A 98,704-nucleotide genomic window follows, 5' to 3' on the forward strand; every position below is an offset into this window, starting at 1 on the left:
TTTGGTTTGTAAGGCAATTATCTATGTATATCTTGCCTTACAGATTTTTTTTTGCTCACTTTTTCAGTGCCATTGGATTAAAGTCCTCACTACAAACCAACGTGATTGTTGTCGTTCGAGGGGACATAATGTTATATCGTTTCCGGTTGCACGAGCGAGATAATATAGAGGACACCGCAGTGCCGTTTCCCTACCCGGATTAATTGTAGGGAAACGGCACTGCGCCGTCTCGAAAGCTGTGGGTAATATTAATTCCCAGGCTACCGGATTTGATACTAATACCAATTTCAATCATTTCTGGGTAAAAACTTTTTTGTAGGGTTTCGTTCCACTGGCAAAACCTACTATTACATTGTTTATTGAAATTGATATTACGCAATAGCATCCGAACTGGCAAGAGTCTCGAATTGCGCCAATAGCATGGCATCACCATTATTTGGAGTTCCAAAAATTTTAGGTAACTGACCTGTTTCAGCGAGAACTTGTCTCACTTCTCGGTTAGATACATCGGCTAGATTTTTGTTATTTAGAATGGCATTAACCGCAGCGATACCCACACCTTGACCAACTGCGGCGTTGAATTCAACAATTCTGCCGACAGAACAGGCAAACCCTTCAAATCCAGAACAGGGACTGACCACTGCCAGGTTAGGAACGTTTTTAATTAATGCGTGACGGATGCCAACATTAAAGATAGGGTGTTTAAAACTCAGACTTTTAAACCATCCTAGACGAGTTGCTTTATCGCGAATACCCTGGATGCCTCCCCGTACATCAAAATGATAGCTAAATGTTGCCAGCGCTTCATTAGCAGGTACGCCACCTAACAGCATTTGTGCGCCCGTTAAAGGTTCTACCACTCCTGTCACATTGCCAGCGTGTCTGATATAAAGTTCTGATGCGTAAGTAACAGAAGTAGCCCCCAAACTCTTCAGCCAAGTTGTAACAAATAACATCTCTCTTTGCATATTAGCCGTGGGTTTGCTCCCGCTTCTGGCTAATGCTTCTGCTTCGCTGGCGGTGACGGCAAATAAAAGCGCATTCCACGAAAGTCTGTCATTTGGAAGTACGGCTATATTTCCCTCATCTAAAATTACGCCCGTTTCAGAAAAAGATAGTTTTCTTCCTCTAAAGGAGTGGTAAGCTACAGACAGAGCCGGCGAGCGAACATCGATGTAATCGTTACCCGCCCACAGAGTTTTGAGATTGCCTTTAGTGTCCCTCATTTCCCGCCGGAGTTCTTCGGCTAGTTGGGTATCCTTGTCGGCCGCGTACAGCAAAAATTTTTGACTCTCTGAATCGGCCAGGTTTGTGAAGCGTTTTAGATAAATGTAATCGAGTTCTTTCAGTGCTCTTGCACTGAGTCCTTGGGTTTCAAAAACGAGGGTGACTGGAAGTTCAGAGTTAGGCAGACCAAATGTTTCAAATCCCTTCAGCTTTCTCACACCGGCAGCTTGAGCTAATTCGGCATTGACCGTGGCATCAATAAATTGCTTGCCGGCATAAACTACGCCTTGAGAGGTGGTTATACTGGCAATTTTTTGACCTTCTTTAGTGACTGATTTAATTTCTACTTTGCTGAGGATATCTGCCCCAGCTTTTATCAGCATTTCTTTCAGCGCTGCACTGGCTTTGCCGGGGTCAAGTGCAATTGCCTTAACGCCGGATTTTTGTAAGAATTCTTTATAGATTGTCGCCGGTGAACCAAAGGTATCTAACTTTAAAGATTGTTGAAGTTCTTCACTAATCTGACTTCTATCTAAATAAGCAAGACCGCCTCTTACCAAATGTCCGCCAATTCCTTCTTGCAAGCTTCCTTTAGACATCAGTAGAATTCGCGGATAACGCTTTGTGCGGCGAAGATATTCTCTGGAGGCAGAGATAACAGCTAGAACTCCTGGAACTTCATCACCAAAACAGATGACATCGTAAGAACGCAGATCCATGACCATTATTTAATAACCTCTCCTGATTTTCATTTTTTCGAGCTGGAACTCAATGTTTGCCGTCCAATTGTCTGTTTTTCCCAAATCTAGCTCGATCTTTCCTGATTTTTGCGATAAATATTCACATATTTCTGGACGCAGCAACCGGGTTTTTTCCAGAAAATCCTCCCTTGAGGACGATCGATCTCGGTTGAAAAACCCGGTTTCTGAGCGTCTAGAGTCGGTCAGTCTGGTACTCTTGATTGCCATCAGCCCAGATTATCAGGATCTATCCCCAACTCCCGCAATCGCTGAGCTAGTCGATCGGAACGTTGGGCCAATCGATCGGCGCGCTGTGATTCCTGTTGGGCGAGTTGCGCTGATTCTTTCACCTTTTCTTCAGGAGTCAGATAACGTTTTCCATCGGCATCATACCAATACAACCACTCCCTTGTCACCCCAGAATAATTTCCCTTTTCACAACCAATCCCCAAACCAATCTCTGGCATCCAAACTGGATGTCCGGGCTGTAATTCGTACTTCCCATTGACTAACTTATGTACTTCTAAACGGGGTTTACGGCGGCGGCGGGAAGAATAAATGACGTAATAAAGTACGCCTAAAGCTTGATATTCCTCCAACTTTGCGGTGTATTCTTTTCGATAATTTGGGGAAACTACTTCCAGCACAAAAGTTGGCAGAACATTTTCATCCCACAGCACGTAACTGGGACGCAATTCTTCATCATAAAACCTTTCTACACCTAAACTCAAGAAAGCATCGGGCACAATGGCAGGTTTGTCGGGGTGATAATAGATACCCATATCTATGCCAAAAAACCAGTCCATGCGTTCTGCCCAAAGTATGAGCAATATTGCTTTTAGCAATCCTGGTATTAATTCTTGCAGTTCGTTATCCACAGGCGTTTCATCAGAGTCGGGTAGTTCATCGGCTGAGGGCCAGTGCCTCGGAAATTTGTAATCTAACATGGCTGCTTTCCTCAAAACTCACTAACATTATACCTTTGATTTGTTTGACAATAGTATTTATTGAACGAACCGCGAAGACGCGAAGGAAGATAAGAGAAGATGAGAGGTAATTTTGACTTAGTTAATCTGAAGTAATTTTTGTAAAAGATTTGCTGAGACTTACGCGATCGACTAAACTATGTCTAACCAGTCGGTTCTAATGGGGAGCAGCCGTTAGAGGAAACGGGGAAAGTTCGGTGCAAGTCCGGCGCTGTCCCGCAACTGTAATGAGAGTTTTGTCGCTTTCTGAGTCAGGATGCCCGCCGATGTGTTAGTTTACATAGTCTCATCTGCGAGGTTCAGTGTGAAGGCCAAAAATCGGAAATTGGTCAGCTTGGGATTGATGGCTGGCTTGAGTTGTTATATTGTCCTGGGATCGGCAACGCCCGCCGCAGCTATGCACATTTCGGAAGGTTTTTTGCCGGTGCAATGGGCTGCATTTTGGTGGATGGTGGCGTTGCCTTTTTTTGCAGTAGGTTTGCGCTCAATTACTCGCATTACAAAAGAACACCCGGAACTTAAACTATTGCTAGCTTTAGCCGGTGCGTTTACTTTTGTGCTTTCTGCTTTAAAAATTCCCTCGGTAACGGGGAGTTGTTCTCACCCAACGGGTACCGGTTTGGGTGCGATTTTATTCGGCCCTTCGGTGATGGCGGTACTGGGGGCTTTAGTTTTGTTGTTTCAAACGTTACTGTTAGCGCATGGCGGCTTGACAACGCTGGGAGCGAATATGTTTTCGATGGCGATTGTTGGCCCTTTCGCTGCGTATTTTATCTATCAATTGCTGTTGCGAACTGGTAGCCAGCGGGCAGCAATTTTTTGTGCGGCGGCTTTGGCAGATTTGCTGACTTATGTGACGACTTCGATTCAATTAGCGTTAGCTTTTCCGGCAGCAAGTGGCGGTTTTATGGCTTCGTTTCTCAAGTTTGCTGGCATCTTTGCTATCACTCAATTACCCCTAGCCATCAGTGAGGGATTGCTGACTCTATTGGTCTGGAATTGGCTGCATTCTTACGGGAAGCAGGAGTTAGAAACTTTGAAATTATTGAGGCAGGAGTCATAAGCCGTGAATCAAAAACCTACAAAAAATCACCAATCTACTTCGCGGGAAAATTGGCTGTTGGCTGGCGCTGTGATTGTTCTGGCAGCGTTTCCTCTCGTTTTTGTGCGGGGTGAATACGGCGGTTCAGATGACGAAGCTAAGAAAGCAATTACGGAAATTCAACCGGGTTATAAACCTTGGTTTAATCATTTGTTTGAACCCGCTAGCAGCGAAATTTCAAGTCTATTGTTTGCGTCTCAAGCGGCGATGGGGGCTGGCGTAGTTGGGTACGTCATTGGGTTGTATAAAGGCCGATCGCAATCTCGGCAGCAATCGGATCGTAAATCGTCGGAATGAACCATCAGATTGATAGTCTGGCTTATACAAATCGCTTGCGGGGGTTGCCGCCATCTCACAAGTTATCCTTTGCGATCGCCCTTTTAATTCTGTCTCTAGTTTCTGGGGCGATCGTCCAATTGTCGATCGCCCTTTGGTTAGCAGTCTGGATCGTCGTCTATGCGGGTATTCCGGGGAAACTGTATTTGCGGTTGCTGTCGCTACCGTTGATGTTTTTGCTGACAAGTTTGCCTGCTTTGGCGATGGGTGCGGTTGAGTTAAGTCACATCCAGGAAATTCAGTGGGATATTTGGCAAGGTTGGGGGATTAGCATCGGCACTTTTTATCTGTATGTGAGCCGCACTGGAATATATCAAGTGAGCTTGCTATTGGCCCGCGCCTTCGCATCCACAAGCTGTATGTATTTCATCCTCTTGACGGTTCCATTTACAGAAATCTTGCAGATTCTCAGACAATTACGCTGTCCAGAGTTAGTCACAGAACTGCTATTACTAATGTATCGGTTTATTTTTAACTTATTGGCGATCGCCGATGAACTTTGGATTGCTCAAAACTCGCGTTGTGGCTATCGCACTTGGAAGCGAGGAATGCACAGTTTAGGCATTTTAATCGGGCAATTGCTTCAGCGAACTTTGGAAAACTACCGTCAAGTATCGCTGAGTTTAGCGTCGCGCGGCTTTAATGGAGAACTGCGCGTTTGGAATTCTTACCCTTACAAACCTTCGCGAAGATATACATTGGAAGCTGTGTTTGGCTGTACGGTTTTAACTTTGTTAAGCGCGGTATTTCAACGCTAAATTTATTGTTAGTCCTGGACAATGGGAACCGAGAAACAGTTTTTTTTACCGAATGTGCTAGCTGTACCACGTCTTTTCATAAAAAAAACCCCGGTTTCTTTGGTCGGAGTGGGTAAGTCCTGCATTATATTCACGATTAGCGACGGTGGCGGTGGTTAATATCAACGAGACTTACGCATCACAAGCAAAGAAACCGGGTTTTTACTGAATCTGCGGGTTGTAACCAAGTATTCTCGCCCAAAACCCGGTTTCTGACTACCTGCGCGTCCAGGGCTATTGTTGATAATTCTCGTATTCTCGTTAGTTTAGCGGGCCGGATTTGAATCAGGGCGATCGCACATTTCCAAGTTCCCGATAATTCACTTGACGACAATATAATTTTTTATTACTCACAGTTGGGGCGGGGATAGTTAGTTTTGACATACTCTTTTAGTACGGGTGCAAGGGTAAAAAATGTGCGATCGCCTTCCGGGATTTTTTCAACAAATGAACGCCGTCCCAAGGATTGCATCACTTTCAAAAATTGCGATCGAGACAATTGCAGATTCTCTGGCACTTTTGAGATGGAAACTGGCGCGGTTTCACTCGCTAGCCATGACATTACCTGTTTTTCTGACTCGGATAAGCGATTAAATGGCTTATCCAGTAATAATTCTAAATCACCTAAAAATAGTTTATCCTCAGACAAAAATTCAGATATGCTGCCGTTAAATAAATCTTGAATCATTGTCGCAACTATTTTTAACCACAAGGGATTGCCTCTGTATTGTTCAATTAGTTCTGACCATTCTTGATGTTCAGCTAAACCTTTTTCTCTGATAATTTCCCCCGCTGCCGCACCTAAACCATTGAGTTGTAATGAGCGAATTGGCTGATTTTCGCCTTCTAATGCGGCGATTTCTCTGGGTTTTTCCGAACCTATCAGGATTAAGCAACTGTTGTGAGATAATTCTCCTACCTGTCTGAAGAGTGTGCCGTAATCTTCATATCCAGGTTTGTAATTACCAGCGAGTTGTCCGCTGCTATTTACCATTTGTACGTCATCGAGTATCAGCAGACAGCGGTATTTTTGCAAGTAGTTCAGTAGGGGCAATCCCCCCGTGGTTGCCCCATTCTCTGGGACAACCACGCCGTCGGCATTTGGGGCGGGTACGGGGGCACCGCCCCTACAGAAGAATTGAATTATATTTGTTTGAAGTATGGACAGGGATGGAGATGTGGCGAGACTTCGCCAGATGACGAAATCAAATTCATCTTTGATTTGTTGGACAAGTTGTGCGGCGAGTGCGGTTTTGCCAATGCCGACTATGCCTAGTATGGCGATGAGGCGGGTGTTTTCGTGGAGAATCCACTGTTTGAGGGTGGTGAGTTCGGATGTGCGATCATATAAAATGCTAGACTTAGGCATTTCAGCTAAGAATTGACGCACTTTGGGTTCAGTGTTGCCTTTGTTTAGAACTTCTTCCTCAATTGGTGAGTTGGGTACTTTTGGGGAATGTGAATTATTTTCACAGACGTTGACGTTACCAATGTGTACAAAATCTTTATAGAAGTTCCCGAAACTTGAGAATTTTATTCGCTCGAATGTGACTCTAAAATTTGATTTATTGACTTCTTCGCCTAATACTTCTGATAGTAGCTGCCATAGTTCAGAAGCAATATCTTTAATGTGACCTTCACTACAGTGAGATTCATCTGCTATTTTTGAGTATTTCTGGCCTTGCAAAGTTCCCCGCAGTATCACCTCTTGCAGATTGTCTAAGTGTTTTCCCGTATTGATAAAAACTAGGTCGTCGGCAAGTTTTAAGACTTCTTGAACGTCCATAGGTCGGGTTAATGCTGGGGTTTTGCCTATTATATCCTACTCGATCCGACTTTTTCCGACCCGATCGAGTTTGTCCAGCTTTTTCTGGCGTGGGTAAATGGCAAATGATATAAAAGTGCTTACTTTATCCGACTTTTTCCGACTGGACAAGACTGAGATTTTAGAGTCACAATCATATTTAAGAGGCACTATTATAGCTTTCCCATAGGAAAAAAATGACTACACAAGCATTATCCCTCCCCCAAGCAAACTTAGAAATGGTTCTCTGGCAAGTAGATGCCGATTCAATGAGTAGTAGCGATTTGTATGTCTGGTTAAATGATCTCGGCTTGCCCCACGAAGTCACCATCAGATTGCACGAGTTGGCTACCTACACGAAAAAATCTGGTAACAAAGTTTTGGCTGTAGGGAAAATTATTCTGCTCAAAATTATCGAGTTTGTCAAAGCACATCCTAATTTAGCTACGGGCATTGCTCTAGGAGTTGCTGTGGGACTATTGGTACGTTCAGTACCAGTTATCGGCCCAGTGTTAGCGCCATTGGCAGCAGTGCTAGGTATAACTGTTGGTGCGATCGCTGGACATAGACTAGATCAAGGCTACCGTCAAGTAGATGGGATAGTTGGAGTAGCACAAGACATTATTGAACTCGCCAAATTGTTTTTTCAACTACTGATTGATGTTTTCAATGCAGTTTTTATCAACGTTATCACTGCTTAAATAAGAAAATTTGAAACAATCAGGAGGCTTAATATGTCAGAAAATAAAACAACTCAGGAGCAAATCCTTAAAGCGATCGAGCAATTGGAAAAAAATCCAGATGATAAACTCGGAATTTTAGCTGATATTGGGATTGGTGTGGTAGGTGCTGGTGCTGCTGCGGGTGCTGTTGCGGCTTTCGGCGGTACATCCATATTATTTGGGCTAATAGCGGTTGCACCCCCAGTAGGATTGGTTGTTGGCGCTGCTGCATTAGGTGCAGCAGCTCTCGTTGGAGCAAAGAGGATCATCTTTGATGGCAATTTCAACGAAGGGAAAAAAGCAGAAATGCTCCAACAGTTAAAAGAACAGCTAAGAGAGGTTGAAGCAAAAGAAAGAGCATCTAAGGTTAGAGACAGTGACAAGACAAAATTTATCGTTTCCTTGAAAGAACCAGTTAGGCTTAATCTAATTACCCCTCAAAGGGATCAGGATTTAATGAGGGCTGTCGAAAGTGGTCAAATACCTATCACAGAGGCAATTAAGATGGTTCAGGCTATAGTTGAAGCAGCTAAACCCCAGTAGTCTTTTAAATCCATGAGCTGAAAATGCTAGACACAGGCTATGTTGCTCAGGTATTTCTGAGAATTGACTTAGCTGCTGAAAGAGCGATCGCCCTTCTATTATTGAGGTGTGATCGCTATTTTTTTGAGTATCACTAATTCTTTTTCTCCAACACCATAGGTAATTTTTACCGCTTTGACAACCATTAATAAGACAAGCTATAGTGAGTCGCCGCAAATCGGAGTGGGATATTTGGTATAACGAAAGAATCCCGATCGCCCTCCAATCATTTATCACAAATATGAGCATTAACGATAAACTTAAGAACCTACTGATGCAATTACGATCGCACTTCGAGCAACTCTACGGCGATCGCCTCACGCAAATGGTGCTCTATGGTTCCCAAGCGCGAGGGGACGCAGATCCCGACTCAGATATAGATGTTTTAGTAGTTCTGAAAGCGCCTGTTCAAGCGGGCGAAGAAATTGATAGAACTCTTCAGATTGTAGCAGATTTGTCGCTCCAAAATGATGAAGTGATTAGCTGCCAGTTTATGAATGAAGAAAAATTCACTAATTATCAAAGCCCTTTGCTCAGAAATATCCGTAAAGAGGGAATTTTAATATGACATCGGCTCAATTAAACTTACTAGCAAAAGCCCGTCAAAGCCTTTCAGCGGCTAAGTTAATATTAGATGGCGAATACCCGGATTATGCAGCCTCTCGCGCCTACTACACTATGTTTTATATCGCCGAAGCATTTTTAGAAGGTGAAGGACTATCTTTTTCTAAACATTCCGCAGTAATTAGTGCCTTTGGCCGAGAATTTGCTCGTACAGGAAGAGTTCCTGTTAAGTTTCACCAATACCTCATCAGAGCTCAGGAATTGCGAAATGCTGGAGATTACGGCGAACTTGATGCCGTTACGAGCGATCAAGCCGCAGAATCGATAGCCCAAGCTGAAGAATTTCTAGAATTAGCTGAAAATGCAATCGGCACTCTACCACCGCCCTAAAACAGTATACCGAAATCCCCGACTTGTTGAATAAGTCGGGGATATAAAACAAGAAAACAGGCCCTACTAATTAATGACTACCCGCTCCAGCCGCCCGTTTGAAAGCCTCATCCAACACTTCCGAAAGCGTCGGGTGAGTGTGCACTCGGAATGCTAAATTGTTAACAGAATCGCGCTGGGCGATCGCATTTGCCGCCTCCTGAATCAAATCCGCAGCGTGCAAACCGAAAATGTGAACTCCCAACAACTCCCCAGTATCTTTCCGGTAAATCACCTTAGCCATACCGTCGGTTTCACCCTCCGCAATAGCCTTAGAATTTCCCTTAAAATAACTCTTGACAGAACCGACCTCAAACCCTTCAGTTTTTCCTAACTCCTTCGCCGCAGGTTCAGTCATCCCCACATAGCTAATTTCCGGATGAGTAAACGCCGCCGCCGGGATACTCAAATAGTCAACTTCGCGGGCACGACCACAAATATTTTCTACTGCGGCAATTCCCTGAGCAGACGCAGAATGCGCTAACATCATCTTGCCATTAACATCGCCGATCGCCCACAAATTTTGCACCGGTTCTCCCGCCGCCAAAACCTGCATTTTATCATTCACTGGGATATAACCGCGCATCGTTTCCACGCCAACAGTTTCTAATCCCAAATTCTTGCTCACAGGAACTCGGCCAGTTGCTACCAAACAAGCGTCAACTTCCAAAACTTCCACAACTTCCTTAGTTTTGAAATCAGCTAATTCAATAATTACTGGCGAACCGGGAATAATCTTCTTAGCCAACAACCCAACTTTTGTTTCAATATCGCGGGGTGCAATTAACACTCGTTCTGCTAACTTAGCAATATCCGGGTCAAAAGTCGGCATCAATTGATCTAGAGCTTCAATCATCGTAATTTCACAGCCCAGTGCGGTGTAAATATCGGAAAACTCCAAACCGATGTAACCGCTACCAATAATTGCAATCCATTTCGGTAGCGATTCCAACCTGACAGCATCGTCGCTGGTAAATACTGTTTTGCCGTCAATTTCTATCCCAGGGGGGACGAAAGGAATGGAACCGGGGGCGAGAATAATATCCTTGGCAGTAATCGTTTTCTCGCCTTTATCGGTTTCGATCGTAATTTTTTGAGAATCGGCGATTTTGCCCCAACCTTCGATCGTATCGACATTCAAACGTTTGAGGCTGTTGGTTAAGTCGCCGCGAAGTTTGCTAACAATAGTGTTAGCGTGATTTGCGATCGCCCCGCGATCGAAATCCACACTGCCCAATTGAATTCCCAAATTCTTCAGGTGGTGGGCATTCCGCAAATCTCGCACTCGCCCCGAAGCCGCCAACAGCGCCTTCGAGGGAATGCAGCCGCGGTTGACGCAAGTCCCCCCCATGTCCCCCGCTTCGATAATTGCCACTTTCAGCCCGCAGCTAACCGCGTGTATGGCCGCGCCGTGTCCGCCCACGCCAGCGCCGATAATTGCTAAATCGTAATCAAATCCCTGAGTCACCTTAAAATCTCCTAATGCCTTTGAAATCTTAGGACTCAAGCAAAAAACACCGTCTCTCCGTCCTTTCGAGGTGGCGCGTTGCCATCGCAACCCTTGAACAGCGGTAATAGTTGCATAAGTCCTGTCTCCTTATTCTCGACTAGACTAGGGTTAATTAGACAACGAAAGAGCCGTAACTGAGATTTTTTCAGGGTCGATGATTTTGAGCTGGGTCTACACAAAGTCTCAAATCACTCAGTAGGCGGGTGTACAGTTAAATACAGTTTGAAGGCTGACAAAGCCCGCAGCAGGTTTGAGATTGGGGCAGCAACTTGGGCCGCAGGCATTCCCACCGCCCGGTTAAATTTTGTCCCCCTGCTTGTTTTAGTCGGTTTTCATGTCTAATATCTGCACGCGCCGGGGCGGACAGAGTTTGTTGGCAACTTTTGGACTCTATGGAGTGGCTTATGACGGATGACGATGACCAGAAAGATTTACGCCGGGCCTCGGCTCAATCATTTTTTGAGTCCCTGGATGAATTGTTCGATTCTATAGAATCGAACAGCAGTCAAGCTGCACAACCTAAATCTCCACCGCCTCCGGCGAAGTCTTCGAGTCAGTCTTCGAGTCCGCCGAAGAAGACTAGACCTGCGAAAATTAATTTGTCGGATTTTGAAGATGCGATCGCCGATTTGGAACAGTTTATCCAGAGCAAACACCAGAAACGCCCGGAATCCAATCAATAGTGCGATGGCACATTTTCCAGTAATGACTGTTTACTGTTGACGGTTGACGGTTGACTGTTGACTGTTGACGGTTGACTGTTGACAAGCGAAAAATTTTAGACCGAAGTTCCAGCTCCCAGATTCATCTGTGGAGTCAATTTTTAAATCTAAAATCTAAAATCTAAAATCTAAAATCGACTGAATGTTAACGGTGTTTTCGGCTGAAGCTGCTTAGGTTGCACCCTACAATATATCCACAATTTGTTGAAGATTGCTTTACAAGAATCAAGCCACATAAATTATCTCAATTTACTATTAATAGCCTTGTTTTTAGGCTTTGACGGCTGCGGTAATTGCCTCGATCGCACTTCGATCGCCCGATCGCCGATCGCACTCAAAGGCAACTCCAATTCATCAAGATCATTGCGGAACTTGACCGGAATATCAGCACCGTTAATAATCGCTCCCAACAGCCGTGGCCCGGATTTATGCGACTCCTCATCCTCAGATTCCAGCAACTGATCTGCCGCCTCAGACAACATACTAGACAAAGTGTAACCAGGCCGCGCCACCAAAATCATACCGTCCGTGTACGGTTCCAGCGTCAGCGCGTCGTTGCACTCGCTCAAAGCCGGAGAATCCACAACCACAAAATCAAAGCGGTTGCGAACATCCTCAAACAATCTCCGCATTTCGCTTGATTCTAGTACGGCGGAGGCCTGTCGCAAAAAGCCGGGACTCGGCACAACGTATAGATTCTCTACCTCTGGAACCAAAAGAACGCACTCGCTAATATTGCCGTAATAGTGCAAAGGTTCCACCGTCGCCAGAGGATCAGCAGCAATTTTCAAAGATTCAACGTTAGAAGGCGATCGCAAATCTGCTTCAATTAGCAAAGTCCGTTTACCCGATCGAGCCGATGCAATTGCCAAATTGTAAGCACTAAAACTTTTCCCCTCCAAAGGCGCCGCCGAAGTCAACAACACCACCTTCACCGGTTTGTTCCCGATCCGGCGCAAATTAGTACGCAACCGCTCGTAAAATTCCAAATAGGGAGAATTTGCCTCCAGGGCCAGAGGCATTTCATCGGCGTAGGAATCAAACACCGTCACTTCAGGCAAAACTGCCAGTATCGGCACCTCTTTTTCCACCAAAGCCGCTCGCACTTCTTCCCAACTGTAAAACTTGCCGTTGAGCATCCCCAACAAAAATATCAACCCCCCGCCCAGCAGCAACCCCACAAATCCGCCCACCGCCAGCATCACGGGCAAACCTCTCTTGTTGGACTCAACGTCATCAGTTTGCGGCCATTGGGCGATTCTCAAACTCCCCGTTGTCTCAGCTACCGCCGCCTCAGCATCTACCAAAGCCGACAGCATCTTGTCGTAGAGAGCTTTTTTGAAAGCCACTTGCTGGGCCAAACGGGCTTGTTCTAACTGCTTGTTGGGGATTGTCGCGTGTTCCCGACGCAATAGCTGTTCAGTTTTCTCGATTCCTTGGAGTTGCTGTTGCGCCGCATCCCGCTGCGTTTGCAAAGCAATCAAAGTTTGGGCTAACTGCTGTCTGGCCGGATCTAAAGAAGAGTCTACCCGAATTCGATCGGCACTTCTGAGCGGAGCCGCCACCCCGTTACCGCCGAGTACCTCAGACTGGCGCTGCTGCAACTGCTGCTCAAAAGCAAGTTTTTGTTTAAGCAATTCTACAATTTTCGGGTGTTCCTCCTGCAAGTCGCTGCGGAGAATTTTGAGCTGAGATTCGATCGAAAACAATTGCACTCGCAGTTGGGCAATAATTGGATCGGCAGAGAGTGCTTGAGCGACGTAAGCTTGCTCCACATTCAATCCCAAGCGATCCTGCAAACTGTTAATTTGAGCTTCAATTCCTCCCAACTGCACGCGGAGTTGCCGCTGCTGCTGTTGGCTGCTGGTAATCGCTTGCGGCAAAGCACCGCTCTGAGCAGCTAAAATTGAAGTTCCTTCTCGTTTTTCGTAGGCTTCAAGTTTTGCTTCCGTCTCTCTGAGTTCCTGAGTTACTTTCGGCAAACGCTGGTTAATTTGGGTGATCGTTTCTCGCAGTCTAGAAGTATTAATATTTTTGCTGTGCTCCACCATTTCGTTCATCAGCGTCTTTACTACCGCTTCTGCTTGTTTACGATCGGCATTTTTGTACAATATTTGAATCAAAGCGCTGGGGTCATTATTCTTACTGGGCATCTTTACTTGCACATCTTTTACCAGCTTTTTAGCCAAAGCTTGTACTTTTTCTGCCGCTTCTTCTTGGTTTAATTTTTGTTCGGGTTTGATGAGTTTTACTGCTGCTGGTTCAACCACCCTTGTATCCAGCAGCATATCTTTAGTTATTTCTTGTCCTTCCTGTTGAATTTTAGTAGTAGTCGATGAAAAAATCACGCTCGGTCTGTCGTAGGCCAGCGTACCTATTGCAACGTAAACTGGCGCCGGCTTTGGCTGCAGGGCTACTACTCCCGACACCCCCACAGTCACCGCGAGAGTAGCCAGTCCCACCCACTTGTATTGGTCGAAAGCAATTAAATAACGTTTAACAACGGATAAAGTCATGACGATTTTAGATTTTAGATTTTAGATTTTAGATTGCTAATTGTTAACGATAACTAATGATTGCTGACAAATGATACCCATTTCCCCAAAAGCAGCCACTGTAGGTAAGTTATAAACGCATATCGCATAAGTCATTCCCATCGAAAATCGAAAATCGAAAATGGTATGACTACCTATCATTACGTGACGGGCCGAACAAATCTGTTACCCCATTTCTCAACTGCTCAAAGAACAGAATAAATCCCAAAGTATCCCGGAATGGTCGAGTAAAAGTATTGATTACATAACCAATGCGCTCTACCAAATTCCTACCAATCACAATCACATCATTATCTTCGAGCATCGGGTTCTGAGAAACATTGCCCTCCAAAGCCGCTTTAGCATCTATCGAACGGTTGATTGCTCTACCTTGCTTTTCGTCGAACCGAATCAGGGCTATTTTCCGCAAGTCAGCAAGATTGACAGGCAAGTTGTTGAGAGCATCCAAAAACCTGCTGCCATTTTCTACGTAGAACGAGGTCAAACCACCACTAGCGTAACTCAAAACTCGAACGTAGATCCTGGGTTTAATCAGGGTAGACCGCGAAACAAGAGCTTTGTCGTAGTCTAGGTTTTTGGTACTAGCGTCCAATTCCGGGATGACAATCACATCTCCCGATGCCAAAGGAAAATCGAACAAATCGTTAGCGTTTGCTAGGGGAGTGTAGAGGTCGATTGGTTCCTCCACCGAGGAGCCGTCCATCAGCGTCCGCCGCACTCGCACCTCCCGCAAATCTGCTTTTCCCGTGACTCCCCCCGCAATCACCAAAGCAGCCGAAATTCGACCAGAACCCGCCGGAAGCGTGTAAAAACCCGGTTTGCTGACTTCTCCGGTGACAGTGATTTGGACGGGGACAGCAGCAGCAGCGAGGCTGTACCTGGATGCTAAATCTTGATCGGATTTGCGATCGGGCGTAACCTGTTTATACGGTACGACGATCGCATCTCCATCTTCCAAACGCAAATCCGGCGGAGCAATACCAGTTTGCAACGGTGTCAAAATATCAACAACTTGCTCCGCGACAGCACCTCCCGGCAGAGTCCGCCGCACCCGCACCGCCCGCAGTTCCGCCGTAGGATTAGTCCCAGCAGCAGCCGCCAGAGCCGCAGGAAGCTGGGGGGTTTGCAGCGGATAAAAACCCGGTCTGGCAACTTCCCCCGTCACCGTCACCACTACGGGGCGCTGAACCAGCAAAGCAGCCGAAACTTGAGGATTTTTGATAAATTGGCCAAAGCGCTCCCGGAGGCGCTGCTGTGATTCTTCAACAGTAAGACCACGCACATTCACTGTTCCGATTAGCGGGAGTACAATTACCCCTTCAGGGCTGATTGGACCTGTAAAACCTAGCTCTGGGAAGCGCTGAACTTGAACAGCAATCTGGTCTCCCGGGCCCAGGCGGTAGGGCCGATTCCGAAAAGCTGGGTTAATATCCCGGTTGAAATTGGCAGGCGGCGGTGGCGGGACCCGCAATTGCGGTGGCGCCACGAGTCGCTCGTCTCTTGGAACAACAGGTTGAGCTAAAGCCGTTTCCGAAAAAATTTTGCTATTAAAACCCCAGAATACAGCAGCAAAAGATAGAGTCCAAGCAGTTGAATACAGGCCTGCCAAGGAAAAAGCGAGGCGATTTTTAATTGTGGATTTTTCCCGCATTTTGAGAGGATTTAAAAAAGTAATATTTTGAATAATGACCGGAGTTGTAAGTTTCATCTAAATATAGGGACGAGAAAAAACAATAAGATATTTTAGGGGCGAGTTGAATCCGGATATTTACTAGGAAGCAGTTGATTTTGGCCAAATCTGCCCACGCCCTAGGCTGATTTATTTGCACCTACCTGCTTACTCAAACCGAAAAGTTTCTGTAATTAATTTAGCCTGGACACTTTCGGCAATAGATTCCACCAATGGTTGAGCTATCTTAATGTCGCCCTGCGGTTGAATGGGAAGGATGATACTGACAGCAACCCAAGAGGCGCGGCGGTTCGCGAGTCTAGCAATGCTGTCTTCCCAAAACCAGCGACTGGTTGCTGGAGAACCCCCGTTAGGCCAAGCGTACCACTGCACGACAGCAAAAGTTTGTTGCGGAGTCCAGCTTCGGAAAAACCTCGCCTCGACATTAGGCGGTGGCTGGCCGGGTATTGGTGCTAATTTAACTGTAAACCTCAAAGTGCGATGAGAATCGGTTTGCCACCGGTGAAATCCATCGATATCTAGCCATTCCACTTGGGGCTGGTTTTTGGCGTAATTTTGAGGCAACAGCAATAAAATGGCAATTGTTTGATCCTTTTTAATTTCTTGAACTAACCATCTGTGAGCGCCAATTTGGACGTTATTCTGAACGGCTATAACCTGCCACCCAGGAATTTTTATCCCGTTTTGGCGCAAACTTCTTAATTGCTTGAGGTTGGCAAGGGTTGGCGGGTTTGTCCAAGGCCATCTTCCAGTCGCGTAGCCGGGAATTGCTACTGCCCCAACCAATACCAGCAAAAACACCAGTACCATAATTTTAGATAATTGATACCGCCGCAGTAGTTTCTGTGCTGAAATCATCTGTTTCATTAATTGCCAGACTGACTTGGGAAATACTTTTCCATCCCGTTGAGGAGAAGTACCAATAACCCTAGTATACAAGCAGAATATAAATCTCCGCCCCATCCGGCGTGTAGCCAAGTAAAAAGCGCCTCTCTGTCGGTTCCGTGAAAGTAAGTTAGCAAAGTATTGCGAAAAATGTTGGAAGTGATGCTAATAATGGATGTAATCACTAAAAACAAAAGACTTTTTTTGCCAGAGTTCCAAACTCCCGTCCAATCCAGCAGAATTAAGCTGACGTAAAGACTGGTAAACAGCATTTTTAAGCCTGCACAGTGTGGAGCAACTTCTACAATGCGCTCGTTTACGTACAGATAAATTTCTTCCACTCTCACGTTGATACCAACCTTAATTAATATCCAGCCTGATGTTTCAGCAATGAATTGCTGTAAGGGCAAGGCGTAGGGTTCTATGAGGTAAGGAATGTGGTTTGGCGAGGCCAGAAATACGAACAAAAGCGGCATCGCCTGCAATTGCAAGCCGGGAATTCCTTTTAAAGATAAGCAAATGCTGGCCAGCATTATGGGGAGGGATAAATTTACTAAATCGCTCAAGCGACTCAGATAAAAAAGCGTGGCTAGTACCAGCAAAAAGCCTCCCAAAGGATGCGGTGAGTTGGGCAAGCTACGCCAGCACTTTCGGTTCATCCAAGCAATATAAGCTGCGTAGGGCAAACCAATTAGTCCGTGGCTGAAATATTCGTGTTCGAGGCTGATGCTTTTGGTGAGCCAGCCGTCGTACCAGTGTACTAGCAGGGGGGCGTACAGCAGCACTAGGAGCACCGTGATACCTTCCGCCAGTAGGTATCGCTTGAAAACAATGCGAATTTTGCGCTGGATGTGCATGGTTTGAGAAGTTTTAAGATTGCCGCGCTGGATTCGCAACGCTTTCGGGTTTTAAAGTGTGAGTTAAAGATTTGTTAATTCCCCACCAAAACCCTTTGAGAACCGCACCTTACTGCTTGAAACACCTGCCGCATAAATTTTATGAACAATTAGCAATTCAATGATAGTACGATCGCCCGAACAACTTGCTCGATCTGAGTATTGCTCAATCCGGGATACATTGGCAATGATAAAATTTGTTGGCACAGGGCTTCTGCGTGGGGGAAGTCGCCCCGATTGCCTAAGTTTTGGTAGGCGGGTTGCAGGTGACAAGGTAGGGGATAGTGTATACCTGTTTGAATGCCGTGTTGGGCGAGTTTTTCCTGAAGGGTGTTGCGGTCGATCGAGCTTTCCTCAGTAATTTTGATAACATAGAGGTGATAAATGTGACCGCTGCTGCTGTGGTTGGCGATGGGTACAATGCCTTTGTGTTTCAGGGGTTCTAGTAGAGTATCGTAGTGTTGGGCGGCGGCGGTGCGATCGCGATTCCATTTTTCTAAATAAGGCAATTTAACATTGAGCACGGCGGCTTGCAAATTGTCGAGGCGGCTGTTGGTACCGATTTCTGTGTGCAAATATTTGCTGGGTGCTCCGTAATTGCGGAGAGTTCGCATTTTTTCTGCGAGTTGTGCATCGTTAGTAATTAACATCCCGCCGTCGCCAAAAGAACCAAGGTTTTTGCTGGGATAAAAGCTGAATGCTGCTGCTTTACCGATGGAACCCGCGCGGTATCCTTCTCTCTCGGCTAAGTGCGCTTGGGCGGCATCTTCAAATATGATTAAATCGTGGCGGTTTGCAAAATCTAAAAGCTGCCGGGGCGATACCATTTGACCGTAGAGGTGTACGGGGATAATTGCTTTAGTTTTCGAGGTAACTGCTGTTTCGGCTGCTGTGAGGTCAATCAGGGCGGTTTCCGGGTCGCAATCTACAAGAATAGGTATAGCTTTGGCTTGGAGGACGGCGATCGCGGTGGCAATAAAAGTGTTAGCGGGTATGATAATTTCGTCGCTCGGATTAATACCGCAAGCTTGGAGTCCCAGAGCGATCGCATCTGTTCCACAAGCCACTCCTACGCCGTATTTTACTCCAGAAGCTGCTGCAAATGCTGTTTCAAATTCTGTCAGTGATTGACCTAAAATAAAATCTCCTTGCTCGATAATTTTTCCAATTGTTTCTGTTATTTGAGATTGGATTGGTTGGTGTTGCAGGGAGAGGTTGACAAATGGAACTTTTGGCGGGCGACTACTCATACATCAGACGAATACGAATTATTTATATTAACATTTAAGTGCGGATATCTTTTAAAAGTTTTTAACCGCAGAGGTCGCAGAGAGCGCAGAGGAAGAGAGGAGAAAGCCTCGCGCCCTTTTCTGGAGTTGTCAATTAAATCAAGGTTTTTCTGTAATATAGAATCAGATATTTTTCCAGTAATCAAACTCATGGAATACAAAAAACTGGGCGACAGCGATTTATCAGTATCTGAAATCTGTTTGGGTACGATGACTTATGGCCAGCAGAACACCGTTGCAGAAGCGGCCCAACAGCTTGATTTTGCGATCGATAGAGGCATCAACTTTATCGATACGGCAGAAATGTATCCTGTCCCTGGAAAGGCGGAAACTCAGGGAAAAACAGAGGAATATATCGGCGAATGGTTGGCGAAACAGCAGCGGGATAAAGTCATTATAGCGACTAAAGTGGCGGGCAGAAGCACTCGATTAAAGTGGATTCGGGAAGGGAAAAATCAGATCGATCGCCCAAATGTCGAAAAAGCCCTGAATGACAGCCTGAAGCGCTTGCAAACTGACTACATCGACCTCTATCAGATCCACTGGCCAGACCGCTACGTGCCCTTATTTGGCGCGCCGGATTACGACATCGCCCAAGAGCACGAAACAGTACCGATTTTGGAACAGTTAGAGGTATTTTCTGACTTGATTAAAGCTGGCAAAATCCGCTATTTGGGTTTGAGCAACGAGACGCCTTGGGGAGTTTGCGAGTTTTGCACGTTGGCTGAAAAACACGGTTTGCCGAAAGTTGTTTCCATTCAGAATGCTTTCAGTTTGAGCAATCGGACATTTCACCTAAATTTAGCAGAAACTTGCCGTTTTAAGAATGTGGGATTGATGGCTTACAGTCCTTTGGGATTTGGGTTGTTAACGGGTAAATACTTGAATGGAATTCCAGAAAATTCTAGGTTGGCTTTATTCGCTGGATTTGGTCAGCGTTACGATAAAACTAATCTGAATGATGCGGTGAAAGCCTATGTTGAAATTGCGGGGAAACATGGGATAAGTCCGGCGCAGATGGCTTTGGCGTATGTGCGATCGCGCTGGTTTGTAACTAGCACAATTATCGGTGCAACAAGTCTCGAACAGTTGGAGGAAAATATCGGTAGTTTGGATGTTAATTTGGAGCGGGAGATTGTAGCGGAAATCGATGCGGTGCACGCTAAGTATCCGAATCCGACACCGTAAGTTTATTAGTAGGTTGGGTTGAGGTAACAAAACCCAACTTATCACTTTAATATGCGAAAATTACATAAACAGAACTTAGGCACTCCGCCCAAGAAACCGGGTTTTTTAGTGAATCTGCGGGCTGTAACGAAGTTGTATCGCAAAAAACCCGGTTTCTGAGTTCCCCTGCGTAATTTTTAGTTGAGGAAGTTTGCAACTTCTGGTTGGAAAAAGGTTTTTGAATGCGATCGCACTCACGTATTAGATGTGCTGAGAGGTTTTCTTGAGGAAGTGATGCAGCTAGCTGTAGATAAGGGTTACATCACGCTTGAAGAGAAGGAGGAGTTTATTAGTCCGGCTTTTGCTAGCAGTACGGATGCTGTGGTATTGAGTAAGTAGTTGGTTTTGGTGGTATTTTGGGCGATCGCACCTAACTATTAATGTATCCCCTCACTTTTACCCCTAATTATTACCCCTAAACTCAGGGTGTTAAGGATGATCGCACCTAACTATTAATTTATCTTACGAATATTTTAACCGCACATGATGTACGGGCGCCCCGCCCGTACTACGGTTTAGCTTGTTTGCATTTTACTCTTCTTCTGAGTCATCAACTTTAGACTCTTTGGCTTTCTGTCGAATCTGCTTGAGTTCTTCTTTTGGCTTCCAGTTGCTTTTGGGAGTTAGTTTGTACACGTCAGTACGTCCCCTCCGCTGTTCCTTCAGCAATAAACCTGCATCTGAGAGGGTTTTTAGGGCATATTGGGCTTTTCTGACGCTCATATGACAGATTTCTGCTGTTTTCTTCAATTTAGCGAAACACTCACCTGTGAGTTTTCCCCCTGTCCTGCGAACCACATGGGCATAGAGTCTGAACTCGTAGGGGTCTAAGCCGTACTCGTCGAGGTCTGAATGGACGACTGGCAAAGGCGGTAAGTCTTTTTTAGAATTTTTATTTGCAGATTGAGGGGGCTGTTGAGATAAGTCCTTTTCTGAAGAAGTCCACTCATCCGAGTCTTTCCCATCATCTTGGTGATTTTTATCGATCGACATATGTTTTAGGTGCATGAGTAGTGCATCCAGTGCATCTTAGCATATGCACTTAATACTTATCTGATACGCACTTAATGCGTAAGCCCTGTTATATATTTAATTTGTTAAGTAATTACAAGTTATGTCTTGAAGAAAATACCTTAGCCACGCACTTAATTTTTATACTGACTTCGGCACGAAACCTTGCAAATTCAGATCACAGGTGTTAAAGTTCTAAAATAGAAGACAAAACAAAAGCGTCCTCCACACTTCTCAGGTGCAAGGACGCTAAGTCTCAACACTTCTCAGGTGTAAGGACTCTCTAATGTTTTGTATTTTTCGTAAAATCGAATCTTACAGTGGCTGCGCTGGCGTGCATCAGGTCACTTTAAAGATTCTGTTGTTGTTTAGACATTTACAAACATGGTAACACAAAATCCGCTTTCGCTACTAGACAAGCTGTCTAAGCATCCTCGTGGTTTGGAGCTAGCTTATCTGGTTTATCAGCTCCATCAAGATAGTCAAAGGCATACACAGCCAGAGCCTCGGCTTGTTGCGATCGCCTTGAACCTAGCCAAGCGTCAAGGTATAAAAGACAGACCATACTTCAAAGGTATGGCTAATGACGAGATTCGCGGGTGGATTGCTCAGCACTCTCCCAAGCAGGAAATTAACTGAAAACAAAATAGCTTAGACAGCAGCCAGTCAGCTTACTGGCTGGCTTAGCTGTATCTAATCTACTTGTTGTAATTGTGAGTATCAATCCACCCAACACTTAGTCAAAGAAGCTAATGGCTAACATCCAAATTGCTGAAAACAGACAACTCAGTGAGCTACTTGAAAAAGCACTCTCTACTCAAGCAAACTTGAACCGCATTCTGCTTGAAAAAATTGAAGCCAAGGACAAAACTATCGAATTGCTTCAAATTGAGAATCAACAAAAATGCAATGAAAAGCTTGAACTGCAACAAAAGTTAGATGACTCAGAAGATGAAAAGCTTGAACTACAACACAAGATAGATTCATTGGAGGATGAGAACCTTGAACTGCGACAACGAGTAGATCCCTATTCGCCAGATTGTCTTTCGATTGAAGACTCTTGTGACGAGGAATATTAAACAGGGATGTAGGTAAATTCATCAAAAGTGCGATCGCCCTTCCCATCCAAAAAATAGGACAATGGTAAAGGGCGATCGCACTTCACCCTAAAATCTTTCTCAACTAAACCCATGAGTACAATTCGCTTACAACTAGCCGAATACTTGAAATGTCGAGGTTTCACCCCCGAAAACTTAGTCGAAGCTATCGGCGAAACACTCAATCCTGAAACCGTATACCAACTGATAGAAAAAGCCGAAAACCTCAGCCACCTAGACTTATCCATCCTAGCCGCCATTATAGATGGCTTGAGCAAACTCAATGGTTTTCCCGTTGGCATCGCAGAAGTGCTAATATTTTTTCCTGACATTTCCGAGGAAGCATTGGCAAAATCACCTTGGCGTCAACTTTACCTCATCGATAATGAAATTCCCCCCTATGATTGGGGAGATGTAGACCCCCTCGAAGGCACAAAGCCTGTGCGTTTTATTCCGGGAGTTGGAATGGTAATTCTGGACAATGAAAGTGCAACCAATAGCAAAGAAGATATCCAGCAATTTACTAGAATTACCTGCGATTCACAATTCATGGCGGGAAAACCTTGCATTCGCAACTTACCCATAACTGTTGAAACTATCATCTCAATGATGGCTTCTCACTATTCCACAGCAGAAATACGCCAAACTTATCCAGAACTTGAAGAAGAAGACTTTAAAGAAGTTCTAGCCTATGCTGCGTGGCGGATTCAAGAAACAAACCCGATCGACCTTGGCAATAAAAAGGTAGAGAAAATTTGTGAGTCAGCCACCTAATTTTTTGCAGGTGAGGGCTGTAGTGCTAGTTAACTTCCCGGCTCAAATTCCCCCCGGTCGCGAACAGGAAAACACTCGACCTGCCGTAATTGTAGCTTTACCAAATGTCACAGGAATAACGCGGTTTTCGTTGGTAATAGTTGTTCCCTTGACGACACAACAGGGAGATTGGGCGACACGAAACTCAACGCTATATCCGCAGCTTCAGGCGGGAATGGGAAACCTACGCTATGACTCTACTGTGTTGCTGGATCACATACGTGCTGTGGACATAAAGCGTGTTTTGGGCTACCGAGGAGATTTAACCGCAGAAGAGTATCAGCCGATCGCAAATGGACTAAAAGCGATGTTTAACTTTTGAATTCTCCCTTCATCAGCGTTTATCTGCGTGCATCTGCGGTTAAAAACTCCCCTCAATTCCCTGACAACAAGCTTAATGTCCCAATAGCTTATCCCGCAAATGCTTAATCCGATCGCGCAATTTACCCGCCTCCTCAAACTCCAACTTCTTAGCCGCCGCCTTCATCTGCCCTTCCAACCGCCCAATTAACTGAGGAATCTCATCCAAAGATAACTCGTTTACCTGTTCGTAAACCTCCTCCAACTGCTGAGAATTCAGCTTGCGCGACACATCCAAAAATGCCAAAATCGCATTACTCGATCGCTTTTTGGCGATCGGCTGCGGCGTAATCCCGTGCATCTTATTGTACGCTAGCTGAATCCCCCGGCGTCGATCGGTTTCGTCGATCGCCTTAACCATACTATCCGTCAAATTATCCGCGTACAAAATAGCCTGTCCCTGAACGTGCCGCGCCGCCCTTCCAATCGTTTGAATCAACGAACGTCCCGATCGCAAAAACCCCTCTTTATCCGCATCCAAAATTACCACCAGCGAAACTTCCGGCAAATCCAAACCTTCCCGCAGCAAGTTAACACCAATCAATACATCAAACTTACCATCCTGCAAATCTTGGATAATTTCGATGCGTTGAATCGACTGAATTTCCGAGTGCAAATACCGGACTTTAATAGCCCTCTCCTGCAAATATTCCGTTAAATCTTCCGCCATCCGCTTGGTTAAAGTTGTCACCAAAACACGCTCGTCCCGACTTACTCTCTCTTTAATTTCCCCCAACAAATCATCAATTTGTCCTTCCGTCGGGCGCACAAAAATAGTCGGATCTATTACTCCGGTAGGGCGAATTACTTGCTCTGCAACTCTGCCTTCAGATATTTCCATTTCCCAATCCCCAGGCGTAGCAGAAACAAAGATGCACTGATTTTCTTTTGCCCAGAATTCCTCTGCTTTTAAAGGGCGGTTATCTGCCGCGCTGGGCAAGCGAAAACCGTGTTCTATCAATACTTTTTTGCGCGCTTGGTCGCCGTTGTACATCCCCCGAATTTGCGGCACTGTGACGTGAGATTCATCTATCACCAACATCCAATCTTTCGGGAAATAATCAATCAAACATTCTGGCGGTTCCCCCGCGTTTCTCCCTGCTAAATGCCGCGAATAATTCTCGACTCCGTTGCAGTAACCTACCTCGCGCAGCATTTCCAAATCGTAGCGGGTGCGCTGTTCTATTCGCTGAGCTTCTAATAGTTTACCCTCTTTTTCAAATTCTACCAGTCGGTCTTCTAATTCGAGTTCTATCCCTTGGCAAGCAGCCTCTAATTTATCTTCGGCCGTGACAAAGTGGCGCGCTGGATAGATATTTAAAGCCGTTGAACTTTGCAGGATTTTACCTGTTACGGGGTCAACGTAGCGAATGGCATCGATTTGGTCGCCGAAGAATTCAACGCGAATAATTCTATCTTCGTAAGCGGGGCCAATTTCCAAAACATCGCCTTTGACGCGAAATTTGCCTCTGCCTAAATCTATATCGTTGCGGCTGTATTGGACGTTAACTAAATCTCGCAAAACTTGCCGCTGGTTGACTTCCATTCCTACTTGCAAAGGAATAGCAGCTTTCAGGTATTCTGCGGGCATTCCCAAACCGTAGATGCAGCTAATCGAAGCAACTACAATTACGTCGCGGCGTTCAAAGAGCGATCGCGTGGCTGAGTGCCGCAGCATATCGATCTCGTCGTTAATTGCTGCCGTTTTCTCAATGAAAGTATCGGTGACGGCGATGTATGCTTCAGGTTGGTAGTAGTCGTAATAACTGACAAAGTATTCGACTGCATTGTTAGGGAAAAAATTACGCAGTTCGTTGCATAGTTGAGCTGCTAGGGTTTTGTTGTGTGCTAGGACTAAGGTGGGTCTACCGATTTTTTCAATCACCGAGGCAATGGAGAAGGTTTTACCCGTACCTGTGGCGCCGAGTAAGGTTTGAAATCGATCGCCCGCTTCGATGCCTTTGACGAGTTGCTTAATCGCTAGCGGTTGGTCGCCTGTGGGCTGGAAGGGCGCTTGCAATTGAAAAGATGCTGCCGCAGTTACCATAGGAAAATGTAGCTATTACCCATAAATCTTAACAAAAATGCAGAGATTCTGCAATTTCGTTAAAAAAATAGTTAGACTTTGTAATATTATTTTAATCATCGGCCGAAATAGCAAGCAGAAAGCCAAGAAAAGCAGTTGTCCGCACCCAGCAATCAACGCCCAATAATCACAAGGAAAAAAAATATGAGTCTCAGCCCCAAAGATAAAGGCAATGCGATCGCCCGCCGCGGCAAAGCAAGTTCCAAAAGCCAAGCGACAGCAGCCGCAGAGGCAAAATCAGCGGGAATTCAACTTTATCAGCCGCAACACCTGCATGACAACCGCCCCGTCGGCCCAGACGATTTTACCATCAGCGAGACCGTCTCGATGTCGGGGAATCGCCCGATCGGCACCAGCACCCTGCACATCAGCGAAACCTACGGCATTGTAGCCAATCGCCCGGTGGAATCCAGCGACTTGGAAGTGGTGGGGACAGTGGGAAGACGCCCGATCGGCTCCAGCGCCATGCAAGTCAGTGAAATGTTCAGTATGTCCGGTGCCCGCCCTATTGGCATCAGCACTCTTCACATTGATGAAGTTTACTCCACAATGGGAGGAAACCGCCCTATTGCGTCAAACGAAATTGACGATAGCTCGACATTAATGGGCTTTTTAGATTAATTAGTCAGTTGTTAGTTGTTAGTTGTTAGTTGTCATCTGCTACCAATAACTAATAACTAATAACTAATAGCTAATAACCACTGCCAACAGTCAACTAACTACTTGCCGATAAGCTGATATTTGCTCAATAAAGCAGCAAAGCGCTTGTAATCCAAAGGCTTCCCCAAATACTCCGCCGCTCCCAATTCCACACCCTGATTTTTGTCGTCCAAAAAAGTTATCATAATCACTGGAATATCAACCAAATCTTGATCGGCTTTCAATGCCGACAGCACCGCCCAGCCGTCCATACTCGGCATCATCACGTCCAGAATAATCGCGTCGGGCAGCAACTCCTTAGCCAACAGAAGCCCCCCTTGACCGCTAGCCGACGATCGCACCCGAAATCCCTGTTTCGACAAGCAACGGGTCATCAAATCCCGCGCGTCTGGATCGTCGTCAATCACCAGCACAGTAGCAGCATCGGGCAGATCCAGCGGTTGCGATCGCACTTCTTTTTGCTTCGCTTCAGTCGCCGCTACACTCGTTTCTAACTCCTCGGAAGGCTTCGGCTGCATTTCTGCGATTTCTTGATCGTCCTGCACTTCTTTCGGGCTTGCAACCGCAATCGGCACCCGGATCGTAAAAGTAGAACCGCAATCAAACTCGCTCTCAACCGTAATGTCTCCGCCCATCATCTGGCAAAACTTCCGGCTAATTGTCAGCCCCAAACCGGTGCCGCCGTATTTGCGGGTAGTAGAATCGTCCGCTTGAGCGAAAGCTCCGAACAGCCTCGACACCTGATCCTCCGTCATGCCGATGCCGGTATCGGTGACTTGAAAGACGATCGAAGGCTGTTGACACCGAGAAGGATCTGCCGAGAGTTCTTCGGAATTGTCGATCGGCAAAACCTTCCCTTCTTCCTTCCAAACATTAATCGTAATTTTGCCTTGATCGGTAAACTTAGCAGCATTGCTCGCCAAATTTAACAGGGCTTGCCGCAGCTTCGACGCATCGGAGTAGATCGTGCCAATATTGCGATCGCAATTGACGATCAAAGTATTGCCATTTTTCCCTAGCGTCGGTTGAACAGTAGTGACAACCTCCTCGATCAAATCCCACACCTCAAAAGTCTCCCAGAAAAGAGTCACCTTTCCTGCTTCAATTTTAGAAATATCCAGGATGTCACTAATAATGTTGAGCAACTGCTTGCCTGCCATATTAATGCTTGCCAAATCCATCACAAACTCTTCTTCGCCGAGTTCCAGAGCCTCTTCTTGCAGCAGCTCGCTGTAGCCGATAATCGCATTCAAGGGCGTCCGCAACTCGTGAGTCATATTTGCCAAAAATGTGCTTTTGGCCCGGTTGGCCGCTTCCGCAGCATTCTTAGCGACTTCCAATTCGCCCGATCGTTCTTCGAGCTGTCGCTGCCGCACTTCCAAACCGTTGAGCAAACTGCTAATTTGCTGAGCCATTGTATTGAGAGTAGAAGATAGCACCCCGATCGCGTCATTAGAAACAACAGGCGAGCGAGCCGTCAAATCACCGCTCGCCATCAGTTCCGCAGTTTCCCGCAGCAAGCCGAGATTCCGAATAATTGCCGACACCGACACAAAACCCACTATCCCCGCGATCAAACTCAAAACCAAAGCCCCCATCAGCCAGTGCTGAGTGCGGCTCGCCACCAAGAGAGTTTGCTGCACCAGCACCGCCATTGCTGCCTCGGGAACCCCCGCCGTCGGATGTGAGGCAGCCTCTATTGTCAGCAAATAGTTCTTCATCTCCACAGAACCCATCCACCCGACTCCCACCGCCATCCAAGTTATCAGTACCAAGATGACAAACAGCCCGCTCAAAGACGCCCGAGTTCCCAGAGAAATCCCCCTCGTAGTAAGTGCCGCCGCCCAAGGATAGCCCTTGAGAAAAGGATCTGGCGGAACCGGTGCGCCGGAATTCCAAATCTCCTCAATTTGACCGTCCACCCTCACCTTGCCAATCCGCACTGTTTTCCAGATATGCTGAGTTTGGGCATCTATTTTTACCTTGCCCGAAGGCGCTGCAAACTCAATATTTTTAGCAGCCGCCCTGACTTTAACCACATTTGTCGAACCAGCTTTTTCTACTGCTTGCTTCCACAGGTAAACGCCCAAATAAGCCGCTTCGATCGGGTCATCCGTGACTCGATTTTCCCCGTATCGGGCTTTATAAGCTTTGACAAATTTCCGATTTTCCGCTGTATCTACCGTTTGAAAATAGTTCCAAACCACCAAATGTCCGGCAATATTGGACGGCCCGATCGCCCGCACTTCCTCTTCTGCTACGCTGACCGACATCACCGGCAAATCCTCCGGTTTCAAGCCAACCTCCCGCAGCTTTTGGAAAAAAGCCACATTGCTATCGCCGTTGAGAGTGTTGAGAATAGCATCCGGTTTCACTGCTAAAATATGTGCGATCGCCTCCCCCACTTCCCTCGAACCCAGCGGCAGATACACTTCCCCCGCCAACTCTCCCCCATGTGCCGCCAGTTGAGCTTTCACAATCCGATTTGCCGTCCGGGGAAACAGATAGTCCGAACCCAACAGGAAAATTTTCCGCTTCCCCTGTGCCAGCAAGTAATTCACCCCAGGCACAATCTGTTGGTTCGGGGCAGCACCAGTGTAGAAAATATTCGGACACTGTTCTAGCCCTTCATACTGCACCGGATAGAACAGCAACCCTCTGCCGTGATCGAAAGCCGGCAGTACAGCTTTGCGGCTCGCCGAAGTCCAACAGCCAAATACCACCGCCACCTGCGCTTCTAAGAGCAATTGCTTAGCTTTTTGAGCAAAAGTCTGCAAATCGCTGGCTCCATCTTCTATAACCGCTTCCAAGGGGCGTCCGAGCACCCCTCCCGCGGCATTAATTTCTTCAACAGCCAATAGCGTCGCATCTTTAACAGAAATTTCGCTGATGGACATCGTGCCCGTCAGCGAATGCAACACGCCTATTTTGATCGGCTCACGAGTCGGGCCGGCTGCCTTGAGGGGGTTACTGCTCCTTGCTCCCATAGGGTTTTAGATAATTTTTACTAATAACAGAAATTTTAGTTCGATCCAGCACGAAGTTTGCCTTGATGCTAACTTTTCTTTAGCAGATTATTTAACCCGATCGCCACCAAACTTGGGAATTGCTGCACCCTGTTGATTTTAACGGTCAAACTCTCAGCATAGACTTAAGTCTGCACTAACCTGTCGCCTATTTGTCTCTTCATTTTTTACGGATGTTGAAAGAGCCTTATACAACATTCGGCACTTAATGCGATCGCGCGCTGCAGAAAAATTCTCCCCCCCTCCCCTCTCCCCAGCTCATTCACGGCCCGCGCCTTGCGACTCACCAAGCAATCTCACGCACTATAGCCCTTTCCCTATTTCCTTTCGGGCCAATGGAAGTCTCCGTGATTTATCTTAACTATAAAACTCAAAACTCAAAACTCAAAACTCTTCACCAGCCCCTCTCTCCCTTCAGGCAGAGGGAAGTCTTCGTGATTTCCCTTATAATAAGTATAAGGTTAACTTCTAAGTACCCTTGTTAAAAATAAATTTTGCAAACAATAGGGGAAAAACTAATGAATACTGAAGAAAAGGCGACCCATACTAGCAGCGAGAATGAAGTAACCCTACCAAAATCCCGGGAAACATTGCTCGGCGAGGAAACAGAAAAAGCCCTCGGTCAGCAAAAACAAGAAAATGCTCAAACTATGCGCGCTGTTGAACAGCTCAAAGAAGAACTTCAGCACAAAATAGATGAAGAATGTCATACCAAGGTAGATTAAAACTAATACAGATTTTTTGAGGGTGTAGGTAAGATGCGGTCTTGCCCACACCCTACTTTTCAAGGCAGAAGGCAGAAGGCAGAATTAAATAAAAATTTATAATTTTAAATGCTTTTGGGTAAAAAAAAAACGTCCGGGAAGCGGGGTGACCATCCACCAGTTTTTTTACAGAAATACTTCGTTGCAGCCACCAGGAACAGTAAAAAAAACCGATAAGTATGAAAGAGGCAGTCCGTCCCCGACTGAAAAATAACTTTTCCATCTTCCATCTTCATTTGTTATTCATTTTTTATTCCTATTTTATTCCTAGAGGTAGAGTGCAAAGCAGCTCCTAGTTACCTATAATGAGTTTAAGTAAAAACTGTCAACTTTGATACAGATAGGGAGAAACCCATGAGCGTTGAAGATAGAGCAAAGGCAACTGGCAAAAACATCGAAGGCGCTGCTCAAGAAGCCCTAGGCAATGTTACTGGCGATCCGAAAGATAAAGCAGAAGGCAAAGCCAAGCAAAAACAAGCTGAAGCTGGTCACGCGATCGAAGATGTAAAAGATGAGCTCAAAAAGAAACTAGACTAAGCCTAATACTAATTGAGAGGGTCGAGCAACCTGACCCTTTCAAGTATTCAAAATCTTTTGTGAAAGGAGGAAAAAAAGGTGAGTTTATTGCAGCAGAGTCGCAAAATAATTGCGGGCGTACTTTTGGTATTAATGCTGGCAGTTACTACTGCGTGCGCGCCCAGCGTTTCAGCCCAAAAATCAACTGATGTACCTGTAGCAGTTGGTGGCAGTCAGGGTTATTACGCGCAGCTAGAACGTGGCAATACGGCCGCCGGTCAAGATTTTGGTCAATGGGTAACAAAAACGGCTAAGGGCCTCGTTCAGGATGCTTACGTGCGCGACAATAACAAATTGGGAGTTGTAATTACCCCGCAAGTCCGCCCTACTGAAGTGAAAGATTTGGCCAAATCTTTAGCACAAGGTTTTCACCGCAATTTCCCAAATCAGGATGTAAGTGTTTTGGTTTACGCTCCTGACAAAAAGTTGATTTTGACTGCTAAGTACGACCAGCAATCAAATCAGATTGAATACAAGTCTTGACCTGGTTAGCAAGCTTAAATGATAGCCGCGTGACGGTTTAATATTCCGCAGTCTTTTGAAGGCGAAACAATCTCAATTTAAGACTGAAATGTTGTGTAGATTGGAAAAAAGTTACCATGAGTAGCAGCGATAATTACAAGCGTCAAATCATGAACGATTTAGCCCAGGGCGATCGAGAAATGATGCCTGAGACAACGGGTGAAGATTACGAAAACTTTGACGATTTTGCTCAGAGAACTTCGCCGGCTCAGCGCAAACAATTATTCGGGCGTTCCCTAAATCACGACTCCCTCCCGCCGGCTCAGTTGGAACCGGAATTGCAAAAGGCGATCGCCCAAATTAAGCCAAACGAACGCGATGATGTAGCGCGGGAATTCTTCAAGCATTTGGGCAAGAGAGGATTGGACGATCGCCAATTGGAAAAGCAGCTAGGACTTTCTACTCACCACGCCAGCCGCATGAATGCTGACGATGTTACCAAGCTGGCCTCGTTTACCTATCACAATCACCCGGATATTTTCCAAGAAGTGCTGGCAGAACAGCCGAGTTTGATGAAGTTTTTGGGAAATCCAGTTGTTGCAGGTATTTTGGGAATAGTTGCGGCTAAATGGCTCAACAACCGTAAATAGTCTCTGATTTAGACAAGCCTAAAAGCGGATAATAGGTGCAGCAAATAAAAGGACGATCGCCCAGGCGATCGTCCTTTTATCTTTTATATCCAGTCCTGTAAAATAACCCAACTCCCGTTTGTAGTGAGGACTTGAGTCCTCATAAGATTCTGAGGACTTGAGTCCTGACTAAAAACTGTTTTAATTGCGGTCTTTCTAGGGGACATTATATTATAATAAACCCCTAGGATTTAAATCTTAATTATTGGACTCGTAGCTGTTCGAGAGATTAACACCCCTTGCCAATTACCGACTACGAATTACCGATTGCCAATGACTAATTATTGGTCAAAGCTAAAAATAGCTGGACAGCAGTCAACACCGGTATACCTGACACTCCGCAAAATTAAATGTAGGATTAAGTGTTGCTGTGAATCAGAAAAAAAAGATGAACGTATCCACTATTTGGCGAAAACTCCGCAGCCAGCAAGCTTTCTGCTTGGCTGTACTCCTGGCAGGTTGCCTGGTATTTATCGGTTGTTCCCCCGCGCAGTCAGCGGCTGGGAATTCAGTCGATCCCAAGTTGAAAGAGCAAGTCTTGCAGGTTATCCGCGAAAACCCGCAAGCAATTATAGAGTCGGTACAAGCGTACCAGCAACAGCAGCAGCAGTCTCTCAAAGCAGCGCAGCAGTCATTTTTGCAGGAGATGAAAACTAATCCCAAATCTTCGATCGGGGATTCTCCCAGCACGGGTTCACCTTCCCAGCAAATTGTACTTTTAGAATTCTCTGACTTTCAATGTCCATTTTGCGCGCGCGCTCACGATACTGTCAAGCAGTTTATGGCAAAACACCAGGACAAAGTTACTTTAGCTTACAAGCATTTTCCCTTGACTTCAATTCACCCTCAAGCGCTGCCAGCAGCAAAAGCAGCTTGGGCTGCCCAACAGCAGGGCAAATTCTGGGAATACTACAGCGCTTTGTTTGAAGGGCAGAAAGAGTTAGGCGAACCATTGTACGGATCGATCGCCCAAAAGCTCAATCTAAAATTAGATAAATTTAACACCGATCGCAACAGCCCCGCTGCCGAAGCCGCCATTGAGAAAGACGTGCAACTCGCTCAACAACTGGGCATTCAAGGCACTCCCTTCTTTATTATGAACGGTCAAACTTTCTCCGGGGCGATCGAGCTTTCTGAGATGGAAAGCATTCTCGCATCTGTCTCGAAATAAGTAATTCCTGACTCTGGGAAACCGAGTCTAAAAATTCGTTCCCAGCCTGCTGGGGCTGGGAACGAGAAAAACCAGAAAAACTAGAAAAATCTTTGATTAAACCGCCGCCAACTCAGGAGTCGGACGCTTGCTGTGGCGGATACCCTCGATCGCGGCTGCGTAATCATTCGCCTTAAACACAGCAGAACCAGCGACGATCGCATTTGCACCCGCTTCCAGAACCTGCCAAGTATTGTTCCCCTTCAAACCGCCATCCACCTCAATCCAAGGATCCAGGCCCTTGTCGTCGCACATTTTACGCAACTGGCGAATTTTCGGCAAAACAGCCGGGATAAAACTTTGACCGCCAAAGCCGGGATTGACGCTCATAATCAGCACCAAATCGCAAAGTTCCAGCACGTACTCGATCAACTCCAAAGGCGTCGAAGGATTCAGAACCACACCAGCCATTTTGCCCAATTCCCGAATTTGGCCGAGGGTGCGGTGCAAATGAGGCGAAGCATTATGCTCAGCATGAACCGAAATAATGTCAGCACCAGCCTTAGCGAAGTCCTCGACGTACTTCTCCGGCTCCACAATCATCAAGTGGACATCGATCACCTTGGTAGTAACAGGGCGAATTGCCTCAACAATCAGCGGCCCGATAGTAATATTAGGAACAAAGCGACCGTCCATCACATCTACGTGAATCCAGTCAGCCCCAGCTCGATCGACAGCCTGAATCTCTTCTCCAAGACGGCTAAAATCGGCTGATAATATGGATGGAGCAATAACAATCGGTTTTTGGGATTGGGTCATGGCTTTCGTGGGTTCTCCTGTCTCCTGTGCTGTATCCAGTTTATCAAAATACGGGTCTCCGGGCCGAAAAGTTGCCAACGATCGGTCGCGAGATTGGCAGGGCAGAAAAATTTTGCCTCTGACAGACAAGTTTGGCGATCGCCCCAGCCCAGCTCTCGGAATTTTGGTTTAGGATATCAATTTTCCCTCTAACAAATAACTTGTGTGCAAAATCTGACCTTCTGCAAATTTTGAGTACCGAATTATGAAAAAAACAGATCCCTTAGAAAATCCTGAACTCGATCGTGGCAGTCTGTTTGTATTAATGATCCCAGTCATCGGCTTTTTCCCCGCCCTGTGGACTCTTTACCGCCGTCAGGGTAGTCCCGAACGCAAAGCCATCAGCCGCTTGGCAATTGCCCTTGCTTTTAGTTGGCTCTTAGGACATATTCTTTTAGAAGCTGGAGCGATTTCTGCGGAATCTCCGACACTTCCCATGTTATTAATGAGTAGCCTGCTAACAACCAGCTATTTCATCGTTGCTCTGGGACTGATGGTTCGCCTCTGGAAGCGTCAACCGCTATGGTTGCCCGGAATTAGCCGCGTAGCCGAGCAAGTGGTGGGCAAACATTTATCATAATTTAGGGTTCTTTTAGGCCCCTACGGTATTGATTGATTGCGTCTTCAGCTTGATACTACATATTGCCATTATCTTTTTTATTTTTGTTGTGTGTGAGGAAGCCAGTGCCAGCTCAAAAAATTCCTAATCAAGACCCTATCCAACAATCAACTGCTCAACCTGCAACCAAAAAAGCTTCCCAGCCCCATCGAGGCCGCTGGCTGGGTTTTGGTTTTGGTTTGGCTGGAGTAGCCATGCTCTCAGCGACAGCCGGAGCGTTGCTAGCCGTGTCCCTTTCTACAACGCCGCTTCAGCAACAAAAGTTGAGCCCTGAAGAAGCAGCAGTATTTTCTCAAGGCGACATGGCAAAGCTCAACATGAAGATGCCGGAGCTGACTCGCCCAGTTAATATTTTAGTTTTAGGACTTAAAGTTCTGACCTCTGACATCGAAGGAAGTGCCAACAAAAATGTCGGATACGAGGTTTGGGAAAACTCATTTAAGGGCTTAACCGATACCATGCTGTTGGTTAGGTTTGACCCTCAAAATAAAAAGTTAAGCGTGCTTTCCATTCCGCGAGACACCCGCACCTATGTTGAAGGTAGGGGCGAGGTGAAAATAAACGAAGCTAATTACTACGGGGGTCCAGCTTCGTCAGCGAAGGCAGTCAGCGGACTCTTGGGCGGCGTGGGAATTGACCGCTATGTCACAGTTAATATTCATGGCATAAAAAGTTTGGTAGATGCCCTTGGTGGCATTACTATTAATGTCCCGAAAGACATGAAGTATACCGATCACAGCCAGCATTTATATATAGATTTAAAGGCTGGCAAGCAGAAGCTCAACGGCGAACAAATTGTGCAATATTTGCTTTACCGGCACGACGATTTGGGCGATATCGGGCGGGTGCAGCGCCAGCAATTGTTGATGCGGGCTTTTGTGGAACAGGAAGTAAATGTAGGTTTGCTGTCTCGACTACCGAAGATTTTATCGGTGATTCAGTCTCACCTTGACACGAATTTGAGTATAGAAGAATTGGTAGCTTTGGCTGGTTTTGCTACTCAAACTGATCGCGCTGGCGTGCAGATGTTGATGGTTCCCGGTAAATTTAGCGATGCGAAAGATTACAAGTCAAGTTTTTGGTTGCCAGACCAATATGCCATCGAAACTATGGTGGCGGAACATTTTGACTTCGGCCAAAATACTTGGGAAATTGAGAATGCTGATGCGACTTTTCTGAATGTGGCGATTCAAGATAGTACCGGAGATCCATCGGCTGTTGAAGATTTTGTCAAGATTTTGACTCAAGGGGGTTATCGGAATGTTCAGGTTTATAAAGCTTGGCCCGAACCGCTGGAGGTAACTACTCTAGTAGCTCAACAGGGCGATATTAAAGGTGCTCAAGCGATTCGCCAGTTTTTGGGTTTTGGAGATGTGCTGGTTGAGAGTACCGGTTCTTTGCAGTCGGATGTGACAATCAGATTGGGTCAGGATTGGTTGGAGAAAAAGGCTCAGTCCGGCGGTGCGGCTAAGTCTTTTTAAACTGGATTATAACTGGGGTATTTGTAGGGACACAGCAATGCTGTGTCCTCTTATTTTCTGTTGGTAGAGATGGAGGCGATCGCTTTTTTGTCGATTTACTGATACTATATTTTTTGGTGATGATGAATCACGATCGCAATACCGATACTTCCCTCCGCAATCACAAGTGAAACAATAATCAACGAGGGAAAGCTTAAGATATTTTATCAAGGTAAGGTTGATGAACAAGGGTGATAAAATAGACCGACAGCGGGAACATCAGGCAAATGAACGCACCTTTCTTGCATGGTTACGAACTTCACTGGCTTTAGTTGGTTTTGGGTTTGCCATCAGTCGGTTCAGTTTATTTCTCCGTCAATTTCAAGCTACAGTAACTCAGCAAGAAGTTTCCTCCCCTCCCTTCTTCAACTCAGAAACTTTAGGGCTGAGTCTGGTCGTTTTTGGGATTGCGGTGATTGCCTTAGCAGCATGGCGTTATAATCGAGTATTCTGGCAAATTGAGCGAGGTGATTATCGCCCAAATCGTGTGCTAGTTTGGATTCTGACTGGAGTTGTAATGATTTTAGGAACGTTAAGCATTCCGTTGTTGCTATGGCGCGATAGCGGAAATATAGCTCCCACTTCAACTCCTAAAAACTCTCAATTCTAAGTTAACCCGATCGCTTAGCTAAAGTGCCTATTCCTTTGTTGATTAAAGGGGCGGATTTTCGGCAAATCTCGATCGCTCTTTAATCCAATCGAGTAAAATAGGATTGACCAATTCCGGCGCTTCATCCTGGGGACAATGGCCCACTCCCTCCAAAGGAATAAACTTTTCAACAGCCGGAAACTTTGCCAATTCTCGCCCCAATGCGATCGGCTCCCAAGGGTCGTCCGTACCCCACAAAATCAAAGCAGGACAGCTCAAACGCGGCAACAAATCCTCCGGTAGTGGCCCTTGAGAATAACTGATAAATGCTACAAATACTTCCACTGCGCCGCTGTCTTTAGCAGGTTCCAGCAGCATATTTACCAGTTCGTCGCTGACAGCTTCAGGACGGCGATAAGCTTGCAAAAGCACTTTTTTTACTGTTTTTGGCGTTGCTAATTGTTTAAAAAATAGTTTACTTATCCACTTGACATTTAAAACTTTTTGTGCGATTGGCGCTCCAAAACTGCGATACCAAGGCAATTCGGCGCGTTTGCGATCGTGCAGCAACCGCAGGGAACAATTGAGTAAAATTACGCCCTCAGCAATATCGGGAAAATCCACTGCCGCTTGCATAATTGCCACACAGCCGATCGAATTTCCCACCAAAAAAGCCGGCCCGCCCGCAACTTCCCGACAAAAATCAGCAATTAGCTGACCCCAAGTTTCAAAAGTATAGTCAATCTCAAGCTTGGGCGCGGGTTTAGCAGAACCGCCAAAACCGATGAGGTCGATCGCATAACAGCGGCAATCAGCAGCCAGCGCCGGCAAATTCTTGCGCCAGTGACCCCAAGACGCACCGAAACCGTGAACAAACACCACCGCAGGCCCCTGCGTTCCCGCAGTTTGGTAGCAAATGGGAAAGCCTTTCCACAGCCAAGTTTGAGGCGAAACAACTGTTGACAAAGCGGGACTAGAAGATGCCATAGAAATAAAAAAGTAAAAATTTAAGAGTGAGAAGGACTTCCGTCATTACTACAAACCGTATCGCAATTCGAGGCAACCACTAGGACATAAATCCCAAACCTTCCTTCCCTCCTCCCTCTGCGCCCTCTGCGCCCTCTGCGGTTAATACCTCTTTCCTCTTCCCTCTTTCCTCTTCCTTCTTTATTCTTCCTTCTGACTGATGACTTTGCAGTTAGAGCCGATATTATGTCAGGATTAAAGATGCTGACTTCTTTGCTTTATTGAAATTTCCCCTATGCCAACGATCGCCCCAACTTCCGTCGTGCCGTTTCTCGGTTCCGAAATTGTACCCGACTACGACACAGCCAAAGTAGTTATCTTACCAATTCCCTACGAGGCAACAACCACTTACCGCCGGGGGTGCGAAAACGGGCCCGCTAAACTTCTAGAAGCTTCTCATCAACTCGAGTGCTACGACGAAGAATTAGATTCCGAAGTTTGCTACGATGTCGGAATTTATACAAAAGAGCCGATCGCCGATACCCGCAACAGGCAACCAGTTTCATCCTCAGAAATGCTGCAAGTCACCCAAGCAGCCGTCTACCAGCTAGTTACCGAAAATAAATTTGTGATCTCCCTCGGAGGCGAACACAGCATCACTGCAGGCGTTGTCGAAGGTTATCGCCAAGCATACCCAAACGAACCTTTCACAGTCGTGCAAATCGATGCCCACGGCGACTTGCGGCACGAATACGAAGGCTCGATTCACAACCACGCCTGCGTGATGCGACGTGTTGTCGATATGGGCTTACCCACACTGCAAATCGGGATTCGCGCTATCTGCAAGGAAGAAGCCGACTTGATTAAAGCAAAACAGCTAAACGTGATTCGAGCCAGAGAAATCGCTACTCAACCGGATTGGGCCGATCGGGCAATTGCCAGCATAACAACTAAGCGAGTATTTTTGACGATCGACTTAGACGGCATCGATCCAACATTAATGCCAGGGGTTGGCACTCCCGAACCGGGCGGACTAAATTGGTATTCCCTCACCGGATTTTTGCGCCGCGTATTCGAGTCCTACGAAGTAATTGGGTGTGACATTATGGAATTAGCACCTATTGTAGATTCTGTAGTCTCAGAATTTACCGCCGCCAAATTAGCATACAAACTTATTGGATACCAAGCTCTGGCTCAAGGTTGGCTAAAGCCAGACGAGGAATAAATCGCGAAGTACGAATCACAATAGGCTGTTGGCAAGGCTAGAATTAAGCTAAAGCCAAACAACAGCCAATTTTATTCGTGCTGACAGTTTCATCTTTCATGCTGGCAAATACTCCTCTTCACCTCCTGAAAACATGAGTTTACTAATCGATACAACGGGTACTCCCATTAACGGCTACGCTCCCGATTTTGAATTGCCGGGAGTTGACGAAGAAGTTCACCATTTAGCTCGATATTTAGAAAAATTTCGGGCGATAGCGGTGATATTTATGTGCAATCATTGCCCTTACGTGCAGTTGTATCTCAATCGTATGAAAGAACTTCAAGCAGATTTTCAAGATCGAGATGTTACCTTAATCGGGATTAATGCTAATGATGCAAACCAGTATCCCGACGACAGTTTTGAGAACATGAAAATTTTTGCCGCCAACAATCAACTCAACTTCCCGTACATCCGAGATGTTGCTCAAGATGTGGCTGAAAGTTTTGGGGCTTCTAAAACGCCGGAGGTTTTTTTATTAGACCAAGACGGCAAACTGCGCTATAAAGGTTTAATTGACGACAACGCTGACGATCCGGCGGCGGTGCAGGTTTCTTATCTGCGGAGTGCGATCGACCAATTGCTCAACAGCCAACCCGTTGAGCCTTCAACTACAGAGGCGATAGGCTGTTCCGTCAAATGGCGAGCATAGGGAGATTTAAAATTAAGGTTCGGGCACTAATTATTAACTGGTTCCCAGGCACAGCCAGGGAACCTATCTCCAGAGGATCTGCCTCGTCAAAGAGTGGAGACAAATTGGAGGCACAGCCTCCGGATCTGCTTTACCAGGCAGAGTCTGGTAAGGAGTAAAAAGATTCAAAACAATTTTCTGTGAACCTGAAAAGTAGACGTATTCCCAACTTAATTCTCGCAGTCGCCGTTATGCTAGCACTGCTAATTAGTTGGAACTTATTTCAGAACTTTTCCTCAGTCGATACGCTGCAGCGCACCTCTTTAAACGTATCCGCTGCTATCAGTCTCTCGAAAGCTTTAGGGGAAATCAAAACTGTTTATCAAAGCAGTAATCCGAATTTTACTATTACTTATAATTTTGGTGCTTCCGGCGCTCTAGAACAGCAAATTCAGCAAGGCGCTCCGGTAGATGTATTTTTCAGCGCCGCCACCAACCCAATGGATGCTTTACAGCAATCTAACCTGCTAATTAACGACACACGCCGCAATTTGCTCACAAATCGTCTAGTTTTGATTACTCCCAATAACGGTGTTGCTTTGAGCGATTTCAAACAGTTAACAGATGCCAGAATCAAGAAAATTGCGATCGGCGAACCCAAGAGCGTACCTGTGGGCCAATACGCTCAGCAAATGCTAAATAAACTTGGATTGTGGCGGCAAATACAGCCAAAATTAGTCCTAGGAAATAACGTCCGCCAAGTGCTGACATTCGTCGAAAGCGGTAACGTTGATGCTGGTCTAGTTTACACGACTGATGCCAAAGCATCCGACAAAGTAACTGTGCGGCTAACGGCTGCCGAAAATTTGCACTCGCCCATTGTTTATCCGCTGGCAGTTATTATAAACAGCCGCAATCCGGCTGCTGCGAAAGCGTTTGTTGACTTTTTGGGGGGCGATCGCGCTAAAATAGTATTTCAGAAATATGGATTTGGCAAAGTTCGATAACTAACTAATTAGGGATTTTTTACCGCTGATGAAAGCAGATAAGCGCTGATTAACGCGGATGTATTTATAGATGGAATTTGATATTTCTCCCCTCTGGATATCTCTAAAATCCTCCGCTATTGCGACATTTATCACCTTTTTCCTGGGAATAGCCGCCGCCCGGTGGATGCTTTCAACTCGCATCAGAGGTAAAGCTTTGATTGAAGGCATTTTAATTTCTCCCTTAGTGTTGCCGCCGACAGTAGTGGGATTTTTGCTGCTGCTGCTGTTTGGGAGAAATGGGGCGATCGGTCAATTCTTGCTACAATTCGACTTTACTATAATTTTCACTTGGCAAGCCGCCGCCATTACTGCCACAGTTGTATCATTTCCCCTCATGTACAAAACTGCTTTGGCAGCTTTTGAGCAAATTGATGCCAATCTTCTCAACGCAGCCCGCACTTTGGGAGCATCGGAGTGGCAAGTCTTTTGGCGCATTATGTTGCCGCTAGCATGGCCGGGAATTTTAGCAGGAACTATTCTCGCCTTTGCTCGCGCTTTGGGTGAATTCGGCGCGACGTTGATGTTAGCGGGGAATATTCCCGGACAAACTCAAACTATCCCGATGGCAATTTATTTTGCTGTGGAAGCAGGGGATATGCGGCAAGCTGCTATTTGGGTTTTGATTATTCTGAGTATTTCTTTGAGCGTGCTAACTGCTGTTAATTTTTGGACTGATTTACAAAGGAACTCGCCCAAACCGAATTCGAGCCAAAGACTGCAATCAAATCTTCCTAAATTCGCGTCTAGTTTTACCACCCAATCTCAAAAACAACAACCGAAAAGCGGACTTTGTTTAAGAATTTTTAAACCTCTCTCCAGCTTTGCCTTGGATGTCGGTTTCGATATCGGCCCGGAAGTGCTGGGAATTTTGGGCGCGTCGGGTTCTGGTAAGAGCATGACTCTGCGCTGCCTCGCTGGTTTGGAAACTCCCAGCAGCGGTAAAATTGTAGTCAATGGCAAGGTTTTATTTGACTCAGCACAGGGCATTAATGTACCTTCTAAAGACCGCCGTATCGGGTTTTTGTTTCAAAACTATGCTTTATTTCCTCACCTGAGTGTTGCTCAAAATATTGCGTTTGGCTTGCAGCATTTATCTGAAAGCGAGCAAAAACTTCGAGTAAAAGAACAGCTAATTTCGGTGCAAATGTCGGGACTGGAAAACCGCTACCCGCACGAACTTTCGGGGGGACAACAGCAGCGGGTGGCTTTGGCGAGGGCGATCGCCCCTTCTCCAGAATTGCTGCTGTTAGACGAACCGTTTTCTGCTTTGGATACTCACTTACGCAGTCAACTGGAACGCGAGTTAATGCAGACTCTGGCTAATTATCGGGGAATTACTTTGTTTGTCAGCCACAATTTAGAGGAAGTTTACCGGGTGTGCAAAAATCTGTTGGTTTTGGCCCAGGGAAGGCCGATCGCCTTTGATACCAAAGAGAACATTTTCGATCGCCCTGGCAACTTCACCGTCGCCCAGTTGACGGGCTGTAAGAATTTCTCAGCAGCTAAACCGATCGCAGAAACTGTCGTCGAGGCGATCGACTGGGGCTGTACTCTGACTGTAGTCGAACCAATTCCCAAATCTCTAGTTTCTGTGGGAATTCGGGCTCATCAACTGAGTTTTGTTAGCGGGTGCGATCGTGAAAATACTTTTGCTTGTTGGATCGCCTCGACTGTGGAAACTCCGCACCGGGTGACATTATATCTCAAATTGCACTCGCCTCCCAATGATTCCCAAGATTATCAGTTGCAAGCCGAAGTTTTCAAGGAAAAGTGGAGGGCTATTAAGGACAATCCTTTTCCCTGGTATGTTCATTTCGAGCCAATTAGGTTAATATTAATGGAAGCATGAGTTAACTAGGAATATACCGTTAACCGTCAACACTCAACAGTTAACCGTCAACACTCAACAGCTAAATACATCTTAACTCAACATCAAATTATGACTGAAAAAGTTCAAAAAACCGACGCAGAATGGCAACAGCAACTAACGCCCGAACAGTTCAAAGTCGCCCGAAAAAAGGGAACAGAAAGAGCTTTTAGCGGGGAGTATCACGACAACAAAAAACCCGGAATTTATAATTGCATTTGCTGCGGTACAGAGCTGTTTAAATCAGAAACAAAGTTCGATTCCGGTACCGGTTGGCCGAGTTTCTACGCTCCCGTTAGCGAAGAAAATGTCAAGTGCGAGTCGGATAACACCTTGTTCATGCGCCGAACAGAGGTACTGTGCGCTGTTTGCGACGCTCATCTTGGTCACGTATTTAACGACGGGCCCAAACCAACCGGTCAGCGTTACTGCATGAATTCTGCTGCTCTTAATTTCGTCCCCAAGGATTAAATTTAGTCAACCGTTCTCCGTCAACTGTTCTGGAACAGACTTTTGGGTCTGTTCTGGGTAATTGATGTTCAAAATGCACCCGTGCTGCTATCTTATGGTGGAGGCAAAAAGAGTAAAAAAATAGTAGCGGCATGGGGATGGTATATCAGCGAGTTTTGCTGAAGCTCAGCGGTGAAGCGCTGATGGGCAGCTTGGGCTACGGCATCGATCCGGTAGTCGTTCAGTCGATCGCCCAGGAAGTGGCCAAAGTCGTGTCCCAAGGCATTCAAATCGCGATTGTTGTCGGTGGCGGCAACATTTTTCGCGGGGTGAAAGCTGCTTCGGCAGGGATGGATCGGGCAACGGCTGATTATGTGGGCATGATTGCTACGGTGATGAATGCTATCACTTTGCAGGATGCCCTGGAACAAGCAGGAGTGCCAACGCGGGTGCAATCGGCGATCGCCATGCAAGAAGTAGCTGAACCCTACATCCGGCGGCGGGCAATTCGCCACCTAGAAAAAAAACGAGTAGTGATTTTTGGTGCCGGTTCTGGCAACCCTTTTTTTACTACTGATACTACAGCCGCTTTGCGGGCGGCTGAAATTGATGCAGAGGTGATTTTTAAAGCTACTAAGGTAGATGGGGTGTACGATTCCGACCCCCACCTCAACCCCAACGCGCGCAGGTATCAAACCCTCACCTATGCCCACGTCTTGAATCAAGATTTGCGGGTGATGGACAGTACGGCGATCGCCCTTTGCAAAGAAAATAATATTCCTATTATGGTATTTGACCTCTCGGTGTCGGGCAACATCTACCGAGCTGTAATGGGAGAATCTATTGGAACTCTTGTCGGAGGTTTGTGTGAAGTTAGCTGAAGCAGAAGATCATATGCAAAAGGCAGTTGAGGCTACTCAACGGTCTTTTAATACTATTAGGACGGGACGCGCCAACGCCTCCCTCCTCGATCGAGTCATGGTAGACTACTACGGTTCTCCAACTCCGATCAAATCCCTTGCCAACATCGGCACGCCGGATGCGACTACGATCAACATTCAACCGTTCGATCGCACAGCACTCACCTCGATCGAAAAAGCGATTTCCCTGTCGGATGTAGGACTCGTTCCCAACAACGACGGTTCAGTTATTCGCTTGAACATTCCGCCGCTGACGAGCGACAGACGCCAAGAATTTGTCAAAATGGCCAGTAAGTTTGCTGAAGAAGGTAAAGTTGCAATTCGCAATATCCGCCGCGATGCCGTTGACTCGATTCGCAAGCAGGAAAAAAGCAGCGATATCTCTAAAGATGAATCGCGGGACTTGCAAGATAAAATTCAAAAGCTGACGGACAAGTACATTGCCAAAATAGAAGAAGTTCTGGCAGCGAAAGAGAAAGATATCACGACTGTTTAGGGAATGGGAAATTGGGCAGGGGGAATAGGAAGAGTTTTGAGATTGCCGAGATCAGGCCGCGAACAACGCCCAGACGCTTAATGATTTGTGAGTAGTGAGTTAAAAACTCAAGATTTAACAATCATTAAGTTACCAATTCCTCCTGCCCCATGACCAATCACTCATTACCAGTTACCCATTACCCAAAATGTTTGATTGCATTATTGTCGGTGCAGGCCGGGCAGGCAGCACAGCAGCTTATCACCTAGCAAAGCAGGGACGTTCTGTCGCAAAATTCGCTGCTGGCAGGAGACACAGCCAGTCTCGCCGACCCCCTGTCCGGTGAGGTGATTCGTCCTGCCATTTTTAGTGGCTTTAAGGCCGCTAAGGCGATCGATCGAGTTCTTGGAGGTGCCGACGACGCTAAGGAGCAGTACACTGAATCGATCGCCCAAGAATGGAAGACTGATATGGTTTGGGCCAGTCGCTTGGCCAAGGCGTTCTATCAGTTTACAGGAGTTGTTTATAGAGCGGGCCTCCAATTTCCGAGGACTACTCAGTTGATGAGCAAAATTTTGTGTGGCGAACCGCGTTATGCCCATATTGCTAACCGCGCTTTTCAAAAGCTGATGTTGTTTTAGAATGAAGGAAGAGGGAATAATAAATATTCTTAAATCCCCATTACTTATTCTTGATTTCAAATTCTTACTCGTTAATTTAAAAATAGGAATTACGCACTATTCCTGAGAAAGCCCGTTGATTCCTAGATTTTTTGTTCCCCAACCCGCTTTTTTCCAAGAAACTCGGTTCAAAAGCGTAAATGCTATTTTAAATAAAGTCGATTCGATGCGAGGATTTTTTTAATATAAGCCCCGCGCTGCTCATAGAATCAATCTCAAATACTCCTGGAGGCAAAAAGTGGTTTGAAACGTTACTCTAACGCGGTAAAGCGCTTTAGTACCAGCCTGAATAATTACATTCTACCTAAATCCTGTAAAATATAAAATCTCAAATCTAATGATAATTTATTTTTATAAAGTAGAGGAGCCTTATGGCTGCTTTTCTAATTTTTCACTACACGACATTTCTCTGCACGGTCAATATTGGTTGACGGTGGAACATTACTATCAAGCCCAAAAATTTGTCAGCACTGATGAAAGATTAGTGGCGGCGATTCAAGCCGTAGCAACTCCTCAAGAAGCCGCTAAATTAGGTCGCGATCCCACCCACCGGATTCGCGCTGATTGGGAAGCGGTGAAAATTCCCATTATGCGCGAAGCAGTTTTAACTAAGTTTCTCACTCATACAGACATTCAAGCTATTCTCCTCGCCACAGGGGATCGAGTGATTGTCGAGGATTCGCCAACGGATTACTACTGGGGGTGTGGCTGCGAGCGAACCGGTCAAAATCATTTGGGTAAAATTCTGATGAGCGTACGCCAAGAAATTAGTCAGCGCTTTGCGCGCTGATAGAAACTCAAATTCTTTCGTTAATTATCATTATATGAAGTTAGACAACAAATGTCAAGTTATCCTAACAATGAAGAATTTTCATAGTAAGAGTTTAATATTGCGAGAAATTTATAAGAGCATTAAAATAATAATAATTATTTGCTTAAGTCGCTCTGCCTAGTGAAGGCAAGGATTCAACCGGCGCGATCGCAGATTTTCCTGACGCCAGTGCGCCAGAGGCGATACACCGTCGCCTCTCAACAGTGCGCTACCCATTAATTGTACAGATCGGTTGACTCAAAAACTCAGGGTGAGGCATTTGAGTTTGCTCGCGACCACAGCACCTCAAAACTTCTTATTATCATTGTATTAAGTACAAAAGGAGATTTATGCAACTCAGAGAAAATACGCAAGAATTACATTATAAACTAGACAGAGAAGTTTTGATACGGCGGATAACAGAACGCATTCGCCAATCTCTAGAATTAGAAGATATTTTAACCAGTACGGTAGCAGAAGTGCGGTCTTTTTTGAAAACTGATCGCATTATGATTTACAGGTTTAGTGCTGACGGAAGTGGAGAAGTTGTTGCTGAGTCAATTAATAACAACAATCTCCCTTCCTTGAAAGGGCTGCACTTTCCAGCCGACGACATTCCCGCGAGCGCCAGGGAGATGTATGTCACTTTGCGCCAGCGGACAATAATAGATGTTAACTCAGGGACGATCGTCCTGAGTCCCCTCGATGCTGCGGACACCGGTCAACCTTTAGTAAAGGAAGAGATGCACTACAGATCGCTCGATCCTTGCCACACCGCTTACCTGATGGCAATGGGAGTGCAATCTTCCTTAGTCGTGCCGATTTTGCACCGCAGGATTGCGTCGGAAAACAGCAAAACAGATATCTGCGAGGCGGCAACGTGTCTGACTCGATACGAACTAGGAAATAATCAAAAAATTCACATCGAACTGTGGGGACTTTTAGTGTCTCACCACTGTGCCCCCCTCAATATTTCACCAGCAGATTTAGAAGTAGTTCAGCTCGTATCAGATCAATTGTCTAGCGCCATCGCCCACGCACTCCTCCTGCAGCAAACCCGCTCTCAAGCCGCCCGGGAAGCCACCGTGAGCCGCATAGCAGCCCTGTTGTACGGTCACGTCAACATTCAACTGCAAGAGGGCTTAGAAGCCACGGTCACCGCTTTGGGTGGCAGCGGTGGCAGACTCTATCTCAACCCGCCGAAAATCAACGGTGAAAAGTTATCTAATCCCCAGATTGAGGGAGAATTTCCAATTGCCGCGGCCCACAGTGATGCTGCCTTTGAACTGTTCACCACAGGAGAACAACCGACACTTCCCAACTGGGAAATAGTTAAGGCGATCGAAGCTCATCCCCTCTGGCAGGGATGGCTAACAAAAGGATTAAAAAATACCCAAGAAATTCCCCAATTTCCAATTTTTCCTAATTCTCTATTCCCTGTTTTAATAATTACAGACTTATACAAAGAACCTCTCTTTAGAGTTTTAGTTCCTGCTTTCCAATCTACTCAAATTCGGGGTTTGCTGGTAATTCCTCTCCAATACAAACAACAAGTGGTCGGCTGCTTGACCATTTTTCGCAATGCAATTGATACCACCAAAATGTGGGCGGGGCGCTTTGACAGCAGCGCTGCACAAACCCTTCCCAGACAATCTTTTGAACTCTGGCGAGAAATAAAAAAAGGTCAGTCGCCCGAGTGGAAGTGCGAGGAAATCGAGCAAGCTTTAGCTATAGGCAGCCAATTTTGTTCGGCAATTGGGCAGTATGTTCTTCATAAAGAAGTGCAGGCCCTGAATGCCAACTTGGAGCGCCAAGTTCAAGAACGCACCGCCCAATTGCAAAAATCCTTGGACTTTGCCAAAGTATTGACGCGAGTTAGAGACCAGATTCGCAGCACCTTAGATTTAAAAATCATACTGCAAACTATTGTGCGAGAAGTCAGAGTTTTGTTGGATACCGATCGCACGGTAATCTACCAATTTGCAGCAGATAAACAGGGGGAGGTAGTTGTCGAAGCTGTTTGCGGCCAGTGGCGGTCAATTTTGGGTATCACATCTCCACAAGAATGCTTGCCCGAAGGCTCAGACTGCTTTTATCGAGCCGGACGGGTGCGAGCAATTAATGATATTTATACGGAGGATTTAACACCCTGTCACCGCGATTTTTTGGAAGAGTTGCAGGTGAGAGGAAGTTTAATTGTGCCGATGAGAGGCAAAGATTCCCAATTATGGGGGTTGCTGATTGCCCATGAGTGTTCGGGGCCGAGAGTTTGGCAAACTGCAGAACAGGAATTGGTGCAACATTTAGCGGCTCAAGCTGCGATCGCCATTCACCAAGCAGAACTTTATCAAGAAAGTCTCAATGCCGCAACTGCCGATCGATTAAAAGCCGAACAGCTAGCTAAAACAGTCACAGAACTGCACAATACCCAAGCCCAACTGATTCAAACCGAAAAAATGTCCAGTCTCGGACAACTCCTGGCCGGAGTCGCCCACGAAATCAATAACCCCGTTAACTTTATCTACGGCAATCTGTCCCACGCCAGCGAATACACCAAAGATTTACTCTGCTTGGTGGAACTCTACCGCCAGCACTACCCCAATCCCAACCCAGAAATTAGCGAGTGTTCCGAAGCAATCGACATCGAATTTCTTGCGGAAGATTTGCCAAAAATTTTGGGTTCCATGACAGTAGGAGTTGAGCGCATCCGCCAGTTAGTTGTATCTTTGCGTAATTTTTCCAGGAGCGATCAAGCCGAGAAAAAAGCCGTTGACATTCACGAGGGCATCGACAGTACCTTGTTGATTTTGCAGCACCGGATCAAAGCCCATTCCGATCACACCACCGTAGAAATCATTAAAGAATACGGCAATTTGCCCTTAGTAGAATGCTATGCCAGCTCGCTCAATCAGGTATTTATGAATCTGATCGGCAATGCCCTGGACGCCCTAGAAATGGGGCAAAAAAAGCAAGTTATGAATCTTCCCTTTAACGCGCAAAGTGCAGTCGCGACACATTTAAGCTCCCAAATACGGCCTATCGAGTCAGGAGATATAAATGCCGCCACCCAGTGTTTGATTCCTGATTTCCCATCCCCTTGCATTCGGATTCGCACTGAATTAATCGATGAAAAAACGGTAGGAATTTGCATTGCCGACAATGGTCACGGCATCCCCAAAGAGTTAATCTCTCACATATTTAATCCGTTTTTTACTACTAAACCCGTAGGTCGGGGCACGGGTTTAGGACTGTCTATCAGTTACCAAATTGTAGTTGAGAAACACCAAGGCGTACTTAAGTGTGTTTCTGTACCCGGTCATGGTACAGAGTTCTGGATCGAGATTCCGCTGAATTAGGCAACCGTCAAGGCAAGATTAGCTTCACCAGCACAGAACCGATCGAACCGAGAAGACTCATAAAGTCGCCGCGGCTGGAAGTGCGGGGCTCCATAGGCTTTTGACGTGCAACAATGGCTTCGGCTAACTGCTTTGACAAATCCTGACCTTGGGGATTTCCTTGAGCTGCAAAGAGTTGGTTTGCTCGATCGGCGTCTAGAGCCGCGCCGGCGAAGTCTCCCAAGTCAGCGCGAGACATACTGCGCGCAAAATAAACGGCTGCTAAATCCGATTTCAGATTCAGCGCTTGATTGTAATAATCAATGGCGTTTCTGTAGTTTCCCGCTTGAGCTTCCAGCACTCCCAACCGGTAGAAGTCTTCAGCGGTGCCGATATTGGTTGGCATTCCTCTAACTCCGAGCAGTTGCGCGTTAGTTAAATTGGCGTTGAGCAAATTGGCGTCGCTGAGATAGGCACTTCTCAAGTCAGCACCGCTGAGGTTCGCACCGCTGAGGTTCGCCCCGGTCAGGTTGACGCCAAACAGGCTAGTGCCGCTGAGGTTGGCACCGCTGAGGTCAGCCCCGGTGAGGTTGGCTCGACTGAGGTTAGCCAACCTCAAGTCAGCACCTTTGAGATTGGCTCCTGTTAAGTTGGCTAAAACCAAGCCTGCACTGCTGAGGTCGCAGTTGGGGCACTGTCGGGTGGCTAGTAGTTGTTGCGTGTGTTGGATGTTCTCGGCGGGTGCAGGAGCGATCGGGGCGATCGCGCTCAGCAGCGTTACAGCAGCGAGGATTCTGAGTTTCATTTTAACCGTCCAAAATTCAAAATATTAAATCTAAAATAGCTTTTATCGAAGCAATTGAAAATCACCATAACACAAGTTCACCCAACAAATCTTTTGACTTGCCGTATGTAGGAGTTCTGGGCGCCATTAGCACCCTACATTGAAGTTCTCGGCCTTACCTTAGTGTCAAATAAAGATTTTGCTGCCAATAAATTAGGGTAATGAATTACTCATTACCCTTTAGCCGCTGTTCTCGGCAACCATAAAAATTAACAAATAAATTAGTCGTGAATCGTGCCGTCGGGCATCGTTGTACCCTTAAGATATACTCCGCTCAAGTTGACTTTTGTAAGGTTTGCCCCCAACAGGTTTGCTCCGCTTAAGTCGGACGCACTTAAAATCGCTTCAGTCAAGTCGGCCCTAATTAGATTCGCCCCCATTAAGTCGGCTCCGCTAAGGTCTACTTTGCTCAAATTTGCGCCAATTAAATCGCATTCTGTGAGCACCGCCCTACGCAAGTTTACTCCGTAAAGATTTACTCCGTGCAAGTCTGCACGGCTGAGTGTTGCGCGAGATATGTTGGCTCCAATTAAAGTTGCTTGGATCAGGGAAGCTCCGCTCAAGTCTGCTTTGCTGAGGTTCGCTCCCATCAACTCAGCTCGATGCAGGTTAGCTTCAACTAAAAGTGCTTCTGTAAGGTCGGCTCCACCTAAGTCTGCTCTGCTCAAATTAATCTTGCACAAATTGGCTTTGCTAAAGTTGACTCTGTTGAGTTTGGCTTTGCTGAGATTGGCTCCAATCAGGTCGGCTTCATACAAATTGGCTCCAATCAATTCTGCTTCGTAGAGGTAGACCTCGTGCAGGTAGACCCCGCTAAAATTTCTTTCTCCTATTGCGTATAGCTTGAGCAGTTCGTCAACGTTCATTGTGGCTTCTCTACACCTTTTAAATGAAGAATACTGTCAGCACGTTGGTTGCACCGGATGTTCTGCAATTTTAGATTCTGAAATATTCACACCCAGCCTGAAACTTCCCTCAATCTGCAAGGTTTGAGTAGAAATTAGATGGTTTGGTGAGGGTGAAGGACAAAGCTGCATTCTATTTTCACTTGGGTGAGAAATTAATATTTAAAAAATTTAACAACAAGTTGGATCGCACTTCCTAACTAAATCCCAAAGATTCTACGTGGAAACTCCGATCAATCGAACCCATAACTTTTTGTGGATAGTTGAGTTCACTGAGTATACGTGTGATACAGATCACGGATTAATGTTAGTAGTATCACATAGAAGCAACCTTTTCGATCACAGCAGGCGGGGCAAAATAGCCGATAGTGTTACTGTAATGCTGAGGAATTGACAATCCCACCCTCGCGGTGTTTTACTCAACTGGCGATCGAGCAAGTAGTTTCACCGATACTTGCCCGCGGCAAGAAAGTCGGTTGCAATGTTACTCGGCGCTACCGGCTCTGACCCGTGAGAGTGCTGATATTTAATGATTTCTCGCACAGCGAAAGCCAAAAATGCACTTCGGGGACTAGGGGAATGTCTGTATAAAAATGCGATCGCTGGTGTACAGACCTTAGCTTGTTTGCTAGCACCTAATGACTAAAAATCGCTCATACGTTCGCAAAAAATACCAATAAATACCAGGAAAACCATGATAGATGTTTAACAATAAGAGAATAAATGGTATTCCTTAAGAGTCACCTGGTGCCGCTAATGTTACAGTCGATCGATTAACGCCTATCAGTATTAGCAATGACGCTTGTCCATCAAATACAAAACTGACCCCCAAACCGGGTTTTCCCCAAAAAATCGTTGCAACCTTGCTCCCGGTTAAAATAATCCGGTTTCTGAGCGTCTGAGTGTCTCCCGGAAGGAAAAAGTTTAATGATAACGAACGCTTTTGTATTGCTTCAGGGCAAACAAAAGGTCAGCATTTAGGATAGGAGCAGCTTGTGCTCCCTTGTCAAACAAAGGTATTGTAGAACGCAAATCGTGAGGTAATTGATATGGCGGGAGTATGTAAACTTAGCATCACAGAGACAATTGAAGAACTAAAAAACCTGTTAACTGAACAAAAAACAGCAAGTGGCTTTCAAAAAATTCAAGCACTTTACCTGTTCAAAATTTGTCACGTTAAGACAGTTAAAGAATTGGCAATGACGATCGGGGTCAACCGAATTACAGTGCAGCGGTGGCTCAGAAAGTACCGCTCTGACGGACTCGAAGGACTCCTCAAAACAAAGCACAGTGGCGGCCGCAAGCCGGCCATTCCTCCTCTGGCCCGCGCTAGTTTGGCAATGCGCCTCAGTGACCCCCAAGAAGGCTTTAAAAGCTATGGAGAAATTCAAGAGTGGTTGCAGCAGGAATACAGCATTGAAGCTTCCTATAAAGCTGTTTACGCAACAGTCAGATACCACCTAAAAGCCAAGCTGACGAAAGTCTAGACAGTTGATACCAAGTCCGGTTAATCACCGTCCAATTGTTTGGAGTCAGCCTGTGAAGATTTTTAGGACTTGCATCGTCACGACAAACCTAACGAATTCTTTTTCAACAAAACTCGCTCTTATAAACTGCGAAGCATATAAATTATGTGTTGTAACGATTGGGGTGAGGGGGAGAAGATTTGACGCTTTTCCCGCGTTTGTGAAAGATGCTTGAAAAATGCGCGAGAAGTCAAAACTTGGAGTTTTTTTACGATGTAAAAATGGGCAGCGGCTAAGGCAAAAACCGATCCAAAGCCGCTTTCAACTCTTCGATTTCCGTATCGATATTGCCTTCTTTAGCGGCTCGGGCAATGCACTCCGTTAAGTGTTCGTCAAGAATGATTCTCGCTACGCGATCGAGCGCGCCTCGAACCGCAGCAACTTGCACGAGAACTTCGGGACAGGGACGGTTTTCTTGCACCATTGTTTTAATGCCGCGGACGTGCCCTTCAATCCGAGACAAGCGATTTACCAGCCGCCGCATCGATTCTTCATCGTGATGGTGAGGGTGGGCTGATTTATCGTCGTGATGGTGGTGGGAATTTGAGGGCAAGGATTTGTCAGTAGAAGTATCAGATAGAATCATTGGGGTTACGAGGGAAATTTTAAAAGTTAGAATTCAGAATATGTTGAGTTTGTGCGGGCTCCTGACTCATGTATTGTAACTGTCAAAATATATTTAGGATCTTCATAGCGGCAGATTATTGAGTCCGCACGATCGCACACGTTTACCAGACTAACCCAGACTAACAAAGATTGACGCTATGCGACTATTTAAGTTTTTTCGCCCCACACCTCGAATCGGTACTCGTTGGTGCGCCCTCATTTTAGCAATGACGATCGCCCTCAGCGCGCTCGGTATCAATGCTGCACCCGCTACCGCCGCTGACGGCACAAATCCGCCCAACTTACAGTTCCAGAGTTTCCCAGCCACCGCCGCGAATCCGCAACTGCTAGCGCTGCGGAGTCCGGAACTCTTGGGGGATACCGGCAGTTTTGTGACGGCCGCAGTCGATCGAGTCGGGCCAGCAGTTGTCCGCATTGATACCGAGCGCACTGTCAGTCGCAACATCGACCCGTTAATGGAAGACCCCTTCTTCCGCAGATTTTTGGGAGAAGATTTACGCAGCATGACCCCCAGACAAGAACGGTTGCGCGGTCAAGGTTCCGGCTTCATTATTGATAAAAGCGGGATTGTTTTAACCAACGCTCACGTAGTTGACAAAGCCGATCGAGTGACTGTCACTTTAAACGACGGCAGGACATTTCCAGGAGAAGTGCAAGGTACTGACGAAGTAACTGATTTGGCTGTTGTCAAAATTAATACCAAGCAATTAAACCTGCCGACGGCCACCTTGGGAGATTCCGACGCGGTGAAAGTGGGAGATTGGGCGATCGCCGTGGGGAACCCCCTGGGATTTGACAACACCGTCACCTTGGGCATTATCAGCACCCTCAAACGCTCCAGTGCAGCCGTCGGCATTCCCGACAAGCGGCTCGATTTCATTCAAACCGACGCCGCCATCAATCCCGGCAATTCCGGCGGCCCGCTGTTAAACAGCAGAGGAGAAGTGATTGGCATCAACACGGCGATTCGAGCCGACGCAATGGGTATTGGCTTTGCGATTCCGATCGACAAAGCCAAGGCCATCTACGCGCAGTTAGCCAAGGGAGAACAAGTCAGCCATCCGTTTTTGGGGATTCAGATGATTGCTTTGACTCCTGAAATGGCCAGAGAGAATAATTCTGACCCCAATGCTCCTTTAATTGTGCCAGAAGTCAAAGGGGTGTTAGTGATGCGAGTTGTGCCAAATACGCCTGCTGAGACAGCAGGGGTTCGCAAGGGGGATGTGATCGTTCAAATTGACGGTGAGGGAGTGACTGAGCCCGAACAGTTGCAAAATTTGGTGGAAAACAGCAAAATCGGTCAAATTCTGCAACTGAAGGTGCGCCGCGGTGCCCTGATTAAAGAACTTGCGGTTGAAACAGCTCAACTGAGGGATTTTTAACTAAAAGGGGAAGGGGGGAAATCGTTAAAACCCCCTCCTCGACTCGATCGCGTGCTGGGCATAAAAATTATTCACAAATGAAATATGATTGCTATCATAGATGATTTAAATTCACTCAACTATGACGGAATAGTGCGTCTACTTTTAACTCAAATCCTGATGCAAAAGGCGCTCGCCCTTCAGTCTCTTCGATCGGAATCTAACCGCTTTAACTCAAATCCGCGCTTCATCGGAATTACAAAGTTGAGTCCTTAGATATATTAGCGTCATTTTCATTTTGTAGACTCACAGTCAACTGTCAAATGTCAACCAAGAAAACTCTTGAGCGACTTAAATACGGATGGCTTTCTAACTATTTAATTTACCAACTAAAACGGTCAATCATTGCGATAACGCTGGCAACTATGAGTTATAGTATCCTATGTAACAGTTGCGTAAGTTATCAGGAATTAAAGTAAGTGGGTTTAAATAAACATTACAGGGTAGACCAGCTTTTGCACTAATAACATCTCTCTTAGTATAGATCCTAGGCTAAACCTGCCCCGACAAGACCCTACAAAATATTATTGTTTTTTTGCGCTTACCTAGTTATATTGGCCATAATTAATAGACATAAAATAAAAAACTCAGGGAAAATTTAGTATGACATCTGTGGATATTGAAAAAAAAGTCATGACAGAAGAAGAGGTGGCAAAGTTATGGGAAGTGTTCAAAGTATTGGACGCGGACGGGAGTGGTGCTATTTCATCAGAAGAACTCGGTCAAGTGATGCGATCGCTAGGCCAGAGTCCTAACGAAACCGAGCTGCGCGACACGATCGAGGAAGTGGACTTAGACAAGTCTGGCAGTATCGATTTTGAGGAATTCAAAATGCTGATGGTGTCCCAGCAAGGCGATCGCCAGAGTCGTCTCAAAATGTCATTTAGTGTATTTGATGAAAACGGTACCGGTCAAATCAGTAAAAACGAGATGCAGGATGTGATGAGCGAGTTTGGGCTGACAGAGCCAGAGCTCGATGAGATCATCAAAGAGGCAGACCATGACGGCAATGCCTTAATTGACTTTGAGGAATTCTGCACGCTGGTACCCGATGAGTCAGAGCTCACAACAGGAGATCAAGACTTGCCGGTTCCGGTTGTCTGTGCACTGACAACCGAGATTTCAGATAGTACAGTGGCTGCGCTCGAAAGTATAGCCACTGCTGTCAACGAGGCAGCTTCTGCCACTATTGAACCTAATCTAGAAGATCTACAAGAACCACCCACCGGTTGCAATCGAGAAATAGCGCGGCTAAAAGAACTACTCGCCCAACACCCACAAGCTGAAAAGAAGCGCGGTACGTCCCGCTTGGAGATGCAGATTGGTTTGTTTCGTCTGATCCAGGGAGCAGCCTACCGCAGCTTCCGCGAGAGTTTCTGTGCCAACCACGAGACTCACCTGTGCGTGAGAGACTTGCCTTACAAAATTGCTGATTTTGTGCGATTTGTCAGGAGTGCGATCGCGCTTTATAAAGGATTGGGTGTAGTAGAGTCGGCGTGCAACCCTCTACTGGATGCAGTAGTTAAATCGCTCGAAGATGAATATGCCCGACTAGAGCATCGCATCAAGAACTGGAAAACAATAGAAAAAACTCCTGAAATGTTGGCCCAAGAACAAGCCATGTTGCAGGCGCGGGATAAGTCTGCCACCGCCAAGGAGAAGTTTGGGGCGGCAGTCGAGTTGGCAATGACCATCAAAAAGGATAGTCTCAACTTGCGTGACGTTGCCGAGGGTGTGCTTGCCATCAACGAACTCAACCGACTGCGAAACCTGGAGCTGAGTGAGAGCATGGCAGCGCCACCAGCCCAATCGGCGGGAGATCCCACAGAGTACCTGAAGAAGTGGAACCGCGTCATCCTGTCGGAGGCATTAGAGCAAATAGATGGTGCGATGATGCCACTAGCATATTGGTATGAAGACTTTATGCCGAAGTTGCTGGCTGCCTTCAGCGTCATTACCGCAGCAGACATTCCCTTCAACACGGTGCCTGATGAAGCAGCTTTAAACGAGTGGTACGAAGCGACTAAAACGTCAGGGGAATTTGGGCGCTATGGGGCGGATGTTGCAGAAGGCTTTCCCAAATGCGCTCCAAAACAGAAGCTGATGCTTCAACAGGCATGGCGCTTGACGCACCACTACCTCAATGGGATACAGAAACGGCGCGAACGCTTAGAGTCTGGGCGCGAGTCTGGCGAACTCTCGCAATATGTGGCGTTCATCGATGTGTATATCGATCGCACTGAAGTAAAGAATTCACAAATGCGGGTCAGCTTCCCTTACTATATTGGCCCTGCGGTGTGGCGTTTCTTGCACACTACGGCTGAGATAGTCTCTACCAAGACCCCAGAACAGCAAAAAACTCTGGTGGCCCTCTTCAAGCACTTCTTCAACCTGTTTGCCAGTATGTATCCCTGCCCCTACTGCCGCCACCACCTCAACGCCTACGTCGTGCAGAATAAGGAGGTGGAAATTTACCCTGTGGAGTACCTCGTGCTTGGGCGCGACCCGCGTCTGAATAGCTTTGAGGTATCAATGGAGGCAAAGCTGTCTACCGTAGTAGATGGCCCGTCCCTGCGCTTATTCTTCTGGAAGTTGCACAACACTGTATCCTCATCAATTGCGCGATCGGAGGAGTGGTATCAAAAGGATGAGGAAGCATTCTACACCACCCGTTATTGGCCCAGCATTGAGTCTGAGCTAGCACAAGCCAAAGCCCTCAAACAAATCAGCATTGCCACCGATCGGATGTACCGCCTCTACGGTATCCTCAAGCCAGCAGCACGACTCACAGGGGTGAGAGCAATATTGCATAAGCTGTTGGATAAGAGGGATGAGGAAGGCATCAAGGAGGTATGCTTAGTTGCTCAAGATTACATCCAGGAGTTGGACGAGGCGATCGTCACGGGGCAATTCCTACAAGAGATATACTACTTTGACCCTGACCTTGTGGATGAAGCTCCAGTCTTCACTCCTGAAGAAGAGGAGTTTGCTCGAAGCGGTTTGTTCGTCGAGGCTACTTGAATATCAGTCATTAGTCATTAGTCATTAGTCATTAGTCAACAGTCAACAGTCATTAGTCAACAGTCAACAAGCATTCCGGTGCAACCGGAATCGATATCATGCTTCTTGCCTATCCCAAAATTCCAGATAGTAAAAATTGCCCTCACGAACAATGTGTAGCTTTTGAGAAGTACGATGGCACTAATTTGCATTGGGTTTGGGAAGTTGAACTTGGCTGGTATGCTTTTGGTACGCGCCGCAGTAGATTTGATTTGGATGAGATGGGAATGGCAGAATTTAATGCTGCACATCCAGGTTTAGAAGAAGCACCGGAAATATTTAAAAGAGACTTTGCTAGTCCCTTAGAGTCTATATTTCGAGATAACGAAGAGTATCACTGCCCTGAAATTACTGTGTTTACAGAGTTTTTTGGTGCTAACTCGTTTGCGGGAAGGCACAAAAAGGACGATCGCAAACAACTGGTTCTTTTTGATGTGGAAGCTGAGGGCGGTATCGTTGTTCCCGATCGGTTTATTCAGGATTTTGGTAAATTAAATATTGCGCGAGTGATTTATCGCGGCAAACTGACGGGCAAGTTTATGGATGATCTTCGCAAGGGGAAATACGGTGTGGATGAAGGTGTTGTGTGCAAGGGAGGCCGCAATGCTAATAATCTGTGGATGGTGAAGATTAAGACTGATGCGTATATGCAGAGATTGCAGCAAGCTTTTAAGGATGATTGGGAAAATTACTGGGAGTAATATAAAATCTGAAGACTAACTTTTTCCATGAATCGATCGAGTAGTGCGATCGCTGAAACCCTCTTTTGCTCCCCCTTTACCAGAATAGTTGACAAACAACCTATCTTGTGATGAGATGGCAGTGCTGAAGGTGCAGAGCGAAAGTATCAATTTTTGATTTGGAGAGTGGGACGGCGCGATCGGTTTACGTTACGGAGCAGTCTGTGTGCGGTCTGTTAAAATCTTTGTAACTTGTGTGTTTTTACCTATAAACTAACCAAATGGGGAAAAATATCACAGTAGAAAGTTTCTGAATTAATTGTCACAAATATCCAATGCGTTACGATAGCTGGAACAACCTCTTAATTGACACAACAGCACGTCCCCAGCCTTTAGCTGAGGAGCGCTTCCGCGAGTGGGTTGCAGGTAAGGGAATTTTCATTAGTTCTCGGAGAGATGCCGAGATGAATCCAGTACGACAAGCTGCTCGACAATATTTATACGAAATAGGTGCTCATCCAATTATGTGGGAGGACATGACACCAAGAGATGAAGCTTCTGAACAAGCTTATTTAAACGGTGTCGATCAATCAGATATTTTTGTGTTATTAGTTGGTAGAAGTTATGGTATCGCCGATTCCACAGGCTATTCACCCATCCATAAAGAGGGAAATCAGGCTACTAAACGCAAGATCCCACGCTGGATTTTCATGCTAGAGGGAATTCAAGACTCTGAGCGAGACGGGCGATTAAATGATTGGCTGAAATCGCTCTACAAGGAAGTTTCTGTTGCATCTTTTTCAACAACGCATTCTTTTGTTTCTCAGCTTGATGCTCGATTGCGAGAGATGGCTGCACGAAGTTACCGCTTTTGGATTAAACTCGGTAATCTCGTCTTTCCCGGTTTAGTCAAGAGTGAATCAATTCCATCAAGAGGTGGAAATCATTTTACTGTAACTGCACGAGTAACCCAAGGAAGTGTACGTCATGCCCTTCTAAGCCTGGCCAAACCATATAGATCCGACCAAGCATATATTAATCGCATAACTTGGTCCGATCAAAGTTTCCCCATCCAAGTCGATTCTGTTTCAACAGACTCGGAGTTTACAACGGAGAACTTAGTACGTATTGAATGTACAACACCTCAGAATTTTCATGGATATTCGGGAGATACCAGCAGGATGATATCAGTCAGTGGAGGTGTTCGTGGAAACTCTTTAGGACCAGCCGATCTTGCGTATATTTGGGCAACCTTGGCTATTTTTGGTAAAGAGGAGGAGATAGATAGGAGTGTTCTAAGTCTGGCTCAACCATTAACAAGACTTGATACATCACCATTACCCGAACTCCTGCGTACAACAAAGGCATCAGGCTGGATTGCTGAAGGGTTGACAAGACTGTACATAGTTGAGGAGTTTCTACAACGGTATCCTGGGTATTTTGAATACTTGAATGTCGAACCTGCTACAGCAACGGGAGTCCGGGTTGATGCTTCTTTTGTAATTGTGTCAAGCTCAATAGCCGATAAGAAACCTATTCCGATTCAAGGGTTTGTTCCTATAGTAGGTTAGTTTTTGTTAGCAGAATTTCAAAAACTCTCAGAAGCAGATAGATTCAAGAAATTCCTGTAAATCATAGAAATCTATAGAATCTAAATCTTCGACGTAAATCATTACGGTTAATTTTTTAGTAATGAAGGTTCGCTTTGTTTCCACGATAAAAGAGGTAATAATTAACTTGGCTAACTCAGTTCTAGATAAGCCGACACGAGCAAGGTCAGAGCCAATGATAGGTATAGCTACACCTGTACCTTGGCACTTTTGACGAACTTCTTTCCAGAGCTTATTCAGCGAAGTCATAAGATAGTCGGTATTTGATTGAATATTCAAGTTATTGTTCATGTATCCATAAGCTGTCAAGAAATAGCATTTATTATGTGAACTGAGTGTAATTACTGTACCGATGGGGTATCGCCAAGTTTTTCCTCGACTTTTATCAAAATCTTCCTGGCGTTCGGTGTGATACGGTTGGAGGGCTACTTCAATATCTGCATCCAATTTGCTGCGATCGCCTCTATAAACCTGTGTAAGAAACTGTCCTTGAATACTGGAATCTCGAATAATATCTCCTATTTCTGTATCAAAAGTATCGTTACAACCAATGACTAAATGCCCGTTTTCATCAAAGAGATCGCCTATTTTGATTTCAATATTTGAATCAGGAGAAATAAGTTTTTTAGATATAGCCATTCGAGGTCGGCATTGAATGATAGCAAAAATGAACGACAAAACTGCAAGTCCAAAGTAACCAAGCCAACCTATGTTGAGCTTCTCTGGGAAGACCAGCGTAGCAGGTTCAATAAATAGCCACAGTAAACCAAATGTACTCACGAATGAATTTACTAATCGTGGAAAGCTAATTTTAGTAATTAGCTTTAGGTAGAGGCTGATTTTCACAGATTTATTTGACATTATGTGTTAATTTCAAACTTTTATTGTACTAGATTATTCCTAACTGGATTGCCTGTTGCAATATTTATGCGTTACCAAGATCGCGGTAGCTCGTTATTCTTTTCCCAGTTTTTGCTAGTTGAATAAGTTTGCTAACATTTTTATGAGGACTTGCTCGCCAAACGTCCGAACGAGTTTGGCTAGCTATAGTGTCATAGTTCTGTGCTGTTCGCTCTAAGTCAGCTTCTGTATTGAAAATAGTTAAGATTGCTGATCCATATCTACCTTGTTGCAGTATTGCATCTTGAATTGACTTAATGATAAATCTATTCGTTTCCCAACGCCAAGTAAATGAGCCAAAATAAGGGTATTGTCCATTTAGATGAACCGATTTTAGAGAAAGCAAAAATTCAAAAAGATCGAACCAATTTAAATATTGAACTTCTTCTTCATGAGGATATAGCTTACTTTTGATTAGCGGGGCAAGATGGTCGCTGACCGGAGTGTATCTCCGTTCAAATCCAGGTTCTATAAGTTTCCCTATATCTTCATAGAATACATATCTCGGATCTAATACATCTATTAAGTTAAATTCACGCTCGGACTCAAGTAAATAGATTTGACGCTCTAAAGCTTCTCGCAAAAAGTTAGTTTTCGTTGAACGAAGTGCAGAAATTCCTACAGTGTAGAGTAGAAGTAAACCAGGATAAATCTTGATATAACTTGCCCATTGGTATTGGTATCCACTTTCAACCTTTTTGGTACTGAGACGCTCTATCCAGTCACCAACAATATCTAGCCAATCGACTGAAGAATCGTTTCCATATTTGCAAATCGTGGCAATTGCATAGATAGAAGGTGTAGTAGCTGTTTCTAAAATTTGAGCAATTGCTGAAATGGTTTCTACTGTTGGTTGCTGACTAAGAAGAGCAGCGAGATCAGGAGAGCCAAGAACAAATTGAACCTTGGCGATTTCCTTTTCCTTTACATCTTCCATGTCTGCAACACCGAAGCTAGACTCAAGTAGTTTTTTAACAGAGGTTTGAGCCTCTGTTAGGGTTTCAAACGAAATTTCAAAATTGGGAGAAGTTAGAACTGGTTGCGTTGGCAGTCTGAGCGCCTGTTCGATTGATTTTGCTTCCTGCTCTGCTGCTCGTCGCTCTCTATCCTCCCTAGCGATTTGTAAAACTGATGCAGTAATATGTCGGGAAACTTTCTCTCTGAACTTTTCAATAGTTTTATAGGTATCAGTCAATCCTTTCTTGTTTAACTCCTCTTTGTATTTTTGAAGGCGTTCGTACTGTTTTAGATCGATTCCTGAAGGGGGTACTTCTTTATCCGAAAAGTAGACAATGCAGCGTTTTCCTTCATTATGTACTCTCTCAATCTCTTCTACAGTACCTGATTCCGCTTGAGGAGTGGGTGTCCCAAGTCGAGTCCAGAAGACAGCTATCAGGAGATCACAAATGTCAACCAGTTGACGATTGATAATAGCTTGTCCGCGTTCCTCAAGATCAGGGGTTGCATCTGTTTCCCATCCCAAAGGCATCAGAATCATTTTCATCTCTAAAGTGTGAATTGCATTCCACCTGGCAATTTCTTCTCGAATAATTTCCCGCTCTTGAGGAACGTCTCCAGGACTAGCAATTAGAACAAGATAAAGCTTGGTATCAACTGGCATATTGTTGGGGTAATATTCTACTACAAGATTAACGATAATTACCTGGATCATCACCCTGAGTGATTTCTGAGTTTAAGTTTTCCTCTATGCCTCCAAAATTATCTTCAATGAAGATAGGAGTAATTTCCGATCGCCCCCTACACAAAATTAGCCGGATCTTGATCACGCCGATTCTTCAGCAGAATCGGAGAACCTTGGCCATCACCCACCAAAGCCGCCGTTTCCTCCAACGCTTCCCTCAGCCGCTTGGCCGCGTAGATCGACATATCACGGGGCACATTCACCCGATCGCGCAAATACCGCAAAGCCGCATCAGAACCAGCCGGTGGCGTACAAACTTCGCCAGTCATCATCAAAGTTAAAGCACAACGCAAAGCCTCATCAAATAAGTTGTCATCAGCAGGATTGACTCGAACGATGTTGCGCTGGTGCTTAATGACGCGATGAAGTGCTTCAGTGCGGGAGGTTTCCGGTTCTGGATACATCACATCCGGCAGTCCAGCCCAAGGCCCATTATCCACGCGGGCTTTATTGAGTAGCATCTGAGGTTCGCCGTTTTCATAACAGCCGCCCATCTGAGGCGGTAAATCGTGGACGTGGGTGTGAAAATCGCTCTGAGTGCCGCGATAGGTAGGGCGGGTTTCCATCGCCGCAAACCAGTCAGCAAAGCGCGGGTTTTCTTCGCGCATTGAGTAGCCTTTGTAGTAGTAAAGACTGGCATTCATGCGTTCGACGTAGGGCGTAAAGATCACATCCGCAGTGCCAAATTCATCGAGGAAATAAGGCCCCGGAGTGCTAGCCAGAGCCTTTTCTACCTGGGTGACGACGCTGATAAATTGGTTGCGGTTGTGTTGTTCTACTTTGGCTGAACTTGCTGGGTAGCACAGCCAAGAGCACCAGGCTCTAAATAGCAGTCGCTCTAACCGCCGCATGGGTATGACTGCGGGGTTTTCCATGCCCAAACCCAAGGGGCCATAGACTCGTTCCAGCGCGATTAAGATATCATCGCTTTCGGTGATGATGCGGCCGTCTAGTTCGATCGCGGGTAGCATTCCCGATGGCACTTTGCGCTTGTACCAGCTTTCCTTTTCCCCGTAGCAGAACATAGTAACTTTGTCAATACGGTAGGGGATTTGTTTTTCTTCCAGCCACAGCCAGATTTTTTGGCAGTAGGGACACCAAGCATGGTTATCGCGGTACAGAGTGACTCGCACATCGGATTCGGTTTTACCAAAGAGGCGCAAGCAGGCTTGGGCGTTGGTTGGCCCGTTGACGCGATCGACTTCAAAGTCTGTGAGGGCTTCTAATTCTGTCCAGCTTAGGGGGGTCATGCGATTTTAGATTTTAGATTTTAGATTTTAGATTGGAGAATTGAAGACAGCGACTTCTTCGCGGCAATAATAGAACTTACGCACCAACTCAATCTGTAGGGTGCGCTGTGCGCGCACCTTACCCCTACACCTAGCGCATTCAACTATTTTTTGGTCTTAGTCCTGAATAAGATAGTTGGTTCTCAGTTAAAAAAGGCTTTGAGGACTGAAGTCCTCACTGCCAACTTAACTACAATTAAGGCGACATTTGGGGAGGAGGTGGGGCGTCTTGAATTTTAGCCAGTGCTGCTTTCATTTCAGGAGTGGCTAGCAACTTTTGGGTATCTGCGATCAAACGATCGCCCCAGAGGTTTTCTTTGAGATATTCTACGGTAGCATAGCGTTTGTCGAGTTTCAGAGCTGCTTCTCCCATCGCTAAGCCTTTTTCTTTGTCACCTTTGGTGTAGAATGCTACTGCTAGAGCTAGCATTGCTTCGGCTGCTTTGTCGTCGATCACGATCGCCTGTTCCCAGCGTTTGATAGCGCTATCAACATCTCCCATTTCGTATTTGACTAATCCGATATTGTTAATAGCCGGCCACAGGTTTTTTTCTAAAGCAAAGGCTTTTTCGTATTGGGCGATCGCCTGATCAAACCGCTTCAGCTTATAAAAAGCATTCCCTAAATCAAATAATGCACCTGGAGTGTCTGGTTTTAGTTTCAATCCTGCTTGCAAATATTCGACTGCTTTCTCGTAGTTCGCTTTCCGAAAGTGAGCTTCTCCCAAGACAAATTTAATTGAGGGATTTTCTGGCGACAGAGATTGAGCTTGCCCCAAAGCTTCAATACCTTTGTCAAACTGCTCGACTTGAAGGTACAAGCTGCCTAACAAAGTCCAAGTTTGAGCATTCTTGGGGGCTAACTGTGTGGCGAGTTCGGCTCTGGGTACGGCGAGTTCGTACTGCTGGAGTCTGGCTAGCTGGACGGCTTCTTCTGCAAGGCTCAAGGCCGTTTGTTCGAGTTGGGCCGAGTCGATTTGCAGGGTGTAAGGCAGGAGGGCCTGACAGGCAGCAGGCTCGGGCATTGCCCCCAAACCGAGTGCGAGTAGCAGAGATATTAAAGGAATGCGATTAGGCACTGTACAGCCCCAGAAAAAAATATAAGGGTTTCTCGATCGCCTATAATAACTCATATTTTTGAGTTTTGATATTGCTTCTTGACTCGCAACACTTCTGGGTTTTCATTTAAATACTTCTCGAATTATGTTTACACTCAGGATAGCAGTTTTTCTTCAGTGTTTTAGAGACGACTGAGAGCCTCACTACAAGTAGGCAAAATTATGAGTTATTATAAAATTGAATCAGTTAATAAATAACGCTTCGCGGTTGTCTGTTAAAGAGTTACAAGCTTCTGTTTTTCCTCACAAAAAAAGTTTATTTTTACGGGTGTATAAAAAAATGAATTTCTCACTACAAACCTGGTAAATTCTTCATTTTTAGGAATTAGAGTGAGTTAATAAAGCCTGTTGAATCTTGTCTAATAATTGTGCTGCCGACAAGGAAGAAGGCAAAATTTTGGCCGATACTTCTTGCAGCAGAAAGTCGATCGCCTCGGATTCCGAATTTACAGCAGACCGATAATCCCAGACTAAAATTGGCAGTTTTACTGCCATTTGGCGCAAGTTCGACAGCGCCTGCAACATAGCGGGGGATTCTGAGGGGGCATCTCGCAAGCACAGCAAAACTAAGTCAACGCTTTGATATTGCAACTGCTGCAAAACTTCTTTCCAGCAGGGAGCGATCGACCCTCGAAATCCTGCGGTGTGGACGTACTGAATCAAAGCTTGAAAGTTGGGAGTAGAAAACTGGGAATTGGGGAGGGGAATCTCGGCATTTGTCGATCGATCGCGATTTTCCAATTCTCCCGTCGGGTTCCCCCCAGCAGTGCGGTGCAAATCGGGTAAAGTCGAAATGTCGGCAAATAAAATGCTGGGCTTCCAACTCATTCCCGCAGCAACTTGAATCACTTGCCACAAAGCACTTGGCACCAACCCGGTACCTGAAGTTTCACTGTCGTCGGGACTGCGGGTAGCCAAACAGGGAAATACCGACAATCCTTTGACTTGATTTGCCAGTTGGGTAGTTGCGGGGTCTAAAGTCACCAAGGGGAGAGAACCCAAATTTCGAGACCGACTTAACTGTTCGATAAAAGCTAAGGGGTTTTGCAGTTGACTTGTACCGTCCAAGACGATCGCGTCGGGCCGCCAAATTCGTGCCACAAGTTCTGCTTGGCCGAGGTCGTCTGCTTCTAAAACGCGGCAGTAGTTGGGGTTGAGCAGTAAAGCGGAACCTTGAGAGGAACTGTTTTGCGGGCTGAGCCACAACACGGTTAAAGAACTCCTCACTTTGGCGCTACTAGCATTACTTTTGCCGATCAAGTCGGTCAGCAGGCGCCGCAAAGCGGGTTCTTCCACTGGCAAGCTCAAGAAGCCTTCGGCTCGGTTGACACTGGCCCGTTCTTTTTCGCCTCTGGTTGCTGTGACAATCGCCGGAATCGATCGGGTATCCGGGTCACTCTTGAGCAGCGTCAGCACGTCCCAACCGGACAGCAGTGGCAGCAGCGGGTTGAGGAAAATCGCTTCGGGACTGAACCTGCGAGCTTTTTCCAGCGCTTCGGTGCCGGAACGGGCGACTATTACTTGGTAGCCCAAACCTGAGATGACGTTGGTTAAATCTTCGATATATTTGGGAACTGCTTCGACTATTAATACTAAACGAGAGCGAGAATTGGCGATCAGAGTCGGATATTGGGGTTTTAATAATTCTTCCTCGGCGGCTCCAGGTGCCGGGATTTCTTCGCTACTGTTTCCCGGAGGATTTGGTGGCAGCAACAGGGTAAATTGAGAGCCTTGGTTTTCTGAGGAAATAAACGAAACGTCCCCACCGTGGAGCCGAGCTAGGCGTTGAGTTAGCACCAGTCCTAGTCCGGTTCCTTGAAAGCGGCGGGTGAGGGGGCTTTCTAGCTGTTGGAATTTCTGAAAGATCAGATGCTGTTTGTCGGCGGGGATGCCGATGCCAGTGTCCCAAACTTTGAATGCGATCCAGCCTTCCCAAACATTTACTTTCAATCCGATTTTGCCACCGAGTTCGGTGAATTTTAGGGCGTTGGAAAGGAGGTTAACCAGCATTTGCCTCAGTCGCAGTTCATCGGCAATTAAGTGGCTCAATTCCGGTTCTATTTCGAGTGTAAATTCTATTTGGGCGGAGGGTTCTGCGTTTGCTGTACCGTCCGTTTGGCTCGCGCTGGGAGGGTTTTTTTCTTCTTGCTGTTGCAGTTGTTTTGCTTGTTCAAAGGCTCTTTGGCAGGTTGATGCTATTTCGACTGCTTCGGGAATTAGTTCTAGCTGCCCGGTTTCCATCCGGGTCAAGTCTAATATATCGTTAACTATTGTCATCAAGTGCCGCCCGCTTTTATGGATTAGTTTGGCGTAGCGTGTTTGGCGGTCGTTGAGCTCTCCGATCAATTTATCTTTGAGGAGGCTGGACAAACCGAGGACGGCGGTGAGCGGGGTTTTTAGTTCGTGGCTGATGCAGGATAAAAATTCGTCTTTGAGTCGGTTGAGGTGGATTAAATCTGCGTTTTTCGCTGCTAGTTCTTTGGCGACTAAATGTTCTTCGGTGACATCTTGTCCCATTACTAAAATTAGCTGGTCTGAGAGCGGTTGTTTGACAAATTGCCAGATCCGTTCTTGGCCTTTTTGTACGGGGCACTCGCAAATGTAGGTGTCTGGTTTGCCGGCGGTGGGACACCAAGCTGGAGCGGTTAAGGTTGAGGGGGAGGCGGCGGCGTACAAGGGCAGCGGGCAACTGGTGGCTGCTGTTGAATCGCGATCGCCCGATATACTTGCTCCTACTAGGCTCATGCACTCTTTGGTGATGCCCTCTAACTGCACGCTCTTGTATTCGCTTGTTAAATGGCTTGGTTTGCGGGGCGAGTGTTTACCCAAATTTGCTGCTGGTTCTGGAATTGGTACGGGGCCTTCTCCCAGCAAAATCCGCCACGCTGCGTTTTGGCTGACTATTTGTGCGGTGGGGGTTTGCAATCTCAGGGGCAGGGGCAGTTTTTCCAGCAGTTGGACTAGGGAGTTCAGGTTTTCTGAGGGTTTCAATCCTGCTTCTAGAAAGCGCACTTGAGCGTCTAGGGCGGTGGCGATAGCTTCGGAAACGGGCATTAATTCGATTTCTTTGACGGCTGTTGCCTCCTCTGTGAGGCTGCAGAGCGAGCTGCTGTTGAGTGCGGCGAATTGCAGCAGGCTCAGGCTGTCTAGCATTCCTAAAAATTGACCGCTGCCATCTGTCAGGGCGATCGGGCTGTTTGAGGAAATGCCGGCGGTTTGGCGGTTTGGCCGGGCTGGGGTGTTCTGTTCCTCTGTTTGCAGGTACTCCCAGAATTCACTGACGCTCATAGCAGCGGGTAATGCCCTGACTGGTTCGATCGCGATCGAGCTTTCTGACAAAGGTTGCTGCCCGTCGTTTGTGCGATCGGCTCCATAAGCCCACAGGCTGCGGAGGTACACTAATCCCAGCGGCTGTAGCTGTTCGTTGACTACTGCGACTCGATCGCAGTTGCAGGAGCTGAAAATTGACTGCAGCGATTCTAGCGCGGCAGTTTGGAGGCACAGCGGCACTGGCTCGATAAAATTTTTGAGACTGGGGGTGGTAAGTGGCATAACAAACCTGATAGTCTGCTCGCGAGAGCAGTAATATTTTTGATGCTCAATGTAGCTGCGGATTTCTGTATCTTATTTGTTTTATATCAGTTCCCTATCAGGCCCGGGATCTGCACCGAGACCTGGGAGTTCGATGCCTACACCTAATTTGAGGCGACTAGCAATTATTTTAAGGCTTAAGCTTAATTGCAGAAATCACGCTCAGGGTGCTTGACACAAAAACAAAAAAGTACATTTTTCTTCTTTATGTGCTAGAAGCTCATCACTTATTTGGCGGTTAAGATTGGTTAAAATAAATATTGAGATGATTGTTAAAATGTTAAGTTTTTTGTAAAGGAGATATCAACTCTGAGCGATCCAGCACTTTCGGGCAACTTAGGTGGTGCACCTACAGCTTTGCTTCCCCAACTGTCTATCGGTATTTTTGTCCGCTCCGAGGAAATCGCAGCCTCTGCGATCGAGCTTTTGAGGGGCGAACGCTATGCTTTAACGCACATTAAGTCGGCAGTGGAGTTTTTGGGGTTCCTTAAGCACAATTATCACCTTGATTGTTTAGTTTTGGAGGTGGATAGGGATCTGAGATCGCTTCTGGCCAAGCTGCAAGAACGATCGCTCTTTTTGCCTGCTGTGATTTTTTCGTCCCAGCCAGGGGAGGATGAAAGGCCAGTTGCACCATATTCAGATGGTTTTGAGGCTGGCACCAGTACCGCCAACACGAGTCAAGACGAAAGCTGTGCTTTTTTTTATCACCCTGCTGAGGTGCAACTGGCAATCGCTCGATCAAGCGAAATAGTTGCCAATATCGATCGGGCGATCGCACAATTTCTGAAACTTTCAACTCCGATTCCTGTCAATTACCAATCCGCAAGGAGCGATGCGACAGCTCAATTGACGGCTCAAAGTTTGCTAAGCCGGCAGCAGCGGCGGCTGGCGGAAAAATTACGGGAGCGATTAGGATACTTAGGTGTGTATTATAAAAGAAATTCCCAGATTTTTTTGAAAAATCTGTCGCCACCTGAGAAGCAAAAGTTTTTGGAGCAACTCAAGTCTAGTTATCGCGACATCGTTTTGAATTATTTTTCTCAAGATACTGCGGTCAACAATCAAATAGATGAATTTGTAAACTTAGCTTTTTTTGCTGATGTTCCCGTGACTCAAATTGTAGAAATTCACATGGAATTGATGGACGAGTTTGCTAAACAGCTACAAATAGAAGGGCGCAGCGAGGAAATATTGCTCGATTACCGCTTGACTCTGATTGACGCGATCGCTCATATGTGCGAGATGTACCGACGATCGATTCCGAAAGAAGCATCTCAGGTTATAAGGTAGAAGGCCCAGGGCAAAATTCAAGCAAGAAGAAGGTAGAAGTTAGAATTTAACAAAGAAGAAAGGACAAGACAAACTGCCGCGCGATCATCGGGAGGCTGAAATTATTATAAAATAACAAAGAACAGGGGATTTAAGACAAATAAGAACTACAACTAACATCAGACAACTAATACTCAACATTTAAAAAAGTTCATGAGTCCTCTGAAAAAAACCTATGTTCTGAAGCTGTACGTTGCGGGGAATACTCCCAACTCAGTGCGAGCTTTGAAAACCCTAAAGGACATCCTCGAACAAGAATTTCAAGGAGTCTACGCACTGAAAGTCATAGACGTTCTCAAAAATCCTCAGCTAGCAGAAGAGGACAAAATATTGGCAACCCCCACGCTGGCCAAAATCCTGCCGCCGCCGGTGCGAAAAATTATTGGCGATTTGTCCGATCGTGAGAAAGTTCTGATAGGATTAGATTTGCTCTATGAAGAACTTCGCGAAGAAGACCTGAATTCCTAAGATAATCAGATGGCAGTCAGTCGATTTTAGATTTGAGACTTTGGCGTGAAACGTTCGGCGAGCGTCGAGCCGTCGAGTCGTGCGAGCGTCGAACGATGGTAGATTTACTCCACAGATGAATCTGGAATGTTGAAAAAAAGTCTAAAATTTTTATCTCTCCACGACCGGAGTACGTGGCACGGTATTCGTTTTTGGGCGGGGTCATTAGTCAGCAGTCAGCCGTCATTAGTTATTGAGCAAGAGCCAAAACTAAAAGCTGGGTACAAAGACTCATGATCTGCGGTTAATGAGTGACAACTAAAGCATACTGAGAGTTGACAAAAATCGACATGAATGAAATTAGTCAAACGGTTCAACGAGAAGGATTGGGAACTGTAGGAGTTGAAAAAATTCGCACGATGATTGAGGGTTTCGATGACATCAGTCACGGCGGAATGCCGCTCGGCAGAACCACCCTAGTCAGCGGGACGTCAGGAACGGGAAAAACTTTATTTGCCGTACAATTTCTCTATAATGGAATTACCCATTTTGACGAAGCTGGAGTGTTCGTAACTTTTGAAGAATCTCCCGCAGATATTATTAAAAATGCTTGCAGTTTCGGTTGGGATCTGGCACAGTTAATCGATGAAGGCAAGCTATTTATTTTGGACGCTTCCCCCGATCCGGAAGGTCAAGATATCGTAGGAAATTTTGATTTATCAGCCTTAATTGAGCGAATTCAGTACGCCATTCGCAAGTACAAAGCCAAGCGGGTTTCCATAGATTCGGTAACAGCCGTATTTCAGCAGTACGACGCTGCATCGGTGGTGCGCCGAGAAATTTTTCGTTTAGTTGCGCGCCTCAAACAAGTAGGAGCAACTACAGTTATGACTACGGAACGGGTGGAAGAATACGGCGCAGTGGCGCGGTTTGGAGTGGAAGAGTTTGTGTCGGATAATGTAGTGATTGTTCGCAACGTTTTGGAAGGAGAACGCCGCCGCCGCACAATGGAAATTTTGAAGTTGCGGGGTACAACTCACATGAAGGGCGAATATCCTTTTACTATGACTAATGAGGGAATTAATATTTTCCCATTGGGGGCGATGCGATTAACTCAAAAGTCTTCTAACGTGCGGGTTTCTTCGGGCGATAAAACTCTCGACGAAATGTGCGGTGGCGGTTTCTTCAAAGACTCGATTATTTTGGCTACGGGTGCAACGGGAACCGGCAAAACGCTGTTGGTGAGCAAGTTCTTGCAGAATGCTTGTATGAACGGCAATCGGGCGCTGCTGTTTGCCTATGAAGAGTCGCGGGCTCAGTTGTTCCGCAATGCTTATTCTTGGGGCATTGATTTTGAGGAAATGGAACAGAAAGGACTGCTAAAGCTGCTGTGTACTTACCCGGAATCTGCTGGTTTGGAAGACCACTTGCAAACTATTAAATCAGAAATTGCGGAGTTCAAACCTTCTCGAATTGCTATAGACTCGCTGTCGGCCTTAGCTAGGGGTGTCAGCAATAATGCTTTCAGGCAATTTGTGATCGGAGTGACGGGTTTTGCGAAGCAGGAAGAAATAACCGGCTTTTTTACGAATACAAGCGACCAGTTCATGGGTTCTAATTCGATTACGGACTCCCATATTTCTACTATTACTGACACGATTATTATGCTGCAGTATGTAGAGATTCGAGGAGAAATGTCGCGGGCAATTAATGTGTTTAAGATGCGCGGTTCCTGGCACGACAAAGGAATTCGGGAATACACAATTACTGAAAGAGGCCCACAAATTAAAGATTCGTTCCGTGGTTACGAACGGATTATCAGCGGTTCTCCGACTCGGATTACGATTAATGAGAAGAGTGAGCTATCGCGGATTCTCCAGGGTGTGCAAGGTCAAGACGATGAGGATATTTGAGAGTTAGCAGTGATTGGTCCTTAAAAGTAGGTTGGGTTGAGCTAGGAAACCCAACTTTTTTAATTTGAGGAGTTTGTGAAGATTTATAGCAACCGCGACCATATTTGGGAGGTTCTTAATTGCTGAAATATGAGCTTTTATTGCCTTCTGCATCAGTGCTTTCTGCTATAGCAATCCGACTAAATAGGTTGTGGTAAAAATCTTGGCGTAAACTGTTGTCCCTCTAAATTGTATATTTCAATGACTTCTCAAAAATCATAAAATCCTCTCTATATCCGATTCTCGAACATAACAAAAAATCTTTCTGGCCTAGCAGCTTAGTGCCGCGTCGTGCCTATCCCTACTACCCCTAGATTAGCGGAACCACGGGGGATTGCCTCTACAAAAATATTAAAACTAATTTTATTATCAAAAATCATTATTTACACCTCATCACCACTATTGGCGTCTCCCTATATCCACAAGATGAAATGAATTTCTCTAGCTTGCTCAAAAATGCAGATATTTCCCTATATTACTTTAAGGACTCGAGCCCAATACCTATAGTTTTTACACAGCCACAATACCTTGGGCAAAATTCAATACCCTGGCGATCGCAAATCTCTTGAATTGTGCTTGGAAAGCCAATACTTGCTGTACGCTCAACCTCAGCTCGATTGGCAAACAGGTAGCCTGGCTGGTGTTAAAGTTCTAGTAGGAGGGTATTCTCCTGAACAAGGTTGGATTCATCGCCATCGATGTATTCCCATCGCCGAAAAACAGGATTGATTTTGCCCGAAGAGCAAATTGATTTTAGAGCAAGCTTGTGGGCAATATTAGCAGTAGTTAAGAGGAAAACTAATTCTTCCTAAGATAGCAGTGAATCGGTCGGCACGTCAACTCACCTAACCGACTTTAATCGCTAAGAGCGATCGCAGTGTTGAGCGCACCGAAATGAAACCGAAATATCTCTAGCTATAGATTACGGGAATGGCAATGATGCTTAATGTTGACATTACCTACAATCTTTTAAGCCAATGATCGAAGCGTGGCATTGGGATTTTTATCGAGGATTTTGGGACTGGCTATGCTGCTTTTAACAACCTGAAGAATTTTCCGGTGAAGTCGCTCAAAATTGAGTGCTAATTTGTCCGCGATTTAGCCAGCGATCCGATCGCTCGCGGAATTGCCCAGCCCATAGCTGTAATCCCACATGGCTTAAATGTGAGCACAATTGCCGAAGGAATTGAAACCCCAGCGCAATTGCAATAGTTACAAGCGAGCGGCTAGGAAATCGGGCAGCATTATATGTTGAGGAAGCCTGTAATTGCTGAGGTTACAATTCAATTAATCCGACATCGTGAAAGGTTGTCTACCACTATTGGGGATGAGCAACCCTCATCAAAGCGCGCAAAAGTCTTATAATCAATTTAATGCTCAGGTAGATCAAATGAATAAAAAAATTTTCTTACGCAATAATATAAAAGTGTTTGGAAAAGGCACCCAGACGATGATTTTTGCTCATGGATTTGGGTGCGATCAAAATATGTGGCGTTTCGTAACACTGGCCTTCGAGAATGACTACAAAATCCTCCTATTTGATTATGTAGGTTCGGGACAGTCTGATCTTAGTGCCTACAGTTATGAACGGTACAGCGACCTCAATGGCTATGTTCAGGATGTCCTCGATATCTGTGAAGAATTGGCGTTGACGGATGTGGTTTTTGTCGGTCATTCTGTCAGCAGTATGATCGGTCTTCTGTCCTCAATTCAAGCTCCTAATTACTTTAATCGCCTGATTTTCGTAGGACCTTCACCCTGCTACATCAATGATTTACCAAATTATTACGGAGGGTTTGAGCGCCAAGATATTGAGGATCTGCTCGATATCATGGAGAAAAATTACATTGGTTGGGCAAGCTTTCTGGCGCCAATGGTGATGCAGAATCAGGATCGTCCAGAGTTAAGTGAGGAACTTGAGGCAAGTTTTTGCTCCACTGATCCGGTGATTGCAAGTCGCTTTGCCGAGGTAACTTTTTACTCTGACAATCGCAGTGATTTACCCAAGGTATCAGTACCTTCACTGATATTGCAATGTGCTGATGACGTGATTGCTCCCACCGAGGTAGGGCATTACCTCCACCGCCACCTACCTAAAAGTACGCTACGGCTGATGAAAGCTAGGGGACATTGCCCGCACCTGAGTCATCCACAAGAGACGATCGAGATGATTAAGGAGTATTTGAGTGTACCTCATACTACCTGATTTGTATGACAAACAGGACCTACCAGATAGACGAGCTACTCAACACGTCACCCTGTGGATTCCTCTCGTTTGCTGACGATGGTACGATCGTAATGGTCAACGCCACATTACTGCAATTACTCGGATACGAAACCGATGAACTGCGGGAACGAAAAATGGGCGTTGCTGATTCACGGTATGAATCAACTTTTATCGGAAGTTACAAAACTCACCCTCAAGCAGGCTTATAGCAATTGGGAAATCTGAATTCCTACCTGTATTCAGCAACGCCAAATTTACCTCTTTTTTTCTATTTTATTCGCTCGCCCAAAAGAGCTCAAATGGGTTCTATAGAGGTGGTTTTGGAAATACTCGACCACTCTCAAGAGCGGAACTGAGCGAAAGATGAGCGGAAAACAGAGCTCTTGCTGGGAGAATAAATCTCAAACCGTTGAACCACAGAGGATGGATTTTTATGGGGGCGGAGGGACTTGAACCCACACGACCGTTTCGGGTCAACGGATTTTAAGTCCGTAGCGTCTACCATTCCGCCACGCCCCCCTTTGGTTAAGCTGCTGTGGTTTTGAGCCACTAACAGCAACAGCCTTTTATTCTACAGCCAAAACCCCAATTTACGCAACCCCTAATCAAAAAATTCCCAAAAGTCGCGCTGGATCTCCCCAAGCGGTACAATAGTTAACCAGCTAGCGGAGCGTGTCAACCGACTTACCCGTGTTATTATTCCCCTAAAGCAAATCTATGTATATTACCTTACTGCTTTACGCCGTCTTGGCAGGAGCCTACCTCCTGGTAGTACCCGCGGCCACCTACGCTTACCTGAACAGCCGCTGGTACGTCGCTACCTCTTTTGAGCGCGGCTTCATGTACTTCTTGATGTTCTTCTTCTTCCCAGGTATGTTCCTCCTAGCTCCATTTTTGAATTTTCGGCCCAAACGGCGGCAGATAGAAGCCTAAATGCGACGTATTGACGTAATTGGAATCAGTATCGGCTTTTTTGTAGCAGGTGGGTTTATCTACTTGCTGCTGCAATTGGCCGGACTCGACAGCATGAATGCAGGGATTTGGAGTCAGTTATTTTTGGTCGCCGGATTGATTGGCTGGCTGGTGACTTATTTATTTCGAGCACTGACTCAAAATATGACCTACAGCCAGCAACTGCAAGACTATAAAGAATCTGTCTTGCAGAAGCAACTGGATGAACTCACTCCCGAAGAATTAGCCAAACTTCAAGCGGAAATTGAGCAGGAAAAAGATAATTAGTCAGTGGTTAGTTGTCAGTTGTCAGTTGTCAGTGGTTAGTGGTTAGTTGTCAGTTGTCAATGGTTAGTGTTTATATCATGTCCGGTCGAGCGACCGCGATTTTTGTAGGGCGGGTTCACCAACAATACCTGCCAATAATTGACAATCTCAAAAACCAGCCCCGACCGGGATATTATGGTTAATCGATCGGACATGATATTAGGTGTTATTAGCTAATACCAACTGCCAACAACCAACTGCCAACAACCAACTGCCAACAACCAACTGCCAACAACCAACTGCCAACAACCAACTGCCAACTGCCTAATGACTATTTCTAATTGTTTTGAAACGTTGCGAAAAAGCAACCAATGTGCATTGATTCCTTTTATTACTGCTGGCGACCCCGACTTGGAGACAACGGCTAAAGCACTGCAAATTTTGGATGATAACGGTGCAGATGCGATCGAGCTTGGCGTTCCCTATTCTGACCCGCTAGCTGACGGGCCGGTGATTCAAGCCGCTGCTACAAGGGCTCTACAGCGCGGGACGCGGTTAGATGCGGTGCTGGAAATGGTAGCGAAAGTTAGTCCGAATTTGCGATCGCCCATCATTCTCTTCACATACTACAATCCGATTTTGTACCGAGGTATAGAAACCTTCTTGCAGCAAATCAAAAGTGCCGGAGTTCAGGGATTGGTTGTACCCGACTTGCCCTTAGAAGAAGCCGACAGTCTCATCCAACCTGCCAACAAATTAGGGATTGAACTAACATTATTAGTTGCTCCGACAAGCCCCAAAAGTCGCATAGAGGCGATCGCTCGTCAGTCTCAAGGATTTATTTACTTAGTCAGCGTTACGGGGGTTACGGGAGTGCGCGAAGGATTAGAAACGCGAGCAAAAGAGTTGCTGCAAGAACTCCGCACCGTCACCGACAAACCCATCGGCGTCGGGTTTGGTATATCGAAACCCGAACACGCTCGCCAAGTGAAAGAATGGGGTGCAGATGCTGCGATTGTTGGCAGTGCTTTTGTCAAACGCTTGGCAGAAGGTACTCCAGAACAAGGTTTAGAGGCGATCGGCGAATTCTGCAAGAGTCTAAAAACAGCGATTCAAAATCCTTAGCAACTGTACAGATACTTTCAGCCATTAGACAGATGTGTGCGATCGGGATGTGCCGCCACAATTGCGATTAAAGACCTTGTTGTACTTGAGATCATACACCACCTTCCTTCTAGTTCCTGACTAGAAGGTTTTTTTTGAGCCGAAAATGCAATACATTTCAACATAGTCCGCGCATGGATAACCAAACAGCTATGGAGGGAAACGACTTTGCCTTGTCCGGCGCAGGCTGTGCCGACTTTGAATAATTTATAGAAGAGCGAAGATTGTCCATTCCTTCTTCCGTCTTCCGTCTTCCGTCTTCCGTCTTCCTTCTTCCTTCTGCTATAACTTGAGGAATGTAACTTGGGATAGATGAAAAGCTGCGGTTTCTATTCGTATACTAAAAAAAGTGTTTAAGTGCCTAATTTGGTAAGGGTAGCCATCTACAAAGCCACAAGCCATTTGAGCATATCACAATAGAAAGGAGCATTTTTATGAAGAGACTAACTGCATTTGTGAAAAAAATTCGAGCTGTACAAATTTTAACAGTGTTTCTGGCTGGCATTTTAGTATTAGTGAGTACGGCCTGCAGCCGCCCTGATGTGACGGCAGGAAAAACTGATGTGATGGCAGGAAAAGCTGATGCGAGGATAGGAAAAACTGCCGACCAAATTAGAGAAGAAGTGCCTTCAGGGGCTGTAACGTCCGAATTCAAAGGCGGCATGAACGACTACAGCGAGGTCGATCCCAGAAACAAAAAGCTTACAGCAGAAGAAGCAAAAGCTCAGCTTCTCAAAGAGCAAGCGCAGCACCGCATCGATACCAAATCTAGCAACAATGTAGGCGAAAACGTGCGGCGGGTAGGGAACGACGCGCCTGACAAACTCGACCAAATTGGGGAAAAGGTGAAGGAGGATGCTCGCACCGCTCAGAGCAAAGCTGATAACTTTGGCGACAAAACCAAACAAGGCTTTGCTAATCTTAAAGAAAACACTCGCGAAGGCTTGAAGGGAGCAAAAGATATTGTTAAAGAAGCCACTGCGGGAGCAAAAGAAAGAGCAGGAGAAGGTACTGAGTCGCTGAGATATGGTACCAGCGGCGGCCAAGAAAATATCAATGATGCAGCGCGAGATGCAAGATAGAACGCTGAAGATACTTCGGAAAAGGTTGGCTAGAAAGTGTATCGAGATATTGACATAACTCAACGAGTGGCAGAAACAGCGGCAGACGCGATCGACTAATCTTAAATAACGCTGTTTCCTTCTCGGGAAGCTACATTCCGACAGGGGTTTTAACCCCTGTCGGAATCTAGGTAAAGTCAATGGATTTTAGATTTTAGATTTTAGATTAAAGAATTGAAGCATTGACCCCACGGATAAATTCGGGGGGCAAGCTTCATCGGATACAGGTTTTTTATTTCTCCACCGATGAATCCGGGGGCTTGTATCCTGGATGCGTTCGGTCAGGTGAAGACTACTGCCTATTAATATTTGATTTGGTTTTAACCCCTGGGAGGGCTATTAGGCCGCAAGTAGAGTGGAGGGGGGTTTCACCACAATGCAACGGCCCTGTCCTTTTCTAGGGGGAACTGGAATGCCACTGCTTTCACGAAGGATTCTTTATAATTTCTATAGATTGTATCTGGACTTTTTAAGGTACTAACTTTTTTACCGGCGTAGCGGAAATTTGGGCGATCGAGCTATATTAAATTCAATTAATTACCCATTGTATTTTTCAAGACATGATAAGGCAGTGTTTCTACGGTATTTCACGTTCCTTGAATCGCATTTGAGATTAATAGCAGAAACTTATACCTAAGTAAAAAGCTTTAATCGCGATCGCCAAAGTATAAAATGTTGTTCATTAACAGATAATTGGAGTTTTCGATCTGGCGATCAAAAATTATGTGGTTTATGCCCTAAGATAGATACAATAAGTTTTGTCAAGCTAATGTCGGAGTTGAGGTCAGCCGATATGGACGCAACAGTAGATGTAGTAGATTTGACTGCGGTAATGCCGCGATATCGCCCGATCGCGCCATCGCGCCATCGTACACAGATTCTAGATCGGCTATCTATCGGTTCCTGCGCGAGAAAGAGCGACAACCCGCCGCTAAAATTCTCAAACCTACGTCATTGTGGCGGAGGAATTGCGGGAGGCGGTGCTGCCACAATCCCAAAAGGTTGCATTAGCGACCGTTAATTGCATAGGTAGAAATAGTCCTCAACCGAACAGACATCCTCGACGAACTTGAACGCAGACCGATTATTTACAAATACATTACACCTTCCAATCTTTCAATTGATTTTACCTGTTACCTGCTAGATGGATGTGTATAAATTTTAGCAAAAAGAGGCCACGGATTCGGGATATATTCGAGCCGTAATCCGCAGCCAACCGACAGGCGAAATGGAGGCAAACCTTATCTTGGGAATTGTGTTTTGATGCTAGTAACGATGATGCACGACTTTTATGATGCACTGGCACATTTGGCAATCTATGCAGATGCCGCACCGGCGGAGCGCCAACAAATCCTTAAGCGCGTTGGGGCTAGTCAGGAAAAACTCAAAGAATTCGCGCACCATACGCCGATTAATTTCCAACACAAGTTCGATCTAGTTGAGGCAGAATTGCTGGGCGTTTTGGGACAGATAGCAGAAGCCATGGAGCTGTATGATCGAGCTATTACCGGAGCTAAAGCTAACGAATATGTCAATGAAGAAGCTCTTGCCTGCGAACTCGCTGCTAAGTTTTACCTGTCATTAGGAAGGGAAAAAATTGCCCGACTATACATGATAGATGCCTATGATTGCTATGTCCGCTGGGGAGATAGAGCCAAAATTGACGACTTAGAAAAACGTTATCCTCAATTATTAAAACCGATTTTAGAACCCGCAAAACTCCCTGCAAATCCATTAGCCAATTTTCCAACACCTGCGGGGCAAAATCCATCCATTCATCCATCCATTCCTCCCTCTGTTTCGGCGAGCGTCTCAGATTTCGGGAATTTTTCAACACTGCTAAAAGCTTGTCAAGCGCTCTCTAGTGAAAGAGAACTCGATCGACTGATTGCCAAAGTGATGCAACTGGCGATGAAAAATACAGGAGCTGACAAAGGAGCGCTGATTTGGCCAAACGGCAATCAATGGGAAATCGCGGCTACCAGCACGATCAACAATTCGGGAGTCGAGTGGGCGATCGACTTATCATCCGCAACACTCGATGAAAATAGCGATATCTTGCCCCTCAAAATTGTTGACTGCGTTAAAAATTTATTGAAACCTGTGATTGTTCGGGATCTTGCTCAACAACGTGAGTGGGATTCCGACTCCTACCTCCTCAAATACCAACCGCAGAGCCTGTTGTGTTGGCCGATTCTCGATCGAGGCAACTTAGTCGGCATTTTGTATCTGGAAAATCGCTTAACCGCAAAAGTTTTTACCCGCGATCGCCTGCAACTTCTCAATCTCCTGTGTTCCCAGGCAGCCATCTGTTTGCAAAATGCTCTGCTCTATAAAAAATATCAAGATTACAACCAGCAATTAGAGCGATCGCTAATAAAAATTAGCCGAACCGAAGCTCAGCTTGCCGATCAGAAACAAATGCTCCAAGCGATTCTTGATGTCGCTCCGATTTGGATTTGGATGGTTGATCCCAGTGGTAAAGTACAGTTTTTGAACAAGACCTTTTCTCAAGATGTGGGCGTGCCTCTGAACGATTTCCTAGCTGTCGATCATTATAAAGATCTACTGGGGGAGAATGCAGCGGGCTGTTTGGTTTCAGATGCAGCCTGCCTTGCCCAAGATTGGCCACATTACTCCAGCGAAATTATCAGATTTGTTGACGGCAAACTACACGATTTAGAAATCACAAAAGTGCAGTTAAAAAATTCCCATGGCGAGACAATAGGGATTATTGGTTTGGGTGTTGATGCCACCGAGCGCAAGCGAGCAGCCGAACTTTTGCAAGAGAAAAATCAACAGCTAGAACGAACTTTAAAAAATTTACAACAAGCACAACTGCAAATCGTGCAAAGCGAGAAAATGTCGGCATTGGGTAATTTAGTCGCCGGAGTCGCCCACGAAATTAACAATCCGATTGGGTTTATTTCTGGCAATTTAAGCGAAGGTAAAAGAAGTTTGGAAGATGTGATCGAACACTTAGAATTGTATCGCTCCGCTGCATCGCCATCGGAAATAGCCGACCACGCCGAAGAGATAGACCTCGATTATCTTTTGGAAGATTTACCGAAGATGATTGATTCAATGCAACTCGGGTGCGAACGCATTTGCAGCATCAGCAACAGTTTGCGTACCTTCTCCAGAGGCGACAAAGACTACAAAGTTCCTTTTAATATTCACGAAGGCATTGATAGCGCTATTTTAATTTTGAAACACCGTCTCAAAGCAAACGAACACCGCCCGCAGATCGAAGTGATAACTAAATACGGCAATCTCCCTAAAATCGAATGTTTTCCCGGTCAATTGAATCAAGTTTTCATGAACCTGCTTGCCAATGCGATCGATGCCTTAGAAGAGTCAAATATAGGACGCACTTTTAGCGAAATTACCGCCAATCCCAACCGCATCACCATTTGCACGGATATAGTCGGCGAAGGGTACATTAAAATTAACATTGGTGATAACGGCATCGGCATCAAAGAGGAGGTTAAACAGCAGATATTCGACCATTTGTTCACGACGAAAGGTGTCGGGAAAGGAACTGGATTGGGGTTGGCAATTGTCCACCAGATTGCGGTAGAGAAACATGGCGGAAGCATCGAGGTGAATGGGGAGCCTGGAGTTGGCACTGAGTTTGCGATCGTTTTGCCTGTGAAGGGATAAATTTGAATTAAAATTCAATGTTTTTTGGGCGATCGAGTAATTAAGATATACTGACTTTGATTGGGGTCTTTTTTTGAAAGCCTTGGCATAACGATTTTAAAGTAGGATCATTTTTTTGATCGAGCAGTCTGGTTTACAAGCTGTTGCTACTGTACTTAATGAACCTGGAATATGTTGTATTTTAGACCCCCTATAAGTGAGTGCGTCACCCATTTTTAGTTGCGAGATGTCTATTATACAAAAAAATTAATCACCAAGGCTTCGCCCTACAAAAATTTATCTTAAATTTAACCAATCTTGAATTTCTTGCGCTAACCAAGCCGCCTCAACCTCTTTCAAATTTGTTGCTAAAGTATAAAAGTAAGTTCCCCTCTCGTTACCTGAACGAATCCTGATTTCATTTCCCTGATAAGTATTGTATAGAAAAGCACCTAAAATCTCAGAAACTTCCCCCCTTTGTCCTAAATAACTCCAACCAAATATCTGATGTTCCAGTTTAAAGTAGTTCCGGTTAAATGTAATTTTAGTACCATTGCCCAAAATCTTAAGTAACATACTTGCTACAAGCGGAAAAAATCCTAATCCCATACTGACATTTACTTGCAAATATGCTAAGACTATCGGCCAAGATAGCAGTATAGTTAATATTCCTATAAAAGCACCTAAAAAAGGCTTTCTGGCTAAAGTAGACGGAATTTTAATGTTTAACTCCGTTGCTGATTTGCTAACTTGAATGCGACTGTGAGGTGGTTTAGCAATTTTCCAAACAGTCGGAATTTGAAGATTAGCCCCTTGTATTTTTCCCGATTTCAAAGCTGCTAAAGCCTCTCTAGCCTTGCTGAAACGCTTTTCTAAGGCGATTTCCGTCATCTTCTCAATCCAGCTTACCAAAGTGGGATTCACACTCACGCGATCGCTAAACTGAATCCGAGAATCTTTCTGTGGCAAATCCGCAGGAGTCATCCCCGTTAACAAATGAATTAAAGTAGCTCCCAAAGCATACAAATCCGAAGCCGCCACCGCCCGCCCCCAAAACTGTTCTAAGGGTGCATAACCACTCGTTCCTACCACTGTAAACGTTACACCTGTCACCGCCGCTTGAGCTTGTACCGCACCAAAATCTACTAAATAAACGTGCTGATCTTCCCCCAAAATTAAATTACTCGGCTTAATATCTCGGTGCAAAACTGGGGGGCTTAATTCATGCAAATAAATTAAAATTTCTAGCACTTCAGTGGCAATTTTTCGTACTTTATTTTCTGAAAAACGCTGACCCTTTTCTAATAATTCCTGAAGAGAAAATCCCGGAATATAATCTTGTACTAACCCAAACCAAGGCAATCCTGCTCCGGCTTCCCGTTCCAGGGAAAAATAATCTCGATAGCAAGGAATGCGGGGATGATTTAGCGCCTGCAAAACTTGTGCTTCTCTTTCAAAAAGCTTGAGTTCTTCCCAGTGCATTTCCGGGCTAAAAGCTAACATTTTCAGCGTCACCTGTTCTTGAGACTCTAAATCCACGGCTAGCCAAGTTTGATGACCGGCCGCTGTGCGTCCTAAACGCTGTTGCAATTGATAACGTTCTTGTAAAATTTTTCCTGTATCTAACACAGCATTACCCTCCAGTTGTGAATGCTACAAAATGGCCTTAACTATTAAATTAATGACGGCTCTCCTACCAGGTCATTTTTACTCATAATTGTTAAATCACAGGGTCGAAGATTAACTCTTTTGGCGACAGCCTTAAATTGCTACTACAAGTAATTAGAGGTGCATTTCTCCATTCGGCATGATTGTACCGCGCAATTGAGCACCCGCTAAATTAGCCGTGCTCAAATCTGCCCTAATCAAAGTTGTGCGGTGCAAATTTGCCTCCCGCAAATCTGTTCTAGCCAGGTAAGCATCAGTCATATCAGCTTCACTCAAGTTTGCCTGATTTAAATTAGCTCGACTCAAATCAGCCCGCACCAAATTAGCTCGACTCAAGTCAGCCATGATTAAATTAGCATTGCTCAATTTTACATCAGTCATAAATGCACCGCGCAAATTAGCGCCCGCCAATTCAGCATCAAGTAACACAGCTCTTTCCAACTTAGCATTAGCCATTACAGCCCAGGAAAAATTTGTTTCTACCAAAGTTGCTTCAGTCAAAAATATGCCATCTAAAATAGCTTCGCTCAAATTTGCCTGAGTCAGATTTGCTTCTCCCAGAAATGCTTCAGTCAAATTAGCGTGACTGAGATTAGCTTTAGTCAAATCTGCACCTTGCAAATTGACGCCCCGCAAATCTGCACCTTGCAAATTTGCACCCCGCAAATTTGCACCCTCAAAAAGCCGCAACTCCTTCCGCAAATTTGCACCCCGCAAGCACGCACCGCGCAAATCTGCACCTTGCAAATTTACACCTCGCATATCTGCATCGCTCAAATTTGCATCAATAAAAACTGCCAAAGAGATGTTGGCTTTGCGAAAGTCTGCACCTTGCAAAGTCGCTCCGTGGAAGTCTGCATCGGACAAATTTGCTCCGCTCAAGTTGGCTTGATTTAAGTTAGCACCGCACAACTTTGCATTAGTTAAATTAGCGCGCTGAAGGTTAATTCTGCTCAGGTACGACATCGCTAAGTTTGCACCCCAGAGGTCAGCACTACTTAAATTGACGCCAATTAAATCGGCACCGCTCAGGTATACCCCTCGGAGATTCATACCTTGAAAATCTAGTTCTCCTGATGTATATCGCCTTAAAATTTCGCTGGCATTCATATTTGTTTTTGTTGTTAATTAGGTACAATCTGCTATTTCTAGACGGCTTAAGTTTCTGTTCGCGCAGGCGGACTTAGTTTTTGTAGCCCCAGACTTGAGTCTGAGAAACTTGATGAAATTTCTTGAATTTCAGTTGACGCAAGCGGACTTAGTTTGTGTTGCCCCAGGCTTGAGTCGAGCATTTAATGAGTTTGATTGACAAATTCTTGAGTCCAAAAAACTGTTTTGCTGCCTAACTGTCGCCCGTGAATTTTCACATGAGTAAGATATTGTGATTTTAAAGTACACAGTTTTTTGTGGATGTATGTAGCTGTAGCCTGTTGGTTTGGTACTTCAGCAGACTCTAGAATCACATGGAGCCAACCGTCTTTAAATCCCGCTGTAGCAGCAATTCCCTTAGGCTGTAGCAATTGATTAATCAATTGGGCGATCGCCTTTGGTTTGCCTTGTTTTGCCATTTCCAGAAGCTGATACTGATTTGCTTTATGGCTAGAGTGATCCTGCGGTATTTCTGAAATATCGTCGGTCAGGTTTCCTGTGATTTCAGAAGGATATTTACCGCTTTCTTTCGACTCCAATTCGATCAAAATTTCCAGCAGTTTATCTGTAAATTTTTGAACTTTTCCTACATACTCTCTGAGATTTTTATATTTCCAGTACAAACGCTCCTCTGGACTTCCCGTAGAAAATTTTCCGTTCAAAGCAGCTTCTAACTGGGTGAATATATTTTCTATTTGCGCCGTTGCGGAGTTAGCACTTTGACTGACTAATTCTGTCATTTCTTCTTCCAATTCCAACTTGCGTTTGATGGAATCGCTAATATTTATAATAACAGGAGCCGCCGGTTCTAAAATTTCGATAATAGTCGGCATTTCTGCAACAGGGAATGTTTCTACCATTTCCTGTCTGAAATCGGTAGCATAATTATTGCTGCTTTCGGGTTCTTTAAACTGTACATTTTCTGCCGTGTCTGGCACTAAGTAACTCTTTTGGGGGTCATAATGATAGTGAGATGGAGCAGCTTGAAGGATGTGAGTAATCTCGCCTGGATCAAAATAATCGCTGCGCCTGTCCACCAGCTCGCTCTCTTGATAAACACTGTTGTTTAAATGTGTCTGATCGTAATCTTCGCTAGCCGAAGATTCGGCTTCATCCGGTTCTTCCTGCTGCATTTTTGCGTAACAAGGATTCATCGCTTTGATGATTACGCTCGCAGCTTGGTCGTTTTCATCTCTGTTGTCAAGATTGCTAGCAGTTGTATACAATCGAGATTCGAGTTCGGCTAGGCTGCCACAGACATTAAACAGTTGTCGTAGTAGATTGTCAAGCTCTTGAGTTTTCAGCAGTAGCCAGTCGCGATCGCTAAAAGTAAACTGGTGATAAAGAGTTGAGAAAATTAGGATTTTCGCCCTCAGCGGATTTGTTTGCTGCAAAATTTTTTGTCGGACATCAAATAATTTGCCGGGGTTTCTTGCACTTTCTTCGCTGCTGGGTACTTCCGAACTAAAGTGCTCTTCAAATGCGGGAGCTTCCGGACCGCCAAAACTAGATATGTTTATTTCTAATTTGGTGAAATCTTCAAATTCATACAGCCTGCTAAGTTGACAGACTATGAGGTCTGCTACTAAAGCATACTCGGTTTTTTTATTAACCTTAGAGACTATACTATTTAAAACTGCTTCAATATCTTCTAACCTGCTGTACTTGGCGCACAGTTCTTCAATTAAAATCCTTAGATCTGCGCTGGCGAGTTGGGCAGGATCGTTTTCCCAGAACTCTTTACAAGCAAAAAATATTATTTTTTTAATACGCGAGAGATTCACGTCTTGTTCTAATTCGCGAACAACTTCATCTAAAATAGATAAAGCTTTCATAGTTTTCCTCCCATAAAAATACCCTGTCAACACTCAGCAAGAAATAATACAATTATACCACATTTGATAAATGCAAGACTTTGATGCGATCGTAATTGGCAGCGGTATTGGCGGCTTAGTCGCCGGCTCGATGCTAGCTCGCTACGGCGAGCGGGTTCTCGTATGCGAGAGCCACACCATAGCGGGCGGGGCAGCTCACAGCTTTTGGCGCCGGGGATTTCACTTTGACTCGGGGCCTTCTTTTTATTGCGGTTTGACTGACCCGCAGTCGTTTAATCCTTTGCGGCAAGTTTTTGATGTTTTAGAGGAATCGATCGCAGCAATTTCTTACGATCCGCTGGGGCATTACCATTTTCCAGAGGGAAGTTTACCGATTTATGCTGATGCGAGAAGTTACTTAGATGCTGTAGCTAAATTCGCACCGCAAGGTGCTGTAGAATTACAGCAATTTCAACAAAACTTATTAGTTTTGTATGAAGCTTTGCGTGGAATTCCGGCTTTAGCGCTGAGATCCGACTGGCAGTTAATACCTGTTTTGCTGTCTCGGTACTCCCCTGCTTTGCTGAAGCTGTTGCCGCTAGTAGGTGCGATCGCGGGTTCAGCAGGTTCCTTGATGGATCGGGATGTGCGCGACCCTTGGGTGCGGCGTTTGATTGATTTGGAGTGCTTTTTGCTGTCGGGTTTGAAAGCGCACGGAACTGTCGCGCCGGAAATAGCTTTTATGATTGGCGAACGATCGCGCTGTGCGATCGAATATCCTGTAGGTGGCAGCGGTGCGATCGTCGATGTTTTAGTGAGAGGTTTGCAGCGCTGGGGAGGAAAATTGCGCCTGGGATCTCCCGTGGAGCAAATTTTAGTTGAATCCGGCAAAACCACCGGCGTTCGCTTGCTAAATGGCGAAATTATCCGCGCCCCAATTGTCATTTCAAATGCCACAATCTGGGATACTTATACAAAATTACTGCGACCAGGAGATTTGCCGGAAAGCTACCGAAAAAACGCTGTGTCGATGCCAGCAGTAGACAGTTTCATGCACCTGCATTTAGGAATTAAAGCCGAAGGACTCGAAGGTTTGACCGGCCACCACGTCGTGGTTCACGATAGCAAGATTGACATTACAGTACCCGGAAATACTTGCATGATTTCGATTCCTACAGTGTGGGATGCAACTCTCGCGCCGCCCGGACATCACGCCATTCACGCTTATACATTGGAACCTTACGAAGGTTGGGAATATGGCGAATTGTATCCGCAGAAAAAGCAAGAGCGATCGCAATCTCTGTTTCAAGCTTTAGAAAAAATTATACCGGATTTGCGATCGCGGATAGTCTTAGAGTCGATCGGCACACCCCTAACCCACGCCCGATTTTTGCGCCGATATCAAGGAACTTACGGGCCTGCAATTGCCGCCGGAAAAGGCACATTTCCCGGGCCGCAAACACCAGTCAAAGGCTTGTATCGCGTGGGAGACAGCACCATGCCGGGAATTGGCGTCCCCGCCGTCGCAGCATCGGGTATTTTGTGCGCGAATACTTTGGTAAATTCCGATGTGACAGCACAATTTTTGTAAATTGGTAGAGGAAGCGGGCGGGTTTTGCCCAAGATATTTCCGGCAACTCAACAAATAGATAAACCCGCCCTCTGGGAACCACTAAACTGCTTGCTGGAGCGCTGATGAGTGCTAAAGACTGATTATCCACCAGCGGCAAAAGCGCCCAGAATTGCGATCGACAAAGCCAAACCGGGCAACAGCAGCAATCCTAACATCAAAGCATCGTGTCCACTCATCACTTTCTCCTGATATTGACGTTCAACATTATACTCTATAAACCGTCATCTTGCCTCGACCTTAAGAATTAAAACCGACATATAGATTCAGGATTGACAGGGCAAATTTTATTAACAATGGGGTTCCCGCGCAAGTCCAAGCTAGTTAACTTTTGCATAGATTGCAGGGAACTGATATCCGAGATTTGATTGTTGTACAAGTCTAGTAAAAATAAATTATTTAAAGCTTGTAGCGCACTGGTATCGGAAATCGGATTGTTGAACAGATAAAGTTCAGTCAAATTAGTTAACGATTTCAGCGGACTGATGTCTGATATTTGATTGTTACCGAGGTTGAGTTCAATTAAATTAGTGAGCGATGTCAAAGGACTAATATCTGAGATTTCATTTTGGAATAAAACCAATTTATTTAAGTTAGTTAGCGATGCCAGGGGAGTAAGGTCAGATATTTTATTTCCGAAGAGAAACAGCGTAGTGAGATTTTTTAAAGAACTAAGCGGGGTGAGATCCGATATTGTATTATTGTAAAGGTAGAGTGTCTGGAGTTCAGTTAAGTTTTCCAGAGGAGCGATATCTGAAATTTGATTGTTGTAGAGGATCAGCGCATTTAAGTTCGTTAAAGCTTGCAACGGAGTAATGTCGGAAATTTTGTTGTCAAACAAGACAAGTGCGGTAAGATTAGTTAGACCTGCTATGGGACTGATGTCTGAGATTTGATTGGTATCGAGAACGAGTCGAGTCAGATTTATTAGAGATGAAAGCCCGCTGATATCTGATATTTGATTAACATCCATAATCAGAGTTTTCAGATTGGTTAAAGATTGCAGGGGAGCGAGGTCAGATATTTGATTACTGCCGAGGATGAGATTAGTAAGTTGAGTGAAAGATGAGAGGGGACTGATATCGGTAATTTGAAGATTTTTGAGGTTAAGTTCTGTTGTATTATAAAGCAGTTCATTGGCTCGATCGCACTCGGAAGAATCTGATACTTGCAACAGTATTTCTACCGTATGTTTAGCGTCGGGCGAGAGATTTTCTTTGTGCTTGCACCAATCTGGAAAGTTATTATAAGTTGTCATGGGCTGTGCTGCCTTAATCGATTTTAGATGGGAGATTTGAAATTTTAGATAAGTATAGCAATTCTATTTCATTTGTGAATGAGATTTTTTTCGGGTTTTGGGAAATTTCAGCAAAAATTGTGTAAAGTAATCTTAACATCCTTAATTGAATTGCATTCGCAGGAGCCAAGAGCCAACTATGACACCAGAACTAATTTTTAATGCCAGTAATCTGTTCGTTGTGCCTTTCTGGGCAATTATGATTTTATTACCCAACTGGGGAATTACCCGAAAAGTGATGAATTCCTTTATTCCGTTTGCAGTGCTAGCCGTTTTGTACATATATTTGTTTGGTAGCAGTCTGACTGCGGAAAATGCGGCTGCTTTGTCGAATCCTAAGTTAGCAGATATTGCTAAGTTTCTGGGGGAAGAAACAGCGGCGGCTACGGGATGGATACATTTTTTAGTGATGGACTTGTTTGTCGGGCGCTGGATTTATTTGGAAGGGCAGCGGACAGGAGTTTGGACGGTTCATTCTTTGGCTTTGTGTTTTTTTGCTGGGCCGATGGGATTGCTTTCTCATATTGTAACTGCTTGGATTACTCAAAGGTTTTTCCCGAATTCTGAAAGTCTTTCAGGGGCGGACAAGATGCCCGATCCACAATAATAAAATTGATGTATTGTGGAACGGGCCGCTGGTGGCCGTTAGTTTCTAAGAATGGTGCAAGATATCAGTAACAATATAGATCGTAGCTAAACCAGAAAGAGGTTGATGACGATTTACCTTTGGGTGGGGGCGGGTTGATGAGATTATTGGTCTTAGGCCGAGATTGTTGGTGAAACCCGCCCCTGCAATCATCGAGCGCAGCTTGGAGCTTTTACAATATTTTACAATATTAAGAATTGGCTAGGGGCAGCACTAAACGAGCCACAATTAAATTGTTTTCTAACATTTCTAAAGAAAAGTTTCCCCCCATTAAGCGTATTGCTCGCTGACAAATTAAGAGAGTTTGGACGATCGACCTATTGGAACTAGAAACGGCTAATATGTCCGGCCCGGAACCGCCGTTGAAGGCAGCAATTAACTGTCGATCGCACGCGCCGCTATCGATCACAGACAATTCTAGCAAACCTTCCCCCAACAACTGAGAGCGAATCTCAATCTTGTCACCAACTCCAGAGCGCCTGCAAGCAGCCGCGAGCAATTCGCACAGGATCAAATCCAGCTTGATGCTGTCGCCGCGAACGCTCAAAGTCTGGCCGGCCCGCATCGACACAGCAGTTTCTCTGTGCACCTCCAGCAAGACTTGCGACTGTTTTACCAGGGAGGCCGTTCGATCGATCGATCGCCTCAGCCAAGCGCTCACAGGCACTGCATCTTGTCCGAATTGCAGCCGCCAATGTTCCTGTTTCAGCAGCAAATGAGTTGACCCCAAAGCATTGCCCATTTGCCGCAAAACCTGTTGGTAGCGCAAAATTTTCAGAGCATCTTTTTGCTCCTTCGCCGACTGCAAAATCGACTGACTCAACTCCCCCAACTCCTTCACCCCCGCTCCCACAGTGCGGTAAAACTCCTCAAAACGGCGCTGTTTGTACCAGTTGAGCAACTCCAGATCCAATCGCTGCGACTCGGCTGCCGATTGTACCGCCAAATACCTGCGCCACCAAGCCAACTGAGACGCCATCGAGCTGAGTAAACTCACCGACAACTCCGACCACTGGCGGCCCGGAGCGTCCGCAGCCACCACAATGCCCGCCGGAGCGTGTTCTGGGGCCGTCCGCAGCGCCACCGTCAGAATCTCGCCAATTCCCGGACTGCGGAGCCACCGCTTCGTCCCCAGTGGCAGTTGGCTCGTGCTCTGTTGCAGTACGCCCGCTTCTGCCAGGGTTTGTTGGATCAAAGCATCTGTTTGGACAGGAATCACGGCATCGGGATTGAGGGCAAATACGGGATTGGCAGCTAGCGCCGTCGCAATTGAACCTTCCTCCTGACCCGGATTCCAAGTAATTACGGCTACTAAAGGACAGGAAAGTGTTTGGGAAACGTGTTGAGCAAAGTTACGATCGAGCTTTTGTAGCGGCAACTCTGGGAACATCGTCGGTGAAGCAGCAGATATTGGTTGCTCAGATTGCTCCTCCTCAGAATGCTGCAAAACCGCCAAACCCGATTTGAGCGAGCGCTCAAATTGCTGATATTTTTCGATTTCCGCACTCTGCTGCCAGGAGTGCAGGATCAATCCTAGCTGTTGGCCCACTAGCCGAACTAATTCTTGCTCTGATCGCTTCCAAGTGCGAGTTGCATTGTGTCCGACAACCAGCAAACCCTCGATCGATTTTCGATTGGCGATTTTCGATTTGAGATTGGGGTTTTCTCCCTCTTGATTTTTCCTCCGAGTGGTCGATGCCAAAAGCGATCGCACCCCCGCCTCCGCCAGCACTTCCCGCCAAGCACCCAACCGCCCGTCTTCCTCCCAATTTTCAATAGCCAGAGGTGCACTTTCTTGCAACAGCCCCACGTCAGCCACATCGAGGGCGTTGAGTGGCGACGGCACTGGCCTGCGGTTGCGGGGCAAATTTTGGCAGACAATCTCAAAGCGATTTTGTTCTTCGCCGTACAGCAGCAGCAAAAAGTATTCGCATTTGAGCCGCCCGCACAACTGCTCAGCGGTATTTTTCAAAGTCGCCTCCCAGTCAGCATCGCTGTAGATGGCGCGAGCTATTCCGGCAGTTAAATCTCGATCGATCTCAGTTTGCTGAATTTTCTCCTCCATCTCCGACACAGGAGCCGTCAGAGCCACTAACTGCGCCACTCCCTGCAGGTAATGCTTTTCATTGTCTTGCCAAATCCGGGGTTCGCTGGCTTCGACTGCCAAAAATCCCAACAATTCCCCTTCGGAAACAATCGGCGCAGCCAACAGAGAGCGAGCGCGGATTTGCTGCATCAACCGCCCCGTCAGCTCAGTTTTCAGAGAACTTTGAGATTCACCGATCCAAACCATTTCTTCCCTGCCCAAAGCCTGATAAAATTCGCCCAAGTCTTGGACGGTGATGCCCGAAGCCGCTCGGCTCGGCCCGCCCAAACCCGGAGTAACTTCGCGGTTGCTGACTCGGCGCCAAAAATAGCGTCGCTCTCGCTCGAACCAATAAACATTGGTGCGCGTCGGCTCGATAAACTCATGAGTTTGTTCGACAACCGCTTGCAAGTATTGGTCGAGCGATCGCAATTCCCCCAACTGCGAAAGCAGCGCTAAAAGAGACTCGTCTGGGTGTTTAACTTGTTGTCGCTGCCAGTCTTTTTCTATTTGGTAAAGAGCAGTTGCCAGCGCTCCAAATACGATCGCCAACTGCGTTTTTTCCCCCGACTTGGGCGACGCTCCCCACACCTGGGTGCCGAGCAAAATCACGCCGTAGCAGCGGTCTTTGTAGCGCAGCGGAAACAGAGTCGTGCCTTGAATATTGAAAGTTTGAGCTGCTTTGCGCCATTCTCCGGCTCTGTTTTCCGATCGCAAATCCGGAACTCCCACCGGGCGGAGCTGAATCACCACTTGTTCCAGCAAATCCCCCGGGCTGAGGGCAAACCGCTGTTTGAGAAAAGACTGGTCGCCGTTAGGAGTCATGCCACCTTTGCCGAACAATCTGTGGGCCTGTCGATCGTACAACCCGATCCAAATCAACCGCCAGTCAAATTCCGCTTGCAAGTAATCGAGTGTTGTCGAAAGTAGCACTTCCACATTCTCCTCTTCTCGGAGAGTCTGGAGAACGCGCTCTAGGGTCGCGATTTGTTCGTCTAAATCCTTTGGTCTTTGCTGCTGCCCCATTTCCAAGCTTCCCCGCACCTTTGTCTAATTTAAAATTACTCACTTAAAAATTCAAAAAAATAAAATGCAAAAGAGTCAACTTATAATATAATCGTCTCACTTATCCTTCAATCTCAAACATTGGATAAAGTCGATCGAAGTTGAAGCAGAAACTTCGCCTTCGCTGTCGGCTCGTGAATATTTTTACTTTCCTTCTCATTTCTAATTTGTAAATTGCCCCAGTACAAATCATTGGATATTTATCAATCAAGTGTACGCCCGCTGTTGTTTTCGGTATTGAAAACCGATGCTGAGTGGCTGCACAACCGCACTCTTCAAGTTCTCGAACTCGCAGCCCGAGCCCAGTCAAACCCCGCAACCAGCCAAATGCTCTGGCGATTGCAGAAATCTTTGGGAGTCGAAGATTCTCGCCTCGAACAATCTTTGTGGGGACTGAGCTTTAAAAATCCTGTCGGCTTGGCTGCGGGATTTGATAAAAACGGCGTAGCTGCTGACATTTGGGCAAATTTTGGCTTTGGCTTTGCCGAACTCGGCACTGTCACTTGTCAACCACAGCCGGGAAACCCCCAACCTCGCTTGTTTCGATTGACGGAGGACAGTGCAGCCCTCAACCGCATGGGATTTAACAATCAAGGAGCCGCGGCAATGGCAGCCCGGTTTCAGGCAGCACAGAAACAGTCAAAATTCGATGCCTCGCGCCCGATGCCTCAGTCTCGGTTCCCCTTGGGCATCAATCTCGGTAAATCTAAGGTAACACCGTTAGAGCAGGCAGCAGCCGACTATTTGGAGAGTTTTAAGCTGCTGAAAGATTGGGGTGACTATTTTGTAGTCAACGTTTCGTCTCCGAATACGCCTGGGTTGCGATCGCTCCAAGATGCTGCGGGGCTTAGCACAATTTTGGAAATTTTGCAACAAGAAAATCAGGGAATCAAGCCAATTTTAGTCAAGATTGCGCCGGATTTGGAGTCAGAGGCGATCGTATCAATCCTCGACTTAGCAAAAACCTACCAACTAGCAGGAATTATCGCCACAAATACCACCATCCGCCGCGACGGATTGAAAACACAAATATTGCGAGAAACAGGCAAACCAATCGCCGAAGAAGCCGGGGGAATTAGCGGGGTTCCTGTGCGGGAGCGATCAACAGAAGTAATCCGATTTATCTGGCAATATACAAAAGGCGAATTGCCCATAATTGGAGTTGGCGGCATTTTCAACGCCGAAGATGCTTGGGAAAAAATAGCCGCCGGTGCGAGTTTAATTCAAGTTTACACCGGTTGGGTTTACGAAGGGCCTTGGATGGTGCGTCGGATTCTCCAAGGTTTGCTGCAAAAGTTGGAAGAACGCGGATTTAGTTCGATTTCTGAGGCAGTAGGTTGCGGGAATAAATAGGTAAAAGAAAACCAATCATGTCTTTCAGTTGTCATAGGAGTAATGGTTATCATTCAGTATCAAATTAGAAAACCCATTGAAGAACCTATTTAAAAACTCATTATTCAGTTGCAGCCTCACGATGCCCAGCAAGTTTTTTGCGGAAACATTCCCGCTTTCCAATGTTGGCGAACCTTGACTGTGGCTGGCAGGAAAAATCCTTCTGAATTATTAACAGGTGTTTGTTTAAGTTCTTTGACTGCTCCGCTGGATTTATCTAGCCACAAGGCTCCAAGATGATCTTCATCTGGTCCGAAGTGGTAAATGACGGCAGTATCATCCTCTTGTTCTTTCAAAAGTAAAACGTAAATAGCCATATTTCGTTTTTTGGTGAGTTAGTTTCTTATAATTATACTCTAACAGAACTGGTTTGCTGACAGCGTAACACTGTACTAGGACTTACGCAAATTACCTGACCATACACTACCTTTAGTAGTAATGTGCAAGTCCTATTTAAGTCAATACCTTCTGCTATGGCTGCGGTGGTGGATTCTAGGGGCGACCGGAGTCTAAAGTTGCTTCGTGTGCCCTAAAGGCGAATTGCCCATAATTGGAGTTGGCGGCATTTTCAACGCCGAAGATGCTTGGGAAAAAATAGCCGCCGGTGCGAGTTTAATTCAAGTTTACATCGGTTGGGTTTACGAAGGGCCTTGGATGGTGCGTCGGATTCTCCAAGGTTTGCTGCAAAAGTTGGAAGAAAAAGGATTTAATTCGATTTCTCATGCCGTTGGTTCGGAAAACATTAAGTAGCAGATATGGACACAACAATATTGTGTCCCTATGGCGGATTTATAGCAACCGCCAAAACGGTTGATATAAATAAAAGTTTGATTTTGGGAATTGGGGGAAGCCCAGGGATGAGGCATTGAGTCCTATCCGATGGGGAAATGGGCAAGCCTGTACTATAAAAAGCACAGGCGAGAGATTAGGAATTGGATGTTAAAACTTAAAGATTCATGGCACTCTGGCAGAATACCAGTCATTATTACCAATAACCAATAATATCAATTCCGGTTACACTCCTTATGATGGGGAGTGGAGATTGGTGCGTGGGGAATGTGGAATTGTGCGACCTTGACTTGATCATTCCCATTCAACAGGAAACGATATAACCAATAGCCCAAAAATTTACTTGGGTTTAGAAAGTCCTGCCAGCGACCAAGTTAGGCTCACCATCATTAAGCGTGCTAGAGCCTTCAAACCATCTTCACCGTGATTTTCAAATGCTTGAGACTCGGTTTGAGAATTATCATTTTCTGGCAAGTCTTGAGTGGCTGATGGTGGTTTTTTCAACTCCGATTTGTCACAAGATACCTCAAGACTGACTTGTGACTGATGATTTTCTTTTTCTCTCATTTTATGAGTCACCTCCTTGAGTTATTGCAAACATAACCCATACTACAAATATAAATTGTTTGTTTCCGGCATTTGGCGATCGAAGTTTTCTTACATGGCGATCGTAATCAGCAAGTGAGGTGATACCCATCACTTAAGTGTTATTTTTACTTACTAGCGATGTTTTCACAAATCTGCTACAGTTAATACCTAATAATCAATTTCACGCTCAGCGACCTCGAATTGAAAGTAAGCCTCGGAAAACTCAGAATAAACTAAGAAAATAAAGGTGTAGAGCTGATGGGAATTTATCTCGATACTGCAATTGTAGCAGAAGCAAAAGAAGCGAGCAAGTTCGGCTGGCTTTCGGGAATTACTACTAATCCAACCCTCCTGGGAAAAAGCGATTTATCTCCAGATGTGACGCTAAAACAACTGGCGAAACTTATTCCGGGTGAAGTGTATTATCAGCTAACCGCATCTGATTTTGATGGCATGGTAGCAGAAGGAAAAGCGGCTTTTGAATTAATTGGACAGCAAACAGTGTTGAAAGTTCCAGCAACGGCGGCTGGTTTTCAAGCAGTAGCGCATTTGTCACCGGAAATTCCTTGCGCGGTGACGGCGATATACAGCGCATCACAAGCTGTTGTCTCAGCAGAAGCGGGGGCTAAATATGCGATCGCCTACGTGAATCGCGCCACCAGACTCCTAGGAGACGGTTTTGCCTTAGTGCGGGATATGGCAAATGTGTTGCAGAGAACTAATACTGAGATTTTGGCAGCTAGCATTAAATCGCCGGAAGAAGCGGTAAAGACTTTATTAGCTGGCGCACATCATTTGACATTGCCTTTTGACCTGTTGCAGGCGATCGCAGTTCACGAACTTTCGCAGCAAACTGTTGATGAATTTGCCAAAAACGGGCGGGGAATTAGTTATTAGATTTTGCAATACAGAAAACTTCCTTAATTCTGGAGCAAGTATCATTCGCTCGCTGACTGTATATATGTTTGGCTATTTTGTCTACTGTGGGCAAGATTGGTTGATAAATATGGCTTTTATGAAGTCAAGGTTATGACTTTTATGAATTGACTTTGAGAGCTGCTTATTGAATAATTTCAATCAACCGCACGGCATCTCCCAACTTCTACTCTTAAATGTCAGGGCTTATGACCATTACTCGCGTCTCAGTTGACTCAGCAGGCAATCAGGCAAACGCCTCCTCCTTCGACATCTCCATCTCAGCCGACGGGCGGTTTGTCGCGTTTACTTCTGATGCCTCCAACCTCGTGCCGGGAGATACTAGCAATAAGCAAGACATCTTCGTGCGCGACTTGTTAACCAACACCACCACCCGCGTGTCCGTAGACTCAGCAGGCAATCAAGGGAACAGTGGCTCGGGTGCTGCTTCCATCTCCGGCGACGGGAGGTTTGTGGCGTTTACTTCTGTTGCTACCAACCTCGTTCCGGGGGATACTAACAATCAGCAAGACATCTTCGTGCGCGACTTGTCAACCAACACCACCACCCTCGTCTCAGCCAGCTCCAACGGCGATCGGGGCAACGGCGACTCCTTCAGGTCCTCCATCTCAGCCAACGGGCGGTTTGTGGTGTTTTCATCTGAGGCCTCCAACCTCGTGCCGGGGGACACCAACAATAGCACCGACATCTTCGTGCGCGACTTGTTAACCAACTCCATCACCCTCGTCTCAGTCGGCTCCACCGGAGATCGGGCGAACGACAGCTCCTACCGCCCCTCCATCTCAGCCGACGGGCGGTTTGTGACCTTTGATTCTGAGGCCTCCAACCTCGTGCCGGGGGACACCAACAATAGCACCGACATCTTCGTGCGCGACTTGTCAACCAACGCCATCACCCTCGTCTCAGTCGGCTCCAGTGGCGAGCGCGGGAACGACAACTCCTTCAATTCCTCCATCTCAGCCAACGGGCGGTTTGTGGCGTTTCATTCTAAGGCTACCAACCTCGTACCGGGAGACACGAACAATAGCCGTGACATCTTCGTGCGCGATTTATTAACCAATACCACCACCCTCATCTCTGTTAGCTCCAGCGGCGAGCGCGGGAACGACGACTCCTTCAACCTCCTATCCCCTGGTGCCATCTCCGCTGACGGACGATTTGTGGTGTTTGAATCTGCTGCCACCAACCTTGTGCCGGGGGACACTAATGGTAACCAAGATATCTTCGTGCGCGACACGCTCGCCAATACCACCACCCGCGTCTCTGTTAACTCAGCAGGCAATGAAGGCAACAGCATCTCCTACATCACTTCCATCTCCGCCAACGGGCAGAAAGTGGGGTTTTCATCTGCTGCCACCAACCTCGTGCCGGGGGACACTAACTTTGACTTTGACATCTTCGTTGTTGACTTAACCAACACTTCGAGCGGCATCAATAACTCTCCAAACCTGATCAACGGCACTCCCAGCAACGACAACCTGACAGGCACGAACGGCAGCGATAATATCAGCGGTTTAGACGGCGATGACACGATCGCCGGCAGACAAGGCAACGATATTCTTATCGGGGGAGGCGGCAGCGATATCCTATTTGGCGGCAAAGGTTTTGACACCCTAAACGGCGGCTTGGGAAACGATATTCTAGTCGGCGGTGCGGGCAACGATGTATTTGTTTTAGGTGCGGGATTGGGAGTTGATACAATCTCTGATTTCACCAAATCTCAAGATACCATTCAATTAATCAATGGCTTGACCTTCGGACAACTATCAATTTCCTCTGGAACTAACGGCACATTAATTAGAGTAGCCAGCAGCGGTGAAGTTTTAGCTTCTTTGACAGGCTTTGCTCCGAACCTCATCGGCTCTGAAGATTTCATCTCAGTCTAGAGATAGATGGTAAACTGGTCATTTGTTAAATCACTTTTGCTCAGAGGAACATCATGATTAAACTTGGCAAACAATCACTCGCATTAGTAGGCACATTTCTTGCCGTTTTGCAACCAGCATTTACCGCTAATTCACAAGAAAGCAACACGGAATTTAGCAAACTTCAATCCTTATTAGAAGCCAAAAAATGGTAAGAAGCCGATCAAGAAACAGTCTCTCTGATCCGCAACAACCCCGCCAATCTGTCTTGTCCGAACCTCCGCGCGATCGATGGGATGTGGATGCAATCGAGCAATGGCAAATATGGATTGACTCCACAGTTAGAGATTTGGCAGAAAGTGGGCGGTTCTAGCTGTCGAACTTGCGAAGGTCAAATTCAAAATTTTAGCAAGCAAGTAGGATGGAATATGAGCTCGCAAGTAAGTCCTATACCAGGGGAGTTTCCAGCCCAGTACCCAACTGTTGCTTCATTAAGTTGGCAAAGTTATGTTGACAGCGATAAAAGCATAACTAGGTAGGGCTTGCCGAAAAAGCCTAAAACCTCGACAGAGAAAGACTTTGAATGGTTTGAACGCTCCGCGTGTGCAAGCTT

89 protein-coding genes, 1 tRNA gene, 1 pseudogene and 1 riboswitch are annotated in these 98,704 nt (G+C 45.9%); of the genes and pseudogenes, 60 read left to right on the forward strand and 31 right to left on the reverse strand.

The genetic code is table 11. The features are described 5' to 3' along the window. Nucleotides 1-371: 371 nt before the first annotated feature. Together QUA74_RS14715 and QUA74_RS14720 are read right to left on the reverse strand one after the other, a co-directional pair. Complete coding sequence (locus tag QUA74_RS14715; RefSeq protein WP_333330020.1) at nucleotides 372-1,952, reverse strand: FAD-dependent oxidoreductase; 1,581 nt, start codon at nucleotides 1,950-1,952, stop codon at nucleotides 372-374. A 242-nt stretch (nucleotides 1,953-2,194) separates the two neighbouring features. Next, nucleotides 2,195-2,914: a Uma2 family endonuclease gene (locus QUA74_RS14720; protein ID WP_333330023.1), complete on the reverse strand. Its 720-nt coding sequence runs from the start codon at nucleotides 2,912-2,914 to the stop codon at nucleotides 2,195-2,197. A gap of 174 nt (nucleotides 2,915-3,088) precedes the next feature. Then, nucleotides 3,089-3,235: riboswitch (cobalamin riboswitch) on the forward strand. A 61-nt stretch (nucleotides 3,236-3,296) separates the two neighbouring features. Between QUA74_RS14720 and QUA74_RS14725 the strand changes: the two genes are divergently transcribed. From QUA74_RS14725 to cbiQ, 3 genes are read left to right on the forward strand one after another with little or no spacing between them, the layout of a single operon-like run. Next, nucleotides 3,297-4,016, forward strand: a complete 720-nt coding sequence (locus tag QUA74_RS14725) for an energy-coupling factor ABC transporter permease (RefSeq protein ID WP_333330235.1) — start codon at nucleotides 3,297-3,299, stop codon at nucleotides 4,014-4,016. A gap of 3 nt (nucleotides 4,017-4,019) precedes the next feature. Continuing rightward, on the forward strand, nucleotides 4,020-4,352 hold the full coding sequence (locus QUA74_RS14730; protein ID WP_333330026.1) for an energy-coupling factor ABC transporter substrate-binding protein: 333 nt from the start codon (nucleotides 4,020-4,022) through the stop codon (nucleotides 4,350-4,352). Further along, complete coding sequence (gene cbiQ / locus QUA74_RS14735; protein ID WP_333330029.1) at nucleotides 4,349-5,149, forward strand: cobalt ECF transporter T component CbiQ; 801 nt, start codon at nucleotides 4,349-4,351, stop codon at nucleotides 5,147-5,149. Before QUA74_RS14730 ends, cbiQ begins: the two co-directional genes overlap by 4 nt. 385 nt (nucleotides 5,150-5,534) lie before the next feature. Here cbiQ and QUA74_RS14740 read toward each other — a convergent pair whose 3' ends face one another. Then, nucleotides 5,535-6,974: an NB-ARC domain-containing protein gene (locus QUA74_RS14740; protein ID WP_333330032.1), complete on the reverse strand. Its 1,440-nt coding sequence runs from the start codon at nucleotides 6,972-6,974 to the stop codon at nucleotides 5,535-5,537. 215 nt (nucleotides 6,975-7,189) lie between these two features. On the opposite strand from QUA74_RS14740, the gene QUA74_RS14745 reads away from it, so the two are divergent. The 4 genes from QUA74_RS14745 to QUA74_RS14760 all read left to right on the forward strand — a co-directional run bounded on the left by QUA74_RS14745 (nucleotide 7,190) and on the right by QUA74_RS14760 (nucleotide 9,250). Then, nucleotides 7,190-7,693: a hypothetical protein gene (locus tag QUA74_RS14745; RefSeq protein WP_333330035.1), complete on the forward strand. Its 504-nt coding sequence runs from the start codon at nucleotides 7,190-7,192 to the stop codon at nucleotides 7,691-7,693. A 33-nt stretch (nucleotides 7,694-7,726) separates the two neighbouring features. Next, on the forward strand, nucleotides 7,727-8,257 hold the full coding sequence (locus tag QUA74_RS14750; protein ID WP_333330037.1) for a hypothetical protein: 531 nt from the start codon (nucleotides 7,727-7,729) through the stop codon (nucleotides 8,255-8,257). A 280-nt stretch (nucleotides 8,258-8,537) separates the two neighbouring features. After that, nucleotides 8,538-8,864, forward strand: coding sequence for a nucleotidyltransferase domain-containing protein (locus QUA74_RS14755; protein ID WP_333330040.1), 327 nt, complete (start codon nucleotides 8,538-8,540; stop codon nucleotides 8,862-8,864). After that, a complete protein-coding gene (locus QUA74_RS14760) occupies nucleotides 8,861-9,250 on the forward strand; it encodes a HEPN domain-containing protein (RefSeq protein ID WP_333330043.1) in 390 nt (129 codons plus the stop codon). Before QUA74_RS14755 ends, QUA74_RS14760 begins: the two co-directional genes overlap by 4 nt. Nucleotides 9,251-9,320: 70 nt before the next feature. Here the strand turns inward: QUA74_RS14760 and lpdA are convergent, their stop codons facing one another. Then, nucleotides 9,321-10,757 carry a dihydrolipoyl dehydrogenase gene (gene lpdA, locus QUA74_RS14765; RefSeq protein ID WP_333330047.1) on the reverse strand — a complete coding sequence of 479 codons (1,437 nt, stop codon included), beginning with the start codon at nucleotides 10,755-10,757 and terminating at the stop codon, nucleotides 9,321-9,323. Nucleotides 10,758-11,203: 446 nt separating this feature from the next. Here lpdA and QUA74_RS14770 point away from each other — a divergent pair, with 446 nt between their 5' ends. Continuing rightward, nucleotides 11,204-11,482: a hypothetical protein gene (locus QUA74_RS14770; protein ID WP_333330050.1), complete on the forward strand. Its 279-nt coding sequence runs from the start codon at nucleotides 11,204-11,206 to the stop codon at nucleotides 11,480-11,482. Nucleotides 11,483-11,760: 278 nt separating this feature from the next. Here the strand turns inward: QUA74_RS14770 and QUA74_RS14775 are convergent, their stop codons facing one another. From QUA74_RS14775 to QUA74_RS14795, 5 genes are all read right to left on the reverse strand, one after another. Next, on the reverse strand, nucleotides 11,761-14,037 hold the full coding sequence (locus QUA74_RS14775; RefSeq protein WP_333330052.1) for a lipopolysaccharide biosynthesis: 2,277 nt from the start codon (nucleotides 14,035-14,037) through the stop codon (nucleotides 11,761-11,763). Between the two features lie 169 nt (nucleotides 14,038-14,206). Next, nucleotides 14,207-15,784, reverse strand: a complete 1,578-nt coding sequence (locus QUA74_RS14780; RefSeq protein ID WP_333330055.1) for a polysaccharide biosynthesis/export family protein — start codon at nucleotides 15,782-15,784, stop codon at nucleotides 14,207-14,209. A 129-nt stretch (nucleotides 15,785-15,913) separates the two neighbouring features. Continuing rightward, nucleotides 15,914-16,633: a cyanoexosortase B system-associated protein gene (locus tag QUA74_RS14785; protein WP_333330059.1), complete on the reverse strand. Its 720-nt coding sequence runs from the start codon at nucleotides 16,631-16,633 to the stop codon at nucleotides 15,914-15,916. Next, nucleotides 16,633-17,508, reverse strand: a complete 876-nt coding sequence (gene crtB / locus QUA74_RS14790; RefSeq protein WP_333330062.1) for a cyanoexosortase B — start codon at nucleotides 17,506-17,508, stop codon at nucleotides 16,633-16,635. The genes QUA74_RS14785 and crtB overlap by 1 nt, the downstream gene beginning before the upstream one ends. Nucleotides 17,509-17,657: 149 nt before the next feature. Next, nucleotides 17,658-18,797 carry a DegT/DnrJ/EryC1/StrS family aminotransferase gene (locus tag QUA74_RS14795; protein ID WP_333330065.1) on the reverse strand — a complete coding sequence of 380 codons (1,140 nt, stop codon included), beginning with the start codon at nucleotides 18,795-18,797 and terminating at the stop codon, nucleotides 17,658-17,660. A gap of 189 nt (nucleotides 18,798-18,986) precedes the next feature. On the opposite strand from QUA74_RS14795, the gene QUA74_RS14800 reads away from it, so the two are divergent. Further along, complete coding sequence (locus QUA74_RS14800; RefSeq protein ID WP_333330067.1) at nucleotides 18,987-20,024, forward strand: NADP(H)-dependent aldo-keto reductase; 1,038 nt, start codon at nucleotides 18,987-18,989, stop codon at nucleotides 20,022-20,024. A 180-nt stretch (nucleotides 20,025-20,204) separates the two neighbouring features. Further along, a complete protein-coding gene (locus tag QUA74_RS14805; RefSeq protein ID WP_333330070.1) occupies nucleotides 20,205-20,402 on the forward strand; it encodes a hypothetical protein in 198 nt (65 codons plus the stop codon). Nucleotides 20,403-20,594: 192 nt separating this feature from the next. Here the strand turns inward: QUA74_RS14805 and QUA74_RS14810 are convergent, their stop codons facing one another. After that, a complete protein-coding gene (locus tag QUA74_RS14810; RefSeq protein WP_333330074.1) occupies nucleotides 20,595-21,071 on the reverse strand; it encodes a helix-turn-helix domain-containing protein in 477 nt (158 codons plus the stop codon). A 387-nt stretch (nucleotides 21,072-21,458) separates the two neighbouring features. On the opposite strand from QUA74_RS14810, the gene QUA74_RS14815 reads away from it, so the two are divergent. The 4 genes from QUA74_RS14815 (at nucleotide 21,459) to QUA74_RS14830 (ending at nucleotide 23,306) form a co-directional block, all read left to right on the forward strand. Next, nucleotides 21,459-21,713, forward strand: a complete 255-nt coding sequence (locus QUA74_RS14815) for a hypothetical protein (RefSeq protein ID WP_333330077.1) — start codon at nucleotides 21,459-21,461, stop codon at nucleotides 21,711-21,713. Between the two features lie 113 nt (nucleotides 21,714-21,826). Further along, entirely contained in the window at nucleotides 21,827-22,153 is a 327-nt protein-coding gene (locus tag QUA74_RS14820; RefSeq protein WP_333330079.1) for a hypothetical protein, read from the forward strand. 111 nt (nucleotides 22,154-22,264) lie between these two features. Continuing rightward, entirely contained in the window at nucleotides 22,265-22,945 is a 681-nt protein-coding gene (locus QUA74_RS14825) for a DUF433 domain-containing protein (protein ID WP_333330082.1), read from the forward strand. Next, entirely contained in the window at nucleotides 22,929-23,306 is a 378-nt protein-coding gene (locus tag QUA74_RS14830; protein ID WP_333330085.1) for a type II toxin-antitoxin system PemK/MazF family toxin, read from the forward strand. Before QUA74_RS14825 ends, QUA74_RS14830 begins: the two co-directional genes overlap by 17 nt. Before the next feature lie 72 nt (nucleotides 23,307-23,378). On the opposite strand, the gene uvrB is transcribed toward QUA74_RS14830, so the two are convergent. Continuing rightward, nucleotides 23,379-25,391 (reverse strand): excinuclease ABC subunit UvrB, encoded by a 2,013-nt coding sequence (gene uvrB / locus QUA74_RS14835; protein ID WP_333330088.1) that lies wholly within the window; start codon nucleotides 25,389-25,391, stop codon nucleotides 23,379-23,381. A 183-nt stretch (nucleotides 25,392-25,574) separates the two neighbouring features. Between uvrB and QUA74_RS14840 the strand changes: the two genes are divergently transcribed. Beyond that, nucleotides 25,575-26,051: a hypothetical protein gene (locus QUA74_RS14840; protein ID WP_333330090.1), complete on the forward strand. Its 477-nt coding sequence runs from the start codon at nucleotides 25,575-25,577 to the stop codon at nucleotides 26,049-26,051. 98 nt (nucleotides 26,052-26,149) lie between these two features. Here the strand turns inward: QUA74_RS14840 and urtA are convergent, their stop codons facing one another. Continuing rightward, entirely contained in the window at nucleotides 26,150-29,077 is a 2,928-nt protein-coding gene (gene urtA / locus QUA74_RS14845; RefSeq protein ID WP_333330093.1) for an urea ABC transporter substrate-binding protein, read from the reverse strand. Between the two features lie 557 nt (nucleotides 29,078-29,634). Between urtA and QUA74_RS14850 the strand changes: the two genes are divergently transcribed. The 5 genes from QUA74_RS14850 (at nucleotide 29,635) to QUA74_RS14870 (ending at nucleotide 32,778) form a co-directional block, all read left to right on the forward strand. After that, the gene (locus QUA74_RS14850; RefSeq protein WP_333330096.1) at nucleotides 29,635-29,841 is read left to right on the forward strand and encodes a hypothetical protein; all 207 of its coding nucleotides are present in this window, start codon (nucleotides 29,635-29,637) and stop codon (nucleotides 29,839-29,841) included. A gap of 393 nt (nucleotides 29,842-30,234) precedes the next feature. After that, nucleotides 30,235-30,417, forward strand: a complete 183-nt coding sequence (locus QUA74_RS14855; protein WP_333254282.1) for a CsbD family protein — start codon at nucleotides 30,235-30,237, stop codon at nucleotides 30,415-30,417. Between the two features lie 78 nt (nucleotides 30,418-30,495). Next, complete coding sequence (locus QUA74_RS14860) at nucleotides 30,496-30,939, forward strand: hypothetical protein (RefSeq protein ID WP_333330099.1); 444 nt, start codon at nucleotides 30,496-30,498, stop codon at nucleotides 30,937-30,939. A gap of 116 nt (nucleotides 30,940-31,055) precedes the next feature. Then, on the forward strand, nucleotides 31,056-31,568 hold the full coding sequence (locus tag QUA74_RS14865; RefSeq protein WP_242723034.1) for a hypothetical protein: 513 nt from the start codon (nucleotides 31,056-31,058) through the stop codon (nucleotides 31,566-31,568). Nucleotides 31,569-31,995: 427 nt separating this feature from the next. Continuing rightward, nucleotides 31,996-32,778 carry a DsbA family protein gene (locus tag QUA74_RS14870; protein WP_333330104.1) on the forward strand — a complete coding sequence of 261 codons (783 nt, stop codon included), beginning with the start codon at nucleotides 31,996-31,998 and terminating at the stop codon, nucleotides 32,776-32,778. A gap of 96 nt (nucleotides 32,779-32,874) precedes the next feature. Here the strand turns inward: QUA74_RS14870 and rpe are convergent, their stop codons facing one another. Continuing rightward, nucleotides 32,875-33,576: a ribulose-phosphate 3-epimerase gene (gene rpe, locus QUA74_RS14875; RefSeq protein WP_006632078.1), complete on the reverse strand. Its 702-nt coding sequence runs from the start codon at nucleotides 33,574-33,576 to the stop codon at nucleotides 32,875-32,877. A 244-nt stretch (nucleotides 33,577-33,820) separates the two neighbouring features. Between rpe and QUA74_RS14880 the strand changes: the two genes are divergently transcribed. From QUA74_RS14880 to QUA74_RS14890, 3 genes are all read left to right on the forward strand, one after another. Next, nucleotides 33,821-34,195, forward strand: coding sequence for a hypothetical protein (locus QUA74_RS14880; protein WP_333330106.1), 375 nt, complete (start codon nucleotides 33,821-33,823; stop codon nucleotides 34,193-34,195). 104 nt (nucleotides 34,196-34,299) lie between these two features. Next, nucleotides 34,300-35,715, forward strand: coding sequence for an LCP family protein (locus QUA74_RS14885; protein WP_333330109.1), 1,416 nt, complete (start codon nucleotides 34,300-34,302; stop codon nucleotides 35,713-35,715). A gap of 220 nt (nucleotides 35,716-35,935) precedes the next feature. Then, nucleotides 35,936-36,364, forward strand: coding sequence for a DUF202 domain-containing protein (locus QUA74_RS14890; protein WP_333330112.1), 429 nt, complete (start codon nucleotides 35,936-35,938; stop codon nucleotides 36,362-36,364). Between the two features lie 42 nt (nucleotides 36,365-36,406). Here the strand turns inward: QUA74_RS14890 and QUA74_RS14895 are convergent, their stop codons facing one another. Beyond that, nucleotides 36,407-37,330, reverse strand: coding sequence for an alpha/beta fold hydrolase (locus QUA74_RS14895; RefSeq protein ID WP_333330115.1), 924 nt, complete (start codon nucleotides 37,328-37,330; stop codon nucleotides 36,407-36,409). 274 nt (nucleotides 37,331-37,604) lie between these two features. Here QUA74_RS14895 and speB point away from each other — a divergent pair, with 274 nt between their 5' ends. The 3 genes from speB (at nucleotide 37,605) to modA (ending at nucleotide 40,211) form a co-directional block, all read left to right on the forward strand. Continuing rightward, entirely contained in the window at nucleotides 37,605-38,534 is a 930-nt protein-coding gene (speB, locus tag QUA74_RS14900) for an agmatinase (RefSeq protein WP_333330118.1), read from the forward strand. A 133-nt stretch (nucleotides 38,535-38,667) separates the two neighbouring features. After that, on the forward strand, nucleotides 38,668-39,225 hold the full coding sequence (locus QUA74_RS14905; RefSeq protein ID WP_333068721.1) for a thioredoxin family protein: 558 nt from the start codon (nucleotides 38,668-38,670) through the stop codon (nucleotides 39,223-39,225). Between the two features lie 179 nt (nucleotides 39,226-39,404). Next, nucleotides 39,405-40,211: a molybdate ABC transporter substrate-binding protein gene (gene modA / locus QUA74_RS14910; RefSeq protein WP_333330121.1), complete on the forward strand. Its 807-nt coding sequence runs from the start codon at nucleotides 39,405-39,407 to the stop codon at nucleotides 40,209-40,211. Here the strand turns inward: modA and QUA74_RS14915 are convergent, their stop codons facing one another. After that, nucleotides 40,212-40,421 (reverse strand): hypothetical protein, encoded by a 210-nt coding sequence (locus tag QUA74_RS14915; protein ID WP_333330247.1) that lies wholly within the window; start codon nucleotides 40,419-40,421, stop codon nucleotides 40,212-40,214. Between QUA74_RS14915 and modB the strand changes: the two genes are divergently transcribed. From modB to QUA74_RS14950, 8 genes are all read left to right on the forward strand, one after another. Next, nucleotides 40,342-42,102 carry a molybdate ABC transporter permease subunit gene (modB, locus tag QUA74_RS14920; RefSeq protein WP_333330238.1) on the forward strand — a complete coding sequence of 587 codons (1,761 nt, stop codon included), beginning with the start codon at nucleotides 40,342-40,344 and terminating at the stop codon, nucleotides 42,100-42,102. The two genes, QUA74_RS14915 and modB, sit on opposite strands and share 80 nt — an antisense overlap. 90 nt (nucleotides 42,103-42,192) lie before the next feature. Further along, entirely contained in the window at nucleotides 42,193-42,591 is a 399-nt protein-coding gene (gene msrB / locus QUA74_RS14925; RefSeq protein WP_333047892.1) for a peptide-methionine (R)-S-oxide reductase MsrB, read from the forward strand. A gap of 131 nt (nucleotides 42,592-42,722) precedes the next feature. Continuing rightward, nucleotides 42,723-43,451, forward strand: coding sequence for a UMP kinase (gene pyrH, locus QUA74_RS14930; protein WP_333047891.1), 729 nt, complete (start codon nucleotides 42,723-42,725; stop codon nucleotides 43,449-43,451). Next, nucleotides 43,438-43,986 (forward strand): ribosome recycling factor, encoded by a 549-nt coding sequence (gene frr / locus QUA74_RS14935; protein WP_333206474.1) that lies wholly within the window; start codon nucleotides 43,438-43,440, stop codon nucleotides 43,984-43,986. The genes pyrH and frr overlap by 14 nt, the downstream gene beginning before the upstream one ends. Nucleotides 43,987-44,173: 187 nt before the next feature. Beyond that, nucleotides 44,174-44,311 (forward strand): FAD-dependent oxidoreductase, encoded by a 138-nt coding sequence (locus tag QUA74_RS29880; protein WP_445251645.1) that lies wholly within the window; start codon nucleotides 44,174-44,176, stop codon nucleotides 44,309-44,311. 1 nt (nucleotide 44,312) lies between these two features. Continuing rightward, on the forward strand, nucleotides 44,313-44,606 hold the full coding sequence (locus QUA74_RS14940; protein ID WP_333330125.1) for a hypothetical protein: 294 nt from the start codon (nucleotides 44,313-44,315) through the stop codon (nucleotides 44,604-44,606). Nucleotides 44,607-44,982: 376 nt separating this feature from the next. Continuing rightward, nucleotides 44,983-45,435, forward strand: coding sequence for an NADAR domain-containing protein (locus QUA74_RS14945; protein ID WP_333330128.1), 453 nt, complete (start codon nucleotides 44,983-44,985; stop codon nucleotides 45,433-45,435). Nucleotides 45,436-45,806: 371 nt separating this feature from the next. Continuing rightward, nucleotides 45,807-48,812 carry a GAF domain-containing protein gene (locus QUA74_RS14950; protein WP_333330131.1) on the forward strand — a complete coding sequence of 1,002 codons (3,006 nt, stop codon included), beginning with the start codon at nucleotides 45,807-45,809 and terminating at the stop codon, nucleotides 48,810-48,812. A 7-nt stretch (nucleotides 48,813-48,819) separates the two neighbouring features. Here QUA74_RS14950 and QUA74_RS14955 read toward each other — a convergent pair whose 3' ends face one another. Both QUA74_RS14955 and QUA74_RS14960 read right to left on the reverse strand, forming a co-directional pair. Beyond that, nucleotides 48,820-49,596, reverse strand: a complete 777-nt coding sequence (locus tag QUA74_RS14955; RefSeq protein ID WP_333330134.1) for a pentapeptide repeat-containing protein — start codon at nucleotides 49,594-49,596, stop codon at nucleotides 48,820-48,822. A 260-nt stretch (nucleotides 49,597-49,856) separates the two neighbouring features. Continuing rightward, nucleotides 49,857-50,501: a pentapeptide repeat-containing protein gene (locus tag QUA74_RS14960; protein WP_333330137.1), complete on the reverse strand. Its 645-nt coding sequence runs from the start codon at nucleotides 50,499-50,501 to the stop codon at nucleotides 49,857-49,859. A 1,088-nt stretch (nucleotides 50,502-51,589) separates the two neighbouring features. Here QUA74_RS14960 and QUA74_RS14965 point away from each other — a divergent pair. Then, complete coding sequence (locus tag QUA74_RS14965; RefSeq protein ID WP_333330140.1) at nucleotides 51,590-52,027, forward strand: helix-turn-helix domain-containing protein; 438 nt, start codon at nucleotides 51,590-51,592, stop codon at nucleotides 52,025-52,027. Between the two features lie 271 nt (nucleotides 52,028-52,298). Here the strand turns inward: QUA74_RS14965 and QUA74_RS14970 are convergent, their stop codons facing one another. Next, complete coding sequence (locus tag QUA74_RS14970; RefSeq protein ID WP_242723064.1) at nucleotides 52,299-52,652, reverse strand: metal-sensing transcriptional repressor; 354 nt, start codon at nucleotides 52,650-52,652, stop codon at nucleotides 52,299-52,301. A 178-nt stretch (nucleotides 52,653-52,830) separates the two neighbouring features. Between QUA74_RS14970 and QUA74_RS14975 the strand changes: the two genes are divergently transcribed. From QUA74_RS14975 to QUA74_RS14995, 5 genes are all read left to right on the forward strand, one after another. Beyond that, on the forward strand, nucleotides 52,831-54,075 hold the full coding sequence (locus QUA74_RS14975; RefSeq protein ID WP_333330143.1) for an HhoA/HhoB/HtrA family serine endopeptidase: 1,245 nt from the start codon (nucleotides 52,831-52,833) through the stop codon (nucleotides 54,073-54,075). Nucleotides 54,076-54,159: 84 nt separating this feature from the next. After that, on the forward strand, nucleotides 54,160-54,330 hold the full coding sequence (locus QUA74_RS14980; RefSeq protein WP_333330146.1) for a hypothetical protein: 171 nt from the start codon (nucleotides 54,160-54,162) through the stop codon (nucleotides 54,328-54,330). A 387-nt stretch (nucleotides 54,331-54,717) separates the two neighbouring features. After that, nucleotides 54,718-57,135 (forward strand): EF-hand domain-containing protein, encoded by a 2,418-nt coding sequence (locus QUA74_RS14985; RefSeq protein ID WP_333330149.1) that lies wholly within the window; start codon nucleotides 54,718-54,720, stop codon nucleotides 57,133-57,135. Nucleotides 57,136-57,233: 98 nt separating this feature from the next. Continuing rightward, nucleotides 57,234-57,875: an RNA ligase family protein gene (locus QUA74_RS14990; RefSeq protein WP_333330154.1), complete on the forward strand. Its 642-nt coding sequence runs from the start codon at nucleotides 57,234-57,236 to the stop codon at nucleotides 57,873-57,875. 314 nt (nucleotides 57,876-58,189) lie between these two features. Further along, entirely contained in the window at nucleotides 58,190-59,425 is a 1,236-nt protein-coding gene (locus QUA74_RS14995; protein ID WP_333330157.1) for a DUF4062 domain-containing protein, read from the forward strand. Between the two features lie 27 nt (nucleotides 59,426-59,452). On the opposite strand, the gene QUA74_RS15000 is transcribed toward QUA74_RS14995, so the two are convergent. The 5 genes from QUA74_RS15000 to QUA74_RS15020 form a co-directional block, all read right to left on the reverse strand. Further along, nucleotides 59,453-60,325 (reverse strand): macro domain-containing protein, encoded by an 873-nt coding sequence (locus tag QUA74_RS15000; RefSeq protein WP_333330160.1) that lies wholly within the window; start codon nucleotides 60,323-60,325, stop codon nucleotides 59,453-59,455. Between the two features lie 64 nt (nucleotides 60,326-60,389). Continuing rightward, nucleotides 60,390-61,985 (reverse strand): hypothetical protein, encoded by a 1,596-nt coding sequence (locus tag QUA74_RS15005; protein ID WP_333330162.1) that lies wholly within the window; start codon nucleotides 61,983-61,985, stop codon nucleotides 60,390-60,392. A gap of 137 nt (nucleotides 61,986-62,122) precedes the next feature. Then, nucleotides 62,123-63,316, reverse strand: a complete 1,194-nt coding sequence (locus QUA74_RS15010) for a glutathione S-transferase family protein (RefSeq protein ID WP_333330165.1) — start codon at nucleotides 63,314-63,316, stop codon at nucleotides 62,123-62,125. A 235-nt stretch (nucleotides 63,317-63,551) separates the two neighbouring features. Beyond that, entirely contained in the window at nucleotides 63,552-64,433 is an 882-nt protein-coding gene (locus QUA74_RS15015) for a tetratricopeptide repeat protein (protein ID WP_445302150.1), read from the reverse strand. A 357-nt stretch (nucleotides 64,434-64,790) separates the two neighbouring features. Continuing rightward, nucleotides 64,791-68,024: an ATP-binding protein gene (locus QUA74_RS15020; RefSeq protein ID WP_333330171.1), complete on the reverse strand. Its 3,234-nt coding sequence runs from the start codon at nucleotides 68,022-68,024 to the stop codon at nucleotides 64,791-64,793. A gap of 396 nt (nucleotides 68,025-68,420) precedes the next feature. Here QUA74_RS15020 and QUA74_RS15025 point away from each other — a divergent pair, with 396 nt between their 5' ends. From QUA74_RS15025 to QUA74_RS15050, 7 genes are all read left to right on the forward strand, one after another. Then, nucleotides 68,421-69,356 carry a circadian clock protein KaiA gene (locus QUA74_RS15025; RefSeq protein WP_333330174.1) on the forward strand — a complete coding sequence of 312 codons (936 nt, stop codon included), beginning with the start codon at nucleotides 68,421-68,423 and terminating at the stop codon, nucleotides 69,354-69,356. A gap of 192 nt (nucleotides 69,357-69,548) precedes the next feature. Next, nucleotides 69,549-69,863 (forward strand): circadian clock protein KaiB, encoded by a 315-nt coding sequence (gene kaiB / locus QUA74_RS15030; RefSeq protein WP_006632119.1) that lies wholly within the window; start codon nucleotides 69,549-69,551, stop codon nucleotides 69,861-69,863. Between the two features lie 329 nt (nucleotides 69,864-70,192). Then, nucleotides 70,193-71,755 (forward strand): circadian clock protein KaiC, encoded by a 1,563-nt coding sequence (gene kaiC, locus QUA74_RS15035; protein ID WP_333330176.1) that lies wholly within the window; start codon nucleotides 70,193-70,195, stop codon nucleotides 71,753-71,755. A gap of 567 nt (nucleotides 71,756-72,322) precedes the next feature. Continuing rightward, complete coding sequence (locus QUA74_RS15040; RefSeq protein ID WP_333330179.1) at nucleotides 72,323-72,523, forward strand: hypothetical protein; 201 nt, start codon at nucleotides 72,323-72,325, stop codon at nucleotides 72,521-72,523. 264 nt (nucleotides 72,524-72,787) lie between these two features. Then, nucleotides 72,788-72,880: a hypothetical protein gene (locus tag QUA74_RS29885; RefSeq protein WP_445251676.1), complete on the forward strand. Its 93-nt coding sequence runs from the start codon at nucleotides 72,788-72,790 to the stop codon at nucleotides 72,878-72,880. 241 nt (nucleotides 72,881-73,121) lie between these two features. Beyond that, a complete protein-coding gene (locus QUA74_RS15045; protein ID WP_333330182.1) occupies nucleotides 73,122-74,000 on the forward strand; it encodes an alpha/beta hydrolase in 879 nt (292 codons plus the stop codon). Between the two features lie 5 nt (nucleotides 74,001-74,005). Then, complete coding sequence (locus tag QUA74_RS15050; protein ID WP_333330185.1) at nucleotides 74,006-74,230, forward strand: PAS domain-containing protein; 225 nt, start codon at nucleotides 74,006-74,008, stop codon at nucleotides 74,228-74,230. A 225-nt stretch (nucleotides 74,231-74,455) separates the two neighbouring features. Here QUA74_RS15050 and QUA74_RS15055 read toward each other — a convergent pair. Then, nucleotides 74,456-74,540 (reverse strand) — tRNA-Leu (locus QUA74_RS15055). A 198-nt stretch (nucleotides 74,541-74,738) separates the two neighbouring features. Here QUA74_RS15055 and ndhL point away from each other — a divergent pair. From ndhL to QUA74_RS15085, 6 genes are all read left to right on the forward strand, one after another. Continuing rightward, nucleotides 74,739-74,954 (forward strand): NAD(P)H-quinone oxidoreductase subunit L, encoded by a 216-nt coding sequence (ndhL, locus tag QUA74_RS15060; RefSeq protein WP_193972727.1) that lies wholly within the window; start codon nucleotides 74,739-74,741, stop codon nucleotides 74,952-74,954. After that, entirely contained in the window at nucleotides 74,955-75,260 is a 306-nt protein-coding gene (locus QUA74_RS15065) for a DUF3007 family protein (RefSeq protein ID WP_333330188.1), read from the forward strand. It begins immediately after the preceding gene. Nucleotides 75,261-75,566: 306 nt separating this feature from the next. Continuing rightward, nucleotides 75,567-76,364, forward strand: a complete 798-nt coding sequence (gene trpA / locus QUA74_RS15070; RefSeq protein WP_333330191.1) for a tryptophan synthase subunit alpha — start codon at nucleotides 75,567-75,569, stop codon at nucleotides 76,362-76,364. Between the two features lie 473 nt (nucleotides 76,365-76,837). After that, nucleotides 76,838-77,485 carry a DUF6658 family protein gene (locus tag QUA74_RS15075; protein ID WP_333330194.1) on the forward strand — a complete coding sequence of 216 codons (648 nt, stop codon included), beginning with the start codon at nucleotides 76,838-76,840 and terminating at the stop codon, nucleotides 77,483-77,485. 832 nt (nucleotides 77,486-78,317) lie between these two features. Beyond that, on the forward strand, nucleotides 78,318-78,545 hold the full coding sequence (locus QUA74_RS15080; protein ID WP_333330198.1) for a hypothetical protein: 228 nt from the start codon (nucleotides 78,318-78,320) through the stop codon (nucleotides 78,543-78,545). Nucleotides 78,546-78,787: 242 nt separating this feature from the next. Continuing rightward, nucleotides 78,788-81,187, forward strand: coding sequence for an ATP-binding protein (locus QUA74_RS15085; protein WP_333330241.1), 2,400 nt, complete (start codon nucleotides 78,788-78,790; stop codon nucleotides 81,185-81,187). 276 nt (nucleotides 81,188-81,463) lie between these two features. On the opposite strand, the gene QUA74_RS15090 is transcribed toward QUA74_RS15085, so the two are convergent. The 3 genes from QUA74_RS15090 to QUA74_RS15100 all read right to left on the reverse strand — a co-directional run bounded on the left by QUA74_RS15090 (nucleotide 81,464) and on the right by QUA74_RS15100 (nucleotide 85,818). Continuing rightward, nucleotides 81,464-82,795, reverse strand: coding sequence for a serine/threonine-protein kinase (locus tag QUA74_RS15090; protein ID WP_333330201.1), 1,332 nt, complete (start codon nucleotides 82,793-82,795; stop codon nucleotides 81,464-81,466). A gap of 153 nt (nucleotides 82,796-82,948) precedes the next feature. Next, a complete protein-coding gene (locus tag QUA74_RS15095; RefSeq protein ID WP_242722582.1) occupies nucleotides 82,949-83,944 on the reverse strand; it encodes a pentapeptide repeat-containing protein in 996 nt (331 codons plus the stop codon). Between the two features lie 182 nt (nucleotides 83,945-84,126). Then, on the reverse strand, nucleotides 84,127-85,818 hold the full coding sequence (locus QUA74_RS15100) for a hypothetical protein (protein WP_333330207.1): 1,692 nt from the start codon (nucleotides 85,816-85,818) through the stop codon (nucleotides 84,127-84,129). A 70-nt stretch (nucleotides 85,819-85,888) separates the two neighbouring features. On the opposite strand from QUA74_RS15100, the gene QUA74_RS15105 reads away from it, so the two are divergent. Next, entirely contained in the window at nucleotides 85,889-87,388 is a 1,500-nt protein-coding gene (locus tag QUA74_RS15105; RefSeq protein ID WP_333330210.1) for an NAD(P)/FAD-dependent oxidoreductase, read from the forward strand. Nucleotides 87,389-87,674: 286 nt separating this feature from the next. Here QUA74_RS15105 and QUA74_RS15110 read toward each other — a convergent pair whose 3' ends face one another. Further along, nucleotides 87,675-88,685, reverse strand: coding sequence for a leucine-rich repeat domain-containing protein (locus tag QUA74_RS15110; protein WP_333330213.1), 1,011 nt, complete (start codon nucleotides 88,683-88,685; stop codon nucleotides 87,675-87,677). Nucleotides 88,686-88,863: 178 nt separating this feature from the next. On the opposite strand from QUA74_RS15110, the gene QUA74_RS15115 reads away from it, so the two are divergent. Then, a complete protein-coding gene (locus QUA74_RS15115; protein ID WP_333330215.1) occupies nucleotides 88,864-89,331 on the forward strand; it encodes an ABA4-like family protein in 468 nt (155 codons plus the stop codon). A 229-nt stretch (nucleotides 89,332-89,560) separates the two neighbouring features. Here the strand turns inward: QUA74_RS15115 and QUA74_RS15120 are convergent, their stop codons facing one another. Further along, nucleotides 89,561-92,482, reverse strand: coding sequence for a GAF domain-containing protein (locus tag QUA74_RS15120; protein ID WP_333330218.1), 2,922 nt, complete (start codon nucleotides 92,480-92,482; stop codon nucleotides 89,561-89,563). 231 nt (nucleotides 92,483-92,713) lie between these two features. On the opposite strand from QUA74_RS15120, the gene QUA74_RS15125 reads away from it, so the two are divergent. Beyond that, complete coding sequence (locus QUA74_RS15125; RefSeq protein ID WP_333330221.1) at nucleotides 92,714-93,874, forward strand: quinone-dependent dihydroorotate dehydrogenase; 1,161 nt, start codon at nucleotides 92,714-92,716, stop codon at nucleotides 93,872-93,874. Between the two features lie 116 nt (nucleotides 93,875-93,990). Here QUA74_RS15125 and QUA74_RS15130 read toward each other — a convergent pair whose 3' ends face one another. Further along, nucleotides 93,991-94,230, reverse strand: coding sequence for a hypothetical protein (locus QUA74_RS15130; protein WP_333330224.1), 240 nt, complete (start codon nucleotides 94,228-94,230; stop codon nucleotides 93,991-93,993). 214 nt (nucleotides 94,231-94,444) lie between these two features. Here QUA74_RS15130 and QUA74_RS15135 point away from each other — a divergent pair. Then, nucleotides 94,445-94,663 (forward strand): annotated as a pseudogene (locus QUA74_RS15135) (quinone-dependent dihydroorotate dehydrogenase); the annotation flags it as partial. A 378-nt stretch (nucleotides 94,664-95,041) separates the two neighbouring features. Here the strand turns inward: QUA74_RS15135 and QUA74_RS15140 are convergent. After that, entirely contained in the window at nucleotides 95,042-95,269 is a 228-nt protein-coding gene (locus QUA74_RS15140) for a hypothetical protein (protein WP_333330227.1), read from the reverse strand. A 279-nt stretch (nucleotides 95,270-95,548) separates the two neighbouring features. On the opposite strand from QUA74_RS15140, the gene QUA74_RS15145 reads away from it, so the two are divergent. From QUA74_RS15145 to QUA74_RS15155, 3 genes are all read left to right on the forward strand, one after another. Next, entirely contained in the window at nucleotides 95,549-96,187 is a 639-nt protein-coding gene (locus QUA74_RS15145; protein WP_333330229.1) for a transaldolase family protein, read from the forward strand. 227 nt (nucleotides 96,188-96,414) lie between these two features. Further along, complete coding sequence (locus QUA74_RS15150; protein ID WP_333330232.1) at nucleotides 96,415-98,112, forward strand: calcium-binding protein; 1,698 nt, start codon at nucleotides 96,415-96,417, stop codon at nucleotides 98,110-98,112. 221 nt (nucleotides 98,113-98,333) lie between these two features. Continuing rightward, nucleotides 98,334-98,630 (forward strand): GUN4 domain-containing protein, encoded by a 297-nt coding sequence (locus tag QUA74_RS15155; protein WP_333330244.1) that lies wholly within the window; start codon nucleotides 98,334-98,336, stop codon nucleotides 98,628-98,630. Nucleotides 98,631-98,704: the final 74 nt, after the last annotated feature.

The sequence above is a fragment of the Microcoleus sp. LAD1_D3 genome, assembly GCF_036702135.1.
Classification (GTDB): Bacteria; Cyanobacteriota; Cyanobacteriia; order Cyanobacteriales; family Microcoleaceae; genus Microcoleus.

Bases quoted from the DNA above. Each gene is read 5' to 3' on its own strand.
- kaiB (WP_006632119.1), top strand. From the start codon at position 69,549: ATGAGTCCTCTGAAAAAAACCTATGTTCTGAAGCTGTACGTTGCGGGG.
- QUA74_RS15005 (WP_333330162.1), bottom strand. From the start codon at position 61,985: ATGCCAGTTGATACCAAGCTTTATCTTGTTCTAATTGCTAGTCCTGGA.
- QUA74_RS14750 (WP_333330037.1), top strand. From the start codon at position 7,727: ATGTCAGAAAATAAAACAACTCAGGAGCAAATCCTTAAAGCGATCGAG.
- QUA74_RS15095 (WP_242722582.1), bottom strand. From the start codon at position 83,944: ATGAATGCCAGCGAAATTTTAAGGCGATATACATCAGGAGAACTAGAT.
- QUA74_RS15105 (WP_333330210.1), top strand. From the start codon at position 85,889: ATGCAAGACTTTGATGCGATCGTAATTGGCAGCGGTATTGGCGGCTTA.
- QUA74_RS15100 (WP_333330207.1), bottom strand. From the start codon at position 85,818: ATGAAAGCTTTATCTATTTTAGATGAAGTTGTTCGCGAATTAGAACAA.
- QUA74_RS15010 (WP_333330165.1), bottom strand. From the start codon at position 63,316: ATGACCCCCCTAAGCTGGACAGAATTAGAAGCCCTCACAGACTTTGAA.
- QUA74_RS15020 (WP_333330171.1), bottom strand. From the start codon at position 68,024: ATGCCACTTACCACCCCCAGTCTCAAAAATTTTATCGAGCCAGTGCCG.
- msrB (WP_333047892.1), top strand. From the start codon at position 42,193: ATGACTGAAAAAGTTCAAAAAACCGACGCAGAATGGCAACAGCAACTA.
- QUA74_RS15065 (WP_333330188.1), top strand. From the start codon at position 74,955: ATGCGACGTATTGACGTAATTGGAATCAGTATCGGCTTTTTTGTAGCA.
- QUA74_RS14905 (WP_333068721.1), top strand. From the start codon at position 38,668: ATGAGTTTACTAATCGATACAACGGGTACTCCCATTAACGGCTACGCT.
- QUA74_RS14850 (WP_333330096.1), top strand. From the start codon at position 29,635: ATGAATACTGAAGAAAAGGCGACCCATACTAGCAGCGAGAATGAAGTA.
- rpe (WP_006632078.1), bottom strand. From the start codon at position 33,576: ATGACCCAATCCCAAAAACCGATTGTTATTGCTCCATCCATATTATCA.
- QUA74_RS14840 (WP_333330090.1), top strand. From the start codon at position 25,575: ATGAGTCTCAGCCCCAAAGATAAAGGCAATGCGATCGCCCGCCGCGGC.
- QUA74_RS14755 (WP_333330040.1), top strand. From the start codon at position 8,538: ATGAGCATTAACGATAAACTTAAGAACCTACTGATGCAATTACGATCG.
- QUA74_RS14975 (WP_333330143.1), top strand. From the start codon at position 52,831: ATGCGACTATTTAAGTTTTTTCGCCCCACACCTCGAATCGGTACTCGT.
- QUA74_RS14810 (WP_333330074.1), bottom strand. From the start codon at position 21,071: ATGCACCTAAAACATATGTCGATCGATAAAAATCACCAAGATGATGGG.
- QUA74_RS15145 (WP_333330229.1), top strand. From the start codon at position 95,549: ATGGGAATTTATCTCGATACTGCAATTGTAGCAGAAGCAAAAGAAGCG.
- QUA74_RS14990 (WP_333330154.1), top strand. From the start codon at position 57,234: ATGCTTCTTGCCTATCCCAAAATTCCAGATAGTAAAAATTGCCCTCAC.
- QUA74_RS14970 (WP_242723064.1), bottom strand. From the start codon at position 52,652: ATGATTCTATCTGATACTTCTACTGACAAATCCTTGCCCTCAAATTCC.
- QUA74_RS14795 (WP_333330065.1), bottom strand. From the start codon at position 18,797: ATGAGTAGTCGCCCGCCAAAAGTTCCATTTGTCAACCTCTCCCTGCAA.
- QUA74_RS14760 (WP_333330043.1), top strand. From the start codon at position 8,861: ATGACATCGGCTCAATTAAACTTACTAGCAAAAGCCCGTCAAAGCCTT.
- QUA74_RS15110 (WP_333330213.1), bottom strand. From the start codon at position 88,685: ATGACAACTTATAATAACTTTCCAGATTGGTGCAAGCACAAAGAAAAT.
- QUA74_RS14955 (WP_333330134.1), bottom strand. From the start codon at position 49,596: ATGAAACTCAGAATCCTCGCTGCTGTAACGCTGCTGAGCGCGATCGCC.
- QUA74_RS14780 (WP_333330055.1), bottom strand. From the start codon at position 15,784: ATGAAACTTACAACTCCGGTCATTATTCAAAATATTACTTTTTTAAAT.
- QUA74_RS14915 (WP_333330247.1), bottom strand. From the start codon at position 40,421: ATGCCTTCAATCAAAGCTTTACCTCTGATGCGAGTTGAAAGCATCCAC.
- QUA74_RS14715 (WP_333330020.1), bottom strand. From the start codon at position 1,952: ATGGTCATGGATCTGCGTTCTTACGATGTCATCTGTTTTGGTGATGAA.
- QUA74_RS15085 (WP_333330241.1), top strand. From the start codon at position 78,788: ATGCTAGTAACGATGATGCACGACTTTTATGATGCACTGGCACATTTG.
- cbiQ (WP_333330029.1), top strand. From the start codon at position 4,349: ATGAACCATCAGATTGATAGTCTGGCTTATACAAATCGCTTGCGGGGG.
- QUA74_RS14775 (WP_333330052.1), bottom strand. From the start codon at position 14,037: ATGACTTTATCCGTTGTTAAACGTTATTTAATTGCTTTCGACCAATAC.
- crtB (WP_333330062.1), bottom strand. From the start codon at position 17,508: ATGCACATCCAGCGCAAAATTCGCATTGTTTTCAAGCGATACCTACTG.
- QUA74_RS15000 (WP_333330160.1), bottom strand. From the start codon at position 60,325: ATGTCAAATAAATCTGTGAAAATCAGCCTCTACCTAAAGCTAATTACT.
- QUA74_RS15120 (WP_333330218.1), bottom strand. From the start codon at position 92,482: ATGGGGCAGCAGCAAAGACCAAAGGATTTAGACGAACAAATCGCGACC.
- QUA74_RS14720 (WP_333330023.1), bottom strand. From the start codon at position 2,914: ATGTTAGATTACAAATTTCCGAGGCACTGGCCCTCAGCCGATGAACTA.
- QUA74_RS14785 (WP_333330059.1), bottom strand. From the start codon at position 16,633: ATGAAACAGATGATTTCAGCACAGAAACTACTGCGGCGGTATCAATTA.
- QUA74_RS14725 (WP_333330235.1), top strand. From the start codon at position 3,297: ATGGCTGGCTTGAGTTGTTATATTGTCCTGGGATCGGCAACGCCCGCC.
- QUA74_RS14825 (WP_333330082.1), top strand. From the start codon at position 22,265: ATGAGTACAATTCGCTTACAACTAGCCGAATACTTGAAATGTCGAGGT.
- QUA74_RS14980 (WP_333330146.1), top strand. From the start codon at position 54,160: ATGATTGCTATCATAGATGATTTAAATTCACTCAACTATGACGGAATA.
- urtA (WP_333330093.1), bottom strand. From the start codon at position 29,077: ATGGGAGCAAGGAGCAGTAACCCCCTCAAGGCAGCCGGCCCGACTCGT.
- QUA74_RS14745 (WP_333330035.1), top strand. From the start codon at position 7,190: ATGACTACACAAGCATTATCCCTCCCCCAAGCAAACTTAGAAATGGTT.
- QUA74_RS14895 (WP_333330115.1), bottom strand. From the start codon at position 37,330: ATGGCATCTTCTAGTCCCGCTTTGTCAACAGTTGTTTCGCCTCAAACT.
- QUA74_RS15140 (WP_333330227.1), bottom strand. From the start codon at position 95,269: ATGAGAGAAAAAGAAAATCATCAGTCACAAGTCAGTCTTGAGGTATCT.
- QUA74_RS14855 (WP_333254282.1), top strand. From the start codon at position 30,235: ATGAGCGTTGAAGATAGAGCAAAGGCAACTGGCAAAAACATCGAAGGC.
- QUA74_RS14995 (WP_333330157.1), top strand. From the start codon at position 58,190: ATGCGTTACGATAGCTGGAACAACCTCTTAATTGACACAACAGCACGT.
- QUA74_RS14740 (WP_333330032.1), bottom strand. From the start codon at position 6,974: ATGGACGTTCAAGAAGTCTTAAAACTTGCCGACGACCTAGTTTTTATC.
- QUA74_RS15115 (WP_333330215.1), top strand. From the start codon at position 88,864: ATGACACCAGAACTAATTTTTAATGCCAGTAATCTGTTCGTTGTGCCT.
- QUA74_RS14890 (WP_333330112.1), top strand. From the start codon at position 35,936: ATGAACAAGGGTGATAAAATAGACCGACAGCGGGAACATCAGGCAAAT.
- QUA74_RS14880 (WP_333330106.1), top strand. From the start codon at position 33,821: ATGAAAAAAACAGATCCCTTAGAAAATCCTGAACTCGATCGTGGCAGT.
- QUA74_RS14945 (WP_333330128.1), top strand. From the start codon at position 44,983: ATGATAATTTATTTTTATAAAGTAGAGGAGCCTTATGGCTGCTTTTCT.
- QUA74_RS14865 (WP_242723034.1), top strand. From the start codon at position 31,056: ATGAGTAGCAGCGATAATTACAAGCGTCAAATCATGAACGATTTAGCC.
- kaiC (WP_333330176.1), top strand. From the start codon at position 70,193: ATGAATGAAATTAGTCAAACGGTTCAACGAGAAGGATTGGGAACTGTA.
- QUA74_RS29880 (WP_445251645.1), top strand. From the start codon at position 44,174: ATGTTTGATTGCATTATTGTCGGTGCAGGCCGGGCAGGCAGCACAGCA.
- pyrH (WP_333047891.1), top strand. From the start codon at position 42,723: ATGGGGATGGTATATCAGCGAGTTTTGCTGAAGCTCAGCGGTGAAGCG.
- QUA74_RS15130 (WP_333330224.1), bottom strand. From the start codon at position 94,230: ATGGCTATTTACGTTTTACTTTTGAAAGAACAAGAGGATGATACTGCC.
- QUA74_RS14815 (WP_333330077.1), top strand. From the start codon at position 21,459: ATGGTAACACAAAATCCGCTTTCGCTACTAGACAAGCTGTCTAAGCAT.
- QUA74_RS15080 (WP_333330198.1), top strand. From the start codon at position 78,318: ATGGACGCAACAGTAGATGTAGTAGATTTGACTGCGGTAATGCCGCGA.
- QUA74_RS14960 (WP_333330137.1), bottom strand. From the start codon at position 50,501: ATGAACGTTGACGAACTGCTCAAGCTATACGCAATAGGAGAAAGAAAT.
- trpA (WP_333330191.1), top strand. From the start codon at position 75,567: ATGACTATTTCTAATTGTTTTGAAACGTTGCGAAAAAGCAACCAATGT.
- QUA74_RS15075 (WP_333330194.1), top strand. From the start codon at position 76,838: ATGAAGAGACTAACTGCATTTGTGAAAAAAATTCGAGCTGTACAAATT.
- QUA74_RS15150 (WP_333330232.1), top strand. From the start codon at position 96,415: ATGACCATTACTCGCGTCTCAGTTGACTCAGCAGGCAATCAGGCAAAC.
- speB (WP_333330118.1), top strand. From the start codon at position 37,605: ATGCCAACGATCGCCCCAACTTCCGTCGTGCCGTTTCTCGGTTCCGAA.
- QUA74_RS15050 (WP_333330185.1), top strand. From the start codon at position 74,006: ATGACAAACAGGACCTACCAGATAGACGAGCTACTCAACACGTCACCC.
- QUA74_RS15045 (WP_333330182.1), top strand. From the start codon at position 73,122: ATGAGCAACCCTCATCAAAGCGCGCAAAAGTCTTATAATCAATTTAAT.
- QUA74_RS14985 (WP_333330149.1), top strand. From the start codon at position 54,718: ATGACATCTGTGGATATTGAAAAAAAAGTCATGACAGAAGAAGAGGTG.
- QUA74_RS14870 (WP_333330104.1), top strand. From the start codon at position 31,996: ATGAACGTATCCACTATTTGGCGAAAACTCCGCAGCCAGCAAGCTTTC.
- uvrB (WP_333330088.1), bottom strand. From the start codon at position 25,391: ATGGTAACTGCGGCAGCATCTTTTCAATTGCAAGCGCCCTTCCAGCCC.
- ndhL (WP_193972727.1), top strand. From the start codon at position 74,739: ATGTATATTACCTTACTGCTTTACGCCGTCTTGGCAGGAGCCTACCTC.
- QUA74_RS14965 (WP_333330140.1), top strand. From the start codon at position 51,590: ATGGCGGGAGTATGTAAACTTAGCATCACAGAGACAATTGAAGAACTA.
- QUA74_RS14770 (WP_333330050.1), top strand. From the start codon at position 11,204: ATGACGGATGACGATGACCAGAAAGATTTACGCCGGGCCTCGGCTCAA.
- QUA74_RS14800 (WP_333330067.1), top strand. From the start codon at position 18,987: ATGGAATACAAAAAACTGGGCGACAGCGATTTATCAGTATCTGAAATC.
- QUA74_RS14950 (WP_333330131.1), top strand. From the start codon at position 45,807: ATGCAACTCAGAGAAAATACGCAAGAATTACATTATAAACTAGACAGA.
- QUA74_RS14820 (WP_333330079.1), top strand. From the start codon at position 21,827: ATGGCTAACATCCAAATTGCTGAAAACAGACAACTCAGTGAGCTACTT.